Raw genomic sequence first — 115,343 nt, 5'->3', positions numbered from 1 at the left:
ATCATCGTCCCGGTACCCATGCGGCTGCCTCCTCGCGGGATCGATTCGAAGTCCATCGGCAGATCCAGGTGCTCGTCCACGAGCAACGCCGTCGAGGCGCCCCCCGGCAACAGGCCGCGGAAGGCGAAGCCGTCCCGCATGCCTCCCGCATGCTCCTCCAAAATTTCACGGATCGGCGTGCCCATGGGAAGCTCCCAGGCTCCGGGCCGTTTCACCTTGCCGCTCACGCCGTAGATTTTGGTCCCGCCGTCTTTTCCACGGGCCAGGCCGCGATACCACTCGGCGCCGTGAACGATAATGTGCGGGATGTTGCAGAGGGTCTCGACGTTCTGGACGATCGTGGGTTTGCCCCAGAGCCCGACGACTTGAGGAAAAGGCGGCTTGGAGCGGGGGATTGCGCGCTTCCCTTCCAGCGCATTGAGCAGGGCGGTTTCTTCACCGCAAATGTACCGTCCCGCGCTCGTGTGGAGGTACAGCTCGAAGCAGAAATCAGATCCGAGGATGTGCCGTCCCAAATAGACGTGGGAACGAGCCTCGGCGATGGCTTTGCGTAAACGCTCGGCCGCCAGACGGTATTCCCACCGCAGAAAGATGTAGCCGACGTTCGCCTGGATCGCATAGGCGCTTACGATCATGCCCTCGATCATCTGGTGGGGGTCCCCTTCCAGCAGAAGCCGATCCTTGAATGTGCCCGGTTCCATTTCATCGGCGTTGACCACCAGATATTTGGGACGAGGCGCGTCCGGCCCCATCGGCACGAAGCTCCACTTCCTGCCGGTCGGAAACCCGGCGCCGCCGCGCCCGCGCAGGCCGGAGTCGGTGACGAGCTTCTGCACCTCTTGGGGAGCCATCGTGCGCAACGCCTTGCGCACGGACTCATACCCCCCGGCCTTCTCGTACTCGGCCAGCCACAGCGGCTCGGCGTTCGGCCTGATGTTGCGGGTCAGCGGCTGTTCTCCCATCGGCCGGTCCTCTTATGGATACCGTTCAAGAATGCGATCGATGCTCGCGGCGGTCAGGTCTCCGTGGAGATCGTCGTCGATCATCATCGCGGGGGCTCGGTCGCAGGTTCCGAGGCAGACGATCGGGAGCAGCGTGAATCGACGGTCGCCCGTCGTCTCGCCCATCGAGATCCCCAACCGGGTTTGGAGACCCTTGCGCAGGGCGTCGCACCCGCAGACCCAGCAGCTGATGCTGTCGCACAGAAAGATCACATGCCGCCCGACGGGCTTCCGAAAGATCAAGTTATAAAACGTCGCGACGCCGTCCAGCTCATCGGGCGTCATGCCGAGCAGGGCAGCGACAGTCTTGAGACTCTCGTCGGAGACCCAGCCTCGATGTCGCTGGACGACCTTCAACGCCTCGACACAGCCTGCCTGTCTATCCGGATAGTGCGAGAGCTCTTCCTCGATTTCGCGACGTTCGATGTCAGTCAGCATAGGCAAACCGTTCAGGGTCGTTTCACCGGTCCACGTCCGCGAGTACGAAATCCACGCTGCCGAGGATGGCCACAAGGTCCGCGAGCAAAAGGCCGCGCGAGATCAATGGGACCATCTGCATGTGGGGAAAGGACGGCGTCCTGATACGCACGCGGTAGGGCCAGGGCGTGCCGTCGCTGATCAGGTAATAGCCGTTGTTGCCCTTGGTGGCCTCGATCCCGACGAACGCCTCGCCGGGCGGAATCACCGGACCCCAACTGACGCTCAGAAAGTGCGTGATCAGCGTTTCGATGTCGTGCATCGTCCGTTCCTTGATCGGGGGCGCGGCCAACGGATGCTCCGCCTTGTACGGGCCTTCCGGCATGTGGTCGAGACACTGCTCGATGATCCGGAGACTCTGCCGCATCTCCTCGACGCGCACGACCGCACGGTCGTAACAGTCGCCGTGCATCGCGATCGGAACATCGAATTCGAACCGCTCGTACCCCGAATAGGGCCGCCGTTTCCGAAAGTCCCACTCGAATCCGGTCGCGCGCAAACCGGGGCCGGTCACTCCCCATTCGATCGCTTCTTCCCTCGTATAGACGCCCACACCCCGTGTGCGGGCTTTGAAGATCGCATTGCGCATCACCAGGTCGTCGTATTCCGCGAGGCGAGGCGGAAAATAGTCCAGAAATTCACGGACCAGTCTGTCCCAGCCGTCCGGAAGATCCTGAGCCACGCCGCCGATGCGGAACCATTCCGGATGCATCCGCCCACCGCAGATCGCCTCCACGATGTGAAAGATGCGCTCCCGATCGGTGAACATGTAGAAGACCGGAGACAGCTGCCCGACATCCTGCGCAAACGTTCCGTACCAGACGAGATGGCTCGCGATGCGGAAGAATTCCGCCATCATGACCCGGATGACCTGAGCCCGATCGGGAATCTTGATGCCGGCGAGCCGTTCCACCGCCAGCACATAGGGCAACTCGTTCATGACGCCGCCCAGATAATCGATCCGGTCTGTATAAGGAATGAATGTGTGCCAGGTCTGGCGCTCGCCCATCTTCTCCGCTCCGCGGTGGTGATAGCCGATGTCCGGCACCACATCGACGATCTCCTCCTGGTCCAGTTGGAGCACGAGACGCAGAATTCCATGGGTACCGGTGTGCGCCGGGCCCAGATTGAGGAACATGAAGTCCGATGCCTCGCGCGAGCGCGTCATCCCCCATTCCTCTGGGTGAAACTTCAGCGCCTCTTCTTCTGCTTCCTGCTTGTCCTCCGGCAACGAAAACGGGCCCATTTCGGTCGCGCGGGCAGGATGATCCTTCCTGAGCGGATGGCCTTGCCAGGTCGGCGGCATCAGAATCCGGCGGAGATGCGGATGCCCGCCGAAGGTGATGCCGAACAGGTCCCAGACTTCCCGCTCGTACCAGTCGGCGGCGGGCCAGAGATCGGTGACGGTTGCGATGCCGGGAGTCGTTCCCGCCAGCGGCACCTTGAGGCGGATGTCTTCGTTCCGCTCGAACGAGAGCAGGTGATAGACCACCGTGAATTCGCCCGGAGGCTGATCCTGTCTCACCCGCCGGACCCGCTCGTCGATCGCGGTGAGGTCATACAGCATCTTATAGGGTCGATCCGCCTCATCTTTGAGATACCGGAGCATCTCACGCACCCGACCTGTCGACGTCCAGACAGTGGGAAGCGCATCGCACGTCGGTTGAACCGAGAATGCGTCCCGGCCGAATCGTCCCCGGAGTTCATCGACGATCGTGGTCCGGCTCATGTCCATTTTTCACGTTTCAGCTCGGTCATCGGCAGGCGATCGACCCCCGGGAGGTCCGTCGCTCGTTCTCGTTCGACTCGTTTGTGATCGCGCTGCGAAGGCATCAGCGGCTTCGATACCTGTCGGTCGCCGATCACCCAGCTCAGCGGCCGCCGTTCCCGACCGACCTGCTCCTGCAACAGCAACAGGCCTTCCATGAAGGTATGGGGCGGCGGCGGGCAACCGGGAAGATAGACGTCCACCGGCAGGAAAGAATCGACGCCTTGCACCACGGAATAGATGTCGTACATCCCGCCGGAATTGGCGCAGGATCCCATAGAAATCACCCAGCGAGGCTCCATCATCTGTTCGTACAGGCGCTTGATGATCGGCGCCATCTTGACGAACACGGTGCCGGCGACCACCATCACATCCGCTTCGCGCGGACTGCCCCGGACCACTTCGGCGCCGAAGCGCGCGATGTCGTACCGGCTCGTGAGGCTGGTCGCCATCTCGACGTAGCAACAGGACAAGCCGAAGTTGAACGGCCAGAGCGAATTTTTCCGCCCCCAGGCGATCAGGTCTTCCAACCGTCCCAGGACGACGCTCCGACGCACCGCGTCCGCCGGCGTGCCGTCGCCGATTCTGCCCATTCCGTCAGCCGATCGGTGATCGTCCGCCGGCTTGCTGAGCCACCAACGCATCGCGACCTTTGCGCCTCCGTACCGGTACCCGTTGGAGGGAGGTTCCCCAATCGAGCGCGCCGACCCGCCACAAATAGGCCAGCGCGATGAACAGCACCGCGATAAAGACGAGCATTTCTCCAAACCCGAGCCAGCCGGTCTCGGGCACCGCCACGGCCCAGGCGAAAAGATAGACCGCCTCCAGATCGAAGATGACGAACAACATCGCGATCAGGTAGAACTGCACGGGCAAGCGGATCTGCGCCGAGCCCGTGACGGCGATGCCGGATTCATAGGGTTCGTCCGTCGCCTGCTCGCGATGCCGCTCGCCCAGCACAGCGGAGATCCCGATCATTCCCGCCGCAATCGCCAGGACCGCGAGGCCGTAGACGGCGAAGGGCCAGAGCTGTTCGGTCACTGCAGACCTCCTTGAGAAGACGTGTTGCGAACAGCGCCGCCTGCTTGGCTCCGGCGCCTCGTACGATCGGATACATCGGCCCGTAAGTGCAATGAGAGATGCAACTCACGATCCCATCACGCTCCGCTCGAGTCGCGCCACGAAGGGACGGAACTGCCGGCGCAACCCTCTCGACGCTCTACGACGCGCGTTCCGTATCGTGCCGTTCGAGCAGTTACGCACAGGGCGTCGAGTGCGCGACCGCTCGCCGACGAATCGACCATGAGCCGTGCTTCGCCTCATGCTCTTCTCGTTGATCCGCTCTTCGTGTTCTTGCGACGGTGAAATCTCCGCAGGTGCTCGATGATCTTCTTTTCGTCGCCCGCAATGATGACGCCGCAGGACGAATCCACCAGCGTCGGCGTCTCGTTGTGTCCGGATATTCGCTTCAGGCGCTCGCGCTTGGATTTGTCCTTCGAGACGTTTCTCAAGATGCAGTCGATCACCCATTCGGACATCTTCAGGCGAACCTGCGCGCTGTACTCGCATTCTTCAAACTGATACAGCTCGAGCATGGGTTCCTCGTCTCACCTCTTCGTTCAGCGGGTCGCGCTGTCCTGCCTGCTCACGACGACCTGCATGCCGTCGGGCGTGCCGAGCTTCGACAGGCCGCTTATCCGGATCCATCGCCGGCCGCTTGAGACGTGAAAGACGCTTCTCGCCGCGGCCATAGTGTCATCTGTACGAGATTGAAGCGGCGCCGACCATCCGACAAAGCTGGAATTGTTTGTCCAACTTCAGAAGCATGACCCTGTCGTCATCACGAGGACAGAGGGACGAGGAGAGAGGAAACAGGAAGGCGGTGCGATTCAATATCCACGGCCGCCGGATCGCTCGACATATCCAAGGGCTCGAAGACATTCGTCGATGTGGTCCTGCATGGATTGCACATTGCCGGTATGCGGGTCTCCTTCCTGCGCCAGATGCCCGGCCCGCTCCTCGCACCCGGCCCGATCTTGTGGCAAGCTCGATGTCCCTTTCACCGGATGTTCCCACACCGTCTTGGCGCAGCCTATCGGCAACCCAACGACACAGCCGGCGCAGAGCAGGACACCACTCAGAAGCCGGACAACGGTCACGCTCACCGTCTGAAACTCACGGGACAATACGGGTCTTGTCCTCTTAGCCTGGAGAGACGGCATCGTGGCTCTTTATGAGATTGCAGCCGGAATGTGAACGGCTCAATAGCCGAAGAATTCCTCGGCTCGGATGTCTTCGTTCTTGACGCCGGCCTCTGTGAGCATGCTCTGCAGGCTGCCGACCATTCTCGGAGGTCCGGCCACGTAGTAAATGGGACCGACGAGGTCCTTCAGGAGTTTGTCCAACATGTGCCGACTCACCTTGCCCCGTTCACCCTGCCAGGAACGATACGAGTGCTCCGCCTGGGTCATGGTTCCGACGAACGTGTACCGCGGATTGTCTCGTTGCAGGGCTTCAAGCTCATCAAAGAATGCTGCGTCTTCAGGCCGCCGATTCGAGTAAATGAGGACCAGGTGATGAGAGAGTTCCGCTTTCGCCGCATGCAAGAGGATGCTCCGAAACGGCGTAATGCCGATACCCCCGGCCAGGAACACCGCAGGCCGCGTCGCATCAGTATGGAGGATCAAGTCGCCGAACGGACCTTCGATGGAGACCTGAGTACCAAGAGACATGGTTCGTAACACGCGCTTGAACGCCGTGTTGCGCAACCTTGTCGCCACCATCAGGATGTCGTCTTCGGGACTGCTTGCGATCGAGAAGGTTCTTTTATTGCCCTTTGCGTCCGTTTCTGGAGAATCCACCAGGGTCATGTCGATGAACTGACCCGGCGTGAACGTAAAATGCGCCGGCTTCTCGAAGCGAAAGGCCATGGTGTTCTCGGCCACCTCGTAGCGATCAATCAGTTTCACCCGGTACGTGGTGGACCACGCTTCAACGCTCATCCGTCTCTCCTGATCCGCAATCGGCCGCCTTTCCAGGACTCGGATGCGTCGGTGGTTTGCCTCAATGCGTTCAAGGGAAGCAGCGCCCGTTGTGTGCCGGTGCCGGTCAACCCTTGATGTACAGCGGGCTACCGATATGCTTGAGATTGAGATCGTTATACCGCAGACACACGCTCTGATCGGCCTCCTTTAGAGAGGCCGGCGCATCGTCAAATCGGCAACGGATCGCGATCGGTCCCGGCTTGTCGGCACAGTCCCATCTGATCTGACCACGAGCACGTCTTTCTCCTCATGGCTTTCTTCCGTGATTTTGGCATGTCAGACGACGCGACTTACCTTCTCAGATTAGGGTTCAAGGCCCATACCCACCCCTAGACCGATTCGCGCCCGTAGGAGATCGTGCCGGGTGACGGAGTACGCGACTACTCCGTCACGCTCGACCGGCAGGCTTACCACCCGATGCTCCTGCATCACCTTCGCCGCGTGGGTAATTGCCGTCGAGAGGGAGATCACCAGTCGATCCTTGCGCATGATCTGCTCCGCCGACAGCTTGTTCAGATCATGGCCCGCATCGAGCGATTTCATGACATCGAATTCATTGATGAACCCGAGATACTTGCCATGGGCATCCACCACCGGGGCGCCGGCCGTGTGGGTCGATAACAACGCCAGCGCGACCTCCATGCCGTCCTGCCCGGCATGAAACACCAACGGATTGGTGGCATCAATCTGACCCACGGTCTTGAGCCCGCCGACTGGGACGCCTGGCTTGTTCATGAGTTCCTCCTTTACTGGTTGTAGAATGACCTCGTTGATCGTTTGCCTCGGTTGTCTCGCCGATTCAGCCGCCGCCCCGCATCAGGGACGGCGGCTGCGGTTGACGTCTCCGCCTCTTTACTGCTGCTTCCCCGGTTCAAAGGCGACATCGGTCACTTTGTGTTCATCGTCCACCAGAAGCACGGCGACATCCCCTGTGGAGAGTTCCGCCACCCTCGGCTGAATGAGCGGCCGCACCTCGTACGATCGCTCTCTGCCATCCCCGGTGCGAATGACGATGGTATTGTCCTTCAAGGGCCTCACGATTCTTCCAGGAACTTGGGCGAGGTTGCCCTTCAGAGGAGACTTCTTCTGCCAGAGTTCCGCCGCACGATGGACCCCATCCCTGCTGTCAAACGTGACATCAACGATTCTGTCCATTTCATCGATGAGGAAGACGGCCTCCACGCCGACGGGAACGGAGGCCACCTTGCTTCGCGCGACCGGCCGGATGAAATAGGACTCTTCTCTGCCGCCGGCCGTGCGCAGCACGGCCTTGTCATGCCCGGTCACCAAGGCCTCGGCAAGCTGACCTCGAACGACGGCATGCCGGCTCGACTCGCCCATCACATGCGCATCGACAAGAAGATTCTGGTCGTTGACGGTGAGCTCGATCCGATCTCCCACTTTCAATTCCGGTAGCCCCTTGGCCTTTCTGACCCCCATGGGAATAAATCGCGCTTGCAGCTCGCCGGTATCAATTCGCGCCTGATCGCCTCTGATTTCCTCCACGGTGCCCAACAGGACCCTGTCGCCGGGAAGCAGCTGCGGATGCGCCGGCTCCGCCTGAGTCCCCGCGACGCTGAATGATGCTGTTGCGAGCCACCACAGGGCTAGGATCACGAGTCGCGTCAACCTGTTGCCTGCGGTGAACCGTTTCATTTCGACAAGCTGATGAGCCCACATCTTGATGCCCTCCTTCTGACGGATCCGCGCACGCCGACGGATCCGCGCAGGTTCACAGATTCTTTCTCAGCCGGACGACCTTTCCACGCACGGCGTCCCGGTTCGTCACCGGAAGATCGTCATACCTCCGGTTCTGCGGATGGAGAATACATTGACTGCCGATGCGTTTGACTTGACGAAGGAGCATGGCGTCAGAATTTCCCTCCCGGTAACGGGCGATGACATAGTCGCCGGGCTTCCACTCGAGGTCGGGATTGACGAATATCATCTCTCCTTTGCTGAACAGAGGCTCCATCGAGTCGTCCTGGACTTTCAGAGCGAACGTGCGCGTGCCCGATACATCCGTCGCCTCGATCATCGCCTCGGCATGGAGCACCTCGGGGAGTCTGTTGCTTGTCAAGATCTGACCCATGTGATCCCAGTGCAGCAGGGGAACCTTTCGGATTTGACCTGTCGCGGAATCATGTGTCTTGGCCGATAGTTCAACCGTCGTTCTCTCGCGCGCAGACACCCCGGTGCGCAGGAAGTCCGCATCCATTCGAAAATATTTCGCAAAGTGTTCCCAGACCGCAGGGTCGTTCGGGCTTCTATCGGCAAGGATATTCGTAATTGTTCGCAGAGGGACGCCGACTGCCTCGGCCAATCCTCTTTCAGTCAACCCTTCACCCAATTCCCTATAGATGAGGCCTTTGAGATTCAACGCAAAGACTCCTCGCCTGACTCGACCGAGGGCATCCCTCAGACGAATCAATAGGGGACTTGGCCGAACACTCCTTCCTCCACGGTCCTCGCGCGGGCGTCGTGTGATTCTTCCCGGACGCCAGGACCTTCTTCCTTTTCCGAGGAAGAAGGTCCTGACTCATGTTGAGCCCTAGAAGGAGAGCGCCGCCCGCTCATCCTGGTCCTTCACCGCTGCGGCAAATTTTTCGACCCGCGCGATCAACGCCTTCTCCTCAGGATCCATCTTGCTCTTGTCCTTCATCGGCACCAAGACGGCGTACGGCGCCCATTTGACGACGGTCGCGAAAATCACGTGCGCCGACTCGGTGCTGATCCCACCTTCTTTGGTCTCCAACATTTCGAGGAAGCGGTTGATGCCTTTCCGTTTACCGGTAAAATCCCCCTGGACCGCCGCTTCGCTGATCACTTCCAATTGTTTGAAGTAAGGGGCGAAGTTGCCTTTCGGGTCCAGATTCTTTTGAACCATGACTTCCATGGACACTTTGTCGATCCACTGCGGAGGAACCCAGGCCTCAGCCACGACGGGACGCAGCCAAAAGGCCGACATCACGAGTAAGGTGCAACCGCCCACTATGCTGAATAAACGTGTCGTCATCTTCTCCCCCCTTGATCCGGAAGTTAACCGCAACAAGCTCTGGCGTCTTATTGATCCGTCTCGATCCATAAGAATTCCGGAGCCGACATTGATACGCCCATCCGTCTCTGCCATTACACGAGCTCCTGCGATCGAACTGCCCACTGTATGGCTCTGTGTATTCCATTTTGCAGATTTGGGCCCGTTGTACCATCATGAAAAACAGGTTACTTTTGTCGAATAACGCAGCAAGAGCTCTGTCATTCTGTTCAGGACAAAGGCAGAGAACAGGAGGGAGATACAGGGAAAACTAGAGAAGACGCGCGATCCTTTCCTCTGGAAAGACAACCCCGCCGCCGGTTCGTCTGTTACCATCTCGCCGGACAATTCCTGTCCAACAAGCTTCAGCAGTCGTGATGAGTCCACTCACGGAGGGCCGCCTGCCGATCGAAACGCAGGCTGTATTCGTCGCAGTAACTTTCGCCCGGACCGTTAAGATCTCCACCGGTGTTGGTCCAGACTTGATACTTCCACAGGGTCTCGCCGTTGGGTAGAGATTGGGTATCCTTGGGAACTCCCAACCGTCGTTTGACTTCGGCTTGGGTGGCGTGAATCTCCATGGCCTTGTTGAGATAGATCACCTCCTCTTCTTCAAATAACACGCACCCAGCCAGCACGATCGACAGATACGCGACGAATTCGACGCTTCGATACTTCCATAGTCCGGGTTTGTGTGTGCGCGCCATGATAGGCTGCGGCCGGCGCGATGGAGGTTCGACACTTCCCGTACCCGCCGAACGCGCCACACTGGAGAGCCGATCATCGGACAGCGTGGTCGCCGCGCGCTTCCACGATCGTGCGTGAGCCAGGCTCATCACTCGACGACCCAGACGGCGCATCCGCTCGCCTGTTGCAAGAGCCGCCGCGTGATACCACCGAAAAAGAGTTTTTTCAGGCCGGAAACGCCGCGCCGGCCGACCACCAGCGTACCGTAACGGCCCGTTCGAGCCTCTTCGAGAATAGCTCCGGCCACATCGTCTTCATATCCGAACTTCAGGTGAATCCGGGAGCCGCGAAACCCCGTGGTCTCGATCGCCCGGCGAGCTTTCGACAGAATAGGAGATTCCAGTCTCTGCTCCTTCCGGTACCAGTCCTTTCGCTCTCTCCTGAGTTGCCTGCCCAACTGTTCCTCACGAACAGGATCTTCGGACCCTCCGTGCTCACGCAAAATCGGTGGCAGCGGGTTCAGCACATGAAAGAGCGTCACGCTCACGCCGGGAGTGGAGCGCAGGAGCCGTCCCACATATTTCACGGCTCGCGTTGAATCCTTGGAGCCGTCAACCGCAACCAGAATCCGCATCGGAAGGTCGCTCAGATCGGTTGAGGACCGCCCCTCGACTTTGCTGTTGAATGTGCTCCGGTCGGCTCGCTTCCGCAACAGACGTTGAGGGGCGGAAGGCGAGACAAGGAACTTCGGTTTCATGGTGAACCTCTCTCCTCGCCCTCTCTCAAACGGAACGGGAGTTCCGGTCCGAGGGGCGTCGTCCTCATAGACGTGAAGCGAAATTGAGCTTGGCTCTTGTGCATGTCTTACGCAGGGATGTTAGAGGCTCTCGCGTCATTGCGCCATCGCGAGTTTTGGATTCGCGCCTGTCGTGAATTCTTGGATTTTCAGTGTCCTTGTGGCAGGAAGCGTTGCGACGAGTCTGATCTGATTCGACCTGCCGGGAGTCGACTGATCCTGTCCGATCCAGCACTCCGGGAGCAGAAAATGAGAAGACACCGTGACCATGACTGCCGCGACCTTGTAATAAAGGATCTGAATTCGTTTCAGGTGGCTGAAGACGTTATCTTGCAAACATCACAGGTCCTCATGGACGTCGATCGTATGAAAAGCCATCACGGCCTGAAATGAGAGCGATGGGTTGAGGGTTTGAGGTGGGCTTGATCAATTCACCTGTCACATCGACAGGACATGAGAGGAGTGGCGATCGAACCATCCTCTCTGCCGAGAGGTCACCTTATGCTGGATGACGCTCATGTAAGTGAGAAAGGTATCTGATCCGAGCATTTTCGCTCAACTCGCACAGTGTGAAAGAGGAACAACGCTTCAAATAATGATCGACCCCATCAACATCGATCGCTCGTATGCTCGCCATCCTGTTGCTTTTGAGCCTCTTTTCGAACAAGTTCGGAACGCCTCTGTCGCCCAGTCAACCGGGACCAAGACTTGCCTTGTTCTCGCACTCTCTAAGAGAAGAGAAGGATACACCACTCAATCTGCGGTTCGAAGGATCCTGTCTGAGCAAGGGAGGAGTCAATGCTACAAGAAGCCACCACCGGCGATCGGATTCTTGACATGGTGAGAGCAAATCCTGACTGTACGTTGGAGGAGGTCACGCATCGGTTGCCTGAAGTTCACTGGTCCGACGTGTTTCTCGAAGTGGAACGTCTGGGTCGATTGAGCCGATTGAGGCTGACCCATCATAGCTTATTGTTTACGACCACCCTGCGCCTTCCCTAATGTCCTGAGTCTGCAATGCGCGGAATAAGTCAGGGGCATAAAGTTGTCATCAGTCAAACAGTTGGCTCCAAGAATTATCATGTGAGCTTCAGACTCAGGACACGAGAAGCTATCTCAGAATGGGTGTTCCGGTGAGAACCGGTCATGCCCGCGAAAGCGGGCGTTCAGAGTGACCTAAGAAGTCTGGATTCCCGCCTGCGCGGGAATGACGACAACAGACTCCATCCCGTCATGAACGACTTTTGAGATGGGGTCTAGGGATTGTCCTAGATTGTCAGCTTGAACGTTTTAGCCTAATTCTATGTCGATCCGATGGACCTCCGAGGCTGAGACTTTTCGACGAACGCAAAACCATCCGTCTCGACCTCAGACTCCTGGAAGGACAACCCACCGTGAGCGTTCACGACACAATGGGAAAAGCTCGCGCCACGCTGGTGGTGACCCACGCGCAAGATGGAGAACCCGATTCGCAACTTCATGCCCCGACGGGCAACGTCATCCGGCCGACGCCGGCACATCGCCTGGAAGTCGTCAATTGAGCGAGGCGGATCGTCCGGAGCGGACACTGGGTCGGAGATGATCGAAGATAAGATCTCCGAGCCGACGGAGTATGACGGGATGGCTCCCTCATAATCGTCGAAGGGACGATCCTATGCAAGACACCCAAGTTTTTGTGGAATGGAAGCGATTTCTCTCCGGCTCGCCGACCGACATCGCGGTGCGTCCGGTCATCCTGGATTCATGGACTCGTTGCGTTCGATTTGGAATGTCCGCCGAACCTCAATCGATCAACCCGCAGCGAGTCGCCGACGACGAGCTTGCCCAGCGCCTGCAAAACAACGACGAGCTGGTTGAGACCACCCGACGATACCTCCGCCTGATCTCAACGGCCCTCGAACCGATCAAGCACGCGGCCTATCTTGTCGATCGTCAAGGCATTGTCTTGGAGAGCTGCGGGAACGCTCCGGATCTCAGTCGTAACGTTGGACTCCTTCCTGGCTATGACTGGTCGGAACGCGCGATGGGAACCAACGGCCCAGGGACGGCGTTGGCGACGGGCCGGCCCGTTGCGGTGATCGGCGCCGAACACTTCATGCGTTGCCTGCACGATTGCGCGTCCGCCGCCGCACCCGTTCATGATGCGTCCGGAGCCGTCATCGGAGCGCTCACGGTCGCCACCTCCGCAACGGACGCGGCGCCGGATCGTCTGCAACTCGTCGTTCAATTCGCCGCCGCGATCGAGCAGGAGGCGGCCTCAGTCGGCCGCAGCAAGGAGGTCATCCGGCGCATCCGAGACCAGCGCGCGAGACTGGAACGGCAACTGACGAACTGCTCCTGGACCGGGGCGGCCTTCATGAGTAAAGAGCCGGCCTGCCGCGAGTTGATCGATTTGCTCCCGGTCGCCGTCTACGTCTGTGATGCGGATGGAGTCATCATCCACTACAACCGGCGCGCCGCGCAGTTCTGGGGCCGTGAGCCTCGATGCGGCGACCCTGTCGAGCGGTTTTGCGGGGCGGCCAAACTTTACCTTCCGGATGGGAGCCTGCTCTCCCACGATCGCGCTCCCATCGCGGAGGCTCTGCGCACCGGACTCCCTCAGCAGAGCCGCGAATTGATCGTCGAGCGACCTGATGGATCGCGTGTCTTCGTGCTCGCCAATCCGATTCCGATCAAGGACAAGGATGGACAAGTCACGGGCGCGCTCAATTGCCTGCTTGACGTCACTGAACTCAAGCGAACCGAAGAAGCGTTGAAAGAGAGCGAGGCGCGGACAAGGGCCATTCTGAATCACACGTTGGACGCCGTCATCGGAATGGACGAGCGGGGAGCGATCACCTATTGGAACTCGCGCGCCGAAGTGATCTTCGGCTGGACCTGCCACGAGGCCGTCGGCCGCCGACTCTCCGAGTTGATCATTCCGACCCGCTACCGGGAGAGGCATCAGCGCGGCCTGCGGCATTTTCTCGCGACCGGCCATGGCCCGTTTCTGAACCAACGCATCGAGACGACCGCGTTGAACCGTGACGGCAAGGAGTTCCCCGTGGAACTCATCCTCGCCGCGTTTAGCGAGAACGGAACATATACCTTCCACGCCTTCATCGAAGACATTACCAATCGAAAAGAAGCAGAAGACCAATTACAGCAGTCGATCAAGCAATTGCGTATGCTCTCCAGGCGCATCCAGGAGGTGAAGGAAGAAGAGCAAGCCAGGCTTGCTCGAGAGATCCACGATCAATTGGGGGTCCAGATGACCATGTTGAAGCTGGACCTCGCAGGAATGGGTGATTTGCTCGCCGGCCCGGATGTCCGAACGGCGGCGACCGCCTTACGCGGCAAGATCGACGCGATGGATAAAACGCTGGATCAGACCATTGCGATCGTCCAACGTGTCACCGCCGATCTTCGCCCCGGCGTGCTGGACGACCTCGGTCTTTTAGCCGCGATCGAGTGGCAGGCCAAAACGTTCACGTCTCGAACCGGAATTCATTGCGAGGTGATCACCGACACGGACGATCCGCAGATTGATCCCAAAAAAGCCACGGCGTTGTTTCGTATCTGCCAAGAAGCCCTCACGAATATCGCTCGACATGCTCAGGCGACCCATGTCATTGTTCGAATCGGCGAGACCCTAGGACAGATGCTGCTTGAGATAGAGGACGACGGTCGAGGCATTCCCCCCGAGAAACTCTCTGACCGCGCCTCGCTCGGACTGCTCGGCATGCGCGAGCGGGCGGAAATCCTCGGAGGAGAATTCCATGTTTCGGGAAACCACGGCCAGGGGACGATCATCACGATTCGAATGCCGACCGCTCGCGCGCAACGGGATGAGGCGGTCCAGACTCTGTGAGCCGTTGACTCGGCAGATCCTTCGAGGCGACTGTCCCCGGCGTTTGACGCCATGAACCGACGAGAGGCTCATGTTTAAGATCCTGGTGGCGGATGACTTTCCCATCTTACGGGAAGGCGTCAAAGAGGTTCTGAGCAAAGTCATGCCCGTCACGATCGGGGAAGCCAGTGACATCCCCGAAATGCTCCGACTCGTCCGGACTCAGCCCTGGGACATCCTTGTCCTGGATATCAATTTTCCGGGAGGAAGCTCCATCGACGCCCTCCGGGAGGTCAGACGCGACTATCCCAACCTTCCGGTCTTGGTGTTGAGCATGTACCCGGAGGAGCAGTATGCGCTGAGGATGTTCAAAGCCGGCGCCAATGGCTATCTGACGAAAACGGCCATCCCCGGTGAATTGGTACAGGCCATCAAGAAAGTCCTTGGAGGCGGACGATATGTCACCCCTCACGTCGGCGAGCAACTGGCCATGGCCGTCGGATTTCCCACTCCGCGCCGCGACCAACTCAGCAACCGCGAGTTGGAGGTCTTGCGGCTGATCGCGTCCGGTAAGCCGTGCTCGGAGATCGCCGCCCAATTCTCGTTGAGCGTGACCACGATCATCACCTACCGAGCCCGCATCCTCGAGAAACTTCACCTGAAAAACAACATGGAACTCACGCGGTACGCGTTGGAACAGAAATTGGTCATGTGACCGATCGGCCGGTTCATCGGTCAGAGAGCACGATCATCTTCACGGGGACGGATGACCCAGCGGCGTTTCGGCTGATGTGACGCCTCAGCAAGCGGCCGATAGGTTCCATCGGCTACCTGGCCCAAAGGATATGGTGATCTTCAAGCGGGACCGCCGCCTCCGGGTGGGCCGCTACGACGCGAGGAGTGAAGTGATCGGGCGGCCGCTCAGACTGGACGCTTCCATAATATAGATGCCAGCCCGGTGCGGTTGATGTCGTTTCATCCCTGACCAGCGGTTGACATAGACGATCTTGGTCTTCGTCCGGATCCGCATAGATTTCGACCCGAACAGAGGCAGGGTCCATCCCGTCGAAGTAAACCGGCACGATGAAGCGCCACGAGCTTCCATCACGCGTGATCCGCGCTTCTCCGAACCGGATGCGAGACCAGTGTTGATCCAGCGTCGCTTGCCACGTCAGTAGATCCTTCACCAGGCTCCCGCCGTCCTCGATCCGCTTCCGATAGTTCCGGGTCGCCGGAAGGTAGAGGGTCTCCACATACTCGCGCAACATGCGACTGCTGCTGAACAAGGTCGTGAGCCTGCCCATGCTTTCCCTGATCCTGGCGACCCAGCCGACGGGGATGCCTCGTGCGTCTCGGGCATAGAACTCCGGCACAATCTCTCGTTCCAGCAGATCATAGAGCTGCCCTGCCTCGACCGCATCCCACGCGGGATCATCGTGTTCCCGGCCGTCTCCGAGCGCCCAGCCCACCTCCGGCGAATAGGCCTCGGCCCACCAACCATCGAGTTCGGAAAGGTTGAGTCCGCCGTTGACCAGCACCTTCATCCCGCTCGTCCCGCACGCTTCCCACGGACGCCTCGGCGTGTTGATCCACACGTCCACGCCCTCCACCAGATGCTGAGCCAAGACCATGTCGTAATCCGCAAGAAAAATGACCCGCTGACGGACCACCGCCGAACGCGCGAACCGCACGAACTGTTGAACGAGCCGCTTGCCTTCTTCATCCTGCGGATGAGCCTTTCCCGCCACGACGAGTTGGACCGGTCGCTCGGAATGATTCAGAAGCCGGGTCAACCGCTCGGGATCATGGAGCAGCAACGTGGGACGTTTGTAGGCGGTGAACCGCCGGGCGAATCCGAGGGTCAGGGTCTGGGGGTCGAGGGCCTGCCGGATCGCCGAGACCGCCTCGGGATCGGCGCCGAGCAACTGATATTGGTGCACCAGCCGCTGGCGCGCATAGTCCACGAGCGCCTGGCGACCTTGCGCGCGCAATCTCCAGAGATCCTCGTCCGACCGCCTGCGGATCGCTTTGGGAAGATCGTCCAACACACCTTGCCACCACTCCCTGCCGCACGCCTCTGTCCAGAGTCGTTCCGCCCCCTCCGAATCCCACGACGGCACATGCACCCCGTTGGTCACGGACACAACCGGCACCTCGTGCTCGGGCCACTGTGGGTAGAGCGGTTGGAACAGTCGGCGGCTGACCGCCCCGTGCAGTTTGCTGACCCCGTTCACCAACAGGCTTCCTCGCATGGCCAGCGCCGCCATCGTGAAGGGTTCCTCCGCATTCTGCGGATGCGTCTGTCCCAAGCGAAGCAGCGCGTCCATCGTTATTCCCAACTGCGCGACATACTCGCGGAAGTAGCGTTGCATCAAGCCCGCCGAGAAGACATCGAATCCAGCGGCGATTGGAGTATGCGTGGTGAACACGTTGCCGGCCCGCGTGGCGCACAAGGCTTCGGCGAAGGACTGTCCGGTTCGCTCCATGGCGGCCCGGGCTCGCTCCAACACGGCAAACGCCGGATGTCCTTCGTTCAGATGACAGATCTCCACCTCGATCTCCAGGGCGACGAGCACGCGCCACCCGCCGATACCCAACACCATTTCCTGAACGAGGCGAAGCTCCGGCCGGGCATCGTACAGCTTACTCGTGATGCCCCGGTCGGCGGCGCTGTTGAGCGGATCGTTACTGTCCAGCAAATACAACTTCACCCGCCCGACCTGCGCGGACCAGACACGAAGAAATACGGTGCGTCCCGGCAGTTCGAGCGGCACACGAAGCCATTCGCCGGTGGACAGCACGACCGGTTGAACCGGCAGACTCAGAGGATCATTATATGGAAAGGCTTCGACTTGCCAGCCGTTCGAATCCAGAATTTGGCGGAAGTAGCCTTCTTGATAGAGCAGACCGATGCCGACGAGCGGCACGTCCAGATCGCTCGCGATTTTGAGCACGTCCCCTGCCAGCATTCCCAGCCCCCCCGCATAGAGCGGCAGCGTCTCGCCCAGCCCGAACTCCATGCTGAAATAGGCGATCGTCTTGAGCGCCTGCCCGGGATAGCGCTCGCGACACCAGCCGCGTTCGGCTAAATAGTTGCGCCTCGCTGCGACAACCTGTTGCAGTTCCTCTCTGAACTCCGGATCGTGCGCCGCCTGTGCCAACCGTTCGTGCCGGACATACTGAAGCACTGAACGAGGATTACGCGTCTGCTCCCAGACCTCGGGATCGAGCATGGCCCACAGCTTGTCGCTGCTATGAACCCACGTCCATCTGACATCGAGCGCCAGTTCCGCGAGGGACTTCAATTCTTCAGGCAGTGCGCGAAGCATCATGGGTAGGTGCTCAGTCATGGCATGTCCCCTATCTCATGTGAAAGGTGGTCACCGACATTCTCTCCAACGGCGTACCTCCGTCTGTCGCGCCGATGCTTCACTCTGGTCTCCGAGAGACGGTCAACCGGTCCGAGTCCGAACCGCCGTTTCATCTCGATCTGCGCCGCTGTGCTTACCCAGAGGGTTATGCCAGCCGTCGCCTCCAATGAGCCGATCCGCCTCTTGAGGCCCCCAGGTGTTCGGGTCGTATTCGTACAGCGGCGACGCGGATGTGAGGATCGGATCCACGGCGCGCCAGGCCGCTTCCACTCCGTCTTCGCGCGCGAAGAGCCAGGCATCGCCTTTCATGGCGTCTCCGAGAAGGCGCTCGTAGGGATCCATGTCGTCGCCGGAGCCATGATGCGCGACGAGTTCCGTTCGTTTCCCCACCATCGCCTCTCCCGGAACCTTGACGTTGGTGCCCAGCGCGATTGATACCTCAGGGCTGAGCTGAAACCGAACATAGTCGGCGAGCGGCGGCTCGTGCTCATCCAATATGGGGCAACACGGTCGTTTGAACTCGATCAGCAGCTCGGTCGCGGTCACGGGAAGACACTTGCCGACGCGCACATAGAACGGCACATCGGTCCATCTGTCGCTGTCGAGGAAAAAACGAAGCGCAGCGAAGGTTTCAACCGCCGAGTCGGGAGCCACGCCCTGTTCCCGGCGATAGCCGCGGAACTGCCCGCGCACGATATCGGAAGGATTGAGCGGCCGGATCGTGTTCAGCGCGTTCACCCGCGCCCCTCGTATCGACTCATGATCGTTCCCGGCCGGCTCCGGCATGGTCAGGCAAGCGATCACCATCAACATGTGGTTTTGCACCACGTCGCGGATCGCTCCCGCCTCCTCGTAGAAACGGCCGCGGCCGGCCACCCCGAAGCGTTCCGCCATCGTGATCTGCACACGCTCAATGTGACGGGAGTTCCAGACCCCTTCAAAGATCGGATTGGCGAAGCGGAAGTGGAGGAGGTTCTGGACTGGTTCCTTTCCCAGATAGTGGTCGATGCGAAAGATCGACTGCTCTGGAAACGAGGCGCGCAGTGCGCGGTTGAGCGCTTGCGCCGAAGCCAGGTCCCGACCGAACGGCTTTTCGACAACCACGCGGGCATCCCTCACGCAGCCGGCCTTCGCCAATCCTTCGATCACCGTCACGAAGACGCTGGGAGGAACCGCTAAATAGTACAGCGGGTGCGCGGCAGCGCCGAGTTCCTTCCGCAACGCCTCGAAGGTCGTCGGCTCGCCGTAGTCTCCCCTGACGTATCGGAGCGATTCGGAGAGCTTGGTAAAGGACTGAACATCCATGCCCGCCTGTTTTGCCAAACTGTCGCCGACCCTGGCCCTGAATTGCTCGAGACTCCAATCGGTCTTCGCCACCCCGATGACCTTCGCGTCGAGGCGACCGCGCCGGACCATGGCCTGTAAGGCGGGAAAGATCTTCTTGTATGCGAGGTCTCCACTGGCTCCGAAGATGACGAGCGCATCCGATTGTGAGACTGGCATGATCAGGCTCCCCGTGGGCAGACTCCCCTATCCCAGTGTCCCCCACACGTGTGTCTCATGACCGACAGTCCTCGGTCATTGTGTTCCAAGGCCGGCCGCCAGTCCTTGACCACGAAGCATCTGAGCCTTGGCGGCGGCGACGATTTGCTCGGGCGTAAAGCCGAACTTGCGTTGCAATTCCTTGAGCGGCGCCGAGGCGCCGAAGGTCTTCATGCCGATGGTGACTCCCTCGCGTCCGATGTATTGCGCCCATCCAAAGACCGAAGCCTGTTCCACGGCAACGCGCGCGCCGACCTCCGGCGGGAGCACGCTGTCGCGGTAATCCTGGCTTTGCCGTTCGAAGAGTTCCCAGGACGGCATGCTCACGACCCGAGCCTTGATGCCTTCGGCCTTCAACTGCTCGTAGGCCGCGACACAGAGCGCGACCTCGCTCCCGCTGGCCAGCAACAGCACGTCCGGCGCGACGCCGGCGTCGGTGAGCGCATAGGCGCCCTTGGCCACACCGGAGGCCGCCGCATAGGTCGTGCGATCCAGCGTCGGCATCGCCTGCCGCGACAGGATCAAGGCCGCCGGCTCATGTCGCAACTCCATGATGACCCGCCAGGCCTCGACCACTTCGTTGGCATCCGCCGGCCGGAGCACGATGAGGTTGGGGACGGCCCGCAGCGACGCGAGTTGTTCGACCGGTTGATGAGTCGGACCATCTTCACCCAGCCCGATCGAATCGTGGGTGAAGATGTAGACGACCGGAATCTCCATGAGGGCGGAGAGGCGGATCCCGGGCTTGGCGTAATCGCTGAAAATCAGGAAGCTGGACCCATACGGCCGCACCTTGGATAGCGAGAGTCCGTTGAGCACAGCGGCCATCGCATGCTCGCGGATGCCGAAGTGGAAATTCCGACCGCCGTAGGATTCAGCCTCGAAATCTCCCGCCCCATCGAACGTGAGCCTCGTCTTGGTCGAAGGGGCCAGATCCGCCGAGCCGCCGATCAACCAAGGGACCAGCTGGGCGATGGCGTTCAGCACCTTGCCGGAGGAATCCCGCGAGGCGAGCCCTTTGGCGTCCGCGGGAAAGCTCGTCAGGTCCTGGTCCCACCCGTCCGGCAGGCGGCGGTGTTGCATCCGATAGAGTTGGTCGGCAAGTTCCGGATGGTGCCTCTTGTAGTCGCCGTACTTCGCCATCCAGGCTTCGCGCGCCTGCTGTCCCCGCCGGCCAATCAACGCGTGAAAGTGCTCCCGGACCCCCTCCGGCACCAGAAACTTGGCGTCCTCCGGCCAACCGTAGTTGCGCTTCGTGAGCCGGATTTCTTCCTCCCCTAGGGGCTCGCCGTGCGCCGCATGCGTGTCCTGCTTGTTGGGCGAGCCGTAGGCGATGTGGCTGTCCACGATCATCAAGGTCGGGCGATCGTTCGTGTGCTTGAATGTATGGAACGCTCGGTCGAGCATCTCCAGATCGTTGGCGTCGCCGACGCGGGTAACGTTCCACCCGTAGCCGATGAAGCGCGTCGCGACATCCTCGCTGAAGGCCCAATCGGTGTGGCCTTCGATCGTGATTTTGTTGTTGTCGTAGATCCAGCAGAGGTTTGAGAGTTTCAGATGGCCCGCCAGCGAGGCGGCCTCGCCCGACACACCCTCCATCAGGCAGCCGTCGCCGCAAAGGGCGTAGACATCGTAGTCGAACATCGTGAAGTCCGGGCGATTGAAATACTCCGCCATCCACCGGCTCGCGATCGCCATGCCGACGCTGGTCGCGACGCCTTGGCCCAATGGACCGGTCGTGGTCTCGACGCCGGAGGTCCAGCGGTATTCCGGATGGCCGGGACACTTGCTGTCGAGTTGGCGGAACCGCTTGATGTCGTCGAGCGTGACCGAGAGCCGTCCGAGCGTCTCGTACTGGGGATTCACTGCTTTGACGCCGCAGAGGTGGAGCAGCGCATACAGCAGCATCGAGGCATGCCCGTTCGACAGCACGAACCGGTCGCGGTTCGGCCAGATCGGATCGCCGGGATCGAACCGCAAGAGCCGTTGCCACAGACAGTAGGCCACCGGCGCCAGCGCCATCGGCGTGCCGGGATGGCCCGAATTGGCCGCCTGCACGGCGTCCATTGATAACGTGCGGATAGTGTTGATACACAGCATGTCGAGGCGGTTGTGGTCTGGAGTCATGGTGTCCTCTCTTGTTTCATCCGGCGGCCGCTTCACGCCGAGACGGTCCTACTTCGACGGAACGAGCTCCGGCGCGCCGGATGAGACGGCATGACGCCCCCTCCTTCCTTCAACGGACAACGGACTCACGGGTGGTGGTCTCAAGAGCCGATTCAATCGTCTGAAACAGCGCCGCCAATCCGCCGGAGACATCCTCGCGCATGTGGACCCGCAGCACTCGTCTCCCGTGCTTGCGCAGCGATTCGAGATCACCGAGCGCCTGGGCGCGTTTCAACTGGCCGAAGGTATACGGCCGGTCGGGAATCGAGATGTCGCTCGCCTCCTCTGCGGTGATGTGCAGGAAGAGGCCGGTATTCGAGCCGCCTTTGTGGAATTGTCCGGTGGAATGGAGGTAGCGCGGCCCGTAGCCGACCGTCGTGGCGATACGCAGCCGATCCCGCAGCAGTTCCCGGATCATGTGAAGCTGTTGCTCGATGTCCGGCCGTTCGGTGAGATAGGCCAGGAGCGCCACATAGTCCCCCGCGCGTGCGCGCTGAAAAAATCGCCGCAACAGGTCGGACGCGGAGCCCCCGGGCTCCGGCGCGTAGACCGCCAATGGTCCTTCGACGAGCGTCGGGGATTCTTCAGGCAATCGCCCCCCCTGACCGACGCTTGCGAGCAGCCGCTCGGTGTTATCTTTGCTCTCTTGGACACTCGGCTGATCGAAGGGGTTGATCCCCAGGATCGCCCCGGCCGCTGCCGTGGCCATTTCCCATCGGAAGAACTCCTGTCCAAGATCGAGCGGGTCTTCCAGTAGGATGCTCACGACCGGTTCCCCGGCCGCTCGGAGCGCGGCAAGGCCTCGATCCATCGACTCGTCCTGCTCACCGCGCGCGCGGATGGAGACAAACAGCCGATCTTTCCCGTAGACGGATGGATCGCCGAGCCCTTCGCCTGCGACCGGGAGCAGTCCGAGACCTTCCTTGCCCGTGCTTTCCGCCAGCAATTGTTCGAGCCAGAGTCCCACTGCCCGTAGCGAGGCCGACGTGAGGAGCGTGACCTTGTCGCGCCGGCGCAAGGCCAGTTCTCCCATCACCGCTCCTAAGACGATTCCGGGAGCTTCCTTGGCCGGTACGCAGGTCGCATGGGCATGCGCCATCCGGAGGGCCCTCACCAGCAATTCAGATACGTTGACGCCCATCAGCGCCGCCGGCACGAGACCGAAATACGACAGAGCCGAATATCGCCCGCCGATATCGGGGAAGTTCAGAAAGATCCGCCTGAACTTCCGCTCTTGAGCCTGCCTGGCCAACAGCGTGCCCGGATCGGTGATCGCGACAAAATGACCTCCCGCCTGAAGGCCCTTGAGCTTCTTGAGCTTGGCGAAGAAATAGTCTCCGAAGGCCAAGGGTTCGGCCGTCGTTCCGGATTTCGTCGCCACGATAAACAACGTATCGGCTAAGGATTCGTCCCGCTCGATCTTTAAGATTGTCGCCGGATCGGTCGTATCCAGCACCGTCAACGGGAGTCCGTTTGTCTCCGAGGAACACATTCGCTGGAAGACCAGCGGAGCCAAACTGCTGCCGCCCATCCCCATATGAACGACGCGCCGAAAGCCGGCGCGGCGCACTTCCTCCCTGAATCCTAAGAGCGCATCGAGATGGTCTTCCATTTTGTCCGCCACGTGCAACCATCCCAGGGAGTTGCGGATGACTTCCTGATGCCGTGCCTCCGCCTTCCACAGGCTCGTCTCCTTCTGCCAGCAGCGCGAAAGGAACCGAATATGCTCCAGATCGTTCAGCCGGTCCTGAACGGCCGGGCCATATCCGGGCAGATCCTCGGCTTGCTGATCCAGCGGCTCCTTCAACGCCGCCGCTCGCTTTCGTTCGATACTCTCCCCGACACCGTCGAACGCCGCGATGAATTTCTTGATGCCGTCGCCCTCGAGTTGCTCGCTCACCCTCTCCAGATCGATCCCGATCTTCGAGAGGCGATCGAGCGCCTCACGCGCTTCCGCCGTTCCCTCCGTCAGTCGATCGATCGGCCGGCCGTGATCGCGATAGGCCTGCAATGTCTCCAGCGTGAGCGTGTTCACCGTATCGGGACCGATCAGCGCCTCCACATACTTGACGTCGCTCTCGCTCGGATTCTTCGTGCTCGTGCTGGCCCAGAGCAGGCGTTGCGATCTCGCGCCTTGACCGGCCAGGGCGCGGAAGCCCTCTCCGTTGAAGCTCTCTTGGTAGATCGCGTACGCGGCCTTCGCGCAAGCGATGGCCGTTTGTCCGCGAAGGCCGCCGTGAGACTTGTCGCTGTTCTCCTCCTGCCGGCGCCGGTCCAGCAAGGAGTCCACGAGGAGGTCGATCCGGCTCAGGAAAAAGCTTGCGACCGAGGCCACCTTGCCCAGCGTCAGCCCTTTCGCCATGCGCGCCGCCAGCCCCTCGAGATAGGCTTCGACGACCTCGCGATAGCGGGAAAGCCCGAACAACAGGGTGACATTGACATTGATGCCTTCCGCGATGAGTTGGCGGATCGCCCTGACTCCTTCGCGAGTGCCGGGCACTTTGATCATGACGTTCGGCCGATCCAGCGCATGCCAAAGCCGGCGCGCGTCTTCGACGGTCTTGGCGGCATCGTGCGCCAGTTGCGGCGAGACCTCCAGGCTTACGAAACCGTCTCTTCCCTCCGTCTGCTCGTACACGCGCCGAAACAGGTCGGCGGTTCGTTGCACATCGTTCAGCGTCAGGTCTTCATACGTGTCCCTGGGCGACCTGCCCTCCAGCGCGAGGGCGCGAATTCTGTCGTCGTAATCGTGACTGCCTAGTATGGCCTTCTCAAATATAGACGGGTTGGATGTGACTCCCCGCACATCACATTCATGGATCAGGCGCTGCATTTCTCCGGAGGTCAGCATGCCTCGTCGAATGAAATCCAACCAGATGCTCTGTCCGAACGTCTGAAGATGAAACAATGGATTTCTCATGGCGTCCTTCCCGCGTTAGAAATCTTCCGAGAGAAGAGCCGGGGCATTCGCGCGCTGCGGATCCGACCGACGCGTTGACTGATCGTTCGCCGCACGACGCCCGGAACTCCGCTTTCCAGAGAAACACCCTGGCCTCGAAGCGACGTAAGGAAGCACGCCGTACAGCAAGGTGACGGCGCCCTTCCAGGGATGTCACTCCTTTCGTCCGCCGCAACCACGGAATTGATATATACGGGACTCAGCTCGCCGGACATCGTCAAAGCTCTTATCGCTCACGTCGAAATTCAAACCCTCCGAACGTCCTCCCATTGAGGACAAGGAACGACTTGCCCGCTGATTTCCAAACCTGCGTACCAGGCGATCGCTTATGGGGGGGGGGTGGGCGTTCATCAGGACGCTCCGCCCTCAAACTGCAATCGTTCTTCTTCCTCCTTCCACAGCGCTGTGATCATCGATTCCTGCACCAGTCGTTGCGCCTCTGCCCGCTCCGCCGCCGTCAGGCAGCTCTTGGCGTCGTGGACGGCCGCCGCCAGCAACGCCGAGGCAAAGGACGAGGGACTCTGAGAGAGGACAGAAGCCATCGCGGCGACGTCGGCGTAGATGCTCTGGTCAAGATCCAAGACGAGTTGTCTTCCCCGGAGCCGGGTGGCCTCCGGCCCGATTCCGGAACCGGACCGGATCGTTCGGATCACGGCCGCCACAGAGTGGCTCTGTTCGAGCCCAAACATCACCAGGTTTAGAAAACGACTTTCGAACTCCTTTTTCGCTTCATACACCCAGTGCCCCTGCTTGAGCCCGGTGACATCTCCCACCGGTACCCGGAGCGCAGCCATATAGGCGGCATCGTCCTGTCCGTTCTCCATCACCCGCTTCATGCGTTCTCTAGCCGCGCTGTGGAGAGGCCAGCCGTGTAGGCTGGCAACGAGGTTATGGCAGGCGATGCGCACCTCCTCCTGAATCGCATCCACCGTTTGGGGGAGACCGACCTCCACCGAGGTCGGGGAAGCCTGGCTGGGCGCGATGCAGATCCCCGCCGCGAAGACGTTCTCGTATCGCTCGCTTCGCAAGTAGTGATCGACCTTGAGCAACCCACGGGCATCGGTCGGGAGCGCGCCGGCGGCGACGGCCGGGATGCCGCCGAACCGCGGCCAGCAGACACCGAAGCCGTATGGGATGTCTGCTTGTTTCGCGACCCCATCGTCCATGTGCCTGGCGAGACGGATGTTCTCCTCTGTCGCGCCGACGATTTCCGCGTTTCCGATCCACCGAATGTCATGGGCCGCCAAGGCTCGGGTCAGCGGTTCTCGGAGAGCCGAACCGCCGAGGCCCAAATGCCCCGCGTACGGCTCGGGAGTGATGACGGTGATCGAGGTCCGGCGCCTGATCCCTCGCCTCCGAAGATCGGCATCGACCAGAAACGCGTACTCATAGACGGAGCCCAGAATCGCCGCGCCAGGCGCGGCCCCGATCGCAATGGATCCGGGCCGACTCAGGAACCGTTCGTAGGCGTGCCGAGTCGCCAGCGCCTGTTCGAGATCAAGTACGGTATGGAGCTTCGTCAGCCCTGGAACCTCCTGCCACCGCGGAACCGCGCCGCAGGCGATCAGGACGTAATCGTACGAGAGTTCCTGGGACGTACCGACCACGATGCGACTGCGATCAGCGTCAATGGCGGTCACCGATCCGTGCACGAAGCCTATCCCGCGCCCCTCCAAGTAAGGTCCGATAGGGATGGCGATGTCGGACTCAACGCGCCAGCCGACCGCCAGCGCCGGATTGGACGGGACGAAATGAAAATACTCCCGGTCCGCGATCACGGTGACGCGGGCCTCGACGCCAAGGCGCCGTTTCAGTTCATAGGCGGCCGGCACCCCGGCGATACCGGCGCCGATCACGATGATGTCCGGCATGACTTCCCTCCGATTCTGATCCCGCTCTCACCTCGCTACCGCCGGCGCGACCCCGCACGCACCACCTGATACGGCCGCAGGAGGTAGCCCAGTAACGCAAATCCGCTCCAGATGTGGACCAATCTGGTAAAGGGAACGAGCGCGAACAGCGTCATCCCCAAGACCAGATGAACCTGATAGACCAACGGCACCTCTACCGCCAAGGACGCGGCGCCGCCCCGCAATGTGACGATATGACGGGCCCATTGTGACAAGGGGATCAGGTACCCTCCCGAGAGCTCGCGGGCGGAAAAATACAGAGTGGACAGGCCGAAGGACAGGGTGAGGAGAATCCAGACCAGCACGACCAGATCCATCACATGCGTCGTCGCCCGGATTCTCGAATCCGTGACCCGGCGATGAATGAGCAGGAGGAGCCCGACCAAGCAGGCGGATCCGAAGAGCCCGCCGCTGATCATGGCCACCAACTGATGCCCGCGCAGACCGATCCCCGCCATTCCGAACACCTCCGGCATGAGGAGGCCGACAAGGTGTCCCAGAAAAAGAAACAGCACGCCGACATGAAAGAGATTGCTGCCGAGCCGGAGCGTGCCGCGCTTGAGCAGCTCGCTCGAATTGCTCGTCCAGGTATACTGGCCCCGCTCGAAACGCAGTAAACTCCCCAGGAGAAACACGGAGCCGGCTATATAGGGATAAATCTGAAAGAAGAACTCGTGGACATCGCTCATCGCGTATCCTCATCCCCTCGCATCGTGCCGGGGCTCACCAGATCCGCCAAGGCCGACCGAGTCTCTCGCCAAAGCCCACCCTCTTGAGGTTCCGATCGCGTTTGTGGCGCATTGTGGGGAAGACCGGGGCCAGCACCGCGCCGGGGATCAGCGCCAGAAGAGCCTCAAACGCGCCGGCATAAGGAGAGCCGGCATCTCCAAGCCGGCGGCGCAGGAGCTGCACGATATCGTCGATCTCGGCGAGTCGTCGTCGCGAGTCCTCGGGGGGAATCAGCGACAGGAATTCGAGGAACACCGGAAGAAAATCAGGCAACTCCTGACTCGTCACTTCCAACCCGGACCGGCGGTACTCCTCAACCAAGCGAACCATCGCGTCACCGCGATCCCGGGATTCTCCCAGTCGGTGTTCGAACATCGACAGGGAAAGGGCGGGATTTCGATCGAAAGTCTCGACGTAGGCCTCCTGTAACTCGATCAACGGCCCGCGTTCAAGATACGTGAACAGCCCGCCAAGCCGGCGCCCCGCGCGCCGGCTGCGTCCCGTCTCGGCGGAGACGGTCGTCCGCAACTCCCCGATCGATCGCAGCCAATCCTGTTCGGGATAGGTCAAGAGCACGGCGATGACCTTACAGAGTCTCATGGTCTGCGGTTCACTCTCCGGATGTCGTTCACACTGATGAATTGGGCGCCCGTCCGCTCCTTACCGGCGAACAGACTGGCGCCCGTGACTCCTTCGGAAAATCTGGTGTCGGCGGAGAAACCGCAGGAGCCCTGGCCCTCGAAGCTGTGCGACACGGCCTCCTGATGACTGGTTGGAATGACATACCGGTCGTGATAATCGCCGATTGCGAGGTACCGGTACATCTCCACGACCTGAGCCTCGGTCAGTCCTGTCTGCCGGATCAAGGACGCGTCGGCTTGGCGCTCCAGATCTTTCTTCCGCATGTACCGGCGCATGGCGAGCAATCGATCGATGGCGCGCACGATCGGCTCTTCTTTTCCAGCGGTGAGGAGACTGGCGAGATACCGCACCGGAATCCGGAGGGAAGAGGTGTCCGGAAACGGCTCGGATCCCGGAGGATCGGTCTCGACGGAATTGGCGGCCGGTGAGAGCGGCGGAATGTACCACACCATAGGCAACGTCCGGTATTCGGGATGGAGTGGAAATGCCAGACGCCACTCGACCGCCAGCTTATAGACGGGAGAGCGCGTGGCCGCTTCCAGCCAATTGTCGGGGATCCCGTCCTGTCTTGCCTGAGCCAGCACAGCCGGATCGTGGGGGTCCAGAAACAGGCCAACCTGGGCCTCATAGAGATCCGGTTCGTGCTCGACGCTCGCCGCCTGTTCGATACGATCCGCATCGTAGAGGATCACGCCCAGGTAGCGGAGGCGGCCGACGCAGGTCTCCGAGCAAATCGTGGGCTGGCCCGATTCGATGCGCGGATAGCAGAAGGTGCATTTCTCCGCCTTCCCGGTGCTCCAGTTAAAGTAGATTTTTTTATATGGGCACCCGCTCACGCACATCCGCCAGCCGCGACACTTATCCTGGTCCACGAGCACAATGCCGTCTTCTTCGCGCTTATAGATCGAACCGGAGGGACAGGCCGCGACGCAGGTGGGATTCAAACAATGTTCGCAAAGCCGCGGCAGGTAGAACAGGAAGGTATTTTCAAATGAAGCCAGGAGATCCGGGTCGATTCCATCGCAGTTCACGTCTTTGAGGCGTTCCGCCGACTCGCCGCCGAGATCGTCCTCCCAATTCGGCCCCCACTCGATCTTGTCCTTGACGTCACCGGTGATGACGGACAGAGGTCGCGCGGTGGGCGTCGTCGGTCCCTCCGGCGCGCGCTGGAGCCGGTCGTAGTCGAACGTGAACGGCTCGTAATAATCGTCAAGCTGCGGCAGGTGTGGATTTGAAAAAATGTTGGTCAGGATTCGCCAGCGCGCGCCCTGTTTCGGCTGGATCGCGCCGTTCTGTTTTCGCTCCCACCCGCCCTTCCAGCGTTCCTGGTTTTCCCACTCGCGCGGATACCCGACGCCCGGTTTGGTCTCGACATTGTTGAACCAGGCGTATTCCACGCCTTCGCGCGAGGTCCAGACGTTCTTGCAAGTGACGGAGCAGGTGTGGCACCCGATACATTTGTCGAGATTCATGACCATGGCCACCTGCGCGCGGACTTTCATAGGCCCTCCATTCGTGACCGGCCTAGCCCGGCGTCGGACCGGCGTCCCATGTGACATGTTCGAGCTTCCGCACCACGACCATCTCGTCCCGATTCGTGCCGACCGTTCCGTAGTAGTTATAGCCATAGGCCAAGTGGGCATACCCCCCGATCATGTGAGTCGGCTTCAGCACGATCCTCGTCAGGCTGTTGTGGATGCCTCCTCGCCGGCCCGTGGCCGGAGCCAGCGGCATGTTGATGATCTTGTCTTGCGCGTGATACATCATCGCCACTCCGCGCGGAATCCGCTGGCTGAGGATCGCCCGCGCCACCAGTGCGCCGTTGACATTGACGACTTCGATCCAATCGTTGTCTCGGATGCCCGCTTCCATGGCTTCCGTCTCCGATAACCAGACGATGGGACCGCCTCGTGACAAGGTAAGCATCGGACTCGTCTCGCTGTAGGTCGTATGGATTCCCCACTTCTGGTGGGGCGTGATCCAACTGACGACGAGGTAGTTTCTCTCTTCATCTCCCAGGCGACGGCGCAGCGCGTCAACGGATCGGGTATCCACGGGCGGCTTGTACGCGCAGACCTGCTCGCCGAAGAGGCGCATCCAGGGATGGTCCTGGTAGAGCTGCTGGCGTCCGGTCAGGGTACGCCAAGGGATGAGTTCCTGGACGTTGGTATAGCTCCCGGTATAGGTGATGTGTTCCGACTCGATACCGCTCCAGGTGGGAGAGGGGATGACCCTCCTGGGCTGGGCCACCAAATCATCGAATGTGAGTGACTCCTCGGCCCGCCCCTCGGCCAGATGTCTGTGCGATCGACCGGTCCGCTGTGAGAGGGCGTCCCAGGCTTTGACCGCGACGTGGCCGTTCGTCTCCGGCGCCAACGTCAGAATGGCCTGCGCGGCCTGCCGCGCCGTGTCCAGTTTCGGATAGGGCTCTCGCTCGTCCGGGCTCGCCTCTCCGTTGACCCGGCGCAGCGCTTCGACCTCTTCCTTACTGTCCCACACGATGCCTTTCGCTCCGGTCCCCAGATCGCGCGTCAGCGGCCCGAGCATGATGAATCGCTCGTAGGTCTCGCCGTAGGGTCGCGTCACCACCGTCATGGTGGGCATCGTCTTCCCTGGGACGGCGTCGCAATCCCCGCGCTTCCAGTCATCCGCCCCCATCGGCTGACCGAGTTCGCTCGGGGTATCGTGCAACAGCGGCGTCAACACCAGATCCTTGCGCGTCCCCAAGATGGGCCCGGCGAGCGTGGAGAATTTCCGGGCGATTTCTTTAAAGATGTCCCAATCGGACTTGCTCTCCCAGAGGGGATTCACGGCTTCGCACAACGGATGGATGAAGGGGTGCATGTCCGAGGTGTTCAGATCGTCCTTTTCATACCAGGTGGCGCTGGGCAGCACGACATCGGAATACAGACAGGTCGAGGACATGCGAAAATCGAGCGTCACAAGCAGATCGAGTTTTCCGGCGGGGGCCTCATCGCGCCACGTCGCTTCGCGCGGAAGCGGCGCGCCTTGTTCCTTGAGATCGGGCGCCAGGACGCCGTGGGGAGCACCGAGCAGATGCTTGAGAAAATATTCATGACCCTTGGCGCTTGAGCCGACCAAGTTGGAACGCCAGACAAACAGATTCCGAATAAAGTTTTGGGGGTGATCGGGATCTTCCGACGCGATCGCGAGCTTGCCGCTTCTGAGCTGCTCGACGGTGTAGGCGATCGGGTGCGTTCCAGCCGCTTCCGCTTCCTTTACGACATCGAGCGGATTTCTGTTGAGCTGAGGCGCGGAAGGAAGCCAGCCTCTGCGTTCAGCTCGTATGTTCCAATCGATGATATGGGCGGCATCCGCATCCGGATCGTCCTTGGCCGTGGGCGAGAGGACATCCGCCGGTCGCAGGGTCTCATACCGCCACTGGTCGGTATGGGCATAAAAAAAGGACGTGCCGTTCATGTGCCGAGGCGGCCGGATCCAATCCAGCGCGAACGCCACGGTGGTCCAACCGGCGAGCGGCCGCACCTTTTCCTGTCCGACATAATGAGCCCACCCGCCGCCCGATCGCCCGACGCACCCGCACATGACCAGCATGTTGATGATCGCGCGGTAGACCATGTCGGTGTGGTACCACTGGTTGATCCCGTTCCCGAGAATGACCAGCGAACGGCCTCGGGTCTTGTCGGCGTTCTCCGCGAACTCACGGGCAAGGCGGATGATCTGACGGCGGCAGACGCCCGTATGTTTTTCGGCCCATGCCGGCGTATAGGGCGCGTCCTGATCGTAGTTCTGTGCCGTCTGATCATCCCCAAGCCCTCGATCGAGACCGTAGCCGGCCAGTAGAAGGTCATAGGCGGTGACGACGAGCCTGTCGCCGTGAACGGTGCTGAGCCGCCGGGCCGGAACCAAACGGCGCATGATCGATGGGTGATCGTCCCCAAAGTAGGGAAAGGCGACGGGCACGATCTCCTCGGCCTGCGGCAGCATGCTCAAGGCGGGCGTGATCCTACGCCCGGTCGTCGCGTCGATCAGATCGAGATTCCAGCGTCCTTTCTCGCGCCACCGAAAGCCGATGCTGCCGTGAGGAACGCACAGGCGCCCGGTGGCCTCATCCACGATCACCGTCTTCCAGTCCTGATTATTGGATTCGCCCAGTTGGTCCTCGAAGTCCGACGCCCGTACGAAGCGGCCAGGCTCATAGCCGTCTGCGGCGGGGCGCAGGAAGACCAACATGGGCATGTCGCTGTATTGGCGGCAGTAGTCCAGGAAGTAAGGACTGCGGGCGGTCAGATGAAACTCTTTCAGGATGACATGGCCGAGCGCCAAGGCCAACGCGGCATCGGTGCCCCGGCGCGGGGCCAGCCAGAGATCCGCGAACTTGACGTATTCGGCAAAGTCCGGAGCCACGGCGACGGTCTTGGCGCCTTTGTACCGCGCAGCCGTATAGAAATGGGCATCGGGGGTCCGCGTCTGCGGAATGTTCGATCCCCAGACGACGATGTACGAGGAGTTGTACCAGTCGGCGGCCTCGCACACGTCGGTCTGTTCTCCCCAAACCTGCGGCGACGAGGGGGGCAAGTCGGCGTACCAGTCGTAAAACGACGGGATGGCGCCGCCGATCAACGACAGATAGCGACTGCCCGCCGCGAAACTCACCATCGACATCGCCGGGATGGGAGAAAATCCCGCGATGCGGTCCGGACCGTACCGTCGGATCGTGTAGACATTGGCGGCCGCGATCAATTCCGTGACCTCGTCCCACGTGGCACGCACGAAGCCTCCCTGTCCCCGTACCGACGTATAACGCTCGCGTGTGAGCTTATCTTCGACAATCGACGCCCAGGCCTCCACCGGCGCCAGCGACTCGCGAGCCTCGCGCCACAACGCCATCAAGCGTCCGCGCACCAACGGATACTTGACGCGTTGCGCGCTGTAGACATACCAGGAATAGCTCGCACCCCTGGGACATCCGCGAGGTTCATGGTTCGGCAGATCCGGGCGCGTCTGCGGATAGTCCGTCTCTTGCGTCTCCCATGTGATCAGTCCGTTCTTCACGTAGATTTTCCAGCTGCATGAACCGGTACAGTTGACCCCGTGCGTGGACCGCACCACCTTGTCGTGATTCCAGCGATCACGATAGGCATTCTCCCAGGCGCGATCCTCCTGCCTGACCACCCCGTGTTTCCCCGCGAACGTCTCGAGGTTTTCACGAAAGAACAAGAGACGGTCCAAAAAATGGCTCATATCTGACTCCCACGGAATGGAACGGGAACACGCCTCAGGATCTCCTCGAATCGGCCTTTAGACTCGATCACACCAAGGCCTACGGCCTGTCCTATTCGATCGAAATTGTTCGACAATCGCTCCAGTCGTTCGCCAGTAGTTCTCCGGGTTGGCGATCCCTGAGAGGCTTGATGATAGTGGCAACGCACATCCGCCGCGCCGTGGCATACGTGCCAGGGATCGACGGTTGTTATGCTGGACTCACTTTTATAGGAAGGCTCTGAAGGCCGGTACTGGCGGAAGACTCATTCTGAGGTCGAAGTTGCCACAATTCTCTTGTCCTATAAAAAAGGACAGACCGTCTCGACGTGGTGAGAGAAGATGGGCGGAGCACCATTTGCTGAGCTGTCAGCCGGGCACAGCAGGACTCCGGCCTATCCCGTGATCCGAGATGATCTTGGCGAGCATCGATCGGGACCAGGCCACGAATTAAAGCCTAAGTAAGGAGTATCTTATGGCCAAAATCTTCAAGCGAGGCGATCATGTCGAATGGAATTCTGAAGCCGGTCTGGTACGGGGTGTGATCATCAAGAAAGTTGTTGCTGACGTCTCATTCAAGGGGTATGTCCATCATGCATCGAAGGACGAGCCCCAATATTTCATCCAGAGCGACAAGACCGACCATGTGGCGATCCACAAAGGGACAGCGCTCACGCTGATACCGGCTTCGACGAGCCGGACAAAAGACAAAACAAGATAACAACCGCCCTCCCGGAAAGTGCGTCGGAATACACCTTGCACGAATCTTGACAAGCATCAAGACCCTCTCTACCCTCTCACCGCATGTCCAAGTCAGTAAGTGTTCTTCCGACGAGCAGCATGCTGCACTCCTTCTCCCTTGCACAATTCCGGTTCGCGCTGGAGGCCGAGGACCGACTGGCACTCCACCCTCGCAATCCCGGCAACACGCTGCGTGGCGCCTTCGGGTCCACATTCCAGAGACTGGTCTGTCCCACGCCGGCAGACTGCCGCGAGACCTGCCGGATGAAAGCCACCTGTCCGTACGGACAGATCTTTGAGCCGAGCCCTCCGCCGGACAGCGACCGGCTGAGCTTGAATCAAGACATTCCCCGCCCTTTCGTGTTCCGTCCACCGAACGGCATCGAGACGATGGCCCGGCCCGGCGAGGCTCTCCACTTCGATCTCATCCTGATCGGCAAAGCCCTCGAGCACTTCTCATATTTTTTGGTCACGTTCCGAGAGTTGGGAACCCAAGGCATCGGACTTGGCCGAGGGCGCTACAGGATTGTTCAGGTGTCTCTGCTCAGCGAAGATGGGAACGAAGTCGCAGAGATCTATTCGGGCCGCGACAACGTCGTTCACCCGTCGCCCCTCAGGATTACCTATAAGGACTGTTGCCGTCTCGCGACAGAGCGATTTCTCACACAGGCCCAGCGCGTGACAATCCGCTTTCTCACCCCAACTCTCCTTAAAGCCGACGGCAAGATCGTCACACGCCCCGACTTCCACCATCTCATCAAGCGCCTGCGCGACCGGATCAACGCCGTCGCCCATTTCTACTGCGACGACACACTGGCGATGGATTTCAAAGCGTTCGGACAACGAGCAGAAGCGGTCCGAACAGTGCACTGCAACATCAGATGGGAAGACCGCGATCGCCGGTCACGGAAAACCAGCCTCACCCACGACATGGGCGGCTTCATCGGTGAGGCGACGTATCAAGGGGACCTCGAAGAATTTCTGCCGCTCTTGATCCTGGGGCAGTACACGCATGTGGGGAAGTATGCGGTGTGGGGGAATGGGCAATATGAGGTGAGCGTTATATAATGGTCGCGCGTTGAACCCCAGATGATCGAAAGACCGAAACGAAATGATTGCTGTCCCCAAAGAGCTGCTGTGGGATTATCGCGACCCTCCCCAAGATCTCGTGTGGCGCTTACAGCGGATCGCGGACTTCTTCCCGCTCTACGGGAAAGACCGCGACACGGTGGCTTTGCTCTATGCCTACCGCAATCAACTGAGGGTGGACGAAGCTACCAAAGCGCTCATTGAAGAGTATCACCGCATCTGGGGGAGCCGGCTCTGAACTCGATCGCTGACAACCCGATTCTGACGGAACCGCAAAAGATTCTCTTGTCACGCTTCCGAACCTCACCGCTTCGGGAGCACTTTTACCTGACCGGTGGAACGGCCCTCTCAGCATTCTACCTTCGGCATCGATATTCTGAAGACCTCGACTTCTTTACCGAGCAGGAGGTCGAGCTTGAGTCTGTCCTCGGTTTCCTCCGAACGATTCCACACGTGGTCAACATCCAGCATGAGCGCAAATACGATCGCCGGTTGTTTCTGCTTCACTATCACGATCGGCGGACCATGAAAGTGGAATTCACAAAGTATCCATTTCTCCCGCTTGAGCGGCATATGGTCGTTGAAGACGTCCAGGTAGACAGTTGTCGAGACATCCTGGTCAACAAACTCATGGCGCTCACGGATCGAAAAGATTTCAAGGATTATCTCGATGTGTATTTCCTGCTTCTCGAGTTTCCGGCACTTCGCCTGTGGGAGGCGATCCAGCAGACTCAAGCGAAATTCGGCGTGAAAGGCATCGACCATATCCTCAAAGGAAGATTCCTCGAAGCTCTTCCTCCGCAAGGAGAGTTGCCGATGCTCAAGCCCGCTGAACCGGCGGCAATGGCATCCTTCTACAAGTCGCTGGCGAGAGATCTGATCGCGCGGTCATTGGAGGAGCCATGAGGATCTCCCCGAGGAGGAGCTGCCATCATCTGATTGCCATGAAACTGCGACCGCCGCTCCTGGAAAACCGGCCTCCCTCACGACATGGGCGGCTTCATCGGCGAGGCGACGTACGAAGGAGAAATCGAAGAATTTGTGCCGCTTTTGATCCTGGGCAGTACACGCATGTGGGCAAGTACGCGGTGTGGGGGAATGGACAGGATAAGATTGTGTCTTATAATGGCGACCACGATACTCAAATTAGTACAGGGATAAAAGCCAAACATGAAAACGGTTGAGGAGCTGTCGCAAGCAGAGCGCGCCGTTCTTGAAGGCCTCCGAGTGCGAATCCGTCGGGAGTTCCCCGACCGGGCATTTCAGATGACCCTCTTCGGGTCGCGGGCCAGGGGAGACGCCGAGCCGGACTCGGATATGGACGTCCTCCTAGAGATTGAGCAAGAACATATCTCGTTTGCGGAAAAGCAGCGAATCCGCCGGGCTGCCGGAGAAGTCTCGATCGAGACTGAAATTGTTCTCTCCCTCCTGATTGTGGACCAGCATATGCGCAAGGAACGCGGTGACTTCTCTGTTTTTCAGAATATCCGTGAAGAGGGAGTCCCGCTTTGAGCAGGAAGGAAATCCACGAACTCATAGACAAAGCCCGGCGGAGTCTCCTTGCGGCACAACGGCTGTTTCGTGATGGCGACAGTGACTTTTCGGTCTCTCGGGCCTACTACGCCATGTTCTACACCGCACAGGCCCTCCTGTTGTCGCGCGATATTCGTCGCTCTAAACACTCCGCCGTCATTGCGGCATTCAACGAGCACTTCGTCAAAAGCGGAGAGGTTCCCGCGAAGCTCTTTGCTCTGCTCCGAGATGGCTTTGAAGACAGGGCCGAAAGCGACTACGGCCTGGCGGTGATCACAGACGAACAAGCGCAGGCCGGGATCGCGGCAGCCCATGAATTCGTGGAAGCGGTCAGTCGCCGACTTGAGCAGAGTGTGGACAGTGAACCATGACCGGCATAAGTGCTGGGCGAAGGGAGTCTAGCGAAGGCCCGGTCATGGAAAACCAGCCTTGCCCACGAGATGGGCGGCTTCATCGGCGAGGCGACGTATCAAGGGGACCTCGAAGAATTTCTGCCGCTCCTGATCCTGGGGCAGTACACGCATGTGGGGAAGTATGCCGTGTGGGGAAACGGGCAGTATGAGGTTGTACGGTTAATGGACCGATCAGGAGTTATGGAAAGGACCGCAGTGTGGATGCAGATACGTGTCCGGAAAGCAAGCCCACCAAAGAGTGGGACTACGAGTAGAGCCTGTTCGAGTAGCTGGGGTTAGCATGACGCACGGGAACCACACAGGCCTGACGCGGCAACGTGCCCTTCAAGTTCTGCGCGAATGTGGCTTCCACCTGTACCATGCGAAGTCCTGGAACGAGAGTCTTTTCATCCACAGCTTCAGCGCGTACGCGCTCGTCGATGGTGTGCTGCCGTTTATGCAGGTGTACTCTGAGTCGGACAAGGAACTGATGCGCTGGGCAGCGCTTCTTCATGACTACGGGAAGACTTCTGCAAACTGGCAGAAGTCTCTGCGAGGGCCACACAAGGTGACGCTTGAGGATGTGAAGTATGGGGAACTGAACGCCATTGTTGGCAGCGGAATCCAGAGGTACTCGCGGGATCTTCTCACCTCCGCTGATATTGACGACATTCTCTTCATTATTGAACACCACCACGGTTCCGGTCGGGCCGCTTCAACTCCAGCACGAAACCGGATGAAGGATGTGGTCAGCGAATGTGATCGTGCGATCTCACAGACGCGGATTTCCGAAGGCCTAATCCGAACCCTCAACGCAATCATCGATACAGTTCGCTACCGCCTGTTCACCGTTGAACTCATCGATCATCCGATGTCGGCGCTCGCCATCGGAGCCTTCGACTACATCTTCGCAGAAACCGGAAGGATCTGGCCGCTGCTCTACTCGGCAACCTCAACTCTATACCTCGCAGAGGTCGATGCCACATTGCCGTCGCTCGATGAGGCGAACGCATTTCTTAATGAGCAGCTCGGCGGCAGTAAAGGGGTCCTTCGATACGATGACGGCAACGCACGAATCTACACAGATGAGTGCAGCTTTCTGAAGCTGGCATCGGATCCAGCCAAGTTCGTCGAACAGGCCACTTCCATTGCCAACAGTTACTGTGCTCGCAAGCGCAAGGTGGCCGAGAAGAATCCTGCACAGTGGTCTGACGAACGGGAGGAGGTGTACCTCTATGGCCGTGTCTGTGGAATCACGTACAACACCATCCTGGACTTGTGTAACATCCCTGAGAAGGAACGGCACCGGGCTTGCCTTATGGCAGGTGGACGCCATGGCAGGGTTACAGTGGAGTCCCTGAAGGTCTTTGGGTTCTTGAAGCCACCAGCCACCTATGAACGGACATTGGATGAGATCCTCCAGGCTTTACAGTCCTCCGTGCAAAAAATGTTAGGGGCGTCCCGATCGGATAATCCCGGCGCTGACGCCCGATCGCTTCGGTATGATGTGCGGACTCTTCTCGTACCCGACACCGCCACATACCCACTGCAGTCCCCGTTAGACCCTAAGGCGGACGCGCTTGCTGATTACGAGCGATACAAGAGGAAGGAACCGCTGGACGTGTGCCCCGCGTGCCATCAGTTTGCACAGGGAAACGTGACCGCAGCGGCGTTCCCGCAGAACTCACCGCTGGGAGGAACCGTGGAGGTCTTTTACACGACCCATATGCGCTTGATCAAAAAGGAGGGTATGGCAAGGCGCGGTGTATCCTTCTGCGATTGGTGTGCGAAATGGTGGGATCTCATTTCAGTGGACGCCGAAGGCAAGCGCCACCTGTATCACGTGTGCGTAATGCCGCATCACCTTTTCGCACGACTTGACTGGGGGGAAATTCTTCAACCTGATTCAGGAAGTCCTCTCGTCGAACTTGGTGCGCCGGGCACGATATTGGGAAGTGGAGTGTACCCTCACATAGCCGTGCTCTCCTTAAAAGGACGCGACCGGGAAACGCTGCTGCAAGAGCTGACGGCTGATCCCAACCGGGGGGAAGAGCAGATTCTGGATCGGCTCTATCGCTACGGGCTCAAGGGTGCAGTGATAGTCACGACACCCACCAACTCTCGAAGTCTCCTCACGTGTGGAAGCATCAGCGTTGGCACTGAAGCATGGCCTATTCTCAGGCGAGCATTGCGGCTCCTAAGCTCCAAGCGGCCATACACGAGCACGATCAGAGTCCTGCAGCAGAGCCCTTACGCGTTCGGAACTCTCCTTGCGGACGGTTCAATTCGCGTTACGCGGGAATCAAAACCGGAGGTTGAGCGAATGGTACAAGAAATTGCGGAAAAGACGGGGCTTACGTTCCTGGCCGACATCTGGATAAGCGGGAGAGATCGCGAAGATGGTGCGGGCAAGGTCATCCGTGGAATGAACGAAACCCTGCGGCGACTGAAGGGTAAAGAGGACGATGCAAGCCTCGTTGATGCAATGGTGGCAAAAGGACTGCATCTTGCCATCTCGACACGAGATGGCAAATGGCGGTCGCGTGAGAACCAGCCAAAAGAGGAGGCGGCGTTGAAGAAGGCAGCGGAAAAACTGCTGCGGTACAAAGACCAGACATACCGCCGCACAGAGGTTGTCCGCGCAATGATCTATACACTTGCCTATTTCAGCAAGCCAGAGACCAACCCGCAAACACCGAATGCAGAAGTGGCCCAGACCATACGTGCGGACGCTAGTCAGCAAGGAGGGGGACAATGAAAAAGTATCAGGTGGTTGTTCTCAGAAGCCTGAAAGGGTTTGGGCAATTCGTGACGGAGTCGCGTGACGAGACGAACACGTATGAGTTTGGGGATGATGACGAGCGGCCAATCATCTTCGGCGAGAAACTTAAGGCAGTCGAACGCCGAACGATCATGCGCAAGGTGCGAGAGGTCCTGAGTGTCCGCTGCTGGCTAACCACGGCGAAAAAGGGCGGAGATGCAGGAATCTCTGGCCTGTGTATGTCTTGTCCGGCATGCGCCTTGTTTGGTGGAACCTATGCCCCAAAGAAAGGTGGCGGTAGCGGCCAGAAGAACGCCATCGAAATGCGTCGAGCTTTTTACACCGCAGCCTTTCCGTTCGTGGGCGGCGGCATTCGAGACGTCACATCCAACGCCGTGGATGAACGAACCGGTCAGACGGGCACATCGCTCTTTACTAATCAGATCATCGAACCGCGTGACTTTATCGATGTCGTGACGGTAGAGGCGAACGACGACAAATGGGTGAAGCTTCTGATTTGGGGGATCGAGCATAGCGACCGGTACGGTGCAAACACGAGGATCTATGGCGAGGTGCACAATTCGATTTTGGGAGTAGTCGAAGATACACGCCTGCGCATCGCGGCGATTGACTTAGCCCGTCTCAAATCTAAAGACAAGATTCAAGATCACATCAGGGAAAATGGTCTAACCTTGACCACCATCACCTGCACCGACACCGAGGTAGATGAGTTGATTCGCAAACTCGCTCAATCGGCAGAGGTAAGCGAACTTGCTAGACGTAGGAACCTGGTCGATCTCTCCATCCCAGACTATTTCGAGGAGGTGTCGAGACGGTTAGCACCCGAGCTTCTGAAGAAGAAAATCAAAGATGCTAGCAACAAGGACCTGGAGTGGAAGAAGTGGGACGTAGCGACAAGACGCACACAAATCTGTGAGGAAGTGAAAACATCACAAGATCTGAAGAATGCGGCAAATACTCTCCTAAAAGCCCTGGACGGGCCGAAAAAGGAAGAGCCGCCTGATGACAAAATTGCAAGGTTCCTGAGTACGGAGTATGGGATGGCCCGGTTAATTGAGTCTGTGGTCGGTGGAGAACAGGAAGAGGACGAAGAGGCGGCCGCATGAGGCTTTTCCGCGCGAAACTGGAGGCGAAGGGATATCTTCATTTCTATGCCTCCGAGTATCTAAAGGTTACCCGCGTCTCGGACGTCCTTCACAACTGGGCGTTGATGTTCGCGGTGAATGATATCAGACCGACGCCGAGGGTCGAGCCCGATCACATTTGTGATTTGCGCGGCATGAGGTTCTATTGCACCCCTGCGATTCCGCTGATTGCCGAGCGACGCATCTACAAGCGGAACCCGGTTCCGGAAGACACTGGGGCCGGCAAGATGGGACTGATGGAAATCGAGTACTACATTCCCGGCTCTACCTTCGAGTTCTATATCCTGTCTCGAGACGATTTTGAGCCACCAGAGATCATCCACTTCGGCAAGAAGCGAACCCCCTGTGCGCTGTTGCCGCCAGATCCATCCGTCGCTTGGAAGGCCGCTGAGATTCCGTTTCGGTCGCATGGCCGGATCCTGGTGCGGCCGGGTCACGTGGTGAACCCAATCGACTACGAGGAGATATCGTCGGTGACCTATGCGCGGAAGGTACCAATGAAACCATCACCGCTCTACTACCTTTCCGGCATCTTCTCGAAAGTCCTGGTGGCTGACCGCATGAAAGTTGTTGTTCCGAACATTGAGGAAGCGCATCAGTGGAACTAGCTGCGGAGCGACTGCCGGTTTTTCGTGACAAACGGCTCTTGCGTCCTATCTATGCGCACCAACACTTCCTTCTGCATGAGGCAGGCTTCCAAAAGCTGAAGGTACATGTCCCAACCGCCGGTGGCAAGACTCTCGGCGCCGTACTCTTTGCTCTTCGAGACACGTTCGAACGACCAGACACACTGGTCAGAACGATCCTGACTTACCCAACGAATCTGTTGTCGCGCGATCAGTTCGAGCGTTCCGTTGTTCGCGCCTTGGTCGAGTGGGTCGGCGCAAAGTGCGTCGCGGTGGGAGCGATTGATCCCATTCAGCGGTGCTTCGTTCGTGATACAGCGAGCTTCGAGCAAGTGGTGAGGCGAGGAGCCCCGACGTATGTCTTCAAGCTTCCCCAGCATCTTCGCGGGCGAGACCTCTACGTGACGGTGCTTACTGGCGAAGGTCTGCAGCACTTGTTCTCAGAGGAGAACATTGTTGAGCTTGGGCGCCGGAAGGGAACCTTTCTTCTCGCGGTCCTGGACGTCCTCAATCAGCGCGACCACATCATTCTTTGCTCGCCAGACCTCCTGGGCTATGTCGCGCAACGCTGTTACTCCGTCACAGGAAACTTCTACAACACTCGTTGGCGAGACGAACTCGAACTAAAGCTCGCTGAGCACCAAGTCGTAATTGACGAGTACCATTTCTACGATCCGTACACCTATCTGAACTTGTCAGGAGCGCTGGAGAAGCTGGGGACGGTGAGATGGCTCTGCCTGTCAGCGACTGGCAGATCCGATTATTTCTCCGACGCAGATACTTTCGATCCAGGCGGATCCACGGCAGCATCGCCGGCAGAGGAGAGGATCGCCTCGCATCCAATTGAGCTGTACCTACACCGTGACGATATTCGGATTGTCGACAGGTCGCCGCAGCATCGCGTGATTTACTTTTATCATTCGGTGATTGCCGTCCACGAAACGGCGGAGGCACTTCGATCAGCGGGGACACGACTGATTGAATGGACTGGAATCCAGAAGACACACAACGACGAAGCACGGCTAGTTGTCGCGACGTCCGCTGCCGAAGTTGGTCTTGACCTACCATTCCGAGAGGTCCACACCGAGTTCTGGGGGAATAACTGGGAGGTTTCTTCCATCATTCAGCGTATCGGTAGAGTTGGGCGCTCTGACGAAGCCGGGAGATCGCAGGCCCATATCTGGATCACTGGCCGAGAGCCCGGGCTCCTCTTTTCACTACTCAACAACAAATCTACACTGACGAAGGGAGAATTCGGTGAACTCCTGCTAAAGACGTTCGGTGAGCTAGCTTTTCGGCCTGAAGACTACGTCAGCTACTACCTCTGGGACGAGGACAAGGTGCGAGCGCTGCGCCGCTTCTGGCAGGTTCCTCCAGAGGTCCGAAAGTTACGCTTTCATTTCCGTCCGCCGAACTCGCAAGCTGTGTTCAATTGGCACGGCACCCGGTTTGCCTACGACTGGGTTCCCATTGCCAATCGTTACCAGTTGGAGTCTGTTGCGGATCTGACCGACCTGCCGTTCTGGCATGAAATGGGTTACTCAGAGTGGCGAGTGGCTGCTCCGCTAGAGAAACGCGAGTACCATCAACGATACGAGGGCAAGAAAGACAAAGAGCATCGACGATGCTTCTGGGAGTCAGGTAATAGATGAAGTGAGAAGAAGGCGAATTCAACCCGCCTCGCCTTCTCCGGCGCGGCCCGCCTGCCCGAGCGCGGGCAGGCGCTGCTGCTCTTGGAACTCTGGCGGCGGCTGAATTCGTGTCGAGCGGAATAAGATGACGGACCGGTATACTTCGGCGATAATGCGTACCAGGCTCTGTGGCAGGGAAGGGAGAACAGGTCATGAAGACCTATAAGGGAATTGTGAAAGGCAACACGATCGTGCTTGACGAGAGGCCGGATCTTCCCGATGAATGCCCGGCCCTCGTGGAGATCAAACCGCTTGATCAGGCCGCGAAAGACCAGGAGATCGCAAGGCGTCAGAAGGACTTGATGAGGCACGCTCCGCGGGTTGGGAAACTGCTCTATAAGAAGCGGGAAGAGCTCTATGAACGGTGAACCCTCCCTCATTGATACCAATGTGCTGGTCCACGCCTACTCCGTTATTGATCAACGGAAGCATGAACAGGCGTCATCCTGGTTAACACGGATTTGGGAGGGTGAGAGAGCAGCTACAACCTTACAGAACCTCTCTGAGTTCTTCTTTGTCGTGACGCGCAAGGTCGTTAAACCGCTCGCACTGGATCAGGCAGAAGCCGTTGTGTCTGGAATCCTTACCGGATCGCAGTGGCACGTGCTCGACCGCAATGCCGACACGCTGTTAAAAGCCATTGAACTGGTGACGCTCCACCGAGCTTCTATCTGGGATGCCCTGATCGCAGCCTGCATGCTTGAGCATGGGGTCAGCACTATCGTGACTGAGAACGAACGTGATTTTCGGAGAATCCCAGGGCTTACTGTGATCAATCCCTTTAAGCCGTCATCGAAACGCTGAGAGAGGCATAAAGGCCTGGGCCAATCACTTGATGCCAACTCCAAACGAGGCGACTGTTTTATGAGCGCCCAGTCTGCAGAACCCGATCTCCTCACCCGCATTCATCCCGAAGTCTCAGCGCCTCAGCGTATTCGCGAACTGCCGCCTGCCCAAATCAATCTCTTCACCGGCGAGCCGGAAGCGGTGGTCGTGCCGATCGAAACCGAGCCGCCGGACGGTGAGGAACGCGTGATCGACGAGGGCATCCGGATGGTGAAGACCGGCGACACATCCCAGGTGGTGCTCTCCGGCTTCGGCATGTTTCTCTCGAAAAAGAGCGAGCGGTTGCTGGTCCGTCAGAACAAGACGGTCATCTATGAATTCCCCTTCTTCCGGTTGAGCGAGGTGGTCGTGGCGTCGCGCGGCGTGACGCTTTCGTCCGATGTCGTCGAAGAGCTGTGTCAGCGCGGTATTCGGCTGAGCTTCCTCACGCACGGAGGCAAGCCCTATGCGATGCTGTCCTCCCCTATGCTCACTGCCACGGTGATCTCGCGACGGGAGCAGTTGGCCGCGATGGGAGACACGCGTGGCATAGAATTCGCCAAGCTGATTGTGGCCGGAAAGTTGACCAATCAAGAGCGGCTGCTCCGCTATTTCGGCAAGTATTTGAAGCAAGCTGACCCGCCCCGGTTTGAACACGTGGACCGAGTCGCAGATCAGATCGCGGACCTTCATCCAGCCATTGAGCGAATCGTGGGCGCGCATCTTGACGATGTGCGAGATTCATTAATGGGCTACGAGGGAACAGCAGGACGTCTCTACTGGGATGGTGTGAAGGAGATCATCGGCCAGCGCGCTGAGTTCATGGGACGCGAGCATCGCGGCGCGACGGACGTGGTGAACAGCTTGCTGAACTACGGCTACGGGATTCTCTATTCTCAAATCTGGGGCGCTGTACTCAATGCAGGCCTTGAGCCGTTTGCCGGCTTCCTGCATGTCGATCGTCCAGGCAAACCGTCGTTGGTGCTGGATCTCGTTGAAGAATTCCGCCAGCCGGTCGTGGACCGCACCGTGATCGCGCACATCAATCTCGGCGAGGCCGTCACCCTTAAGGCCGGGATGTTGGACGAAGAGACCCGCTCGCGCTATGCGGCCAAAATCCTGGAACGGCTGGAATCCACCGAGACAGTGAAGGGCAAGAAATATCAGATCAAATCTATTATCCAGATGCAGGCACGGAGCCTGTGTACGTTCTTGCGTCGAGAAGGCAGATATAGCCCGTTCACCTTTAAGTGGTAGCGGTATCGGTGTCTGTTGAGGAAGTCACCACCTACGTCTTGTATGACATTCCGGACGATGGTGTTCGCACAAAGATTGCCGATGTCTGTAAGGATTATGGCCTCGAGCGTATCCAATTCAGCGCGTTTTGCGGTTCGCTGACGCGTAACAAACGGGAAGAACTCTTCCTTCGGCTGGGTGACGTGTTGAGCAAGCGGCCGGGCAAGATCCTTCTTCAGCCGGTCTGCGAAAAAGATATCCGGCAAGGCCTACATGTCGACAATGAAGATGCCGACACCGAACGTGACGCACCCCAAGCTGATGCTCCGGGTGAACGATCTGAAGCAGTTTGACTACTGCCCGCGCGTCGTCTATTACCAATACGTCATGCCGGTCGAGCGGAAGGCAACGTTCAAGATGGAGCATGGCAAGTCGGCTGAGGAACGGCTGGATGAATTGGAGCGGCGGCGAGGGGTACGTCGGTACGGGCTGCCGGATGGCCGGCGTCACTTTCACGTATGGCTGACTTCTGACATCCTTGGACTGTCCGGCAAGCTGGATTTGCTGATCGAATCGTCAACCGGCCGGTATCCGGTCGATTTCAAGGAGACGACAGGTCCCGCACGATCAAATCATTTCTTGCAGCTGTGCGGGTACGCCTTGCTTGTCGAGGAAGCATATGCGGGTCCGGTCTCGCGTGGATTCATTTACTTGATTCCCGGCGATCGCGTTGAACCAGTTGACTTGACCGGCGAACTCAGGTCAGAAATATTCGCGGCGCTGGATGGTATTCGAGAAATGATCCTGTCGCAGCGCGTGCCGGCGGCGACCGAGGTTCGAGCCCGCTGCACAGACTGCGAGTATCGCAACTTTTGTGGGGATGTGTTTTGAGCGCTCTGACCGCGATTCGCTACCAGTCACCCGCTTTCCGCGCTGGCGAGTGGTGCGGGGATCGCAAACCACCCAGGGTTTGTGGCAAGAATGAGGTTTTCGAGGAATTGGCTTCAGGGGCTGTTAAATTGGCTAGGTTTATTGAGCCCTTCGTGAGCGGTTGAAGCACCCTTCCCTATGAAGAGGGAACTGAAAGCGACAAAGCTAATCGGTGTGCGCGTGGTGCAGGTGGTTGAAGCACCCTTCCCTATGAAGAGGGAACTGAAAGGCGGCGATCGGACGGATGAGACGATCCGCGCAAACCGTTGAAGCACCCTTCCCTATGAAGAGGGAACTGAAAGTAGGACGGCGGGAACGTGCCGCTGGCATGCTCAGTCGTTGAAGCACCCTTCCCTATGAAGAGGGAACTGAAAGTGGGAAAGAAGGGTGGGAAGGCACGAGCCGCTAAGCTGTTGAAGCACCCTTCCCTATGAAGAGGGAACTGAAAGGAAGAGGATTCGATGATTAAGACCGGGGTGGATTTGCGTTGAAGCACCCTTCCCTATGAAGAGGGAACTGAAAGCGTTGTCGAAGCCGCTCTATGCCGCCTCCGAAATCGAGTTGAAGCACCCTTCCCTATGAAGAGGGAACTGAAAGTGATTGGTCCCTATTTTCAAACGAATGCCAATAGCCGTTGAAGCACCCTTCCCTATGAAGAGGGAACTGAAAGCGGGGCAATATGGGTGGCTGATGCGTGACGGGGTGTTGTTGAAGCACCCTTCCCTATGAAGAGGGAACTGAAAGTGCCCGTGATCGGCACCGCCGTCAGGGGATTGCGACGGTTGAAGCACCCTTCCCTATGAAGAGGGAACTGAAAGGTTGCACGGCTATGCCACGTCCTGGGCTCAGGTCCCGTTGAAGCACCCTTCCCTATGAAGAGGGAACTGAAAGTCGCAATGCCCTCAGTGAGGAGCAAGCGATCGCCCGTTGAAGCACCCTTCCCTATGAAGAGGGAACTGAAAGAGTGGCTGACCACCTTTCGAGCCGAGATCGTCAATCGTTGAAGCACCCTTCCCTATGAAGAGGGAACTGAAAGCTCGAAGCCGTCCTCGTTCGAGCCATTGAAGACGGTTGAAGCACCCTTCCCTATGAAGAGGGAACTGAAAGAGCGTGTGCGGCACGGTCGCCCAATCATTCATGATATTGTTGAAGCACCCTTCCCTATGAAGAGGGAACTGAAAGCCGATGCGGCCTGCGCCTTCATGCGCTGCACCTCTGTTGAAGCACCCTTCCCTATGAAGAGGGAACTGAAAGAGGCGAAAGCGGCGAACGTGCAGGATCGCGCGCCGGTTGAAGCACCCTTCCCTATGAAGAGGGAACTGAAAGAGTGTTGCGCCGGTGAGTTCCGTCACATCGCCGTTGGTTGAAGCACCCTTCCCTATGAAGAGGGAACTGAAAGTGCAAAACTGCGTCACGATCGTCTCGCGTTGCGTGGTTGAAGCACCCTTCCCTATGAAGAGGGAACTGAAAGATAGTCCAGGACCCTGGACGCGCGAGGTGTTCCCGGTTGAAGCACCCTTCCCTATGAAGAGGGAACTGAAAGTCGCCTCATTGGCGGAAACCATCTTCCGCTATTTCAGTTGAAGCACCCTTCCCTATGAAGAGGGAACTGAAAGGAGTTGGGCTTTCAGTCGGGAGTCGCGGACCTTTTGTTGAAGCACCCTTCCCTATGAAGAGGGAACTGAAAGCCACCATCTCGTTCGTATCGAGCCGGACCACGCGCAGTTGAAGCACCCTTCCCTATGAAGAGGGAACTGAAAGAGAACCATTGTTCCGTTGGCGAGAGGACCGGTCGCTGTTGAAGCACCCTTCCCTATGAAGAGGGAACTGAAAGGACGCCGGGGCGTTCACACCAGATCCGCATGGAGGTTGAAGCACCCTTCCCTATGAAGAGGGAACTGAAAGAGCTTCTGACCCACAAGCACCGCCTCGTAACTCCGGTTGAAGCACCCTTCCCTATGAAGAGGGAACTGAAAGTTTCGTCTCACACCATCAACGGGCAAACGGCGGACGGTTGAAGCACCCTTCCCTATGAAGAGGGAACTGAAAGTGCAATAGACCCCGGCCCCGGCGATTTGCTGCGCCAGTTGAAGCACCCTTCCCTATGAAGAGGGAACTGAAAGCGAACAAGTATTGATCCATACGCTTAGCCTCTCCTGTTGAAGCACCCTTCCCTATGAAGAGGGAACTGAAAGGAATACGGTCAGCTCGTTAGAAGCCACGGTCATGCGTTGAAGCACCCTTCCCTATGAAGAGGGAACTGAAAGCGAATCAAAAATCCGCGCACGACGCGGAGGTCAAATGTTGAAGCACCCTTCCCTATGAAGAGGGAACTGAAAGTGCAAAGCTGCGTCACGATCGTTTCACGTTGCGTGGTTGAAGCACCCTTCCCTATGAAGAGGGAACTGAAAGACTGGTCGCCTTGCTGCCGTCAAGCAGGGTCCGCGGTTGAAGCACCCTTCCCTATGAAGAGGGAACTGAAAGACAGACAAAGATCACGCCGCCTCCGCTCTGGTGTTTGTTGAAGCACCCTTCCCTATGAAGAGGGAACTGAAAGGAAGAGTCCTCCCGACAGGCTCGACAGCTTCGGCAGTTGAAGCACCCTTCCCTATGAAGAGGGAACTGAAAGACGCATTCACACTTGCCGTGTTGGTCCCGTCCCAGAGTTGAAGCACCCTTCCCTATGAAGAGGGAACTGAAAGGACAGATCAAAGCTGGACAGCGCCCCGCCCGCTGCGTTGAAGCACCCTTCCCTATGAAGAGGGAACTGAAAGGAATGGATTGAAAGTCCCACACGGGCGGCATCGTCGTTGAAGCACCCTTCCCTATGAAGAGGGAACTGAAAGAAGATGGACGGCACGCCATTGACCACGGCAATGGGTTGAAGCACCCTTCCCTATGAAGAGGGAACTGAAAGAATGGATCAAGGACGACCTCGCCTGGCCGGGTATGGAGGGTTGAAGCACCCTTCCCTATGAAGAGGGAACTGAAAGGCGTAATCGCGCCGCCCTGCCAGAGCTGCATGAGCTGAAGGTTGAAGCACCCTTCCCTATGAAGAGGGAACTGAAAGGTCCATCGTGATGTGAGTTCAAATTTCATCGTCCCTCGTTGAAGCACCCTTCCCTATGAAGAGGGAACTGAAAGATGGAGGCGGGACACCCGTGTTCGAGCCGATCGAGACGTTGAAGCACCCTTCCCTATGAAGAGGGAACTGAAAGATAAATGGACGGCACGCCATTGACCACGGCGATCGATGTTGAAGCACCCTTCCCTATGAAGAGGGAACTGAAAGTGCAGCAAGTGAAGGACTCGACGGCAGCGGTCAACCCGTTGAAGCACCCTTCCCTATGAAGAGGGAACTGAAAGTGACAGTGCTCGAGCATTCCATCGTCCGGCGCTGCAGCGTTGAAGCACCCTTCCCTATGAAGAGGGAACTGAAAGTCACGGCGGGAACCGTATAGCGTGCTCGGGCAGTGTAGTTGAAGCACCCTTCCCTATGAAGAGGGAACTGAAAGATTAATCAAGACGGGGAAGTGATGCCGATTCTCTGGATGTTGAAGCACCCTTCCCTATGAAGAGGGAACTGAAAGGCCGAAACGTCGCCCGCGCCGCCTGAATCCCCTCCTGCGTTGAAGCACCCTTCCCTATGAAGAGGGAACTGAAAGAATGGGCCCCTTGTCCCAGACGACCATTTGCTTGAAGTTGAAGCACCCTTCCCTATGAAGAGGGAACTGAAAGCGCATCATGCGGCAACCAGTGCGTCGCATACCGGACGGTTGAAGCACCCTTCCCTATGAAGAGGGAACTGAAAGGCTACAAGCTCTATCATACGCCGGTCGATGAGATTGTTGAAGCACCCTTCCCTATGAAGAGGGAACTGAAAGCACGCATATATACACACAGGCTGATGCCACGGCTAGCGTTGAAGCACCCTTCCCTATGAAGAGGGAACTGAAAGCATCCGCTATCATCAAGCCGCCGCATTTCACGCATCGGTTGAAGCACCCTTCCCTATGAAGAGGGAACTGAAAGCGGGGTCACCCTCAATGTCGTCGCCTGGCCTGAAATCAGTTGAAGCACCCTTCCCTATGAAGAGGGAACTGAAAGCTCACGGCGGGAACCGTATAGCGTGCTCGGGCAGTGGTTGAAGCACCCTTCCCTATGAAGAGGGAACTGAAAGCTACACGCTGCTACCGCGTCAACAATCAGGACGGCTGTTGAAGCACCCTTCCCTATGAAGAGGGAACTGAAAGCGCAAATTCCCGGCTTGCGCCAGTTTGCGACGCTGGTTGAAGCACCCTTCCCTATGAAGAGGGAACTGAAAGGTTCAGCACGGCGAGCGCGGCGTGAAAGCCAGACCGTTGAAGCACCCTTCCCTATGAAGAGGGAACTGAAAGTGCAAACGACGCAAGGGTGAGCTGACCCCGATTTCATGGACACCGAGTTAAGGTAGACGCCTCGCCTCAAACTGCATGGGACTGACATAGCCCAGCGTCTGATGGAGGCGCCGTCGGTTGTAGAACACCTCGATGAATTCAAACACGGCCGCTTGCGCGTCTTCACGGGTATGAAACCGCTGCTCATGCACCAGTTCATTCTTGAGCGTGCTGAAGAAGCTTTCGACCACTGCGTTATCGAAACAGTTGCCCTTGCGACTCATGCTGGCGATCACGCCACGCTGAGCCAACAGGCGTTGGTAGGCCACACTGGTATAGAGCGCCCCCTGATCGGAGTGATGAATGAGCCCGGGTGGCGGACACCGCTGTGCCAGCGCCATGTGCATCGCCTGGAGCGCGACGTGCTGATCGGGCTTGGCACTCATCGCCCAACCGATCACTCGCCGAGAATACAGATCTAAGATCACGGCGAGATATAGCCAGCCGGCGCGGGTCGCGATCGCGGTGAGATCGCCCGCCCAAATGCGATTGCTGGCCGGGGCCACAAAGACCTGCCGGAGTCGGTTCGGCGCGGGCGGGGCAAACTCATGCCGTTCGATCGTCATGCGAAAGCGCCGAATGCGTTGCGCCAGAAGACCGTGTTGCCGCCGCAAGCGCGCCACGCGATGTCGGCCACACCGCACGCCGGCCAGCCGCAACGCCCGCCATACCTTCACAGCACCGTAGCGCGCCTTCGTCTGTCGATGGAGTTCTTGGATCTGCTCGAGCAAACGCGCGTTGGCCGTCGCCCGCGCACTGGCGGGGCGCTGGCGCCAGGCATAGTAGCCGCTTCGGCTGACGCCCAGCGTGCGACACAACCCGGTGAGCCGGTATTCCGTGCGATGCGCCTGAATGAAGCGATATCTCATGGCGACTCCCGCGCAAAGAACATCGCGGCTTTTTTTAAAATGTCGCGCTCCTCACGCAGCCGGGCATTCTCGCGTCGCAAGCGCGTGAGTTCATCGGCGCTGTGCGCGCGGCCGCCTTTGCCAGGGAACGCCGCCTCCCCAAAGTTCTCAATCTCGTGCTGCCATTTATAGAGGTGATTGCGTCGCAGGTCCAATTCTCGCGCGACGGCTGCTGCCGGTCGTCCCGATGACTTCCACAGTCGGACGGCCTCCAGCTTGAACTCTTTCGTGTATTGCTGTCGCTTCCCCATCGGACACCTCCCGGAACCTATTGTCCCCTTTTTGAGGTGTCCACGAAAGTGGGGCTAGCTCAAGGGTGCGTCGTGCAGTACGCGGTTGAAGCACCCTTCCCTATGAAGAGGGAACTGAAAGGAAGATGTGGCCGAACGGGGCGACGTTGCCGACGATGTTGAAGCACCCTTCCCTATGAAGAGGGAACTGAAAGTTGAAGAATGGTGGCGGGCAGAAACGAAACGTTTGAGTTGAAGCACCCTTCCCTATGAAGAGGGAACTGAAAGTACGTGAAGCTGTCCGCACCGTTTCAGACGAGTCCGTGTTGAAGCACCCTTCCCTATGAAGAGGGAACTGAAAGGCTGGGCTTCACGGAGCTGACGGACATTCCCGACGGTTGAAGCACCCTTCCCTATGAAGAGGGAACTGAAAGTGGAGCGCGCCTCCCTCGCCCCGCAGGGCCCGACGGTTGAAGCACCCTTCCCTATGAAGAGGGAACTGAAAGCGTGACGATTTTCGCGGCGTCCTCGACGACCCAGATCGTTGAAGCACCCTTCCCTATGAAGAGGGAACTGAAAGTTGCACAAGACAAACTGAATCAAGTGGGGGCAGGAGTTGAAGCACCCTTCCCTATGAAGAGGGAACTGAAAGCAGTATGGTGGTCGTTCGGGAGCATCGGGAAAGGCCGGTTGAAGCACCCTTCCCTATGAAGAGGGAACTGAAAGTCAGGGGATTGCGACGAGGCGCAGGCGGACCCAAGGGTTGAAGCACCCTTCCCTATGAAGAGGGAACTGAAAGTGGAGCGCGCCTCCCTCGCCCCGCAGGGCCCGACGGTTGAAGCACCCTTCCCTATGAAGAGGGAACTGAAAGCGTGACGATTTTCGCGGCGTCCTCGACGACCCAGATCGTTGAAGCACCCTTCCCTATGAAGAGGGAACTGAAAGCGCGCAGGTCGGCCCCGCGCAGGTCGGCCTCGCCCAGTTGAAGCACCCTTCCCTATGAAGAGGGAACTGAAAGTGCGGAAGCGGCGTACAGAGCACTGCCTCATCCCCAGTTGAAGCACCCTTCCCTATGAAGAGGGAACTGAAAGGACGGCCTCATCGTGCTCGATTATGTCGCCATCCGCGTTGAAGCACCCTTCCCTATGAAGAGGGAACTGAAAGTAATCGTTTCATCGCATTCGCCTTCCTGACATCGATCTGTTGAAGCACCCTTCCCTATGAAGAGGGAACTGAAAGGCGCGACCCGAGCGGCCTGCGCCTCCAGCGCGGCCCGTTGAAGCACCCTTCCCTATGAAGAGGGAACTGAAAGGTTCATGGCTTGACTCCATGCGTCCACTTGATCGTCGGTTGAAGCACCCTTCCCTATGAAGAGGGAACTGAAAGCCGACCTGGCAAGCGATCTCGTGTCCGCGCTCGCCGAGCGTTGAAGCACCCTTCCCTATGAAGAGGGAACTGAAAGCGTGGAATAGCGAAATACGAAGGCTGGTGCCGACCGTTCGATTTGGTCCCCCGGCGCGGCTTTGCCGGTTCCCGCACAGCGCGTTCGATCGTCGCGACCCTATTCAGTCGACAAGGGTTGTGCAGAATCGGGCAAGAATCTGATCTCGGATCAATAGCAGTCCGTATGAACCACTCCACCGACCATTCTACTTGTGCAGGAGATGGGTGGAGACAACGGCGCGACCGGCATCCCCAGACCAGGCTGAACCGGTTTTACCACTACGGGGAGCTTAGAAACCGACAGGGACACCGACGGTTGAACCTGTCCGCCTTCCGCACCTAGGCCCACGAGGGAGAATTCGTGTTCATGCGGACGCTGTTGCTCAATTGCGCGAGCCTGCTCTCTCGTTTCAATACGCGCTACGGCTCGCTTGGCACGAACTGCCGGCTGCTCCCCCGCAAACTCGTCAGGATGACCGAGCCGAACGAGTTCCGCCTCGATCCCATCGAGACAGCGGCGAGCTGTCGCCGGATACGGTGCCCGCTGACAGGCTGCGGTTCTGATCCCTCTCAGCCATGCTTCATGCTCGGTCCTGGTCCACAGGCGGCGGAGTTCATCGGCTCCCTTCGCTCGGGCCAGTTCGATACGGAAATGGTCATCACGCGTCAAATGATCTCCGCGGAGCCTGGCTAACGTACCGTCGAGCGCGAGCACACATCCCTTCCGGCTCTCAGGTCCCGGCAGCCGAGTGCAGGTTTCCATCATAGGGCCGCGGAGCCATGTTCGTGTGACCGCCACATCCTGCACATTGCGTTCTGCGGGAGTAGGCGAGCCCCCTGCACACCCAGTGATCGCAGCAAACCCGAGGACAATGCCGATGCCTCGTCTCATGCTGTTCCCTCCTTGAATGGTGACAGGATCAGGCGCGAGCGCGCCTATCTTACGCCTGACTTCCAGGGATTGCGAGCTACAATTCACCGAAGTCGTGGGTTTAGAGTGACTGTTTCGGGAGGCGCTGTAGGACATGCGCGGCGATGGCGACTGTGGAGGCGACATTGAGCGACTCCATGCGCCGGCTCAACGGAATGGTCACGCGGCGGATGGCGAGCGTCTTCGTTTCCTCGGAGAGCCCCTGTCCTTCGCTGCCGACGGCCAGAATCACGCGCGGCGGCACATGCTCGATCTTATCCAATTCCACCGCGTCCGGCCCGCCGACTTCGGCGGCAAACAGACAACAGCCCCGGCGCACCAACGGCGACACCGAGCCGGTGACGAACACCGGCAGGCAAAGCAGCCCCCCGCTCGTCGCCCGAACGACCTTGGGATGGTATCGATCCGCCGAGTCTGGCGTCAGCCACAGGGCGCTCACACCGAGAGCCGCGGCGGTTCGAATGATCGTGCCGACGTTCAGCGGATCCTGAATCCCTTCCGCATAGATACCGAACAGCGTCGGACGGTCGAGTACCTCTGCCTCGTTCCATTCGGGCCGGATGGCGATCGCAAGAATGCCCTGGGTGGTGTCGAGGTCGGACACTCCGGCAAAAACGCGTTCGGGACAGGTATAAGAAGGGCATGCGGCGGCGGCGCGAAGCCGGCGGTCGCGCGGTTGTTCCCGTTCGCGATAGCCGGGCGTCGTCACGACGGAACGGACGAGCGACGGATGATGGGCGAGGAGATCCCGCACCGCTTTGGCGCCTTCGATCACGAAGGCGCCGTCGGCTTCCCGAACATGTTTATCCCGGATGAGATCTCGAATGTGCGCGGTCTGCGCGCGGGTCAGTGGAGAGTCGGCGTGGGACACCCGATGTCGCCGTAGGGGCGGCGCTCAGCGGCGCTTCCGCCCCGAGGCTGCCTCTGCCGCACGGATGCGCTGCGCGCGGGCTTTGGCCCGCTTCAAGGCGGTCAGCTTGCCGCGCGTGCGGTCGTCTTCATGCTGCAGCTGTTCGAGTTGCGACTTGAGGTGAGCCTTTTCCTGACGATGGAGGGTCGCGCACTCTTCCTTCGACAATTGGATCCAATCTCCGCCGGTTCTGGCTCTCTTGATTCGCTGTTCTAACGATTCGCGAAGCTGCTTGGACCTCATAGACAGCAGGGATTTCAACGCTTGACGTCGGCGCTGAACCTCTTCTTCTTCGGCCATGATTCCTCGGATATCTGTTCCCAACATGGCTTCCTCCTCACCGCAACGAAATGGATGACGTGCCCGTCATTGTACCTGATTTGGAGGCTCATCTGCCACTGCTGGATGGCCCGAAACGCCCTGAAATCCCGGCCTCTACCTCGGAAATGGCCTAGTCCGCGCGGTTGCGGGAACCGGTCCGTTTGAGTATGATTCCGCCATGGCGGTCGGCGCATATATTCAGGCCTGGAGAGCATCCCGTGGCCACTCGCTCGAAGCCCTGGCCGCCGAAGCTCAAATCGACGCCTATGCCCTTGAAAAGATTGAGTCCGACGAGGTCGACCCCGGCATCTCAACTCTGGAAGCCCTGGCGGGAGCGCTCAAGATTCCGGTGGCTTGGCTCTTTACTCACCCCACCGGCTTCCAACAGCTCTTTGCGGACGACGGTGGTGCAGAGGTTCCTCCCGGTCCGGACCCGGTGACTGAACGGATTCTCTCAGGCTCCCGCATGGATCGGTCGCTCTTTATCCTCCTGACGACCCTCATCCAAAGCGCGGAACCGAAGCTGCTCCGAGCCGCCGAGATGAGCCTACGGAGCCTGGTCAAACAGTCGAAGCAGGCTACGGTTCCCTGGCAGAACAGGCCGTCGGGGCACTTCGAGCCCCCCAGCGACTAGATAGGGCGCTGAAACGGGCCTTCAGCTTCGTTCTCGCCACACTCGGAGGCTCGACATACCCAACAACGTATGCCTCGCCTCTTCGTTTGCTGCGGCCTTGCTGAAGAACCCGTTTGAGCGCCCTCTGGTTCCGAGAGATCCGAGTTCTTGAGTCTTGGATTTCAACCCCAACCCCCTTACGCTCTCTACAGTACTTGCATGATGCAGCACTTCAGGTAGCGGGTCTCGGGCATCGAGGCAAGAATCGGATGGTCGTCCGCTTGTCCCTTCTGCGCCAGCAACCGCACCTCACGGCCGGCATCTCTGGCCGCCCCACGGATGGCCTGCCAGAAGTCCTGCTCCGACACATGGTGCGAACAGGAGCTCGAGACCAGAAACCCCTCCGGTTTCGTCAATCGCAGACCCAGAAGATTGACATCCTTGTAGCCGGCCAGCGCACGAGCCACCGCCTGCCGGCTTCTCGCAAACGCGGGTGGGTCCAGCAGCACCACATCGTAGCGGCGACCCGACCGTTCCAGCCGGCGCATTTCCTCAAAGGCGTCGGCTTGGCGGTACGTGCACCGGTCCTCGACCTGGTTCAGAGCTGCATGACGTCGCGCGGAGGCGAGCGCCTCCTCTCCGACGTCGACTCCCTCCACGGAGACGGCGCCGGCCAGCGCCGCATGGATGCCGAAGGCGCCGGTATGACAGAACACCTCCAGGACATCGGCCTTCGGCGCGAACATGGCCGCGTCAAGGCGATTTTGCCGTTGATCGCAGAACCATCCGGTCTTCTGGCCGCGGCCAAAATCCACGACGAATCGAGCCTGCCCTTCATGCACCTCGACCGTCGTGGCTCCGCTGCCCTTGAGAAATCCGGTCTCTACAGGTAATCCTTCGAGCGCCCGGCTCTTGGCATCGTTCCGCAGGAAGACGCGCGCGGCTCCGCTCTCTTCGCACAACAGCTCGGCCAACCGTTCCTTGCGCCGATCCATGCCGGCCGAGAGCGTTTGGAGCACCAGCACGTCTCCGTAGCGATCGGCGATCAGTCCCGGCAAGAAATCCGCTTCGCCATAGATGAGCCGATAGGCATCCGTACCGGATACGAGGCGTTTCCGCAGCCGGACGGCTCTCGCAATCCGTGCTCGCCAGAACGCCTCATCGACCGGTTCATCCTGGAAGGTGAGAATCCGTACGCGGATTTTCGAGGCGGGATTGTAGAGTCCTCTCGCGTAGAATCGGCCGTCCGGCCGCACCACGTCGACGAGATCGCCCGCCGCGACTTCGCCGCTGGCCGGTTGGACAAAACCGGCATAAATCCAATAGTGGCCTGGCTCCGATTGGTCGCGTCGCCGTGCGAGCACGAGTTTCGCCGCGGACGGTTCGCCTGAGATCGTCATGGGGTACTTATCCGACGGCGCGAGCGCCGCGTCAAGCCCTTGAGAGCCGACGTTCAGCTTGACGATTGCTTGGCGCTGTGGTTTCCTGCAGCCAGACGCGCCGATTATTCACGACACCACGCGTATCAACGACACCCGACATGACCAACCCAGCCACGATCGGTTCCGCGGTGATCGAGCGACTGCATCAACTAGGCGTGCGCCATATCTTCGGCATTCCCGGTGACTACGTCCTGAGCCTGTATCAATTGATTGAGCGGTCGCCCATCCGCCAGATCGTCACCACCAGGGAGGATTCGGCCGGTTTTGCCGCCGATGCCTATGCGCGTATCAACGGCATCGGCGCCGCCTGCGTGACCTATTGCGTCGGCGGGCTGAACACCGTCAACGCCATTGCCTGCGCCTACGCCGAACGGTCGCCCGTCGTATTGCTGACCGGATCACCCGGTTTGTCCGAGCGGATCACGATGCCCTACATGCACCACATGGTGCGCGAGTTCTCGACGCAGCGTGACGTCTTCGAACGCATGACGGTCGCCGCCGTCTCGCTCGACGATCCGATTACGGCCGAGCGTGAAATGGATCGGGCTTTTTCGGCCCTCTTGCGCTATCGCCGGCCCATATACATTGAGATTCCCCGCGACCTGGTCCACACACCCCTGGCGACGCCGCTGAAGCCCCTGTGCCTGAACGATGAGCCGAGTGATCCCGGCGCGTTGGAGGAGGCCATCGGAGAGGTGAAGACCATGCTTGCCTCCGCCAAGCGGCCGGCGATTCTGGCCGGGGCGGAGATCGGGCGCTTCGGACTTCAAGATCATCTGGCCCGCCTGGTCGAACGGATCAACGTGCCTATCGCCTCGACCCTCTTGGGCAAATCGATCATACGGGAAGACCATCCGCTCTATGTAGGCGTCTACGGAAACCTGATCGCCCGCGATGAGGTCCAACGATTCATCAACGATTCCGACTGTCTGCTGATTCTCGGATCCATCCTCTCCGATATGGAAGGTCTCGACTCGCAGTCACCCTTGCTGTCCGAGGGACGGACCATCCACGCGACGGCCGATCGCGTCTCGATCAGACATCACCGCTACGATTCGATCCGGTTCCAGGATTTCGTACAGGCCCTGAGCGCTCATCCCCTTCCAGGTTTCACGTCCCGGCCCCTCCCTCCTCCGCTGCCGGTGGAGGACAAGCCGGTCGCGCCGAAGGCCCAGGTCTCGCTTCGCGGACTGTTTCGGCATCTGGACAGCGTCCTCAACGCCAAGACCCTGATCGTGGCGGACGTCGGCGAATCCCTGTTTGCAGCGGCGGATCTTCATGTGCACCGGCGATTCGAGTTCCTCTCCCCCGCCTACTACACGTCCATGGGGTTTGCGGTGCCGGCGGCCGTGGGGGCCTCGTTCGCCGACCCCCATGTCCGACCCATCGTCCTCGTGGGAGACGGCGCCTTTCAGATGACCGGCACCGAACTCTCCACCGCTGTGCGCTACGGGCAGGTTCCGATTGTGATCGTGCTGAACAATCGAGGCTATTCGACGGAGCGGGAGATCCTGGATGGGCCCTTCAACGACGTGCATGAGTGGCATTATGAACGAATCTGCGACTTGATCGGCGGCGGGGTCGGGTCCAGGGTCAGGACCCAGGAGGAATTTGAACAGGCCTTGGCCGGTGCGCTGGCCGACACGACCCGGCTCCACGTCCTCAATGTTCTCCTCGACCCGGCCGACCGCTCTCCCGGAATGGTCCGGCTCGCGCGGCGGCTCGCGAAGCGTCTGTCGACCGATCGACCCTAGTGTTGGGCCCCTAAGTTCCGGTCACAATCCGTTCGCCCTGAGCCGGTCGAAGGGCGCCCACGTTCAAGGAGTTCCGTTCACGCCGTTCGACCCGGCTCACCGCAGGGTTCGACAGACCTGTCCTGAGACCACCAACCGTCTCCTTCGAGAGCCTCAGAACGAACGGTTGGTGCGTCGAAGAGCGCATCACGAACGAATTTCTGGAACAGGCTCCTAGCCCACATGATTCATGACCGTGGGCTAGACCTTCTCGAACGCCGTTCCTGAGGGTGTGTCAGCCGGGTTTCTTCGAGGCGAACACGGTCGCGTCGCACGCGACGTATTTGATCTGCTTCATCGGAATGATTACGACTTCCTTGGGGGAATCGACTTCCAGCACTTCCATGTCGTCGCTGATCGTGTGCCGGATCGCATCCTTGACGACCAACTCCTGGTTATCCACAAACACCACCTTCACCCAATACTGCACGATCGCCACCTCCCACGATGTCCAACACGTCGCCTGCTTGCACCGGCGGACCGCGGCAAATCGCGGCTCCGTCGCTCACTGATTTTCGAAACCCAGCTCTGCCGATCGTTTCGCCGCCGCCTCGACCGCCGATGTCACGGTGGCGCGAAATCGTCCCAGTTCCAAGGCGTGAATGCCTGCGATGGTGGTCCCGCCCGGCGACGCGACTCGGTCCTTCAGTACGCCGGGGTGCTCGCCGGACGCCAGCAACAGCCGTGCGGCGCCCACCACCGTCTGCGCGGCCAGCAGCTGGGCCGTGTGGCGCGGGAGCCCCATCTTCACGCCTCCGTCCGCTAGGGCCTCGGTCATGATGTAGACATAGGCGGGCCCGCTCCCACTGAGCCCAGTCACGGCATCCAGCAGCCGTTCCGGCACTGTCACGACGTGTCCGATCGATTCGAACAGAGACCGCGCCGTCGCCAACTCGTCGGCCGGCACGTCGTCGTCGCAGGCGATGGCCGTGACTCCCTCCCGAATAGCGGCCGGCGTGTTGGGCATGGCGCGGACAATCTTTTTCCGTTTCACGCCGCGTAGATGGCGGGCGATGCGCGCGATGGGATACCCTGCGGCCACCGAGACGATCAAGGTCTTCTCCTGGACGATATCGGCGATCTCCGTCAGGACATGGTCGAGCACCTGCGGCTCGACGGCCAGCACAAGCACATCGGCGCCCTCGGCCGCTTCGGAGTTCCCAGCCGTAGTCGCAACGTGGTACGTCCCGCTGACGGCGTCGCGCGCGGCCGGATCGATGTCCGAGGCGATCAAATGCGAGGGAAGGACCAGTTTCGCATGGAGCAGACCCGCAATGAGGGATTGGGTGATGTTCCCCGCCCCGATGAATCCGACTCTTGCGGTATGCTGCAGCATGCGGCGATTATACTGACGCCTTTCGCGCCCTTGCAACTTGGGTAGCGGGTTTGAGGAGAAGACCTTGACTGGATTCCCGCTTCTCCGAGATGACAAACTGACCCATTACCCCAATACCTCAACTTGCAAGAACGGCGTCTGGTTGGATACAGTAGCCCTATGCCCGTGCGAATCCTTATCGGCCTGTTGTCCGTTCTGACCCTCCTCCCCGGTCCAAGCTGGGCCCGCCGCGAATCGTTCACCGAGCAGCAGAAACAGCAGGTCAAGAAGATCGACCGGGTGCTCCTGGAGGTCATCGCCCTGACCGACAAGGGACCGGCCGATACGGCGCCGTTCCAGGACTTGATCTCGAAGCGGCTGCGCGAGTTCGGGTACACCGTGGTGACGGATCCGGCCCGGCCGCATGACGTACTGGTGCAGGTCAAATGCGAGCAGCGAAAGACGTGGGAAGGTACGACAAAGATGGGCAGCGACGCGGATCTCCCCGACTCGCCGTCCCGCCTGTGGAAAGGTCCGGCCTGCCAGCTGATCTATTTCCTGGACGGCAAGCGAATGGGATGGCACAAGGAGGTGCGGACGGAGTTTGCGGACTCGGAGCAGGCGGCCGCCGCGGCAAAAGCGGAAGACGCGGGAGCCTACGCGATGAGTCAGTTGAGGGAACGCTTGGACGACTACGACTTCCCGGCGCTCATCACGGCCGAATGGGGACAGGAAGAGCGCCTGTTCAAGCTGTACGACGATCCGGCGACGCCCGTGGCGCGGAAGGTCAGGCTGGTGGGTCTGTTCGGCTATTTGTTTTCCAACGAGGCGGTCCCGCGCCTGCTGGCCGGTCTCAAGGGCCCCGATCTCGACATCGCCAAGGCTTCGGCATTGGCGCTGGGTAACATCGGCCAGAAGGACGCGGTGCCGGCTCTGGTCGAGACGATGCAGACCGGTCGTCCGGAGTTGCGGCCGTCAGCGGCCAAAGCCCTGGGCATTCTGGGAGCCCTGCACGGCGACTTCAGCATCGTCGATCCTCTCCTCGAGACTCTCAAGACGACGGACGACCCGGCGCTCAAGACCGAGATCGTCTGGGCTTTGGGCAAACTGCCCGACCGGCGTGCGCACGAACCGCTGCTGGCGCTCCAGAAGTCCCTCTACAAGGTGCGGGAGAACGACGCCGACCCGAAAATGGTTAAGCTGAAGGAAGCGGTGAACTGGAGCATCAAGCAGATCGATACCTGGGAGTATCTGCAGTAGCCGGGATCCCGCCATGCCGAGTCATGCCATCCTCGCCCGCATGCGGATCGGCCTTGCCGTCGTCCTCTGTACGTTTCCCCAAGTCCGGACCGCTTGGAGTCAGGTGATCGGCGCAGCCGCCGAGTTGGACCGACTACGAGCCCGGGCGGAAGAAGCGATCGGCAACGACGATCCGGACGGCGCCGCGCTCAGCATGGGCCGGGCCGCGCTCATGGCCAAGCAACTGGCCAAGAGCCACCGCGACGAGCCGGCAACCGCACGGTTCTATCAGGGAGCGGAACCGCTCTTCCGCGCGCAAGAACACGGCTACCGGGCCGTCGCATTGTTCCGGCGGGCCGGAGGGCAGCTGCCGGCGTCCTCCGGCGTCTGCGGCAGCTTGGCGCTGGCGCAAGGCAGCCTGCAGCAAGCCCTGTCTCTGCTGGTTTCCGACGAGCAGGCGCCGGCCGATGTGCAGGAACACACCAAAAAACTCCGGGAAGCGGCCGACGACTGGGACATCGTCGTCGCCTCGATGATCACCGACTACCAATGTCCGTAGGGACCGGCTCTCGCCGTAGCTTGGCGAAGGCGGGTGCCGGTCCCGGCCTTCCATTTCCCCTTAGTCTTCTTCCGGATTGATGATGTGCAGCCCGGCTGTCTTGCTGGCCGCGAGCAGCTGAACGTCCGCGCTGACGACCGTCAGCCGGAGCGGCTTCAGTTCCAGCGCCAGCGCCAGATGCATCACCTGTTGCGCGCGAAGGAACGGGTACTCCATCACCAATTCCTTGGTGGCCAGGTAGGTCTGCATCGTCGGGACGATGAACTGAAACAAGCCTTCGACGGATTCGCGTTCGAATTTGTGGATCACGGAGTAGCAGTCGTCCCTCGTGATCTCTCCTTGCTGCGCCCGGTTGGAAAAGGAGGAATACAGTTCCGTGACGGTCCAGGTCGGCAGAATCGCCACCTTGCCGCGCTTGACCATCAACTTGTTCACGATGCGGGTGCCGCGCTCCATGCTGTAGCGTTTCACCAGGGCGGTCGAGTCGAAGTAGTAGTACGGCATGGCCTCAGATCCTCCCCTTGAGAATGACGGACGCCAAGGGGCCCTGCAGCTTGGACAGCCGATCCTGCAGTTCATCCAGCGGGAGTTCCTCATATCCTTCTCGGCGGAGCTTGTCGGCAAGATTGCCCTTGTTGAACAGCGCGGTATCTTCCTTCAGCCGTTCGCCGAGCCGCCGCTTGGCCAGCCGGCTCGGCACTCGCTGTTGCGTCGCGGTCAATCCACGCCCTCGGCTTCTCGGCGCCCGGCTACTATTGCTCAATCTGCTCATACCTGCGATCTCCCTCCTGCTGTTAGTGCGTTGCTGCCGCCGGCTTCGCTCCGGCCCCTTCACGCGGACAGCCGGCGGGGCGGGCCGCCTCCACCGGCAACTCGGATTCTCCATAGATGTGGCCGGCGATCGCCTTGGCCACATCGGACGACAACTCTTGTTGCATCACGCGAACCGCCTTGGCCGTCGCCTCCCGCTCCGACAGGTGTCCCTCTCTTCCACCCTTTGCAATGGCGCCGACCAGCCGCTGTCCCTTCACCTCCACGACTTCAAAGTCGCCGCACCAGCGGACGTACATGAACTGCGGATCGCGCACGTCGATCGGCCAGACCCTGACGAAGCCGCGCAACAGCAACTCCGGCGCGGGGCCTCCCGACGCGCCGCCCGAAGCCGCATCCGCGGCGGGACGGTCCACGATCTGCAGACCTTCGCGGATCAGGCCTTCGCTGAGGGCCCGCTGCGCGGCCTGAGCCTGATCGCCGGTCACCTCGATCGCGAACAACAGGTTGGTCGCCAGAAACTGCTCCAATTCCATCGTCAATTCATTCACCCGATAGGGAGACCCGATCCCCTGTCCGCTCGGCCGGACGACACGGAGGTCCGCGTTGTAGGTTTCGCGGAGCACGAGGTTGTGCGCCGCTCGCCGCAGCCCGCGGACCTTGGCCAATGGGTCCGCCGACCGGTGGGCGTCATCGACGTCGGCTTGAATGGCCCGATCCAGCTCGGCGATTTTCTCCATGAAGGCCGTCTCGGCCTGTGCCCGCTGCATGACCGCCAGGGCATAGTGCAGCTGTTTCTTCGAATCGAACCACCGGTCGGCGATTCTGACGTTTTCGAGCACTTTGTCCGTAGAGACCTTGGTGAGATTGTCGACGGTCAGACGCCGCTCGTCTCGGCTCTGTCCCCGCTGCTCGACGACCAGATACGATTCCCAGTCTTTTGCCTGGGCTGAGACCTCCGTCTTGAACACGCGGGCCAGGGCCGCATAGGCCTGATCTTCCGCCGTCGCGCTCCTGTCGGACTGCCCGACGCCGGTGAGATACTGTTCGGGCGGATACTCGTGGCTCATCCCATTGACCCATGCCGGTTTGGCCCGCCCGCCGAACAAGGAACATCCGACGAGCAGCAGACTGACCGTCCAGATGAAGAATGTGGGCACCCGCACGGGTATCCGACCGATCATTGCACCACCCGCTGAACCAGAAACACCGTTTGCCCGGCCGCCAGCGACAGAGAGCGGCTTCCCGGCGCCCCATCCCCGGTGAACCCGGCTCCCTTGACGTCATACTGACCGGGAGCCACCCACCGGCGGGCCAGATGGATTTGATCAGGTAAGGTCCGCCAACTGCGCTTGTCCGCCTCTTCCGAGGCCACCGCATAGCCGTGGGCGATCAAACTGACCAGGAGTCCGACCCAATCGGCATTCTTTGATCCCGCGGCGCTCTGCGATCCCCTCGTCGCGGCTTCCGCCATGGCGTATTTTGTCGCCGCCCGGGCGACGGCCTTCACGGCGATGCCGGGCAGGCGCTCCGACAACGCTTTCTCCGCGAGCGCGGTCACGTTCTGCACCGGCTCGGTCTTGACGGTGACGGGGCTCCCGGCCGCGCCATCGAGCCTGACGGTATCCACCGGAACATGCGTGGGCTGTGGAACCAACCGTGGCAACGCCACGCGCACGACGCGCCCGTTCAAGCCGTACAGGACGCTGTCCGCGGCGCGGTTTTGCGGCGTATTCGGGTTGGTGAGCGCTCGGTTGATCAGGACCAATTGGAGCGCATCCATGCTGATGGGCAGGTCAAGAAACTGGTCCTCCTTCCGCGGTGCCCGGCCATTATAGCTGATCACGACCACTTGGGCGAGATTCTGCTGCGCTTGAATGGACTGCCACGGCACGGTCGGAAAGGCCCGCTCGTAAGCGGTGAATTCCTGCGTCAGATGCAGTCCGTCCGTCGTTCTCAGCAGGTCGCTCTGCAACTGCGCCGGCTCCCCGACCCGCGACCAGCCCTTCGTCGAGTCGTAGGTTTCATAGGCCTTGCGATAGGCGATGAACGCGTTGTTGATGTCGCCGGTGCTCTCATAGAGGATACCGGTGAGATAGCGGGCGAACCCGTCCTCCCGATAGGCGCTCTTGTCTTTGACCCGATCGGACAGCACGTTCAGGCGATGATCGATGCGCCTAGCTTCCACCAGCGATTCCTGCCAGAGACCCAGCATGGCGTAATTCAGCGCCTTGACGACATTGATCATGACCTGTTCGTAAGGATCGCCCTCATAGGGCAGCAGGTTGTCGTTCGTCATGAACGCGGCGGTCTCGGTGCGAACCTTTCTGGTGTAGAGCCGCTCGACCTCGTCGTCCGACTGTTCCAACATGAGATTGCTCAGCTTGTAGTCGCCGGCGAGGTGAAGCGTCATGCCCCGATCCATGCCGTACAGGACGCGGCTTCTGTCGCCGTATTCGTCTTCCGCCTCTTTGATGGCCGCGTCGGCCCGCTGGTAGTCGTGCGTCAGCAGGCTCTTATCCGCCTGTACGTAGTGCTTCCCCGCGGAGCCGCATCCGCTTGCGACAAGGAGCGCGGCGAGGGTGAGGGATGTTGACAGACAAACGCCCCACCGTGCAGGCGCCTGGACGGTGGGGCGTAAGACAAAGCAGCTCAACGGACTTCTGGCTATTAGAAAACGGTGCGTTTCTTTTCGATCACTTTCTTGATTTTTTTCTGCCCGAACCAAACTTTGGCGTTGCTTTCCAAATCCACCATCTGGAGATCCACCTGGTAGAACGTGGCTTTGGTGCCTTCGGCCTCGTCGAGAATCGTGGCGATGGTGCCCTTCATCATGAAATCGGCGCCGATTTCCTTTCCGGGAGCCTTCTGCGTATCTTCACTGGCGTACATCGCCTGTTCCTTCCGCTCGTTGCGGACTTCCTCCCGCTCGCCCTTGTTGGCCACGAACGTCACCTTTTGGGAGTTCGTCAGTTCGCGCTGGAGATCCATGACGAAGGTCTGCACGTTGATGTGCTCGTGGCTGTTGTTGAGCACCGTGCCCACCACCACCACAGGCGGACGGTTCTTGGCCTGGTTGAAGTTGTTCAGCCAGGGATAGTCGAGCGCTTCCTTCACCATGGTCTCGGCTACCATGCGGGAATCGGTGTCGTTCCAGCGGCCGCTGAGATCGGTGACCACGCCTGTATCCACACGGGTGATTTTCGTTTCGCTTCCGCAGCCGGCCAGGGTCAAGAACCCGAGGCACAACACGGCCGCTGCTGCCGCGCCGCCACACCTCCGCCCACCTGAGATCCCCATCGTTCGTCCGCTCCTTCGGAACCGGTTCACGAATCGCGATCAACGGATTGCGCGTTTGTCTTCTTCCTTTTCAAGACGCTCAAATGCCTTGTCGGCGTTCTTGCGCACGTAGTCTCTGACTTCCGCGTTGAGTTCCTTGGCGTGCTGCAGATTGTTTTTCATATCTTCCAGGTTGAGCTTGGTAAGGACGTAGTAGGTGCCGGTCTTGTCGTCCTTGTACCGGTCAATCGGACGCACACCGCTCAACGTCGTCGTGGTGAGGGTCTTGATCGCCCGCTCGACGTTCTGCTCTTCGGCGTTCCGGGTAAAATCACCCGCGGTCGTCGAGGCGGCATAGTCCCTCATCAGATAGCCGGTATAGGTCTCGAACGTCTTGGCGATTTCCGCGCGGCCCCGGTTCTCCGCCGTATCCCAGGCCAACGGCTCGTTCCTGACGCCGGTGACGGATCCCACGCCGTAAAACGCCTTGCTGTCCTTTTCGCTCATCGCGCCAGACCCTTGCTTGACCCACTTCGGAGGGCCGCCGCACGCGGCGAGCCCGACGATCAGTACGAGAGCGACCCCACCACCGGCCAATTGTGAAAGGATTCCACGCGGCTGGCTCATGCGACTTCCTCCTTGCTCGGTGAACAACGCGCGGTGAACAAACACGAGAAATTGAGCGGGTTTATGCTAACATGCACGACCAGTTGAGTCAACGCGAGGGGTCTCGAACGAACGTCATCCTGAGTCCTGGGAGAGAGGAAAAACCACTATGGCGGACGTACAAATTGAAGACGGCATCATCCGGATCGTCGGACTCGACGTGCAGGACCCGAAGGCAGCCGCAGTGCTGGCGGAATATCCTCAGGTCCGGTGGGCGGAGATCACGAGGCGCGCGCTCAAGATCGGCTTGGGCTATCTGAAAGGCGGTGGAAAAGATTAGGGCTAAGGTCTTGCCGGTACGGATTGGTTGCCACGCGCGACGGCCTCGCGGGCCCGCACGTGGTTGCCGCCGAGTTCCAAATACCGCTGAAACGCCTCGACGGCCTTCTGGTTGTTCTTCAATTCATCCTCATACAGGACCCCGAGCGAAAAATAGACATCTACGTAGGTCGGGTTGACCGCGAGGGCGTCCAGCATGGCCCGCTCGGCTTCCGGATACTGTCCCCGCTTTTCATAGATCAGCCCCAGCGTGTAGTGCGAGTCCGGATTCTTCGGGGCATGCTGCACGGCCAGTTTGCCGGCCGCCAAGGCCTCGTCGAGGTCGGGCAGGACCTCGAGTTGCACGTAGCTCTTCAATACATAGGCGTCGCCGAATTCGGGATCATATTCCACCGCGCGGTTGAGCCGCTCCAACGCTTCGTCCGCCGACTTTCCGGTCTGCAACAGCGCGAAGGCCTGCTCGTACTGCAGCTTGGCCGCCTGTTTCCGCTCGGCCGGCGACTGCGGTTCTCCTCCGAGTCTGAACGCCGCCTTGCGGCCTTCGATCAGAATCGTATCGCCGTCCCCTTCGAGCTGTGTGAAGAGCGGGTGCTGGGTTCCCTTGGACTGCTCCCGGATCTGCTGGGCTGTATAGCGCCCCAGTTCCGAGGCCATCAGCCACCCGTTTTTGTCCAGATCGGCGGCGCCCGACATTCCTTTGGCGAGAACCTGAACGAACAGGCTTCGATCCTGCGTCCTGATGACCGTCTCCCCCTTGTCTCCCGCCGTCAAGACCTGAACCGCCCGCTTTTCCTGATCGTCCTCCGGTGCGACGCGCCCTTCCAGCGACAAAGGCTGCGCGACGCTGACCTCCCAGCCTCGCACGGCCACGTCGAGCAGCAAGAGTGTGTGCTTCGAGGCGCTGCGGCGGCTGAATTCCTTGAGCTGATCGAAGGTCACCGCTTTGGACACGTTGTTGGGCTGCGCATCCCAAGGGACCAGATAGCCCACGTCGTTGCCTGATTGGTCCCGCGTCACTCCCGCATGGCCGACGAAATAGATGACGAGACGGTCCTGACGGCCGACCTTGCGGGGAAGAAAATCCGACAGCAGCTGCTGGAGGCGGCGGAAGCTGGCATCATTGTCGTACAGCTCCACCACCTCTTCAAAGCCCAGCCCGCGCAAGACCTCAGCCATCGCCTTGCCGTCTGCTCTTGCGCCGGGCAGCTTGGGGGCGACCACGTAGTTTTCGATTCCGATCACGACCGCCCAGGATTTGTAGTACAACCCCTCCGGTTTTCCTATTTGAGCCCAGGCGGAAGATGCGGCCGAGACGAGAAGCAGGCAGGAACACAGCGAGCGAAGGAGGCTGCGGGCGCGACTGGCAAACCGTGGCGACATAGGTAAGAACGGGCGTGAGATCACTCTGAAAATTCAGCCTACTCTTGCCTTCCCGTAACTGTCAAGAAACACTCCGACGGAGGACGCGCCGCATCTTCGAGCCGGCGCCGGTTCGGAGCGATCGGTCCTGTGACGATCCATCACATACACAAAGGCGCACACCGGCACATGCGCCTGGGTCGTGGATCAGTTTGCCATCAGAAGCACTGAAGTTTGCCATTCCCGCCCCCGATCGGTGTCGAGGGCAGGCTCCAGCGGGAATCCAGTCAAGGCCTACTTCTCATACCGGCATTGAGTCTTGATCGAGGAGTGGGCGCCCGCCTTCGCGGGCATGACGCAAGAGGAAACTGGCCCGCTACCCGGCGGATTGCATAGTTCTCCGGAGCAAGGTATGGTTGTGGCCGATTCATCGGTAAACTCGTATGCGGACGAGGGAGCGCGCGTATGGCGGATAACATCGATACCCTTTTGAAGGAAAGCCGGGTGTACCGGCCGACCTCCAAGACGATTTCCGCGGCCTACGTTCAGGATTACGAGACCGCCTACCGGCGATCGATCGCCGATCCGGAAGCATTTTGGAGCGGTCTGGCCAAGGAATTGGAATGGTTCACTCCGTGGAAATCGGTGCTCGAGTGGAACTATCCGTGGGCCAAGTGGTTCGTCGGCGCGACCTGCAACATCGCCTACAACTGCCTCGACCGTCATGTTGCCAGCTGGCGAAAGAATAAAGTCGCGCTGATTTGGGTGGGGGAAAACGATCAAGAGCGGATCTTCACCTATGCCGAGTTGTACCGGCAGGTCAACCGGTGCGCCAATGCTCTGAAAAAACTCGGAATCCGCAAGGGCGATCGTGTCACGATCTATCTACCCAAGATCCCGGAACAGGTCGTGGCCATGCTCGCCTGCGCGAGAATCGGTGCGATCCACAGCGTCGTCTATTCGGGGTTCAGCGCTCCGGCTCTGTCGAGCCGAATCACTGACGCGGAAGCGAAGCTCGTCATCACGGCCGACGTGGGGTTCGATCGCGGCAAGGTCGTCAATCTCAAGCCGGTCGTCGATGAAGCCGTGAAGAACTGCGCCACGGTGGAACACGTGGTCGTGGTACGGAGACAGAGTCCGGGGCAGACGTTGTTCGCCCCTCAGGAAATCGACTGGCACGACTGGCTCCGGCACGAGACGCCGCACTGTCCCGCGGAGCCGCTTGACTCGGAGGCCCCCCTCTACATCCTCTACACGTCCGGCACCACCGGGAAACCCAAAGGCGTCGTCCACGTGCACGGCGGCTACATGGTAGGCACCTATGCCACCACGAAGTACGTCTTCGACCTGAAGGACGACGATGTCTATTTCTGTGTGGCGGATCCCGGCTGGGTCACGGGTCACAGCTATATCGTTTATGGTCCGCTCTTGAACGGAGCGACGATATTGACGGCCGAGGGAAAACCGGACTACCCGACGCCGGGCCGCTGGTGGGACTTGATCGAACGCTACGGCGTCTCGATCTTCTATACGACACCAACCGCCATCCGACTGTTGATGCGCTACGGAGAGGACTGGCCGAAGAAATCCGACCTGTCCACTCTGCGTATCCTGGGCAGTGTCGGTGAACCCATCAACCCGGAGGCCTGGGAATGGTTCCACCGGGTGACGGGCGGCGACAAGCCCATTATGGACACCTGGTGGCAAACGGAAACCGGCTCGATCCTGATCACGCCGCTCCCCAGCGTCCCGCTGAAGCCGGGGTCGGCGACGAGACCCTTTCTCGGCATCGAAGCGGACGTCGTCGATCGGCAAGGCAACAGCCTTCCCGCAAACGCCGGCGGCTTCGCCGTGATCAAGAAACCCTGGCCCTCGATGATGCGGACCATCTACAAGGATCCGGACCGATACAAGGCGTACTGGACGACGATTCCGAATTGTTATACCGCCGGCGACGTCTGCCACAAGGACGACGACGGCTACATGTGGTTCATGGGCCGCGCCGACGACGTCATCAAAGTGGCGGGTAATCGGCTCGGAACGGCCGAGGTGGAGAGCGCGCTCGTCAGTCACCCCGCGGTGGCCGAGGCCGCGGTGATCGGCAAGCCGCACAAGACGGTCGGGGAGTCCATCAAGGCCTTCATCATCCTGAAGCAGGGCGAGAAAGAGACCCCGGAACTCATCCACTCCATCAAAGAACAGGTCAAACATGAACTGGGAAAGATCGCAGTGCCGGCTGAGATCGACATCGTGACGTCGTTGCCCAAGACCCGTTCCGGCAAGATCATGCGGCGGGTGCTCAAAGCCAAGGAGCTGGGACAGGATCCCGGCGACATCTCGACCATCGAAGAGTAACGCGGCGAATTTTTCAAGCAGACTGTGATCGTGACCAACAGGAGGCCGGTATGATGAAATCCGTGAATCTTGCGCCGATGGCACTCATCGGCGTGGTGTTATGGTTCTGCCCGACGTTCGCTCCCTCGCACGTCTTCGCGGCGGACAAAGACACGCAGGCCAAGCCGCCAAAGTCAGCGTCGCAGGTCAAGGCCTCCAAGCCCAAGCAGGACAAACCGAAGTTTCAGTCGGCCGAAACGGCGAGCAAAGCGGAGGCCTGTTTCGGTGTTGCGCCCAAGATCGAGCAGCTCACACCGGACGAAGGCAAGGCCGGAGAGAGCGTGACCATTAAGGGAACCCGCTTCGGTCCGGCGAACTGCCTGCGCGGCGTGTCGTTCGGACCGGGCCGTCCCGCCAAGTTTACGTTCAAGAACGATACGACCGTCACCGCAGCCATCCCGTCCGGCGGGCGCAAGGGGCTCGCGATCCTGACCGTCACGACGGCTTCCGGAGAGGACTCAAAGGCCTTTCTGATGAAGTGACCATCCCGCAGACCGGCGAAGCGCCGTCGATCGTCCGAACATGAAGGGGTCGAGAAAACCGGGAGAACCGATTTACCAGCGACGGCACATGGTGGCCCTCTTCCTGGCCGTCTGCCTGCCGATCGTTCTGCTCCAGCTCTATAAGATTTACATCGGGCCGATCAGCTTTGCCGTCCAGCTGGCCCTGGCGATCGTCGTGTCCGTCATCGCCGGGATCGGCCTTTATCTGCTCTATCGCGCCTCGGCCCAGAACGAACCGTAAATACGCCCGCTTCCCGTCTAGTCCCAAAAAGGCGTGCCTTCCAGGACACCCCACGATGCCTCAACGGAATGTCAAAGAAAAGAGGAAGCGTTCACGAGCCTATGACCGGCAACCCGCTCGCTTTCGCTGCTGTGGCCAACGCATCGTCATGCGTCGCCATGACAAATGGCGTACAGGAACTACCGGCTCTCGGTCTATCTCGTAGTATACCCGCCGTTGGCAAATATCGTCTGTCCGGTGATCCACCATCCTTCGGTGGCCAAAAATTTGACGATTGGAACGATGTCTTCGACCTTCGTCAAGTCACCGTTCAAGGCCTGCGATTTGTGGTAGGCCACGCGCTGGGGCGTTTCCTGCCCGTAGAAAAACGGGGTATCCATAGGACCGGGACCGACGGCCGTGACTGAGATGCCGCGGGGCCCGAATTCCTTGGCCGCCGCACGAGTGAAATGTTCCACCGGCGCCTTGCCGCCGGCATAAGTGGAATAGCCGTCGGTGAACGCCGCCAACAGCGAGGTCACGATGGTGATGATTTTGCCGTGGTCATTGAGATGCTTGCCGGCTTCCTTGATGAAGAAGTAGGCGGCTTTGGCGTTGATGTCGAACATGGAGTCGTACTCCTCCTCGGTGGTGTCAACGATGGGTTTGCGCAGCACCTTGCCCACCGTGTTGATCGCAATGTCGACGCCGCCGAAATGTTTTTTGGCTTGCTCGAACAGCGCGGCAACATTGACCGGCTTAGTCAGGTCTCCCTGGGTAGCATAGGCTTCGCTGCCCAAGGATTTAATGGCTTGCACGGTGGACTCGGCTTCCGGTTTGGTCGCGTGGCTGTTGTAATGCACTACGATCTTGGCCCCGCCCTTCCCGAACTCGCGACTGATGAGTCCGCCAAGATTCTTGGCCCCCGCCCCTACCACCACCACTTTCCCCTGCAAAGATTGCGTCGCCATACTTTCCTCCTTCAGCAACTCGATCCTCCGTCTCGATGACGGAGCACATTACGAAACATTTTACGAATGCAGGCCCGGCTCTGTCTTGAACGCAACAACTGTGATTGGAATGTCTTTTTCGGACCGATCGGATTCAACTGCTCCGTATTCGGCTGGGAGTCAGTCCGGTATGTCGTCTCATCATCCGCGTGAGATGGCTTTGGTCCGCAAATCCGGCCTGATCGGCGATATCGGCGATGGATAATCTGGTCTCGGTCAATAATGCTCTCGCTCGCTCGATCCGTTTCGCAATGACGTATTGATGGGGTGCGAGTCCGGTCGATCGTTTAAACATGGTCAAGAAATAGGACGGGCTCATACCGGCTATATCCGCAATCCCCCTCAGGCTTAAATCGTCGCTCAGATGCCCGTGAATGTACTCCACTACCTGCGAAAGACGTCTCTGGGGGAGACCGTGTCTGGACAGTTGCGGGCGAACCCGCGTCTTGGAATATTTTTTGATGAGATGGACAATAAGGGTATGGGCCAGTGAGTCGGCATAGACGCGATCAGGCGGCGAGGGTTGTTCGAACTCCATCACCAATGTTCGAGCGAGCTGTTCCAGCAACGCGTCACGGAAATGAAATCGCGGCGTGAGTTCCACCGGCTCGCGAGATCCCATCTCTTTGGCGATGCGATTCATGAAGCCCGGTTGAATTGCCATCAAGAGCAATTCGACGGCCGCGCTCCAACGAGGCGCAATGAACAAGCCGGCTGGGTTGATAATGGCTTCCCCACCGGAGAAGAACGCTTCCTGAGATCGACCATCGAATCGCCATGTCAGCGTTGCGGGATAGGCAGAATGGAGGACGATGATATGCCTGGGAGCCTGATGGCTTGGGCGGTAGACGCCTGAATTCGGCTGCTCCAAGTCACGCTCGACAATGATGCCCTCCAGCAATGTGCCGCTTCCAGACAGATTCTTGAGATGTGACTTGATGAGCGAGCGTGCCGGATGCATGGACGTGACCGACTCCACTCTGTTTGTAATACGACTCGGCATGTATCGATCTCTCCTCGTGCGATTATACCCGGTGGGAGGCCCACACGCTCAAGGTCACGGCCCGCGAGTGCGTCATTCTCTTGGATGACCACGGCTTCATCGATAAAGTTGCGGAGAGGTTGGTCGGAACTGCCTGATAGATCTTGGGTTGATCGGCTCATAGTAATTTCCTGCAATAGACCGGTTTGATTCTATTGGTAGAAACGCTCATCTCTCCCCGAGCGGTCACTACCGAGATCATCCGGCGGGCTGGTCATTCAGCCCGCGACTCTTGCCGCTCGAAGCTTTGGAACGCGCTCGCTCGCGGACAACAACAGCCATGTGACGAGCACGAAGGGAAGCGTCAGCGCAGGCATGCCCAGCGGCTGCAGTGCAGCGGAAAATGCCGCGAACACAAAGGGAGTGGCGATCGTCGCCAGCAGCGCATAGGCGAGCGATGCGCTTCCCGGCACAAAGAAGACGCTGCCCAAGGCGACTGCGACCAGCACGCTGTTGAATCCGAACGCACCCGAGCGGATCGCAGGTTCAGCGGCACCCATGCCCCAAGCCACGAGCAGCCCGCTCAGGGAACCCGACAGCGCAGCAGCACAGGCCACCCTTGACGCGATGAACAGACCAGCCGCAAATAGCATGCCGGTGACGATGCTTTCCTGAAAAAAGACCTGAGCAAGACCGTTGAAGAGGCCTTCGACGACCGACGACGCGGTGACGACTCCCTCGACCGCCACCGTCTTGGGCAGCCCGGCCGTCGGGAGGAGACCCGTGGTCTGGAGTCGCCCAAAACGCGCTGTCGCCAGGAAGAAACAGAGGGAGATGAAGACAAATGGCGCTGTGAGTGCGGGGATTTTCCAGCCATCCAGCAGGGAAAGCAGTGCCGCCATCGCGATGGTCGAGCACGCCGCCGCAAAACCGACGCAGCCCCAAGTCAACACATTCGGTTGCAGGAAGTAGAGCAAGGCGATGCCCACGAGCCCGCCGTTGAAGCCGAAGAGCCCTGCCCGGACCAGCCTGCGATCAACGCCCAACAGCATCGCGGTGGCCGTGCTCACTGCACTGCCGAGCAGAAGGGCGGCCCCGAACAGCAGGGAGCTGTAACAAACTCCTATGACGAAGAGCAGACCGGTATAGCTGTTGTTCTGTAGCATTACCTGCCCGATGCCGCGCAGTACGCAGTCAAGAAACCCCAACAGAGACTGCGAAACACCCTGGCCTTCTATGATGAGACCTGTCGAAGAGAATCGCGCGGCCATACCGTCAGAATCCCCTGTGGCTGGTCTGCGCGTCCGGTAGTTGATGCTCAAGATACAGACCTGTGCCCTTCGCACGGTGGGAGGCGAGCATGCCATTCCTCTCCAGAATCACGCCGTCACCTCTACGCCGAACGTCGTTGCGGCAATCACTGCCATCTCGCTCTTATGTGCACAGGGTGAGACGCGGCCTCTCCTTGCCGGCTATTACGGCTCACGTGGCGGGTGAGAGGCGGGGCGTGCCGTGTCCTTCTCAACCCGATGGTCAGGCCTGTTGTGAATCAATGATCCGCTGGATGCTACGTTTCAGTTCTGGCAGTTTCTCGCACACCATATCCCCTACCAGCTGATAGTCCACCCCAAAGTAACCATGGAACAAGCGGTCGCGCATCTGAGCAATCGGACGCCACTCACCCTCAGGATGCGATGCCCGGAACTCATCGGGCAGGTTCTTCACCGCATCGCCGATAATTTTCGATAATTTCCAAGCTGCGCACGAACGCACGCCGCAACGTGTCATCCGCTGCGAAACGCTCATAGGTCGGAGGCTGACTCTGATTAAGGAGGCACTCGACTTCCACGAGAATATGCCGCAGGTAGTCACGCGGCTCGAAGGACATCCGTTGCCTCGGCCAAGATGTGCGGCCCAATAAAAGGCGAGAGGGACTCAGTGGTGACCACTTCAACCCGATGCTCTAAAGTGTCTTCGAGCAGATCCGCCAACGCCATGAAGCGATCGAACGTCTTCTCTGTCGGAACGAACTCGACAAGCACATCAACATCACTGTCGGGGCGAGCCTCGTTGCGACGCACGGATCCGAAGAGCGCCAACCGACGAACACTGAGCCGCCGAACCTCGGGCTCGGCCGTTTGGAGCTGCCGGAACGCCTCGTCACGGGTGAGGGACATTTTGCTCATGCGGAGAATATACATGAAACATCCGACTGACGCGAGGCAGAAGGGCTAGCGGAGCGGCGGCAGAGCCGCGAACGCGGCCATCGTACGCAGTCGGACCGGACGGTCGTTCATGCGCTGGTCAACTCCAGCGGCGGGTTAGGCACCCACGCGTCGGAGTTCGCCGGGGCCGATGCCGCCGAGGGCCCTAAGAATCTCGAACACCAACGGTCGAAGGTGAACCATTCGGTTCGAAGGTGCCTCAATGAGGACGATGCCGAAGGGCTGGCCGGCAAGGTTCTGCTGGTGCGGGAGGTTCCTGTCCATCGTGACGAGTGCGTCGAATGTACCCTGCATCCGACGCAAAAGTTCACCGTTCTTGACACCATCCCAACCAAGCCCGGCGACAGTCTGGGCGTCATGGCCGCTCAAGAGGCCGGCCAAGTCCACGGGGATGTTCTCGTCAAGTAGGACGCGCATCGGCCAGGAGTGAATCGCGGGCCATCTCCAGCGCGGCTAGGGCCTGCTCACGCTTGACCGAAGGGAACTGGTGAAGAAACTCGTCGAGTGTCTCGCCACCTTCGAGATAGTCGAAGAGCGTCCGAGTGGGCACGCGAGTCCCCACGAATACCGGAGTTCCGCCGAGGATCTCTGGGTCGCTGTGACTAACGGCGGTCTTCGAGGTCATGGCATGATTCCGAGGTAGCTGTCCGGTGGATTATACACCGGATCGAGGTTTGGTGACTAACGGAGCGGCGGCTGAGCGGCGAGCGCCGGCCCATCGCCCGCGCTCAGGGGCGGCCGCGCAGCGGCCGTCCCGCAGGAGCGCGTTGTTAGGCGCCCAATGGTTTGACATAGAGCGCATACGGAACCCCAAAGATGGGCGCAATGTCGCGCTCCAAGCGAAAGCCCATGCGCTCGTATAGTGGAAGCGCAACTTTCATGATGGGACTGGTGTGCAGCGCAATGAGCGGCGCTTCGTCTCGGACCGCGCGGCGGACAGCCTCCTCAGAGAGTGCTCGACCGATGCCAAGAGCCCTCGCTGAGGGGTCAGCAACCAGCATGCGCAGCATCGGCCACTCAGCCGGATAAAAGGACGGCTTGGGCTGACTCGCTCCAACATAAGCGACCGCACCGACAACGACTCCGTCGCGCTCCGCCACAATAATCTCGCTGTGTTGAGCGTTCTGCACCATTTGCCCCAGACGCGAGGAGAAGGCGGGCCAGTCTGAATACGCATCGCGGTACTGATGGAACGCGCTCAGCACGAGCGCGTCTACTGCCCCAGCGTCGGTGGGTTGAAAGTCTCGAAGAATGAACGGTACTGACATCTATGGGTGCCTAACAATGTTTGGACAGACTGTATAATCCCGTTACGGCAGCGTGTCCACATCTGCCTAAACCGGCAGGTACGCACCGCATGCCAGCCTTAAGCACTTGCAACGAGGGCAAGTTCCGCTCCATTACCGCTTGCGGATACTCGTCGTATACAGTCTGTATAAGACGGTTCATAGACCATCGACCGGACTCCTCACCCCGTGGCCGCCTTTGTTCAACACGTGGGCATCCCTCATGGTAGTGCCGACGTCCTTGACGGTTCGATGTAGAATCGTTTCGTGAACGTGCGGCCGACGAAAAGGGTCGGGAGTCTTAAATGCCGACGAGCGGTCTAGAAAAGACTCCCGACCCCTTTGCTCCCGCCGTCCCTTTGTTCCAGCCCGTTCACATACAGATCGCAGCAGCCAGCGCGCGCAAGAGCTTCGCGCCGTCGCCGCGCCATGCGCTGCCGTGCATGCAGGCGAGTGTTGTTGGGCGAGTGGACGCCAATCGCTCCAGCATGTGGCGCGCATGCTTTGTATGCGAGAAATAGTCCATTCCGTGGCGGAACGCCTCGCTCGGCCCGAGGATGTCCGACTCGGTCATGGCCGGATTGTCGGCGCCGCCCTGAGTGAAGAGGTCACCGCACAGAAGCGTCCCGGTCGTTTCTTCCATTAGGAAGCCGCATTCCCACGCGTGCGGCAGGTGAGGGGTGTCAAACCACCGGACGGAGTGTTTTCCCAGTGAGAGCAACTCGCCGTCAGCGAGCGCTCGAGGCGGTCGGTCCGCAAGGTCGTTGATGGAGACCAGCGCCGCAACGGTTCCGCATAGGGGCGCGGACCGCGGGGCGGCGGCCAGCCACTCATTGAGCGATCCGCACTCGTCAGCCTCGACGTGTGAGAAGGCAATGTGACGAAGTCGTGGGGGCGGAAGCACGCGTGTAACCGCCTCGTGCACGAGCGGAAACAGCTTCCGCGGCCCTGTGTGAAAAATCAGTGGCTCGTCGTCCACGATGAGATACTGGTTGAATGAAAAGCCGCTGCCCGACATGATCACCGGCGTACTGATGCGGTAGATCCCGTCCGCAACTTCCTGAATATTGGTCCCGGATTGCTTGTTCGTGATCGTCATTTCGGTCTCCTTGCTCCTTCCCGTCTCGTGCACGCAAGAGGTCGGCGCACGTGGACCATCCGGGCCATCCCTCATATTAGCCCGCGTTTTTTCAGATAGTCCTTGTCGATGGCGGGCGTCGGCTTCGACAACTGGCTCCGGTCCTGGAGCAGGCGCTCGACATACCTGCCGATGAGATCGGATTCAAGGTTCACCGGATCGTCGACCTGCTTGAGCCCGAGCGTGGTCACCTTGGCGGTGTGCGGAATGATCGCGACCGATATGGTCTGGTCGGTTACGTCGTTGATCGTCAGACTGACGCCGTCGACCGTGATCGAGCCTTTCAGTACGCAATAACGCAACACGTCCGGCGGCATGTCGATGGTCACCACGACGGCGTTGGCGTCGTGACGGCGGCTGCGAATCCTGCCGACCCCGTCCACGTGGCCTGCCACGAGGTGCCCGCCGATGCGTTCGTTCAGCTTCATGGCCCGCTCTAGATTCACCGGAGTGCCCGCCCCGAGGCGGCCGAGCGCCGTGACCGAAAGCGTTTCCGGCGAGACCTCTACCGCAAACCAAGCCTGATCCCGTTCCGCCACCGTCAAGCAGGCGCCGTTCACGCTCACGCTGTCCCCGACCTTGAGGTCGCTCATGACCGTCGTCGCAAGAATCGTCATTCGCGTCCCGGCGAGCGTCTTGTCGACGGACCGTATCGCGCCCATTTCTTCGACGATCCCGGTAAACATAACAGGATATTGAAAACGGCTTCCTTCTCGCTTCTCGCCGACCTTCGACGTGCCTAGAAACGGTACGCCTCGGCTAGCCGCTCGCCACGGCCTTGACGGAGGCCATTTTGAGTATCCTGAAGAAGCAGAGACATGGAGCTTATTCCCCTTTCTTGCTGAATACCTGTTTGACGACGTACACGAAGAGCACAATCAACACGACCACGCCGATCGACGCCAACACGCCGATCACGAGGTTTTCTGTCGCCACGTCCTTCATGAGCCGGGCATTATAGCACCGGGGCTACATCCGTCTCATGGTGAACCAAAACGTCGCCGCGGCGGCGAGTTGCAGGCCTGCGATGACGGCAAAGGCGCCGGCATAGCTCATCGCGGCGATCAGGATGCCGGCCAGGAGCGGCCCGCTCGCGTGTCCGATGTCCATGATCGTGCCCTGCATGCCCATGCCCGTTCCCAGCGTCTTGAACTCCGAACTGTCCGCCACGAGCGCCGAGGACGACGACGAGACGACCGCCTCCCCGAACCCGAACCCGGCGGACAGCACCAGCAGCAGCAAAAACATGGACACGTGCGGGATGCAGATGAATGTGCCGGCGCAGATCATCAATCCCAATATGATGAGCGGCTGCCGTCCGGCACGGTCGGATACCCGCCCCATGATCGGCTTGGAAAAGAATGACGTGAAGGCCTGAACACTGAAAAGGAGTCCGACGTCTCCGGCATTCAGTCCCACCGACAGGCCGTACAACGGCAAAAAGGCCATCAAGGCGCCGTTGGCGATCATCTTGGCCGCGTCCGTGGAACTCGTGATCAGAACCTTCTTGTTCTTCGCGACCACCGTAAAACCCTTCCATATTTCCGCTGTGATCGCCGAAAACCCCTTCCCCTGCATGCGCGGCGGCGCCACGTTCAGCCGCAGGCTGTAGAAGAGCACGATCGCGGCGCATCCGAACAGGCCGGCGGTCACGAACGAGGCGGAAAATCCGGCCGCGTACACGAGATAGCCTCCGATGAAGGGGCCCAGCAAGGCGCCGGACTGCGTGCAGGCCGTATAGGTGCCGAGTGCGGCCCCGCGGCGTTCCCGGTAGAGTTCGGCGACGGTCGCCAAGGCGCTCGGCGCAAAGATCGCCGTTGCGAGGCCGTGCACGAACCGCAAGGCCGTCAAGGCATTCAGATCCGTGATGAACGGGTACAGGAACGGAGGCAGGCCGAACGCCACGACGCCGATCCGCAGCAGCATCGTTCGTCCGTACATGTCGGACAGCGCGCCCGACGGCAGCTTCAACAGCACGCCCGTCAAGGTCGATACCGACACGATCAATCCGATCCGCTCTGGGCCGGCGCCGAGCGATTCGGCGAACAGCGCCAGGACCGGCATGCGCACCATGTTGTAGCTGATGAAACAGAGCACGCCGACCGTGCAGATCAGGAGGAAGCTGCGCGCGGAGGTCATGGAATCATCCGATCACGCCCGCCGCGCGAAGCCGCCGGCAGCTGTTCCAGATCGGCCAAGGCCTGCCGCAAGAAAGCGATATCGGCGGCGTCCAAGGCCGGGGGATCCATGGCTTCGAACAAGACTCGATCCGGATGCCGGCGCATTTCCAGCCCGAGGCGATTGACGGTCTGCAGCCCCTTCACCAACTTCCGCTCCACCGTGCCGCCGATGAGCGGCCGCAAGAGTGACAGGAGTCCCGCCACGAAACGATTGTCGACTCTCGTGTAGGAGACCAGCGTCGTGTCCATCGACTGGGTTCCCTCCGGCTCCCGCACGGCGTTCATTCTGAGCAGCACGACGGCCTTACCGGTCAGGCTTGGCAAGAGCCGGCTGTGGTGGGTTCCTTCGAGAAAATAAATCCGCGACGTGCGGTCATGATAGATGAGGTGGACGAGGCCTTCGGTCCCCTCCCCGTCATTGCCCCAGTACAAGCCGGGCCCTCGAGTGTCCGCCTTGTAGAGCCCTAGATCCAGACGATTGATCAGCGCCGCCGCCGTCGGCGGGCGATCGAGCAGATAGGTGTAGAGCGCTTCCGTCAGCGCCGTCCGCACGGGACCGATCTTGTTGGCCGTCGTATAGTCGCCGACGACCGGTTGCAACCGGCAGATCCAAGCGGCATCGACCTTGTCGACGGGAAACGTCAGCCCGGCATGTTCGGCCGGTACAGCACAGGCCTCCGACCGGGCAGGCCCGGCCGGCCAGCACGCCACCGTGCCGATCACGACCGCGGCGAGGAGCGGAGCCGCGCCGGGCGGTGCGGACCTCATGGCGCCTGCGCCGAGATCGTGAGGTGGACGGAGAAGAGCTGCCGTGGGTCGTCGCGCAGCCGCATTTGCCGCAGCACGTGCTCCACCGAGGGAGTCACGAGTCCCTCGAACGACACCGTGCCGTTGGTCAAGACCGTCAGCGGCTTCGAGACATCGATCATGCTTCCGTTGAGAAACAGGCTGTAGCGCCGCACCCGCTCCGTCGTCACCTCGATACGATCCGGCGCGACGATGGTCGCGTCGAGCTTGGCGTACTCTCGCCGACGGATCGCCTCGTCACGTTTACTGACCAGATCGTCGGCGAAGGCCGCGATGGGATCGGTCGCGTCGACCCGCACCCAATCGAACGGCTGAAAGTGGCTGGCCTCGCGCACGACCGTCAGTCTCGCGGGCAGCGGATCACGGCGCTGGCGATTGAGCCAGGCCGACAGTTCAGGGAGTTCCTCGCGCGGAAAGTAGTGGCCGCCGGCCACCGGATGCTCGCCCTGATGTTCCCGATACACGTGCGGATAACCCAGCGCCGTCAGCTCACGCGAGATGGACCGGCTCAGCTCCACCGGCATGACCTGATCCTTTTCGCCGTGGATCATATACACGGGGGTGTTGCGGAGATTCGCCAGAAACGGCATCAGGACCTGATCCAGTCCACTCGCCATCGGAGCGATGCCGGCGAAGAGCGGCGCATGATGCATCCCGATCAGCCAGGTGCCGATACCGCCGTTCGACATGCCGGTGAGGAAAATCCGATCCGGATCGACGTGGTAGCGACGCCGCACCTGCTTGATGGAGGCCAGAACGAGCGTCTCGGCGCGTTTGGTGAACCAAGCGCCACCCGGATACGTCGGACAGGCCAAGAGATATTCATCCTCCAAACGGGCCCGCCATCGCTCAAGATAGGCCTCGCCCGTGAACCCCGCGCCGTGTAGACACACCACCAACGCGTAACCCTTGGACGGTTGATAGGTGAGCGGGATGGACAGCGCGAGCTGGTAGGATCGGTCGTCGACGACGACCTGCTCATCCGGCAGGGTGCCGATCGGCTGTGATGAGTACGGGTATTCCGTTTGGATGATCTGCATGACGGTCTCAATCGAGGCCTCCGGGTTGGCCACGATCGTCGGCAGCAGTCGCTCCGCTTCATCGGTGTCCTGGGAGTCCAGATATCGGAAGATCAGCGGGGCGAGCGCGTCGGCATCCGCGACACGGGACGCCGGCTCACTCCGCAGGCCGGGGGCGGTGAGGAAGCTGAACGCGGTGAGAACGATCAGCGCGAGCATCCACCGGATCACAACTCTCCTTCGACCAGAAAATCATTGCCCAGAGATCGAACCTTCATGTCGCGCAATCCCGTCGCCGAGACGAGCCGTGCCGGTCCTTGACCTCCGATGAGCCCTTTGGCGTCGGCGCCGCCCAGCAACAACGGCGCGACATACAAGCATACATGATCGATGAGCTTCCCGCGAAGCAGCGACGCATTGATCTCGCCGCCGCCTTCGACGAGCACCGACGTGATACCGCGATGACCCAGAGTCCTCAGCAATGAAGGAAGCGACACCCGTTTGCCGGCTGCGGGCAGGGTGAGGGTCTCGATTCCGAGCTGCTCGAGCGCGCGGCGGCGGGACGCCGACGCGGCCCCTGTCGTCGCCACAAGGGTCTTGGCGGTTTCCTGCTCCATCAGCACGTGCGCGCCCGGCGGCACCCGGAGGATACTGTCGACGACGATGCGCAGCGGCTGCCTGTCGGCAGGCCTCGCCAGGCGTGCGCCGGTCCTGGCGATCAACGACGGATCGTCCTTCAGCACCGTGCCCACTCCCACCAGTACGGCATCGACCTGCGCGCGCAGCCGGTGCGCGTCTCTGCGAGACGGCAGGCCGGTGATCCATCGGGACCGGCCCGCCGCCGTCGCAATCTGTCCGTCCAAGGTCATCCCCGCCTTCAAAATCACATAAGGCCGCTTCGACGTGACCCAGTGGCTGTAGGTTCGGTTCAGCGCTTGGGCCTCGCGCTCCTTCACGCCAACCGTGACCGGAAGACCGGCCCGCCGGAGCGCGGCGACGCCTTTGCCGTCGACCAAGGGATTCGGATCGGTCATCGCGACGACCACGCGCCGCAGGTGTGAGTCGAGCACTGCCGGTACGCAGGGCGGCGTACGTTTCTTGGTATGACAGCAGGGTTCCAGGGTGATGTAGAGGTCGGCCCCTTCGGATAAGGGTCCCGCCTCGAGGAGAGCCAGAATTTCCGCGTGGGGCAAGCCGGGACGGAGATGGAATCCGCGGCCCACGATGCGGCCCTGCCTGACGACCACCGCCCCGGCCATGGGGTTGGGGCTGGTTGTTCCCCGACCCTTCTCCGCCAGGCGAAGCGCATGGGACATGTACCGGTCGTCGTCTTTGGGATCAACTCGCATGGTTCACGAAGATGCGCAGGTGAATCGGGCGGTCCCTCCGCTTAACCATGCAACCGATCAGCGCTTCTTCTTGCGAGCCGCAGGCGAACGGCGCGCGGATCGCGCGGCTGGCTTTGGTTTCGGGCTCGAGGAAGCCGATGATCTGGCGGCCTTCTTCGCATCGGCCTCGGCCAACGCGGCGTGCGCCGCGGCGAGCCGGGCGATCGGCACCCGATAGGGCGAGCAACTGACATAATCCAGGCCCAGCTCATGGCAGAACTCGACGGAGCTCGGATCGCCTCCGTGTTCTCCGCAGATACCCAACTTGATCGCGGGACGGGTCTTCCTGCCGGCAGCAATCGCCTGCTTCATCAGCGAGCCGACGCCCTCCCGATCGAGAACGGCGAAGGGATCCGCGTCCATGATGTTGACGGTCTTATAGTGGTCGATGAATTTTGCCGCATCGTCGCGCGAGAATCCGAACGTGGTCTGCGTCAAATCATTCGTCCCGAAGGAAAAGAATTCCGCCTCTTCGGCGATGCGGTCGGCCGTCACCGCGGCGCGAGGCAACTCGATCATGGTGCCGACGAAATAGGAGAGCTTCACGTTGTACCGCTTCATGGTCTCCTGCGCGACTTCGCGGACCAGATCCTTTTGAGACTTCATTTCCGAGACCATGCCGACGAGCGGAATCATGATCTCTGGAACAATCTTCTTGCCCTCCTTCGCCAGCTCGCAGGCGGCTTCCATGATGGCTCTGGCCTGCATCCGCGTGATCTCAGGCATCGTGATGCCCAACCGGCAACCGCGGAGCCCGAGCATGGGATTGAATTCGTGCAGCTCTTCGACGCGGGCGAGCAGCCGGCGCTTTTCCCCGAGCGTAGCGGCATCGCCTCCGGTCAATTCCAGTTGCGCGATCTCGACCATCAGCTCTTCCCGCTTCGGCAGAAACTCATGCAGCGGAGGATCGAGCAGCCGGATGGTCACCGGAAATCCCTGCATCTCCCGATACAGCCCGATGAAGTCCTGTTTCTGCAGCGGCAGGAGCTGATCGAGAAACTTTTCCCGCTCTTCCTTCGTTCGGGCCAGGATCATCTTCTGCATGATGGAGATGCGGTCTTCCGCGAAAAACATGTGCTCCGTGCGGCACAAGCCGATGCCCTCGGCGCCGAATCCCCGCGCGATATTGGCCTGCTCCGGCACATCGGCATTGGCACGCACGCGCAGCGTCCGGAAGCTGTCGGCCCAGGAGAGGATCGTGGCGAATCGCTGGAACTTGTCCGACTTTCTGGGATCGAGCTTGCCTTGAATGACTTGGATGATTTCGGATTCGACGACCGGAATATCGCCTTCATAGACGTTGCCGGTGGATCCGTTGATCGACAAATAATCCCCTTCGCGAAACGTCTTGGCACCGATCTTCACCGTTTGTGCGTCCAGGACTTCCACCGATTCGCACCCGGCCACGCAGACCTTGCCCATCTGTCGCGCGACGACGGCCGCATGGGAGGTCATCCCGCCGCGGGCGGTCAGAAACCCCGCCGCGGCATTCATCCCGTGGATATCGTCGGGGCTCGTCTCCTGCCGGACCAGCACGACGCGGTTACCAGCCGCTTTCATGTCCACGGCCCGATCCGGCGTCAATGCAATCTTGCCGGCTGCGGCGCCGGGTCCGGCCGGCAATCCCTTGCCGAGCGGATTGGCCTTGGATTCCTCTTTGGTATCGAAAATCGGATAGAGATATTGTGCGAGCTGGTCCGGCCCGATCCGCTGAACCGCTTCCTGCCTGGTGATGGCCCCTTCCTTGACCATATCGACGGCGATCTTGACGGCCGCGATTCCGGTGCGTTTCCCGACGCGGGTCTGCAGCATGTAGAGCTTGCCTTCCTGGATCGTGAACTCCAGGTCCAGCATGTCGCGGTAATGCTTTTCGAGTTTCTTGTAGGTGTGCTCGAGATCCTTATAGGCATCGGGCACGTTCTTCGCGAGCGCATTCACGGGCAGCGGCGTGCGGATTCCCGCCACGACATCTTCGCCCTGCGCGTTCATCAGACACTCGCCGAAGAACGTCTTCTCGCCGGAACTCGGGCTGCGGGTGAACGCGACGCCGGTGCCGCTCGTTTCGCCCATGTTGCCGAATACCATCGCCACGACGTTCACGGCGGTCCCCCATGAATCGGGGATGCTGTAGAGCCGGCGATAGGTGATGGCCCGCGCGCCGAACCAGGAGGAGAAGACGGCGCTGATGGCCATGCGCAATTGATCGAGCGGCTCGTCCGGAAAATCCTTCTTGGTTTCCTCCTTGACCAGCGCCTTGAAGCTCGCGACCAGTTCTCGGAGATGCCTGGCGTCCAGATGCGTCTCGTGCGCGACCCCCACTTCGGCCTTCTTATGCTTGAGAATCGCTTCGAAGTGTTCGCGCGGCACCCCCATCACGATGCTGCCGAACATCGAGACGAACCGGCGGTAACTGTCCTGGGCGAATCGGTCGTTGCGGGTCTTGGCCGCCAACCCTTCGACGGTCTTGGTGGTCAATCCGACGTTCAGGACCGTATCCATCATCCCGGGCATGGACGCGCGCGCGCCGGACCGCACCGACACGAGCAACGGTCGCTCGGGATTGCCGAATCCCATACCCATGGACCGCTCGACGCGCTTCAGGGACTGCAAGGCGGCGTCCCACATGCCGGGCGGATATTTCTTCCCCAGCTTGTAATACTCGACGCAGGCGTCGGTCGAAATCGTAAAACCGGGCGGGACGGAGATGCCGAGATTGGTCATCTCCGCCAATCCGGCGCCCTTTCCGCCGAGCAGCTCTTTCATGTTCGAGGTGCCCTCGGCTTTGCCGTCCCCGAAGTAATACACGTATTTCTTTGCCACGGGTGCCCTCTCCTTCCGCTCCACGACCAGTGGAGAATTCATGAACTGCGCGGGGCGGCAATCTCCAGTTGAAGCCGATAGCGGCTCACAAGATAGCGCCTCACCCACAGGCCGAACAAGAGTACGGCCCCGACGAACAGCGCGAGAGCCAACAGCCGAAAATCAGGTCGGATGCCTTGATCGAAGTAGTACCGCCCGTCCGGCCCTTGCCGCACTTTGATGTCGCTCGCCAAACGGTGCGGTGCCCCTGACGGATCGGCCAGATTGATCCATTCGGAGCACAGCCGGACCGGTTCCGGCGCGCCGGCTACCCGCTCCCACGTCAACCGCAGACAGACATCCTTGGCCGCGTTGAAGAGATCCGGAGTCTTCACCAACTCGTCGAGATTCACGCCGCTGACCCAGACCCCGAACAGCAGAATGCCGTTGCACAGCACGATCATGCCGAGCGTGACGAGCATTGCATAGCGCCGCACCTTCGCCACGCGCGAATCCCGAGGCGCAGGCTCAGCTGTGGGGTACGGTCGTTCCATCCCCCTCCCTCAGGACCACAGGCGCGACTACCCACTTTGTACCATAATACGCGAAAAGTCTGCGAACGACTTGAAAAAGTCATCGACGGTCTTCAGCAGCGACAGACGATTACCGCGGATGGCGGGATCTTCGGCGTTGACCATGACCCCCGCGAAAAACGCGTCGATGACCGGCTTCAGCCGCACGAGATGACCCAGCGCCCGGTCGTATCGTCCCTGCTCCATTTCGGCTTCGAATTCCTTTCGGCACGCGTCCGCCTGGCGGTGCAGCTCCGTTTCAGCCGGATGGTTGAACAGCGCCGGATTGACCGGCTCCCTGCTCCACCGTTCTTTCTCGACGATCCGGGACGCGCGCTTGAAGCCGACGATGAGCGGGTCGAACTCCGGTTCGAGCGTGACGGCTTGAAGCGCCTGCATCCGCTGGAGAATATCCGGCAAGTCGAGCACGGTCCCCGGTACCGCCCGCAGCACCGCGTCCATGACATCGTCGCGCAAGCGATGTACGGTGCGGCCGTAGTGGCGCACCCGCTCGAACAGAAAGTCGGTGATCCGGCGCAGGCCCTGCTGATCGGATTCCGCCGCGCCTTTGAAGCCTTCCGCGACGACGAGGGCTCTGGCCTGCTCGATGGAACGATGCACATCAAGCCGGAGGCCGCCCTCCAGGACGATGCGCACGACCGCCGTCGCGTGCCGGCGAAGCGCAAAGGGGTCTTCCGAGCCGGTCGGCACGAGACCCACATGAAAAAACGCGGCGATCGAATCGAGCCGGTCGGCCATCGACAGCAGCCGGCCTGGCAGCGAGCCTGGCAGTTCCCCTTCGAGCGCCTTGGGCAAGTATTGTTCACGAACCGCCTGCGCCACCGCGGCCGGCTCCCCGTCGTGACGGGCATATTCTCCGCCCATGATCCCCTGCAGCTCGGGAAACTCGCCGACGATGCCCGTCAGGAGATCGGCCTTGCACAAGGCGCCGGCCCGACCGCAGATCCGCGCCAACTCGGCGTCGCCGGGGGCGGTTTGCCCGGCGAGAATTTCCGCCAGTTTTCTGACCCGCTCCTGCTTCTGTCCCATCGTTCCCAGTTTTTGATGGAACGTCACGCCTCCCAGCTTCGCCACGCGCGCCTCGAGCGTCGTCTTTCGGTCTTCATCGAAAAAGAACTTTGCGTCGGCCAGCCGGGCGGCCAGGACGCGCTCGTTACCGGCTCGGATCAACGACAAGTCTTTGAGCTGGGTGTTGGCCACGGCGATGAAATGCGGAGCCAGAGCGCCAGTTTCCTTATTCCTGACCGAAAAAAACCCCTGGTGTTCTTTCATTGAGGTCATGAGAATGTCGGACGGCACGGCGAGATAATCCGGTTTGAAACCGCCGATTAAGGCCTGCGGCCATTCGGTGGTGAACACCGCTTGGTCGAGCAGCGACTCATCGGCCTGCATCGCGAAGTGGGCGGTCGCGCAGAGCCGATCCAGTTGCGACTGAATCAGGGCTCTTCTCCGTTCGGGATCAACCAGCACTCCGCCCCGCTCCAGCGCCGTTTCATACGACCTGGCGTCGCGCACCGTGATGGGGCGATTGCCCGCCTTCACCCGATGGCCATAGGTCCGGTTCCCGGCCGTGAGACCTGCGATCTGAATCGGCACGACGGCGCCCGCGAAGAGCGCCAAGAGCCAGCGCACCGGTCGCGCAAACCGAACGCCGCTGTCGTTCCATTTCATGGCCTTCGGAAACGTCAGGCTGTCGACCAGTTGCGGCAGCAGCTCCTGCAAGACCGCCTTGGCGGCGCTTCCGGCATCCTGCTTGATCGCAAACACATATTCGCCTTTGGGTGTGGAACGGACCTGGAGCGATTCGACCGCTACGCCTTGGCCGGCCGCGAAGCCCACGGCCGCTTTGGTCGGTTGCCCGCCGGCGTCGAAGGCCACCGTCTTCGACGGCCCCATGGTCTCCTTGACCACCGAGGCCTGCCGGAGCGCCAACGCATCGACGATGAGCACCAGCCGTCGCGGCGTCCCGTAGCTGCGGAGGGCGCCATAGGACAAGCGGGCCTCCGTCAGGGCCAGCGCCGCCCGTTCTTTGAGCGACGCGAGGGCCGGGACGATGAATTGATAGGGCAGCTCTTCCGTGCCGATTTCCAGAAGCAGTTCACCGCCGTCACGGCGAGCAGGCGCTTTGGAAGCTGGAGTGCGTGTCGCGTGTTTTTTCATCAGCCGTGACCTACTTGCGGCCACGAGAGCCGGCCGTGTTCGCCTGGCGTTCGATGAGCGGATGGCCCATAGCGGCCCGCTCCTCTATATACCGCTCGGCGCACTGCCTGGCCAACGCGCGCACCCGCCCGATGTAGCCCGTCCGTTCCGCCACGCTGATCGCCCCGCGCGCGTCGAGCAAGTTGAACACATGGGAGGACTTGATGCAGAAATCGTAGGCCGGAAGCGCGAGCCGCCGGTCCGAGCGACCGAGCAACCGCTTGCACTCCGCTTCGTACGCGCGGAACGAGTCCGTCAACATCGTCACATCGCCTTCTTCGAAGTTATAGCGCGAGAACTGCACCTCGGATTCATGATGAATGTCGCCGTATCGAATATGATCGGTCCACGCGAGATCGTAGACATTGTTCACTTGCTGCAAATACATGGCGATGCGTTCGGTGCCGTACGTGATCTCACCCGTGATCGGACTGAGTTCGATGCCGCCGATTTCCTGAAAGTAGGTGAACTGCGTGATCTCCATGCCGTCCAGCCGGACTTCCCAGCCGAGCCCCCAGGCTCCCAGCGTCGGCGATTCCCAGTCGTCCTGGATGAAGCGGATGTCGTGCTGTTTCGGATTGATCCCGAGGCGAGCCAGACTCTCCAGATAGAGGTCCTGGATATTGTCCGGCGACGGCTTGAGCACCACTTGATACTGGTAGTAATGCTGGAGGCGATTGGGATTCTCTCCGTATCGGCCGTCGGTGGGTCGCCGGCATGGCTGCGCGTAGGCCGCCTGCCAGGGTTCCGGCCCGAGGGCACGCAGACACGTGGCCGGATGGAATGTTCCGGCGCCCATCTCCAGATCATACGGCTGATGAATCACGCAGCCTTGATCGGCCCAAAACCGGTGTAATGTGAGGATGAGGTCCTGGAAGGTCACGAAGAGTCACGCCCCGATGCGGATAACGGATTTTCTCGACGCCGCGTGTGTGGAAGCTATCAAGAATCGAGCGGTTCTGTCAATAAACCTCCTCTATCATCAATGAGTTGCGCGATTCCTCCAGTGTGCGCTGTCCTCAGGGAATTCTGCGAAGCATACCGCAGCCAGACGATCTGAGGAAGCCTGTCTCCGTCTTGACTCGATCGAAGGCCTGGGCCTATTCTGCCATTCTTGATTAACTCACTTTCTTTCTAGCGACGATGAAATTGTCCAAGAAAAGCGAGTACGGTCTACGCGCCCTCCTCGAATTGACGTTGGCGAACGGAAGCAAACCATTGCAGCGCCACGAAATCGCCGATCGCCAAGGTATTCCCGTGGAATTCCTCGAACAGATTTTGCTGGCGCTGAAGCGCGCGGGCCTGCTGTCCAGCCGTCGCGGGATCCGCGGCGGCTACGCGCTGATCAAGCCGCCGAGCCAAATCACGCTGGGGCAGGTCATTCGAATTCTCGATGGTCCGCTGGCTCCCATCGGCTGCGTCAGCAAGACCGCCTACCAGAAGTGCTCCGAATGTCCCTACGCCGAAAAAGCGCAATGCCCGGTTCAGCATGTGATGGGCACGGTGCGCGACGCGATCGCCGACATCCTGGACAACTACACGCTCGAGGACTTCTCGTCCGGACAACGCAACGGATGACCATAGGGCTTTTGACGGAGTGGCGGTGGGATTCGGCTTGTCGCGGGTGCTCAGGGAGTTGGATCCGGCTTCCTCCCTGACCACCTACGGCATTCTGACGATCGTAATCCTGATCAACGACTATCTGTTGTTCCGGTTCTTCCGGGACCGGGAGCCTCCCTCCCTTGCTACTTCACCTCGATCGTGACGACGGATTCGGCCGCCAGCATCTTATGGTCGTCCGTCGCGGCCACAACCTTGATCTCGTGCTTGCCGGGCGGAAGATTGGTGAAGGTCCCCTTGAATCCCTTCTGATACTGCCCATCGAGGTAGACATGGGCATGATGAGCCTTCACACCTTTCGCCAACTCGTACTTGAGATCGAGGGAGGCTCCGTCGACAGTCGCGCCGTCCGCAGGCGCCGTGATCGTCACTTTCGATCCGTCCTCATCGCCCGCGAACACCGCCGACGCAACGCCGCTCACGGCCAACACCCCTCCCAACACGATCGCACACATCGTCCCTCGCATCATCATCTTACCTCCCGTTGATGTGGTTGATGGAATCGCGACGGTCGTCCGAAAAGAGGACGACGCCATTAAATGTTCTATACCGGAGCATCGTTCGGCGAGTCAAACCGCAAGGCCCAGTCCACGGTGGTCGCCCCGCCGGCCGCCGGCGACACGCTGTGTTCGGTAGCGGGTCTGGTTGCCGTCGAACGCACTGATGTTTGTCATTCCCGCGGAAGCGGGAATCCAGTGAAGGCCTTCTTCTCAGCGTTCAGTCGTGAACGAGGAGTGGATGCCCGCTGGAACCTGCCCTCGACACCGATCGGGGGCGGGCATGACGCAAACGGAAACTGACCCGCTTCCATGCCTTCCGATTCATTGACTCGCTCCGGATCCTTTGCTAGCCTACCCTTTCCCGAACGAGCGATTCGTCTCGCTCAAACGGGCGCTTCATCCCCGCCTCGACGAGAGGTTGCGATGACCATGCTCCTCCCGACATCCGGATTCTCCGTTCGCCCCGTTCATGCCCTGCTGCTGTCGCTGATGTCCTTTGCGCTGAGCGCCTGCGGGCAAGGCAACGGAAATACGGCTGCCGGCCCGGACACAGTGGAACCTGTCTCTCCATTGAGCGTCACCCTGGCCTGGGATCCGGTCCCGGATCCCAGCGTCACTGGATACGTCATTCACTATGGACGCTCGTCCTCGAATCAGCGCGGGTCTTGTGGGTATGAAACGTCGCTCTTCGTGTCGCAGCCACAAGGAACCGTGGGCAATCTGCATCCCGAGACACGGTATTATTTTTCCGTCAGCTCGTACAACGGAATTGAAGGGTCCTGCTCCGAGGAAGTGTCGACCGTGACTCCCGCGTTACCGGCATGATCATCGAGAGCAGTAGACACTCGGCCTCGGCTTCATTGACTCGTCCGCCTCCGGTTTGCTAGCCTGAGATTTCTCTTCTTGCCGCCGCGCGCGAGCGAATGGACACGAGACGCGTCCGGCGGAATTCCGAACGGATTTCCCGAAAGGAGATGCAATGGCCAGCCTGAGCCTCACGCCCGACCTCCTCACCACGCTCCATAACAAAGCCACGAAGCTCCGGATCGACAGCGTTCGGGCGACCAGCGAGGCCGGCAGCGGACATCCGTCGAGTTGCTGTTCCGCCGCGGACATCGTGTCGGCCCTGTTTTTTCACGTCATGCGCTATGATCCGAAGAACCCCAAAGCTTCCAACAGCGACCGATTCGTCCTGTCCAAGGGACACGCCGCTCCGCTGCTGTACGCCGCCTGGGCCGAAGCGGGTCTGTTTCCCGCCGCTGAATTGCTCAAACTGAGAACCCTGACGTCCGATCTCGAAGGCCATCCGACTCCACGGCTGCCGTTCGTGGACATGGCGACCGGCTCGCTGGGTCAAGGGCTTCCCGTGGGCGTGGGTATCGCGCTCGATGCGAAGTTCGTCGACAAACTGACCCGCCGCACATACGTGTTGATGGGGGACGGAGAATCCGTCGAAGGCTCCGTCTGGGAAGCCGCGGAAATCGCGCGCCAGTACGGCTTGGACAACCTCTGTGCCGTCGTGGACGTGAACCGTCTCGGGCAGAGCGATCCGACGATGCTGCAGCACGACATGGACGCCTACCGCGCGCGTTGGTCCGGTTTCGGCTGGCATGCGGTGGTGATCGACGGGCATGACCTCAAGGCCATCGTGGAGGCCTTCTCGAAAGCAGCCGAGACGAAAGGAAGGCCCACGGTGATTCTGGCCAAGACCTTCAAGGGCCGGGGCATCTCCTTCATCGAGGACCACGCCAACTGGCACGGCAAGCCCATCCCGAAGGGCCAGGACATGCAGAAGGCGATCGAGGAATTGACGAAGCAACTCAAGCCCAACGGCGCCGAGATCGCCATCACCAAGCCGATCCCCGCTTCGGCCGCCCCTGCAGTCGCGGGAACCGTGCCGGCTCCTCCGTATAAGATCGGTGATTCGGCGGCGACACGGGAAGCCTTCGGCGTCGCGCTCGAGGCGATCGGTGCCGCCAACCAACAGGTCGTGGCGTTGGACGCGGACGTCAAGAATTCGACCTATACGGAAAAATTCGGCAAGAAATTTCCCGACCGGTTTTTCGAGAGTTTTATCGCGGAGCAGAACATGCTCGGCGCTGCGGCGGGACTTGCCGCCTGCGGAAAGATTCCCTTCGTCGCCACCTTCGCCGCCTTTTTCACCAGGGCCTATGACTTCATCCGCATGGCGGCCATCAGCGGCTCGAACATCAAACTCGTCGGCACGCATGTGGGAGTCAGCATCGGCGAAGACGGACCTTCGCAGATGGGGCTGGAGGACATCGCCATGTTGGCCGCGCAGCCCGGTGTCACCGTCCTCTATCCGTCGGACGCCACCAGTACCTATCGGTTGGTGGAGGCGGCGGCCGCCCACAAAGGCATGGTCTATCTCAGAGCGGGCCGGCCGAAATCGCCCGTGCTCTACGGTCCGGACGAGCGCTTTCCCATCGGTGGATCCAAAGTCCTGCGTCACAGTCAAGCTGACGCGCTGACCATCGTGGCGGCGGGTGTCACGCTGTTCGAAGCGCTCAAAGCCTACGATCAATTGAAAGCGGCGGGCGTCTCTGTCCGCGTGGTGGATCTGTACAGCATCGTTCCCATCGACCGCACCACGCTGTTGGACTGCGCCCGCTCCGCGCAGGGACGCATCCTGACCGTCGAAGACCATTACGCGCACGGAGGACTCGGCGACGCGGTGCTCGACGCCGTCGGCTCCGAAGGGATCCGGGTGCACAAGCTCGCGGTTCGGGCCATCCCCCATAGCGGAAAACCCGAAGAGCTGATCGACCACTTTGGCATAGGAGCGCGCTCTATTGTCGAAGCGGCAAAACAAATCATCAAGTAGCGGAGAGGGTTCTGCGCTCTCGCCGGGGCTCGCACGCATCCCCCTGCTCAATATCCTGTCCGACACCGACCGCCTGCGCATGCTCGGCGAACTGTCCGAAGCCCGCTACGGCAGGGACGAATACATCTTCCGCGAAGGCGATCCGACCGAATATTTCCACATCGTCAAGGAAGGCGTCGTCAAGTGCGTCAAGTCGTCGCCCGGCGGCAAGGACTGCACGTTGAAAATGCTGATGCCCGGAGACCTGTTCTGCTGCGACGCCGCCGCCTTTGACGGAGCGTGCCATCCCGGCACCGCACGACCGATGGGCAACGTGAGCGTCCTCCGCATGAGGAAGAGCGCGTATTTCGATCTGCTCCGGCGCAGTCCGGCCGCCGCGCTCGAAGTCATCAAGTATCTGGGGGCGCGGCTCAACGAGGCGCAGGAGAAAGCCAAGCTGCTCGCATTGGATCGGACCGATCAACGCCTGGCGGCCCTGCTGCTCGACCTGGCCGAACGCAGCGGCGTCCGGGACCCGCAGGGCATCAGACTCGCCGTGCGGCTTACCCGCCAGGACATGGCTGATATGATCGGTACCACGACCGAGACGGCCATCCGCATCATGAGCCGCTTCAAGAAAGCCCGCCTGGTGACCGGCACCGCCAACCGGCTGGTCATCCGCGATCCGGCCCGCCTCAAAGCGTTTGCATCGGCCTGATTTCCACGCATCGGACGGGTTTTTTCCTAAAACATGACGCATGTCATGTTTTTATTCCGCTCTCCTTCGGTATCCTAGCCGCACATTTCGACTCATCACCCCACACTGGATGTCATTTCTAAGAAGGAGGCAGTACAGATGAAGATCCGTCGTTCCCGCTCGTTTCTGACCCTTGTCGGGTTGGGAACCTGTTTTCTGATTTCTCTATCGTTCGATGCAACCCAGGCCCGCGCGAAAACACACGAGGTGGCCATGACGGCGGTCGAAACCGATGTCGTCATCGAGGGCAGCGGCGAGAAGTACGCCGCCTGGACGTTCAACGGAACGATGCCGGGGCCGGTCGTCCGTGTGACCGAGGGCGATACGATCAAGTTCACCCTGACCAACCCCGCCGAGAACAAGAACCCGCACGCGATGGATTTTCACGCAGCCGAGATCGACTTTCTGAAGAACTATCGAGCCGTCAATGCCGGCGAAACCATCAGCTTTACCTTCGTCGCCAAAAAGCCCGGCGTGTTCTTCTATCACTGCGGCGCCCCGCCGATGATCCAGCACATCGCCCGCGGCATGTTCGGCGCGATCATCGTGGACCCTCAAAATGCCAAAGCCTGGCCCAAGGCCGATCGCGAATATGTGTTGATGCAATCGGAGCATTTTAAGAACCCCGGTGACGTGCAGGCGATGTTCGACCGGAAATACGACGGGTTGATGTTCAACGGGGGCATCTTCAAGTACCATCCCTTCGTCACGGGCGGAGGAAAACTGGAGGCGAAGCCCGGCGAGCGAGTACGCGTCTACTTCGTCAATGCGGGACCGAACGAGTTTTCCTCGTTCCACCCGATCGGCGAGATCTGGGACAATGTCTATGAGAGCGGCAACCCGGCCAACAAGCTCACCGGCGTTCAAACTTATGTGGTGGGACCGGGTAGCGCTGCGACCTTCGATGTGGTCGTTGAATCTGAAGGCGCGTACCCATTGGTCACCCATTCCCTGACCGGCGCGCTTCGCGGGGCCATTGCGGTGTTGGTAGCATCCCCCGATGCCAAACCGCAGCCGCTTATGCCGATGGTGCCGTGGAAGATCACGACACCTCAAACCGAAATTACCCCTGTTCCCGTGCAATAGCAGGGCGACCGGGCCGGCCGGCTCCTTCTGAGCCGGTCGGCCCTTGTATCGGGCATGGTATCGGGCATGGCTCTCCGGCCGTAAACTCTCATGCGTCTCAGGTCTGCACTCATCATCGTTCTCCTCATTGGCATCGGCGGAACTACGAGCTATCCGTCTCATCCCGCTTTTGCGCACTCATCGTTGGAACGCATCGCCCTCCTACTCGACGGTCCCGCGTGTCAGGGGCAACGGGCGAGCATCCATTCCGCTCTGTCGGCCGTGCCGGGAGTCCGGAGCGTCGATCTCTCATCGGTTCCCGATCACGCATTGGTCGATATCGACACGGGCGCGCTCAGCGCTCACGATTTGTCCACACTTGTCACCCGGACCATAGGATCATCGGCCTGCCGTGTGGAGCCGATGCAATCATGCATTTCGGCGGCGAGCCAGGCGGAAACCACCAGGCTCCACGTGACCACCGACAGGCTGGACCGTTCACCGTGACAGAACTGCCCTGCCGAGACTCGGACTGCAGTCCGGGTTACGCGGCATCATCCATCCGGCATTGGTTCTTCTTGCGCTTTCCCTCCTGCCTGCTTTCTTTCAACATTCGGTGTGCCGCCTCTGGCTCGTGAGCTGCTTCCGGCCTTGATTGAAGCCAGCAAGGAAGTCGTCCGCGATGCGTAGGTTGTGATCAATCAGCGCGGCGTCGGCTATAAGAATTTCATTCCCGCGACCTACCGACAGTCAGGCGGCGGCTCGCTGTTCGAAACGGTCTCATGTGCAGCTCAAGCAAACAGCCAGTCAACCGCGCAATCCGAAAAATGAAGCGGATGAGTACGAATCGTCGGTGTTGCGCTGGTTATCCGGCAGACCGAACGGCGAGGCCTACGTCAGCGAATTGACCGAGTCGGGCAAAACCTTCCATGTCATGATACCGATTTACTATCAACGAGAATGCCTGGCATGCCATGGCGAACCGAAAGGAGAATGGAACATTTCCAGCTATCCAAGGGAGGGTGCTCGAGAAGGAGAGTTGGCAGGCGCCATCAGCGTAACTATCCCGCTTGACCCGAAATTGCTCTGAAGATACAAACGATGTTTCGTCACCCATGAGCGAATACGCACGGGTCGGCGGCCCATTCTGCAACGTGCGGCCGATGGCATCCTGCACCAGCTTCCCGGCCGCAGGCTCGACAGTCACGACGCCATCCGCGTCCTGGTGAGCCGGATCACTTCAATAGACTACCGGAGGACGGTTTCCCTTCACCAGCAACAGTAGCCGCTCGAGTCGTAATGGCTGATCCGGATCCCGGGTGTAGTGCGAAGGGTCCGCCCCCACTTCCACCTTGCTGAGCGGAATCGACAACTGCTGTCGCATGTGCGGGACGTCGGTGTCCAACGCCAGGACCACCAGCTGATCGGTGCAATCCGTCACCTCGGCATTGAGATCCCGTGCGTCATCGAATTGCACGGTGATCCGTTCCTCCGGGTTGACCCACCGGCGGATCACCTCGGCTTTTTCCAGATTGCTCATCATCTATCCTTCGCTCCTTTCCCTCGTGGTCTCCTCAGGCCGCTCGCCCCGCTTCCATCATCTTCGCGCCGAGGGTTCGCTCTCTCCCTAGGGTTTTGGAGAGGGTCGGCATCTGCATCGACCGATACGGTACCTTCAACGGAGACGCACGGTCCATACCACCAACGAGGCATCACGACACTTTACAGCGATCGAACGTCTCAACCTCCGGATGTCACGAAATTCTTTCGTCGCGGCCAACCTGGCCTCTGGTCGAGCCTAACTGATGGTCTCAGTATTCCGCACAGTGTCGCGCGAGCTGGAGATCGACTCGAGCGATTATCTTGAGCGATATCGCACGGACCGCACGCATCGACTCCACTCATGCTTCATGCTCTCATACGCCCCACTCCCTCATTCAGCTCGTATTTCAGAGAAAACCAGAGATCGCCCGCCGAGATGCGCAGCAACCGCCTTGGCCTCAAAGTTGCTCTGCTCGTGCTCGACATCCGCGCAACTCACCTTCCTATCTTGAACGGAGCAGGATGATGGATTATGTGAAGCCCCACGACGTCGTCAAAGAGATGGTTAACACGGGCGCGCTGAAGCTGGATGTGCCGGCTTCGCATCTCCTCATCCGCGGCGCCCTGGCCGGCGCCTACCTGGGGATCGCCACCAGCATGGCCGTTACGGCGGCGGTCGAAACCGGCAGTTGGCTCGTGGGATCGCTGTTGTTCCCGATCGGCCTGTGCATCGCGATTCTGCTGCGGACCGAGATCATTACCGGCAGCTTTGCCCTGCTGCCCTGCGCGACGGCGGCCGGGAAGGCGAATGCCTGCGTCAGCCGGGTGCTCATCAACTGGGCTTGGGTCTTTCTCGGCAATCTGCTCGGCAGCCTTCTCTATGCCGCCATGTTGGCGATTGTGCTGACGACTGCGGGGGACGCCGGGCTCTCAGCGACCGGCACCAAGCTGATCGCCATCGCCGAGGCCAAGACCAACTACTATGCCTCTCACGGCTCGGCAGGCATGTTGACCGTGTTCACAAAGGCCGTGCTGTGCAATTGGATGGTGAGCCTTGCCGTCATCTTCGCGTTTGCAACGACTTCGTTGTCAGGAAAGATCCTGGCCATCTGGGGACCCACCCTGCTCTTCTTCTCACAAGGCTTTGAACATGCCGTCGTCAACATGTTCATCGTTCCGGTCGGCATGTTGTTGGGCGCGCAGGTCACGATGGCGGACTGGTGGATCTGGAACCAAGTGCCTGTCACCCTCGGCAACCTGGTCGGCGGGATGGTGTTCACCGGCTTGGCCATCTATTTCACACACCGACCCCCGGTTGCGGTCACGGCCGCGCCGGTGACGACGGGAGCCGCGGCCGCTTCCGATCATACGCGCGGATATTCTCCGTCATACTGATGAGACAGGACACGCCCTCATGAACCGCCCGCCGCTCTCCGCCGAATCTCGCGTCACGCGACTGCAGGGATGGCCGTTCGTACTGTTCAACGTCGTCTCCGGCCTCGCGCATATGGTCGTGCTGTTCAATGCGGGCTCCTACGTAGCGCTCCTTCCTCACGCGGCGGGAGACCTTGGAGGTGTGCTTCCTAGCTTCGGCACCTGGGCCCAGACGGATTTCATGATCGCCCTGGCGCTGGCGTTTCCGATCGCCCGATGGCTCGCGTCTCGCTTCGGCGAGGTGCGGGTCTTCGTCTGGGCCTTCGTGGCTTATGCCGCCGCATCCGGGCTGTGCGCCATCGATGCCACCATCCCCACGTTCGTGGCGGCCCGAATCCTCCTAGGACTGGCCGGCGGGCTCACCATTCCATTGGGTCAATCGCTGCTGCTCCAGGAATATCCGGACCGGCTTAAATCGATGGGCCTGGCGATTTGGGGTCTGTTCACCTTGATGCCCTTCACCATGGGACTCGCGACCGGCGGATGGATCGCGGACGAGTGGGGATGGCGAAGTCTGTTCTATCTCAACATCCCGCTCGCCCTTGCCGTCGCTGGGTTCACGGCGGCCCTGCTGCATCAGAGACCGTTCGAGACACGTTCGGAGCCGTTCGACCTCGTGGGATTTCTCCTGTTGGCCGTGATCTTGGGAGGCCTCCAGACCATCCTGAACGAGGGGAACGACTTCGACTGGTTCGACGATCCGCTCTTGCGGATCGTGCTGGTCGTCGTCCTGGCCGCGATTCCGATCTGGATCGTCTGGGAACTCGGCGAACGACGTCCGGCCGTCGATCTGCGACTGTTCACACATCGGAATTTCGCCGTCGGGGTCCTGTGCCTGGCGCTGGGATTTCTGTCCATTCAGGGACTCTTGGCATTGTTCGTCGTCCAGTTACAAGTGCTCATGGGATATTCGTCGACCCTCGCCGGCATGGTGTTCGTGCCCATGATTCTCCTGGGCATTCCGATGATCGCCGTCGTGCATGAAATCGCTAAGCACGTGGACGCCCGGCTGCTGGCCAGCCTCAACGCCCTCGGATTCGCAGCCACCTATTATTGGATCGGTCTGTTCGACGATCCCCACTCCTTCGACCAGATCTTTTGGCCCATGATGTTGGAAGGCATCTTTCTCGGCTCCTTCTTTACGCCCTTGACGGTGCTGACGCTGCAGGGCCTGTCCGGCGAGCAGATGCTGCGGGCCGCCGAAGCCGCGAACATCTTCCGGGTCGCGGCCGGCGCGCTCGGCATCACATGGCAGGGTGTCGTCCTCTTCCGGCGCTCCCCCTTTCATCAGTTGCGGCTGAGCGACCACTTCGGCGGCCGAGCCTCGGCCAGTTACGACGTGCTGCGCCCGGTCATGGACAAACTGGAGCAGGTCGGCCTCGCTCCAGGCATGGTCGAGCGAAAACTCCAACTCATCATGAAGCAGGGGGCCGGGATTCTGGCTCTGAACGACGCGTTTCTTCTCTCGAGTTACCTGTCCCTCGGACTCGCCCTCGTCGTGTGGTTCGCCCGCTCCACCCAGGAGCCTGCCCTGAGCAGGGCCGAGACGGTCAGAGCCCTACAGTCCGAAGAGCTCATGGAGCAACCGTGACGCAAGCCCGTCGCGCAGCCATTCGATCGCTTCTTTCGGTCGTCGCCGCCGGCGCCTTCCTGATCACCGCCGGCTGTGCGTGGATTCCCAAGGGCGAGGTTCCGTCCGCCTATCTCGACACGCCCGAACTCAAGGAAACGATCGAGGAGGTGTCGAGTCGGTTGCAGAAGTGGCCGGACGACCGCTGGTGGACACAGTTCGACAACGCCGAACTGAACGGGCTGATGGAGCACGCTCTGAAAGACAATCCCGGTCTGAAGGCCGCCTCCGCCCGGCTGCGCGAGGCGCAGGCGGTGGTCCGCGTCGAGGGCGCCAGACTGCTGCCGTTTCTGGAAGCCGACGCCTCACTGACCTACGAACGCATTTCCCAGCATGGCGTCTTCGCAGCCTTGAACCCCGAGGTCGCCGGCGCGCAGATTCTACTGGGCGTCATCAACCCGCTGAGCCTTCGGTACGAATTCGACTTCTGGGGCAAGAACCGCGCGACCATCGAAGCGGCGCTGGGACAAGCGGCCGCCGAAGAGGCCGAGAGGGCCGAGATCCGCCTCCGGCTGACGACCGGAATCGCCCGTGCCTATTTTCGCGGCCAGGCCCTTCACCGACAGCTCGAATTGGTCCGTGCGATCGTGGACCTTCGCCGGGGGCTTCGCCGGCTCGCCGAAACCCGCTACCAGCTCGGCCTGGACACCGATCTGGCGGTCAAGCAGAGCGTCGCGGAGTATGAGGCTGCGATCAAACGTCTGGCGGGGGTACGGGATCAGCTCGACGTCCAGCGTCACCTGCTCGCCCGCCTCATGGGGAAGGGACCGGATGAGGCGCTTCGCCTGTTCGGCAAATCCGGCGTCGCCATTCCCGAACAGATTCCCGTACCGGAGCATCTGTCGATGGGGTTGTTGGTGCATCGGCCTGATCTGGCGGCTGCCCTGTATCGCGCCGATTCGGCGGCCAGAATGGTGAAGGTGGCCAAAACCCAGTTCTACCCGACGATCGACCTGACCGCCTTCGTCGGCTTCAATGCGTTGACCCTCACCAAGGGGGCCGACAAGCTCGCCAACTTCTTGTTCAGCGGGCAGAGTTTTTCCTACGGCATCGCGCCGGGCCTGCGCCTGCCGATCTTCGAAGGGGGCCGGCTGCGCGGCGAACTCGCCGCGCACCGGGCGGAGTACGACGCGGCGGTGGAATTGTACAACGACACGCTCCTCGGCGCGTTGCGCGAGGTGGCGGACAGCCTCAGCGCCTGGCAGGCCACCCGCGAGATGCTCGAGTCGCACCACCGGCTCGTCGCAGCGTTGCGCGAGGATTGGCGGCTGGCGAAGGTGCGGCTGATCTCCGGACTGGACGACGATCGGGAGGTCTTGCGCCACCGCTACCCGGTGCTCGAGCAGGAATATGCCCTGCGGGCGCTCGAAAGCGACCAGCTGGTCGCCGCCGTGGACCTGATCGAAGCGCTCGGCGGCGGCTATCGCAACGACGACGTGAGCAAGCGGCCGGTGCAACAGGCCGGCTGAGCGTTGAGCATGGAACGACGAAGATGATCCAAGATTCAGGAATGGACGACGCGGCACTTCGACGACAGCGCAACCGGCGCCTGCTGGCCGTCACGGCCGCGCTGATCCTGGCCGGTGCGGCCTACGGCGCCTACTGGTGGACCGTCTCGCGCCACTGGGTCGAAACGGACAACGCCTACGTGACGGGCAATCTCGTGCCGGTCGCCGCGCAGGCGACGGGCATCATCACGCAGGTCCTCTTCGAGGAAACCCAATTCGTGAATCGAGGCGACGTACTGATCCGCTTGGACGAACACGAGGCCTACGCGACCTTGGGACGCGCGCGGGGACGCCTCGGCGAAACTGTCCGCCGGATCAACGCCTTGTTCCTCACGCAGCGGCAGGTGGGAGAAAAACTGGCCGCCCGCCACGCCAGGCTCGACGTGATTCGCCACGATGCGGAGCGCTACCGCCTGGCCTCCCCGACCGGAGCCGTCTCCAAGCAGACGCTGCAAAACGCCATCGACCAGCTCCAGGCGCTCGAAGCCGATGTCAGGGAAACGGAGGCGGAATACGAAGCCCTGGACGCCCAGATCGGCGGCACGACGGTCATGGAACATCCGGCGGTTGAATTGGCCAAGCACGAATTCATCGAGGCTCATCTGGAATATGCCCGCCAGCGGATTCTCGCCCCGGTATCCGGCTACGTCGCCAAGCGCAAGGCTCAGGTGGGCGACCGGGTGAAGCCCGGCGCGAATCTCATGACGATCGTGCCGCTCGATCACCTGTGGGTGGAAGCCAACTTGCGCGAAACTGAATTGGGCGAGATCCGCCCCGGCCAGCCGGCCGAGATCCGCGTCGACCTGTACGGTGACAAACATACCTTCCACGGAACGGTCGAAGGCCTGGTGCCCGGCACCGGAAGCCCGTTCGCCTTGTTGCCTCCCGACAATTCCACCGGCAACTTCATCCATATCATCGAGCGCGTGCCGGTCCGCATCGCGCTGGCGGCCGACGAGATCCGCGAACATCCCGTGAGGCCGGGACTCTCGACCGTCACCAAGATTCGTGTCGGCGAACCGGGCCGGTCCGTCTGGTCTTCGTTGGCCAAAGCCGATACCGACGAATACCGGACCGACGTCTACGGCACTGAATTGACGAACGCCGAATCCGTGGCCCAGGAGGTGATCGCCGGTAACGTGAGGGGCAGCGGCATCCCGATCGTCGGACTGCCTTCGGCGATCGTCCGAGCAATCGAGGATGGGACCTCAGCTCCGCGGGCGCCCACCACGCAGTCGGACCTCGGTATGCGGGACCGGTCCGGCGAGCGTCCCCTCGGCCGGAGCCTCGAACCGGACTCGGGATCCCACGTTCCGCCGAAAAGCCCGGACCTCGGCGAGGCTCATCTCCCGCTCGCTCCGGCCATCGGCCCCGGCGCGGACCGGCTCGGTCAGCAGGCCAGTCCTCCGGCCTTCACACGCCCCGCCATTCCGGAGCGAGGCAGAGGCGTCATGAGATCGACCGAACCGTGACGGGCCAAGGAGGCCCGCATCACCGCCATGGTGTCCGACAGTCTCAAACGCGCCGCGCCGACGCAATTGACAAGGCTTCTCGGCGCTCCTTACGATGATCGCCAGGAGCGGCACATGCTGATGTGGCGACGAATCTCCGGACTCTTCAACGATCTGCCCATCGCACGCAAACTGCTCCTGACCTCCCTGATTCCTCTTGTCGCGTTCCTCGTCTTGGGGTTGGACGCCTATCAACGGCTTGAAGCCTTGACGGAGGACGAAGAGCAACTCGATCGCGTGTACGTGGCGCAACGCGCCGCGGCGGAATACATGCGGTTGATCGTGGACTACGAAACGGGTTTCCGCGGATACGTGATGACCAGGCAGGAAGCCTACCTGGTGCCCTCGAGAAACGCACACCAGCACATGCCCTCGGTCGAGCAGACGTTGCTGGGATTGATCCGCCCCCACCGGCCTCAATACGAGGCCGTCGAGCAGGCCCAACGCCTGGTCAAACAAATGATGGAGGAGAAGGAAAACCTGATCCAATTGGTGAAGAGCGGACGGACGACGGAAGCGATCCACTATATCGAGCAGAGCCGAGGCCGCGCCCTCATGCAACTCACCCGTGAGCACATGGCGCGGTTCGACCGCTTAGAACAAGAGGCGCTTAACGACGCGCTCGCCAACATGGCCAAGTCGCGCAACCAGATGGTGGCTCACATCATGGGGGGCATCGCGCTGGTTCTCGTGCTGCTCATCTTGGCGCTTCAGCTCATCGCCCGCTCCATCACCGGCCCGCTGATCAGCCTGGCCAAGTTGGTCCGGTCGTCCGACGCCATCCTCCCGGCCGATGTGCCGGCCCTCGCGAGACAGGACGAGTTGGGTGAATTGACCCGCGGTATGAGCACCATGAGCCGGCAGGTGCGGGAGCATCTCGCGAGCGTCCAAAAGAATCAGGCCGAGCTGCGCGAGCTCAACCAGAATCTTGCCGCGTCGGAAGATAAATATCGCAACATCGTCGATCACGCGCCCTTCGGCATCTTTACGACCTCCGGCATGACGATCACCTTCAGCAACCGTTACAACAAATCGCTGGCCGGCATGAATCCCGACGAAGCGGGCGAACCGGAAGCCTTCCGTCACTGGATCCACCCGGACGATCGCGACCGCGTGCTGCGGGAATATGAGCAGGCGGTTGCCGACGGTATGCCCTACGAAACGGTCTTCCGCTTCGTGCGGCCAGACGGCACGGCGCGCAAGGTCCTGAGCCGGCGTATTCCGATCAAGAACGCGGAAGGACAGCCCACGATGTATCAGGGGTTCAACGTCGACATCACGGCGCTCGACGACATGCAGACGCAATTGAGCCGGGCCGAGCGGCTCGCGACGCTCGGGCAGGTGGCCGCCGGCATCGCGCACGAGATCCGGAACCCGTTGGTCGGCATCGGGTCCACCGCTTCGCTGCTGCGAGACGAGACCGACCCCACCGATCCGAAGCGCGCCGATCTCGATATCATCTTGAACGAGACCAGACGGTTGGATCGCATCGTCAATCAGATCATCGACTATGCGCGCCCTCGGGACCTGGTGCCGACCTCCTGGCTCTTCAAAGACGCCGTCGAGGACGTCTTGAAACTGTTGGACGCGAAGATTCACGCCCAGCACGTCACCGTGACGCAGCCTTCCAACGGGGCGATCATGGTCTATGCGGATCGCGATCAGATCAAGCAGGTGCTGCTCAACCTCTGCCACAACGCGTTGGACGCGATGCCCGACGGCGGGTCCCTGCAACTCGACGCGACCGAGACATCGCACGACGACAAACCGGGCGTGCTGATCGAGATCGTCGACACCGGCCCCGGCATTCCGGCGCGGGCCCTGGCCCAGGTGTTCCAGCCCTTCTTCACCAGCGGGAAGCAGCACGGGACCGGGCTGGGTCTGGCGATTTGCCGCAACATCGTGGACGCCCATGGGGGCGATATCGCCCTGGTCAGTCAGGTCGGGAGCGGAACGACGGCCCGGCTCTGGCTTCCGCTGAAGACATCGATGACCATGATGAGGGAGATCTTATGAACGCGACCATCTTTGTCACCGACGACGAGCCTGCGATCCGCTCGGCTCTCGCGAAACGCATCACCAGGCGCAACCATCGGGTCACGGCGTTCGCCTCGGGCGAAGACCTCGTGCAGGCGCTGGATCACGAAGTGCCGGATCTGCTGCTGCTCGACGTGAAGATGCCGGGGCTCTCCGGGTTGGATGCGCTCAAGATCTGCCGGCTGAAGGCGCCGTTCGCGCTCGTGATCATGCTCACCGCCTACGGGACCGTCCAGGACGCCGTCGAAGCGATGAAGCTCGGCGCCTACGATTTCGTCATCAAAACCGTGGATCTCGAAGGGGTGGAACAAGTTTTGGACCGCGCGCTCGAACTGCTGGCGCTCCGCCGTCGCATGAGCTTCCAGTCCGAGCAGGATATGGACCAATATGCCCTAACCCAGCTGATCGCCGACAGCACCGCCATGCAGGTCCTCCTGGCGCAGATTCGGGAAATCGCCCACAACCCGAAAAGCACCGTGCTCATGCTCGGCGAAACCGGTACAGGCAAGGAATTCGTCGCGCGCGTCCTCCACCATAACGGCGGCCGGGCGACCAGTCCCTTCATCGGCGTCAATTGCACGGCCATTCCCAGAGAGCTGTTCGAGAGCGAACTGTTTGGGTACGAGCGCGGGGCATTTACCGGCGCGAATCAGCGCAAGCTCGGCTTGCTGGACCGGGCGGAAGGCGGCACGCTGTTCCTTGACGAGATCGGGGATTTGGACCTCGGTATGCAGGCCAAACTTCTGAGGGTGCTGCAGGAGCGGACATTCCGCCGCCTCGGGGGGACGGACGACATCGCGGTGGACTTCCGGCTTATCGCCGCGACCAACCGGGATCTCAAGAAGGAGATCGCCGCCGGCAACTTTCGCGAGGATCTGTACTTCCGGCTCAACGTTGTGGCGCTCGAACTGCCGCCGCTCCGTCAGCGCGTGGAGGACATTCTGCCTCTCTGCATGAGGGCGCTGCTGCACTACGGCAAGGAGTTCGGGAAGGACGTCGCCGACATCGACCCTGAAGCGCGGGCGCTGCTGGAACGGTATTCGTATCCGGGCAATATCCGGGAACTCCAGAACATCATCGAGCGGGCGATGATCTTTTGCCAAGGGCGAACGCTCACCGCCAGCTATCTGCCACGCGAGCTCCACGACCAGGCCAAACAGACCACGACGACGGTCGCGCGCGGAGACGGGCATCTTATCCGGGTCGAAATGGAGGTCGGCAAGCAGACGCTGGCCGAGATCGAAGAGTCGGTGATCGAGGAAACGCTGCGGCTGGCCGACTACAACAAGAGCCTGGCGGCCAAACAGCTCGGCCTGACCCGGTTTGCGCTCGACCGCCGGTTGAAGAAAATCGAGAAGGACAGATAAGCGCCGACGTCCAAACGTACGGCCCTCAGGGATTCGGCGCGACAAAGACCAATACTTTGAGCCGCTGTCCGCTATCATTCTTTACCCCGTGTTCCTCCCCTGCCGGCGCCATCGTTCCTTGGCCGGCGCGCAGGACCTGCTGCTCCCCTCCCACCTGAAACGTCCCCTGGCCTTCGAGTACCAGATAGACCTTGTCCTGCTCACCGTGCACATGCCCCTTCTGCTCCTGTCCTGGCTCAAAACAGTAGACATCGCAGAAAAACCGCGACGTTTGAAAGATATTGTTCTTCTTCATCTTCTCATGGCTAAACTGTTGAAAGTCAGAGAGATTGATGACCTTCATGCGAGAGACTCCTTCCGGTGGACAAGCGGTGTTCCGCCTTCGGCATTCATGGGCGTGGCGAGAGGAGTATAGCCCGTGACGTGTTGGAAATCAGCCCCATCTATATCAAGCGGCTTTGACCGGCCCCTCCGGTTTCAGTTAGTGTGAACAGATCTACCATGAATCGAGCGGAACGACGACGGCTGGATGCGCGGAGAGGCACTCAAGATGTGACGCCTTGGCTGAACCAAGGGAAGGCACACCACCAGGCCGGCCGATTGGCGGAGGCCGAACAGGCCTACCGTCAGGCGCTCGCCATCGCGCCCCGCCATCCGGACGCGTTGCACCTGCTCGGACTGTTGTCCTACCGGATGAACCGGCTGGACGAGGCCCTCGAGCAGTTGACCGCCGCGGTCGAACAGCAGCCTGCCTCGCCCCTCTACTGGTTCAACCTCGGCGTGGTCGCCCAGAAAGCCGGCAGACTGCCGCACGCCGTCACGGCCTATGAGAAAGCAGTGTCCCTCAACCCGCGTCACCTGGAAGCGCTGATGAACCTCGGCAACGCGCTCCGAGACCAGGGCCGCCTCGATGACTCCGTCAACGTCTACCGACGGGCCTTGGCGATCAATTCGACACATCCGGAACTGCACAACAACCTGGGCGTCGCCCTCCAGGAACAGGGCGCGGTCGATGAGGCGATCGGCTCGTTCCGCCGCGCGTTGGAGGCGAAGCCTCAGCATGTGGAAGCGCTGAACAACTTGGGCCTGGCCTTGATGGAAGCCGGCACGCTGCATGAAGCCATCGCGTCCTTTCAGCAGGCACTGTCGTTGATGCCCGGCTACCAGAAGGCGCTCTATAATCTAGGCATCGCCTCCATTTGGGTAGGCAACGACGACAAAGCGGTATCCTGCTTCTCGCAAATCGCCAAAGCGCGACACGACCATGGCCAGGCGCCGACTGAACAGGCCACCTATCGCTCCCGGATCAAACACGAAGTCGAGCAGACACACCATCTCCTCGATCGCCGACTGCTCGGCGAGGAGTATCGCGCCCAGCTCGATTCGCTGATCCGGCTGCAGCGGCTGTTGGACGACGACACGACCGCCGGTAATCGCGTGACCATCACCACGGACGCGCTCGCCTCGGTCGCGCCGGCGTTCAATCGCATACTCTACAGCGAGCCTCCCCGGCGCATCGAAGGCGGCGCCCTCAACCGCGCGCTCGACGTCGCGGCCGTCGAGTCCCGCTATCTCGGCAAGCATCCTGAAGTCACGTTCGTCGACGGGCTCGTGAACGACGCCGCGCTGGAGGCGCTGCGCCGCTTCTGTCTGGACGCGACGATCTGGAAGAAGGATTACGAAAACGGCTATTGCGGAGCGTTCCTGGGCGACGGCTTCGCCTCCCCGCTTCTCCTGCAGATCGCCGAAGAGCTGCGCCTGAAGTTTCCCCGCATCTTCACCCACCACCGGCTGACGCAGGCTTGGGCCTTCAAGCAGGACAGCGCGCGTCGAGGGCTGAACATCCATGCCGACGCCGCGGCGGTCAACGTGAATTTTTGGATTACGCCGGACGAGGCGAACCGCGACCCCTCCGCCGGAGGCCTGGTCGTCTACGACAAGGAAGCGCCCAAGGACTGGAACTTCAAGGACTACAACAGCGACCGGAACAAGCCGAAGATTCTGGCCTGGCTCAAGGAGGTGGGCGCCGAGACGATCAAGATTCCCTACCGCGCGAACCGCGCCGTGATCTTCAACTCCGATCTCTTCCATGAAAGCGACCACATCGCCTTCAAAGACGACTACCTCAGCCGCCGCATCAACATCACGCTGTTGTACGGCCACCGGCTGAAAACTTAGCGGCGCAGGCCCGTTGGGATAGAACGATGGTGGGTCAAGCCGCTTGAGAGTCTTCGTCCGAAGCAGCTCGCTGGTAGGGATGACGTTCGAGTTGGGTGACGGTGTGCTGCAGGCGGGCCCATTCTTCCGGACCGAGGGTCACGAATTCCAGACCGAACTGACGCGGACGGCTCCAGCGGACGACCGCCTCCTGGACCTTCAACGGCGGCTCCTCATCTGCCGCCTGGATGCGCAGTTCCAGCGACGTGCCGGGCCGCACTTCAACCGCACTGTCGATCCGGCATCCACGCAGCGACAGATCGATCAACGCGCCGTCTCCCCCCACGATGTTCAGCGAGGTGAACGAACTGCGGAACCGAACCGGAAACCGCTGGCTGTGCCGTTGCTCCATCTCAGGACCTCTCAATGTTCGGCTGCCCACGTCACGCGCAGGACGCTCAAAAGACTGTCCGGCAAGGCCGTAGCGAGCGAAACCCGAAGCGTACGTCTGATGGTACGTTGAGGGTTTGAGCGATGCGAGAACGAAGCTGGAAGTCTTTTTCAGCGTTCTGCTATCCCTTAATATTGCCAATCGGCCTGAGTTCCGCCACTTTTTTTGTGATTCCCGCTCGATCGACCGTCTCGACCACCTCGGAGATATTCTTGTAGGCGAAGCCCGCTTCTTCTGCGAGCCCCGACATCGACACGGCCTTCACCACGATGCCGCGTTGTTTCATCTGTTGTTGGAGTTGCTCGCCTCGGACCGACTTCTTGGCCTGCGCGCGCGACATCGTTCGCCCCGATCCGTGCATCGTGGAGCCGAAGGTCTCCTGCACGGCCCGATCGGTTCCGACCAGCAGATAAGAGCCGGTTTCCATCGATCCGCCGCAAATAACTGGCTGGCCGATCTGCCGAAACGCCTCGGGCAACTCCGGATGTCCTGGCCCGAAGGCTCTCGTCGATCCCTTGCGATGCACCAGCAGCTCGCCTTCGACGTACCGTTCGACCTTGGCGATGTTGTGCGCGACGTCATAGACCAGCTCCATGCCCAACTCTTCCGCAGATTGACCGAAGACGGCGGCAAAGGCCTCGCGGATCTGATGGGTGATGACCTGCCGATTCGCGAACGCGGTATTGGCGGCGCAGTTCATCGCCGCGAAGTAGTCCTGGCCCTCGTTCGAGCTGAACGGCGCACAGGCCAGTTGCTGATCCTTCACCGAGATGCCGTAGCGTCGCATGGCCTTCTCGAACACCTTGAGGTAGTCGCTCGCCACTTGATGGCCGAAGCCTCGCGACCCGCAATGCACCATTACCACGATCTGATCGTGGCCGGTGATGCCCAGTGCGGCAGCGGCGTCCGGATCGAACACCCGATCGTTCGACACCACCTGGACTTCCAGATAGTGATTGCCCGATCCCAACGTGCCGAGCTGATTGATACCTCTACCCACAGCATGATCGGTCACCTTCGAGGGATCGGCGCCGCCAATACAGCCCCGCTCTTCGATCTTCGTGAGATCCTGGTGCCAGCCATATCCTTGCTCGATGCACCAGCGCGCGCCGTCGGTCATGACCTCTTCGAACGATCGGCGATTCAATCGGACAAATCCCGCAGCTCCCACGCCGGCCGGCACGCGCCGGAACAATTCGGTCATGAGTCGTTCCAACCGCGGCTGCACGTCGTCCAAGGTCAAATCAGTGCGGATCAGCCGCATGCCGCAGTTGATATCGAATCCGATCCCGCCGGGCGAAATGACCCCGTGGCTCACATCGAAAGCCGCCACGCCGCCGATCGGAAAACCATAGCCCCAATGGCCGTCGGGCATGCAGAGGGCATAGCGTTGGATGCCGGGCAGGCAGGCGACATTCGTCACCTGATCGAACACTCCCGAGTCCATGGAGCGGAGCACCGCCTCGGTCGCGTAGAGGCGCGCGGGCACGAGCATGCCAGATTTTTCCGAGACAGGAACCTCCCAGATTTCATCCGTGACACGATTCACCCGCATGTCCGTATGCAGTTTCATACGTCTTCAATCCGTACGCTTCTCAACCTCAACCTTAGCCCTAACCTTTCCTGTCACACATCCAATACCACCCGTACTGTCCAGTGGCCGTGCACCTGACGCAACGCATAGAGATGCTTGGTCACTCCCTTCACATCGTTGTGGAGCTCCTGTGTCTCTCGATCAACCGGCGCGCCGATCAGCCGCGCCTTCAGCACCCATTGCTCTTCTTCCCTGGCGAGGGCCAGCGGTGCATCGTGGAAGACGACGCCTGCCGCATCCTTCCAATAGACGATGTCGGAGAGCCAGTCAAACAGCAATTGCGGCAAGTCTGCGTCCCGACGTTCGATTGCCCGCTCCCACGACGAACCGACCGTGGCCGGATCAGCCAACGTCGTGAGCAAGGCCCGTGTGGCGCCGGCAAACAGCGCTTCAACTGAGTCGCCGTCGGCTTCGAAGGCCATATCAGCCAGCGCCACATCGTCAAGGAAGCGAAAGGAGAAGGTCATGCTTGGGTAGGCCTTGGAAGGGATGCGACTAGCGATGAGCCAGACGAATCGGAACTAACCCAATTCGAAGATCTTCGGAAAGTCCGTCAGATTCCGACACCCATCGCTCGTAACCAGCACCATGTCCTCGATGCGGACGGCACCCAAGCCCGGATAGTAAAGCCCCGGCTCGACCGTCACGACGTGGCCTTCCTGTAACAGCGATCCGGTGCGGCTGATGCGCGGGGCTTCGTGGATGTCGAGTCCGACGCCATGGCCGGTCCCGTGGAAGTAGCCCTGCATACGGCCGTTGACCAGGCCGGTCTTGTAGCCGGCTTTTTCGAATCGGTCGCAGATGCCGCGGTGGATTTTCATGCCGTCGGCGCCGTCTTTGATCTTGGTAATGGCCTCTTCCTGCGCATCCTTCACGGTCTGATACAGTCGGACGAGCTCGGGACTGGCCGTGCCTCGGACGACCGTGCGAGACATGTCGGCGAAGTAGCGCGTCGTCGCGGAGCGCGGAAACACGTCGAAGATGATGCTGCGGTACGCCGGCAATGGTCCGCTGCCTTCGTTGTGGGGATCGCAGGCCTGCTCGCCCCCGGCCACGATCGTGTGCTGGGCGACGCAGTCGGCCTCCATTAGCTTCACGTTGATCAGTTTCTTGATTCGCTCGGAGGTCAACGGGGCGTCGTCGAGCCACAATTCGGCCCTCACGATTGTCGCCCGGCGAAGCACGGTGTGGGCCGCGGCGACAGCCGCTTCCGTCGCGCGCTGGGCGCTCTCGATGTGCCGAACTTCTTCGGCGGTCTTCACGACGCGCTGCTCGTAGAACGGGTCCGGCTTCGCATGGACTTGATACCCCAATTCCTGCAGGCGGCTCGCGTGGCGGAAGGGAAAATTGCCCGGCACGAGCACCTGTTTGATCTTGGCGTCGCGCAACACGACGTGGACGATGTCCACGCTGCCTGGGGACGCGACCCCCTGATCGCGCGCGCGTTTCTCGATCTCGGAATAGGACAGCACGCGATCGACCGAGGCCTGGCTTTTCGCCCGATCCATCTCCAGATCGTTCATGACGAGGAGGCGCTCTCCCTTGATCTCCAGATAGATGAAGGGATCCGGCGCGATGAATTTGGTCGCGTAGTAGAGATTGGCGTCCGTCTCGCTGGCGGCGATGAACAGGACGGCTTTGTGTGATTGCGAAGCGGATCGAGACATGGCTTGGCTACCCGCTGGACCTTAGCACGGGGTCAGAGACCGGTCAAGGCGACGACGGGGCCGGGACGTCCTTGGGCGACGCCTTGTCCTCATCGGGCGTCATGAGATCAATCGGCAACATCACCGTGTTCTTCAAGACATCGACGGCGAGCTGCCCCAATCCCGTCAGTCCGGTGGCGAAGGACTTCATCGGCATGTAGGTCACCTCCGGATCTTCGATGCTGCCCTTGACGGAGAACATCGCCGTCGCCACGCCCTTGCGGTCGCCGGCAAACAGGCGCCCGAACAAGGGAATGGTCTTGAGGAACTGCGAGTACGACCCGAACGGGCTCACGGCCCAGACCATGTCGCCCTGGTCGGTCGGAAGATCGTAGTTGCCGGCTGCGGTGATCTTCACGATCGGACTGTCGATGATCATGTTCTCCGTTTCGAACAGGCCGTTGCGTACCGTCACGGTCGCGGTGATCTTGTTGTACGGCAGGCCTTCCTTTTCCAGATCCACCTTGCCCTGAAGCACGGCCGGCAGGTTCAGAATGCTGATGATCTTCCAGGTCACCCGCTCCTTCGATTTGAAGATGTGGCCGTTCTCGATTAGGATGTCGGCCTTCCCGTTCAGCGTGGGATAGACCCCGTGAGGGTTCCGGCCGTGGCCGCGGATCGTTCCGGTGATGCGGATCTCTCCGGTCACTCCACCCTCGTTCTTCCCCACGAGCCGCAGGATGTCGCTGACCGGCACGCCGGTGGCCCGCACGGAGATTTCCGCCTCCGCGGGCTCGTGGCGCGGCAACTGCACGGCGATCCGGCCGGCGACTTCACCGTCGGTCGACTGACCGGAGATCCGATCTACGTCGAGGACGCCGTCCTGGATCGTGATGCGGGCCGAGAGGCCGCCGAACTTCAGGTGCTTGTAGTGCCCGCGTGTGATGGAGGCCGTCATGGCGACCCGGCTCGTCGCCGCCAGGGTCTCCAAGAATTCCCGCATGGGCGACCGCTCGCCCTTAGGAATCAGCAGATCCAGATCCATCTGGTTGGATTCCATCTTCCCCGAGATGGCCGGCTTCGTCGCCCAATTTCGGATCATCGCTTCCATCACCAGGTCGCTGTCGAGGAGCCGGAAGGACAGGCGCTTGAGCTCGGCCGCGTCGCGATTGAACTGCAGGCGCACGTACAGGTCCTGGATGGGGCCATCGGCACCCCTGACGTTGACCAGCCCGTTGCTCAGGGCCAGCCAGCCGTTGGTTTTCCACATTCGCCAGTCGGCGCCTTTGCCCTTGACGTCGAGCGACACTTCAACGTTGCCCGCCTCGAATCCCCCCTTGGTAATCCATTCGGGCACCGTGGAGAGCGATACGGTGCCGGTCGCCAGGGACGCATCGATCGACACGCGCTCGCCGAGCCGGATATTCCCCTTTACCGGCAGACGCAGCGGCGGCACGTCCGCCTCGATGTGCGTGAGGGTCAGCCCTCCCTTCGGCGCCACATGCCCTTCGAAATTGATGGTGGCCGGCGCGCCGACAGGCTTCTCCAACACTTCCGGCCAGATCACCTTCGATTCCGTCAGCACGATCTCGCCCCGCATCTCGGGCACGGAGGTCAGACCTCTGAGCGCGACCGCGACGCTGGTCAGACCCTGGACCATTCCCTTGGGAATGTGTTTCATCGGCAGCACCTGCGTCAGGTGCAAGGAGTCGCCGGTTACCCGCACGAGCAGGTCACGGAACGAGCTGGTGCCGCCGCCCGTGATGCCGCCCTGGACCTGCACGGTCAAGTCGCCCAAATGGCCGCTGACCTGATCGAACTGCGTCTCCCCTTCGGCCAGAACGAAACGCCCTTGGATGTCCGTCATCCGCTCCGGGAGCGACGGATGGCTCAGGCTCACCTGTTGCGCCGTGATTTCGCCACCCGCGAACGTGACGCCTCCCGGCTGTGTCAACGGCCCGACCAGCCGGAACGTGGGCTTGGCCACCCCCTCCACGTCCCGGGCTTCCCCCAGCACCTTCGACAGCTGCTCCGACTCGACGGTTTTCGAGAGAAATTGCAACAGGTCCGATGCCGCCATCGTACCCAAGATTTCCATTTCCATCCAAGGACCTGCTTCCAGAAACGAGATCAGCCCCTTGCTGTCGGTCATCTGGATCGTTCCGTACCGCCCCCCCAAGTTCGTCACACGCATCCGGCCCGCTTCGACCAGGACGACCGCCGAGAGATCCTTGGACGGGACATGGCTGTCGCCGATGAGCGCTTCTCCCTCAC

General features: G+C 60.5%; 105 protein-coding genes, 1 pseudogene and 2 CRISPR repeat arrays (2 of these 108 cut by a window edge). Of the genes and pseudogenes, 42 read left to right on the top strand and 64 right to left on the bottom strand.

Annotated elements, in window-relative coordinates; translation table 11 throughout:
- From nuoF to P0111_07240, 14 genes and pseudogenes are all read right to left on the bottom strand, one after another.
- On the bottom strand, nucleotides 1–962 hold the 5' portion of the coding sequence (gene nuoF / locus P0111_07305; protein ID MDF0643823.1) for an NADH-quinone oxidoreductase subunit NuoF. Its footprint begins 331 nt before the window's first position; 962 of the gene's 1,293 nt are visible here — the first part of the coding sequence; it begins with the start codon at nucleotides 960–962; the stop codon falls past the left edge of the window.
- 12 nt (nucleotides 963–974) lie between these two features.
- Nucleotides 975–1,439 (bottom strand): NADH-quinone oxidoreductase subunit NuoE, encoded by a 465-nt coding sequence (gene nuoE, locus P0111_07300; protein MDF0643822.1) that lies wholly within the window; start codon nucleotides 1,437–1,439, stop codon nucleotides 975–977.
- Nucleotides 1,440–1,461: 22 nt separating this feature from the next.
- Nucleotides 1,462–3,207, bottom strand: a complete 1,746-nt coding sequence (nuoC, locus tag P0111_07295; protein MDF0643821.1) for an NADH-quinone oxidoreductase subunit C/D — start codon at nucleotides 3,205–3,207, stop codon at nucleotides 1,462–1,464.
- Between the two features lie 152 nt (nucleotides 3,208–3,359).
- Nucleotides 3,360–3,839 (bottom strand): annotated as a pseudogene (locus P0111_07290) (NADH-quinone oxidoreductase subunit B).
- Between the two features lie 4 nt (nucleotides 3,840–3,843).
- Entirely contained in the window at nucleotides 3,844–4,287 is a 444-nt protein-coding gene (ndhC, locus tag P0111_07285; protein MDF0643820.1) for an NADH-quinone oxidoreductase subunit A, read from the bottom strand.
- Between the two features lie 278 nt (nucleotides 4,288–4,565).
- Nucleotides 4,566–4,841, bottom strand: coding sequence for a glutaredoxin domain-containing protein (locus P0111_07280; protein ID MDF0643819.1), 276 nt, complete (start codon nucleotides 4,839–4,841; stop codon nucleotides 4,566–4,568).
- A gap of 294 nt (nucleotides 4,842–5,135) precedes the next feature.
- The gene (locus P0111_07275) at nucleotides 5,136–5,468 is read right to left on the bottom strand and encodes a hypothetical protein (protein MDF0643818.1); all 333 of its coding nucleotides are present in this window, start codon (nucleotides 5,466–5,468) and stop codon (nucleotides 5,136–5,138) included.
- A 39-nt stretch (nucleotides 5,469–5,507) separates the two neighbouring features.
- Nucleotides 5,508–6,248 carry an FAD-dependent oxidoreductase gene (locus P0111_07270; GenBank protein ID MDF0643817.1) on the bottom strand — a complete coding sequence of 247 codons (741 nt, stop codon included), beginning with the start codon at nucleotides 6,246–6,248 and terminating at the stop codon, nucleotides 5,508–5,510.
- A 345-nt stretch (nucleotides 6,249–6,593) separates the two neighbouring features.
- A complete protein-coding gene (locus P0111_07265; GenBank protein MDF0643816.1) occupies nucleotides 6,594–7,025 on the bottom strand; it encodes a CBS domain-containing protein in 432 nt (143 codons plus the stop codon).
- A gap of 117 nt (nucleotides 7,026–7,142) precedes the next feature.
- Nucleotides 7,143–7,970, bottom strand: a complete 828-nt coding sequence (locus P0111_07260) for a hypothetical protein (protein MDF0643815.1) — start codon at nucleotides 7,968–7,970, stop codon at nucleotides 7,143–7,145.
- Between the two features lie 52 nt (nucleotides 7,971–8,022).
- Nucleotides 8,023–8,670, bottom strand: a complete 648-nt coding sequence (locus tag P0111_07255) for an XRE family transcriptional regulator (GenBank protein MDF0643814.1) — start codon at nucleotides 8,668–8,670, stop codon at nucleotides 8,023–8,025.
- Between the two features lie 171 nt (nucleotides 8,671–8,841).
- Entirely contained in the window at nucleotides 8,842–9,306 is a 465-nt protein-coding gene (locus P0111_07250) for a hypothetical protein (GenBank protein MDF0643813.1), read from the bottom strand.
- Nucleotides 9,307–9,689: 383 nt separating this feature from the next.
- Complete coding sequence (locus P0111_07245; protein MDF0643812.1) at nucleotides 9,690–10,031, bottom strand: hypothetical protein; 342 nt, start codon at nucleotides 10,029–10,031, stop codon at nucleotides 9,690–9,692.
- 128 nt (nucleotides 10,032–10,159) lie between these two features.
- Nucleotides 10,160–10,768 carry a universal stress protein gene (locus P0111_07240; GenBank protein ID MDF0643811.1) on the bottom strand — a complete coding sequence of 203 codons (609 nt, stop codon included), beginning with the start codon at nucleotides 10,766–10,768 and terminating at the stop codon, nucleotides 10,160–10,162.
- A gap of 837 nt (nucleotides 10,769–11,605) precedes the next feature.
- Between P0111_07240 and P0111_07235 the strand changes: the two genes are divergently transcribed.
- The 4 genes from P0111_07235 to P0111_07220 all read left to right on the top strand — a co-directional run bounded on the left by P0111_07235 (nucleotide 11,606) and on the right by P0111_07220 (nucleotide 15,351).
- Nucleotides 11,606–11,809, top strand: coding sequence for a hypothetical protein (locus P0111_07235; protein MDF0643810.1), 204 nt, complete (start codon nucleotides 11,606–11,608; stop codon nucleotides 11,807–11,809).
- 392 nt (nucleotides 11,810–12,201) lie between these two features.
- Nucleotides 12,202–12,348 (top strand): hypothetical protein, encoded by a 147-nt coding sequence (locus P0111_07230; GenBank protein ID MDF0643809.1) that lies wholly within the window; start codon nucleotides 12,202–12,204, stop codon nucleotides 12,346–12,348.
- Between the two features lie 113 nt (nucleotides 12,349–12,461).
- Nucleotides 12,462–14,657, top strand: coding sequence for a PAS domain S-box protein (locus tag P0111_07225; protein MDF0643808.1), 2,196 nt, complete (start codon nucleotides 12,462–12,464; stop codon nucleotides 14,655–14,657).
- Nucleotides 14,658–14,727: 70 nt separating this feature from the next.
- Complete coding sequence (locus tag P0111_07220; GenBank protein ID MDF0643807.1) at nucleotides 14,728–15,351, top strand: response regulator transcription factor; 624 nt, start codon at nucleotides 14,728–14,730, stop codon at nucleotides 15,349–15,351.
- A gap of 112 nt (nucleotides 15,352–15,463) precedes the next feature.
- Here the strand turns inward: P0111_07220 and glgP are convergent, their stop codons facing one another.
- The 9 genes from glgP to P0111_07175 form a co-directional block, all read right to left on the bottom strand.
- Nucleotides 15,464–17,986, bottom strand: coding sequence for an alpha-glucan family phosphorylase (glgP, locus tag P0111_07215; protein ID MDF0643806.1), 2,523 nt, complete (start codon nucleotides 17,984–17,986; stop codon nucleotides 15,464–15,466).
- A gap of 102 nt (nucleotides 17,987–18,088) precedes the next feature.
- The gene (zwf, locus tag P0111_07210; protein ID MDF0643805.1) at nucleotides 18,089–19,510 is read right to left on the bottom strand and encodes a glucose-6-phosphate dehydrogenase; all 1,422 of its coding nucleotides are present in this window, start codon (nucleotides 19,508–19,510) and stop codon (nucleotides 18,089–18,091) included.
- A 75-nt stretch (nucleotides 19,511–19,585) separates the two neighbouring features.
- Nucleotides 19,586–21,676: a transketolase gene (gene tkt, locus P0111_07205; GenBank protein ID MDF0643804.1), complete on the bottom strand. Its 2,091-nt coding sequence runs from the start codon at nucleotides 21,674–21,676 to the stop codon at nucleotides 19,586–19,588.
- A gap of 109 nt (nucleotides 21,677–21,785) precedes the next feature.
- Nucleotides 21,786–24,635, bottom strand: a complete 2,850-nt coding sequence (locus tag P0111_07200; protein MDF0643803.1) for a bifunctional transaldolase/phosoglucose isomerase — start codon at nucleotides 24,633–24,635, stop codon at nucleotides 21,786–21,788.
- Nucleotides 24,636–25,024: 389 nt separating this feature from the next.
- A complete protein-coding gene (locus P0111_07195; protein MDF0643802.1) occupies nucleotides 25,025–26,545 on the bottom strand; it encodes an FAD-dependent oxidoreductase in 1,521 nt (506 codons plus the stop codon).
- 35 nt (nucleotides 26,546–26,580) lie between these two features.
- Nucleotides 26,581–27,273, bottom strand: a complete 693-nt coding sequence (narI, locus tag P0111_07190) for a respiratory nitrate reductase subunit gamma (GenBank protein MDF0643801.1) — start codon at nucleotides 27,271–27,273, stop codon at nucleotides 26,581–26,583.
- A 34-nt stretch (nucleotides 27,274–27,307) separates the two neighbouring features.
- The gene (gene narJ / locus P0111_07185) at nucleotides 27,308–27,913 is read right to left on the bottom strand and encodes a nitrate reductase molybdenum cofactor assembly chaperone (GenBank protein ID MDF0643800.1); all 606 of its coding nucleotides are present in this window, start codon (nucleotides 27,911–27,913) and stop codon (nucleotides 27,308–27,310) included.
- Nucleotides 27,910–29,457: a nitrate reductase subunit beta gene (narH, locus tag P0111_07180; protein MDF0643799.1), complete on the bottom strand. Its 1,548-nt coding sequence runs from the start codon at nucleotides 29,455–29,457 to the stop codon at nucleotides 27,910–27,912. The genes narJ and narH overlap by 4 nt, the downstream gene beginning before the upstream one ends.
- Before the next feature lie 22 nt (nucleotides 29,458–29,479).
- Nucleotides 29,480–33,181 carry a nitrate reductase subunit alpha gene (locus P0111_07175; protein MDF0643798.1) on the bottom strand — a complete coding sequence of 1,234 codons (3,702 nt, stop codon included), beginning with the start codon at nucleotides 33,179–33,181 and terminating at the stop codon, nucleotides 29,480–29,482.
- Nucleotides 33,182–33,674: 493 nt separating this feature from the next.
- On the opposite strand from P0111_07175, the gene P0111_07170 reads away from it, so the two are divergent.
- From P0111_07170 to P0111_07130, 9 genes are all read left to right on the top strand, one after another.
- Nucleotides 33,675–33,920, top strand: coding sequence for a DUF2945 domain-containing protein (locus P0111_07170; GenBank protein MDF0643797.1), 246 nt, complete (start codon nucleotides 33,675–33,677; stop codon nucleotides 33,918–33,920).
- A gap of 119 nt (nucleotides 33,921–34,039) precedes the next feature.
- Nucleotides 34,040–35,008 carry a CRISPR system precrRNA processing endoribonuclease RAMP protein Cas6 gene (gene cas6, locus P0111_07165; GenBank protein ID MDF0643796.1) on the top strand — a complete coding sequence of 323 codons (969 nt, stop codon included), beginning with the start codon at nucleotides 34,040–34,042 and terminating at the stop codon, nucleotides 35,006–35,008.
- A 43-nt stretch (nucleotides 35,009–35,051) separates the two neighbouring features.
- Nucleotides 35,052–35,267 carry a hypothetical protein gene (locus tag P0111_07160; protein ID MDF0643795.1) on the top strand — a complete coding sequence of 72 codons (216 nt, stop codon included), beginning with the start codon at nucleotides 35,052–35,054 and terminating at the stop codon, nucleotides 35,265–35,267.
- A 47-nt stretch (nucleotides 35,268–35,314) separates the two neighbouring features.
- Nucleotides 35,315–35,935 (top strand): nucleotidyl transferase AbiEii/AbiGii toxin family protein, encoded by a 621-nt coding sequence (locus P0111_07155; GenBank protein MDF0643794.1) that lies wholly within the window; start codon nucleotides 35,315–35,317, stop codon nucleotides 35,933–35,935.
- Nucleotides 35,936–36,199: 264 nt separating this feature from the next.
- Nucleotides 36,200–36,541 carry a nucleotidyltransferase domain-containing protein gene (locus P0111_07150; GenBank protein MDF0643793.1) on the top strand — a complete coding sequence of 114 codons (342 nt, stop codon included), beginning with the start codon at nucleotides 36,200–36,202 and terminating at the stop codon, nucleotides 36,539–36,541.
- Nucleotides 36,538–36,933 (top strand): HEPN domain-containing protein, encoded by a 396-nt coding sequence (locus tag P0111_07145; protein ID MDF0643792.1) that lies wholly within the window; start codon nucleotides 36,538–36,540, stop codon nucleotides 36,931–36,933. Before P0111_07150 ends, P0111_07145 begins: the two co-directional genes overlap by 4 nt.
- A 322-nt stretch (nucleotides 36,934–37,255) precedes the next feature.
- The gene (locus tag P0111_07140) at nucleotides 37,256–39,712 is read left to right on the top strand and encodes an HD domain-containing protein (protein MDF0643791.1); all 2,457 of its coding nucleotides are present in this window, start codon (nucleotides 37,256–37,258) and stop codon (nucleotides 39,710–39,712) included.
- Nucleotides 39,709–40,842, top strand: a complete 1,134-nt coding sequence (gene cas7d, locus P0111_07135) for a type I-D CRISPR-associated protein Cas7/Csc2 (protein ID MDF0643790.1) — start codon at nucleotides 39,709–39,711, stop codon at nucleotides 40,840–40,842. The genes P0111_07140 and cas7d overlap by 4 nt, the downstream gene beginning before the upstream one ends.
- A complete protein-coding gene (locus tag P0111_07130; GenBank protein MDF0643789.1) occupies nucleotides 40,839–41,489 on the top strand; it encodes a hypothetical protein in 651 nt (216 codons plus the stop codon). Before cas7d ends, P0111_07130 begins: the two co-directional genes overlap by 4 nt.
- Here the strand turns inward: P0111_07130 and P0111_07125 are convergent.
- Complete coding sequence (locus tag P0111_07125) at nucleotides 41,486–41,887, bottom strand: hypothetical protein (GenBank protein ID MDF0643788.1); 402 nt, start codon at nucleotides 41,885–41,887, stop codon at nucleotides 41,486–41,488. The genes P0111_07130 and P0111_07125 overlap by 4 nt on opposite strands.
- Nucleotides 41,888–41,908: 21 nt before the next feature.
- Between P0111_07125 and P0111_07120 the strand changes: the two genes are divergently transcribed.
- The 6 genes from P0111_07120 to cas4 all read left to right on the top strand — a co-directional run bounded on the left by P0111_07120 (nucleotide 41,909) and on the right by cas4 (nucleotide 46,150).
- Nucleotides 41,909–43,159, top strand: coding sequence for a helicase-related protein (locus P0111_07120; protein ID MDF0643787.1), 1,251 nt, complete (start codon nucleotides 41,909–41,911; stop codon nucleotides 43,157–43,159).
- Nucleotides 43,160–43,350: 191 nt separating this feature from the next.
- Nucleotides 43,351–43,566 (top strand): hypothetical protein, encoded by a 216-nt coding sequence (locus tag P0111_07115; GenBank protein MDF0643786.1) that lies wholly within the window; start codon nucleotides 43,351–43,353, stop codon nucleotides 43,564–43,566.
- Nucleotides 43,556–44,002, top strand: coding sequence for a PIN domain-containing protein (locus P0111_07110; GenBank protein MDF0643785.1), 447 nt, complete (start codon nucleotides 43,556–43,558; stop codon nucleotides 44,000–44,002). Before P0111_07115 ends, P0111_07110 begins: the two co-directional genes overlap by 11 nt.
- Before the next feature lie 60 nt (nucleotides 44,003–44,062).
- The gene (cas1, locus tag P0111_07105; protein ID MDF0643784.1) at nucleotides 44,063–45,280 is read left to right on the top strand and encodes a CRISPR-associated endonuclease Cas1; all 1,218 of its coding nucleotides are present in this window, start codon (nucleotides 44,063–44,065) and stop codon (nucleotides 45,278–45,280) included.
- Nucleotides 45,281–45,288: 8 nt separating this feature from the next.
- Nucleotides 45,289–45,612 carry a CRISPR-associated endonuclease Cas2 gene (cas2, locus tag P0111_07100; protein ID MDF0643783.1) on the top strand — a complete coding sequence of 108 codons (324 nt, stop codon included), beginning with the start codon at nucleotides 45,289–45,291 and terminating at the stop codon, nucleotides 45,610–45,612.
- Nucleotides 45,548–46,150 carry a CRISPR-associated protein Cas4 gene (cas4, locus tag P0111_07095; protein ID MDF0643782.1) on the top strand — a complete coding sequence of 201 codons (603 nt, stop codon included), beginning with the start codon at nucleotides 45,548–45,550 and terminating at the stop codon, nucleotides 46,148–46,150. The genes cas2 and cas4 overlap by 65 nt, the downstream gene beginning before the upstream one ends.
- Before the next feature lie 159 nt (nucleotides 46,151–46,309).
- Nucleotides 46,310–50,586: direct repeats of the CRISPR family, unit length 37 nt; unit sequence GTTGAAGCACCCTTCCCTATGAAGAGGGAACTGAAAG.
- A gap of 47 nt (nucleotides 50,587–50,633) precedes the next feature.
- On the opposite strand, the gene P0111_07090 is transcribed toward cas4, so the two are convergent.
- From P0111_07090 to P0111_07070, 5 genes are all read right to left on the bottom strand, one after another.
- Nucleotides 50,634–51,494 (bottom strand): IS3 family transposase, encoded by an 861-nt coding sequence (locus tag P0111_07090; GenBank protein ID MDF0643781.1) that lies wholly within the window; start codon nucleotides 51,492–51,494, stop codon nucleotides 50,634–50,636.
- Entirely contained in the window at nucleotides 51,491–51,784 is a 294-nt protein-coding gene (locus P0111_07085; protein ID MDF0643780.1) for a transposase, read from the bottom strand. Before P0111_07085 ends, P0111_07090 begins: the two co-directional genes overlap by 4 nt.
- A gap of 84 nt (nucleotides 51,785–51,868) precedes the next feature.
- A CRISPR array of direct repeats spans nucleotides 51,869–53,225; the repeat unit is 37 nt; unit sequence GTTGAAGCACCCTTCCCTATGAAGAGGGAACTGAAAG.
- A 150-nt stretch (nucleotides 53,226–53,375) separates the two neighbouring features.
- Nucleotides 53,376–54,098, bottom strand: coding sequence for a hypothetical protein (locus P0111_07080; GenBank protein MDF0643779.1), 723 nt, complete (start codon nucleotides 54,096–54,098; stop codon nucleotides 53,376–53,378).
- Nucleotides 54,099–54,198: 100 nt separating this feature from the next.
- The gene (locus P0111_07075) at nucleotides 54,199–55,008 is read right to left on the bottom strand and encodes an RNA methyltransferase (protein MDF0643778.1); all 810 of its coding nucleotides are present in this window, start codon (nucleotides 55,006–55,008) and stop codon (nucleotides 54,199–54,201) included.
- A 24-nt stretch (nucleotides 55,009–55,032) separates the two neighbouring features.
- Nucleotides 55,033–55,374, bottom strand: a complete 342-nt coding sequence (locus tag P0111_07070) for a hypothetical protein (GenBank protein ID MDF0643777.1) — start codon at nucleotides 55,372–55,374, stop codon at nucleotides 55,033–55,035.
- A gap of 172 nt (nucleotides 55,375–55,546) precedes the next feature.
- On the opposite strand from P0111_07070, the gene P0111_07065 reads away from it, so the two are divergent.
- Nucleotides 55,547–56,002 carry a helix-turn-helix domain-containing protein gene (locus P0111_07065; GenBank protein MDF0643776.1) on the top strand — a complete coding sequence of 152 codons (456 nt, stop codon included), beginning with the start codon at nucleotides 55,547–55,549 and terminating at the stop codon, nucleotides 56,000–56,002.
- Between the two features lie 185 nt (nucleotides 56,003–56,187).
- On the opposite strand, the gene P0111_07060 is transcribed toward P0111_07065, so the two are convergent.
- Nucleotides 56,188–57,381, bottom strand: coding sequence for a class I SAM-dependent rRNA methyltransferase (locus tag P0111_07060; GenBank protein MDF0643775.1), 1,194 nt, complete (start codon nucleotides 57,379–57,381; stop codon nucleotides 56,188–56,190).
- 140 nt (nucleotides 57,382–57,521) lie between these two features.
- Here P0111_07060 and P0111_07055 point away from each other — a divergent pair, with 140 nt between their 5' ends.
- Nucleotides 57,522–59,177, top strand: a complete 1,656-nt coding sequence (locus P0111_07055) for a thiamine pyrophosphate-binding protein (GenBank protein ID MDF0643774.1) — start codon at nucleotides 57,522–57,524, stop codon at nucleotides 59,175–59,177.
- 274 nt (nucleotides 59,178–59,451) lie between these two features.
- Here the strand turns inward: P0111_07055 and P0111_07050 are convergent, their stop codons facing one another.
- Together P0111_07050 and proC are read right to left on the bottom strand one after the other, a co-directional pair.
- Nucleotides 59,452–59,646, bottom strand: coding sequence for a hypothetical protein (locus P0111_07050; GenBank protein MDF0643773.1), 195 nt, complete (start codon nucleotides 59,644–59,646; stop codon nucleotides 59,452–59,454).
- 75 nt (nucleotides 59,647–59,721) lie between these two features.
- Nucleotides 59,722–60,552, bottom strand: a complete 831-nt coding sequence (gene proC, locus P0111_07045; protein ID MDF0643772.1) for a pyrroline-5-carboxylate reductase — start codon at nucleotides 60,550–60,552, stop codon at nucleotides 59,722–59,724.
- 159 nt (nucleotides 60,553–60,711) lie between these two features.
- On the opposite strand from proC, the gene P0111_07040 reads away from it, so the two are divergent.
- A complete protein-coding gene (locus P0111_07040; GenBank protein ID MDF0643771.1) occupies nucleotides 60,712–61,791 on the top strand; it encodes a HEAT repeat domain-containing protein in 1,080 nt (359 codons plus the stop codon).
- 13 nt (nucleotides 61,792–61,804) lie between these two features.
- Nucleotides 61,805–62,329, top strand: coding sequence for a hypothetical protein (locus P0111_07035; GenBank protein ID MDF0643770.1), 525 nt, complete (start codon nucleotides 61,805–61,807; stop codon nucleotides 62,327–62,329).
- 60 nt (nucleotides 62,330–62,389) lie between these two features.
- Here the strand turns inward: P0111_07035 and P0111_07030 are convergent, their stop codons facing one another.
- From P0111_07030 to P0111_07005, 6 genes are read right to left on the bottom strand one after another with little or no spacing between them, the layout of a single operon-like run.
- Nucleotides 62,390–62,833: a type II toxin-antitoxin system VapC family toxin gene (locus tag P0111_07030; protein ID MDF0643769.1), complete on the bottom strand. Its 444-nt coding sequence runs from the start codon at nucleotides 62,831–62,833 to the stop codon at nucleotides 62,390–62,392.
- 4 nt (nucleotides 62,834–62,837) lie between these two features.
- Nucleotides 62,838–63,101 carry a hypothetical protein gene (locus P0111_07025; GenBank protein ID MDF0643768.1) on the bottom strand — a complete coding sequence of 88 codons (264 nt, stop codon included), beginning with the start codon at nucleotides 63,099–63,101 and terminating at the stop codon, nucleotides 62,838–62,840.
- A gap of 22 nt (nucleotides 63,102–63,123) precedes the next feature.
- Nucleotides 63,124–64,284: an LPP20 family lipoprotein gene (locus P0111_07020; protein MDF0643767.1), complete on the bottom strand. Its 1,161-nt coding sequence runs from the start codon at nucleotides 64,282–64,284 to the stop codon at nucleotides 63,124–63,126.
- Nucleotides 64,281–65,756: a hypothetical protein gene (locus P0111_07015; GenBank protein MDF0643766.1), complete on the bottom strand. Its 1,476-nt coding sequence runs from the start codon at nucleotides 65,754–65,756 to the stop codon at nucleotides 64,281–64,283. Before P0111_07015 ends, P0111_07020 begins: the two co-directional genes overlap by 4 nt.
- Before the next feature lie 14 nt (nucleotides 65,757–65,770).
- Nucleotides 65,771–66,400 (bottom strand): penicillin-binding protein activator LpoB, encoded by a 630-nt coding sequence (locus tag P0111_07010; GenBank protein MDF0643765.1) that lies wholly within the window; start codon nucleotides 66,398–66,400, stop codon nucleotides 65,771–65,773.
- Nucleotides 66,401–66,439: 39 nt separating this feature from the next.
- Complete coding sequence (locus P0111_07005; GenBank protein ID MDF0643764.1) at nucleotides 66,440–67,006, bottom strand: hypothetical protein; 567 nt, start codon at nucleotides 67,004–67,006, stop codon at nucleotides 66,440–66,442.
- A 148-nt stretch (nucleotides 67,007–67,154) separates the two neighbouring features.
- Here P0111_07005 and P0111_07000 point away from each other — a divergent pair, with 148 nt between their 5' ends.
- The gene (locus P0111_07000) at nucleotides 67,155–67,325 is read left to right on the top strand and encodes a hypothetical protein (GenBank protein MDF0643763.1); all 171 of its coding nucleotides are present in this window, start codon (nucleotides 67,155–67,157) and stop codon (nucleotides 67,323–67,325) included.
- 2 nt (nucleotides 67,326–67,327) lie between these two features.
- Here P0111_07000 and P0111_06995 read toward each other — a convergent pair whose 3' ends face one another.
- Nucleotides 67,328–68,704, bottom strand: a complete 1,377-nt coding sequence (locus P0111_06995; protein MDF0643762.1) for a tetratricopeptide repeat protein — start codon at nucleotides 68,702–68,704, stop codon at nucleotides 67,328–67,330.
- 444 nt (nucleotides 68,705–69,148) lie between these two features.
- Here P0111_06995 and acs point away from each other — a divergent pair, with 444 nt between their 5' ends.
- The 3 genes from acs to P0111_06980 are packed head-to-tail and all read left to right on the top strand — an operon-like array spanning nucleotide 69,149 to nucleotide 71,821.
- On the top strand, nucleotides 69,149–71,038 hold the full coding sequence (acs, locus tag P0111_06990) for an acetate--CoA ligase (protein MDF0643761.1): 1,890 nt from the start codon (nucleotides 69,149–69,151) through the stop codon (nucleotides 71,036–71,038).
- 50 nt (nucleotides 71,039–71,088) lie between these two features.
- Nucleotides 71,089–71,559 (top strand): hypothetical protein, encoded by a 471-nt coding sequence (locus P0111_06985; protein ID MDF0643760.1) that lies wholly within the window; start codon nucleotides 71,089–71,091, stop codon nucleotides 71,557–71,559.
- Nucleotides 71,560–71,599: 40 nt separating this feature from the next.
- Nucleotides 71,600–71,821 (top strand): hypothetical protein, encoded by a 222-nt coding sequence (locus P0111_06980; GenBank protein ID MDF0643759.1) that lies wholly within the window; start codon nucleotides 71,600–71,602, stop codon nucleotides 71,819–71,821.
- A 194-nt stretch (nucleotides 71,822–72,015) separates the two neighbouring features.
- On the opposite strand, the gene P0111_06975 is transcribed toward P0111_06980, so the two are convergent.
- From P0111_06975 to P0111_06955, 5 genes are all read right to left on the bottom strand, one after another.
- Entirely contained in the window at nucleotides 72,016–72,771 is a 756-nt protein-coding gene (locus P0111_06975) for an SDR family oxidoreductase (protein MDF0643758.1), read from the bottom strand.
- Between the two features lie 133 nt (nucleotides 72,772–72,904).
- Complete coding sequence (locus P0111_06970; protein MDF0643757.1) at nucleotides 72,905–73,813, bottom strand: AraC family transcriptional regulator; 909 nt, start codon at nucleotides 73,811–73,813, stop codon at nucleotides 72,905–72,907.
- A 257-nt stretch (nucleotides 73,814–74,070) separates the two neighbouring features.
- Nucleotides 74,071–75,063 carry an urea transporter gene (locus tag P0111_06965; GenBank protein MDF0643756.1) on the bottom strand — a complete coding sequence of 331 codons (993 nt, stop codon included), beginning with the start codon at nucleotides 75,061–75,063 and terminating at the stop codon, nucleotides 74,071–74,073.
- A gap of 262 nt (nucleotides 75,064–75,325) precedes the next feature.
- Nucleotides 75,326–75,598: a DUF86 domain-containing protein gene (locus P0111_06960; GenBank protein ID MDF0643755.1), complete on the bottom strand. Its 273-nt coding sequence runs from the start codon at nucleotides 75,596–75,598 to the stop codon at nucleotides 75,326–75,328.
- 62 nt (nucleotides 75,599–75,660) lie between these two features.
- Nucleotides 75,661–75,993 carry a nucleotidyltransferase family protein gene (locus tag P0111_06955; protein ID MDF0643754.1) on the bottom strand — a complete coding sequence of 111 codons (333 nt, stop codon included), beginning with the start codon at nucleotides 75,991–75,993 and terminating at the stop codon, nucleotides 75,661–75,663.
- 198 nt (nucleotides 75,994–76,191) lie between these two features.
- Here P0111_06955 and P0111_06950 point away from each other — a divergent pair, with 198 nt between their 5' ends.
- Nucleotides 76,192–76,425, top strand: coding sequence for a hypothetical protein (locus P0111_06950; protein ID MDF0643753.1), 234 nt, complete (start codon nucleotides 76,192–76,194; stop codon nucleotides 76,423–76,425).
- Here P0111_06950 and P0111_06945 read toward each other — a convergent pair.
- The 12 genes from P0111_06945 to P0111_06890 all read right to left on the bottom strand — a co-directional run bounded on the left by P0111_06945 (nucleotide 76,418) and on the right by P0111_06890 (nucleotide 90,309).
- Complete coding sequence (locus P0111_06945) at nucleotides 76,418–76,642, bottom strand: DUF433 domain-containing protein (GenBank protein MDF0643752.1); 225 nt, start codon at nucleotides 76,640–76,642, stop codon at nucleotides 76,418–76,420. The genes P0111_06950 and P0111_06945 overlap by 8 nt on opposite strands.
- A 145-nt stretch (nucleotides 76,643–76,787) precedes the next feature.
- Entirely contained in the window at nucleotides 76,788–77,285 is a 498-nt protein-coding gene (locus P0111_06940) for a GNAT family N-acetyltransferase (protein MDF0643751.1), read from the bottom strand.
- Nucleotides 77,286–77,676: 391 nt separating this feature from the next.
- The gene (locus P0111_06935; GenBank protein MDF0643750.1) at nucleotides 77,677–78,402 is read right to left on the bottom strand and encodes an MBL fold metallo-hydrolase; all 726 of its coding nucleotides are present in this window, start codon (nucleotides 78,400–78,402) and stop codon (nucleotides 77,677–77,679) included.
- A gap of 71 nt (nucleotides 78,403–78,473) precedes the next feature.
- Nucleotides 78,474–79,127, bottom strand: a complete 654-nt coding sequence (locus tag P0111_06930; protein ID MDF0643749.1) for a riboflavin synthase — start codon at nucleotides 79,125–79,127, stop codon at nucleotides 78,474–78,476.
- Nucleotides 79,128–79,410: 283 nt separating this feature from the next.
- Complete coding sequence (locus tag P0111_06925; protein ID MDF0643748.1) at nucleotides 79,411–80,580, bottom strand: MFS transporter; 1,170 nt, start codon at nucleotides 80,578–80,580, stop codon at nucleotides 79,411–79,413.
- The gene (locus tag P0111_06920; protein ID MDF0643747.1) at nucleotides 80,577–81,389 is read right to left on the bottom strand and encodes a hypothetical protein; all 813 of its coding nucleotides are present in this window, start codon (nucleotides 81,387–81,389) and stop codon (nucleotides 80,577–80,579) included. The genes P0111_06925 and P0111_06920 overlap by 4 nt, the downstream gene beginning before the upstream one ends.
- Nucleotides 81,386–82,678, bottom strand: coding sequence for a hypothetical protein (locus P0111_06915; protein ID MDF0643746.1), 1,293 nt, complete (start codon nucleotides 82,676–82,678; stop codon nucleotides 81,386–81,388). The genes P0111_06920 and P0111_06915 overlap by 4 nt, the downstream gene beginning before the upstream one ends.
- A complete protein-coding gene (gene ribD, locus P0111_06910; GenBank protein MDF0643745.1) occupies nucleotides 82,675–83,796 on the bottom strand; it encodes a bifunctional diaminohydroxyphosphoribosylaminopyrimidine deaminase/5-amino-6-(5-phosphoribosylamino)uracil reductase RibD in 1,122 nt (373 codons plus the stop codon). Before ribD ends, P0111_06915 begins: the two co-directional genes overlap by 4 nt.
- A 57-nt stretch (nucleotides 83,797–83,853) precedes the next feature.
- Entirely contained in the window at nucleotides 83,854–86,655 is a 2,802-nt protein-coding gene (gene ppdK, locus P0111_06905; GenBank protein MDF0643744.1) for a pyruvate, phosphate dikinase, read from the bottom strand.
- Between the two features lie 38 nt (nucleotides 86,656–86,693).
- Nucleotides 86,694–87,188, bottom strand: a complete 495-nt coding sequence (locus tag P0111_06900) for a hypothetical protein (GenBank protein MDF0643743.1) — start codon at nucleotides 87,186–87,188, stop codon at nucleotides 86,694–86,696.
- Nucleotides 87,189–87,215: 27 nt separating this feature from the next.
- Nucleotides 87,216–89,387, bottom strand: a complete 2,172-nt coding sequence (glyS, locus tag P0111_06895; GenBank protein MDF0643742.1) for a glycine--tRNA ligase subunit beta — start codon at nucleotides 89,385–89,387, stop codon at nucleotides 87,216–87,218.
- 10 nt (nucleotides 89,388–89,397) lie between these two features.
- Nucleotides 89,398–90,309 carry a glycine--tRNA ligase subunit alpha gene (locus tag P0111_06890; protein ID MDF0643741.1) on the bottom strand — a complete coding sequence of 304 codons (912 nt, stop codon included), beginning with the start codon at nucleotides 90,307–90,309 and terminating at the stop codon, nucleotides 89,398–89,400.
- A 260-nt stretch (nucleotides 90,310–90,569) separates the two neighbouring features.
- On the opposite strand from P0111_06890, the gene P0111_06885 reads away from it, so the two are divergent.
- Nucleotides 90,570–91,004, top strand: coding sequence for an Rrf2 family transcriptional regulator (locus P0111_06885; protein MDF0643740.1), 435 nt, complete (start codon nucleotides 90,570–90,572; stop codon nucleotides 91,002–91,004).
- A gap of 25 nt (nucleotides 91,005–91,029) precedes the next feature.
- Nucleotides 91,030–91,191, top strand: coding sequence for a hypothetical protein (locus P0111_06880; protein MDF0643739.1), 162 nt, complete (start codon nucleotides 91,030–91,032; stop codon nucleotides 91,189–91,191).
- Here the strand turns inward: P0111_06880 and P0111_06875 are convergent.
- On the bottom strand, nucleotides 91,172–91,519 hold the full coding sequence (locus P0111_06875) for a hypothetical protein (protein MDF0643738.1): 348 nt from the start codon (nucleotides 91,517–91,519) through the stop codon (nucleotides 91,172–91,174). The two genes, P0111_06880 and P0111_06875, sit on opposite strands and share 20 nt — an antisense overlap.
- A gap of 450 nt (nucleotides 91,520–91,969) precedes the next feature.
- Between P0111_06875 and P0111_06870 the strand changes: the two genes are divergently transcribed.
- The 5 genes from P0111_06870 to P0111_06850 all read left to right on the top strand — a co-directional run bounded on the left by P0111_06870 (nucleotide 91,970) and on the right by P0111_06850 (nucleotide 97,282).
- Nucleotides 91,970–92,371 (top strand): fibronectin type III domain-containing protein, encoded by a 402-nt coding sequence (locus P0111_06870; GenBank protein ID MDF0643737.1) that lies wholly within the window; start codon nucleotides 91,970–91,972, stop codon nucleotides 92,369–92,371.
- Between the two features lie 154 nt (nucleotides 92,372–92,525).
- Nucleotides 92,526–94,391: a transketolase gene (locus tag P0111_06865; GenBank protein ID MDF0643736.1), complete on the top strand. Its 1,866-nt coding sequence runs from the start codon at nucleotides 92,526–92,528 to the stop codon at nucleotides 94,389–94,391.
- Nucleotides 94,360–95,088 carry a Crp/Fnr family transcriptional regulator gene (locus P0111_06860; GenBank protein MDF0643735.1) on the top strand — a complete coding sequence of 243 codons (729 nt, stop codon included), beginning with the start codon at nucleotides 94,360–94,362 and terminating at the stop codon, nucleotides 95,086–95,088. The genes P0111_06865 and P0111_06860 overlap by 32 nt, the downstream gene beginning before the upstream one ends.
- Before the next feature lie 138 nt (nucleotides 95,089–95,226).
- Nucleotides 95,227–96,213, top strand: a complete 987-nt coding sequence (locus P0111_06855) for a multicopper oxidase domain-containing protein (GenBank protein MDF0643734.1) — start codon at nucleotides 95,227–95,229, stop codon at nucleotides 96,211–96,213.
- A 703-nt stretch (nucleotides 96,214–96,916) separates the two neighbouring features.
- A complete protein-coding gene (locus P0111_06850; protein MDF0643733.1) occupies nucleotides 96,917–97,282 on the top strand; it encodes a DUF3365 domain-containing protein in 366 nt (121 codons plus the stop codon).
- A gap of 150 nt (nucleotides 97,283–97,432) precedes the next feature.
- Here the strand turns inward: P0111_06850 and P0111_06845 are convergent, their stop codons facing one another.
- Nucleotides 97,433–97,735 (bottom strand): hypothetical protein, encoded by a 303-nt coding sequence (locus P0111_06845; protein MDF0643732.1) that lies wholly within the window; start codon nucleotides 97,733–97,735, stop codon nucleotides 97,433–97,435.
- A 521-nt stretch (nucleotides 97,736–98,256) separates the two neighbouring features.
- Between P0111_06845 and P0111_06840 the strand changes: the two genes are divergently transcribed.
- From P0111_06840 to P0111_06815, 6 genes are all read left to right on the top strand, one after another.
- Nucleotides 98,257–99,129, top strand: coding sequence for a formate/nitrite transporter family protein (locus tag P0111_06840; GenBank protein MDF0643731.1), 873 nt, complete (start codon nucleotides 98,257–98,259; stop codon nucleotides 99,127–99,129).
- 19 nt (nucleotides 99,130–99,148) lie between these two features.
- A complete protein-coding gene (locus P0111_06835; protein ID MDF0643730.1) occupies nucleotides 99,149–100,759 on the top strand; it encodes a DHA2 family efflux MFS transporter permease subunit in 1,611 nt (536 codons plus the stop codon).
- Nucleotides 100,756–102,267: an efflux transporter outer membrane subunit gene (locus tag P0111_06830; GenBank protein MDF0643729.1), complete on the top strand. Its 1,512-nt coding sequence runs from the start codon at nucleotides 100,756–100,758 to the stop codon at nucleotides 102,265–102,267. The genes P0111_06835 and P0111_06830 overlap by 4 nt, the downstream gene beginning before the upstream one ends.
- 23 nt (nucleotides 102,268–102,290) lie before the next feature.
- Nucleotides 102,291–103,778, top strand: coding sequence for an efflux RND transporter periplasmic adaptor subunit (locus P0111_06825; GenBank protein ID MDF0643728.1), 1,488 nt, complete (start codon nucleotides 102,291–102,293; stop codon nucleotides 103,776–103,778).
- A 114-nt stretch (nucleotides 103,779–103,892) separates the two neighbouring features.
- Complete coding sequence (locus P0111_06820; protein MDF0643727.1) at nucleotides 103,893–105,833, top strand: ATP-binding protein; 1,941 nt, start codon at nucleotides 103,893–103,895, stop codon at nucleotides 105,831–105,833.
- A complete protein-coding gene (locus P0111_06815) occupies nucleotides 105,830–107,221 on the top strand; it encodes a sigma-54 dependent transcriptional regulator (protein ID MDF0643726.1) in 1,392 nt (463 codons plus the stop codon). The genes P0111_06820 and P0111_06815 overlap by 4 nt, the downstream gene beginning before the upstream one ends.
- Nucleotides 107,222–107,246: 25 nt before the next feature.
- Here the strand turns inward: P0111_06815 and P0111_06810 are convergent, their stop codons facing one another.
- The gene (locus P0111_06810) at nucleotides 107,247–107,564 is read right to left on the bottom strand and encodes a cupin domain-containing protein (protein MDF0643725.1); all 318 of its coding nucleotides are present in this window, start codon (nucleotides 107,562–107,564) and stop codon (nucleotides 107,247–107,249) included.
- A gap of 158 nt (nucleotides 107,565–107,722) precedes the next feature.
- Here P0111_06810 and P0111_06805 point away from each other — a divergent pair, with 158 nt between their 5' ends.
- Nucleotides 107,723–109,399 (top strand): tetratricopeptide repeat protein, encoded by a 1,677-nt coding sequence (locus P0111_06805; GenBank protein ID MDF0643724.1) that lies wholly within the window; start codon nucleotides 107,723–107,725, stop codon nucleotides 109,397–109,399.
- A gap of 34 nt (nucleotides 109,400–109,433) precedes the next feature.
- Here the strand turns inward: P0111_06805 and P0111_06800 are convergent, their stop codons facing one another.
- From P0111_06800 to P0111_06780, 5 genes are all read right to left on the bottom strand, one after another.
- Nucleotides 109,434–109,790, bottom strand: coding sequence for a PilZ domain-containing protein (locus P0111_06800; protein MDF0643723.1), 357 nt, complete (start codon nucleotides 109,788–109,790; stop codon nucleotides 109,434–109,436).
- Between the two features lie 160 nt (nucleotides 109,791–109,950).
- A complete protein-coding gene (locus P0111_06795; protein MDF0643722.1) occupies nucleotides 109,951–111,402 on the bottom strand; it encodes an RtcB family protein in 1,452 nt (483 codons plus the stop codon).
- 53 nt (nucleotides 111,403–111,455) lie between these two features.
- A complete protein-coding gene (locus P0111_06790; GenBank protein MDF0643721.1) occupies nucleotides 111,456–111,890 on the bottom strand; it encodes an archease in 435 nt (144 codons plus the stop codon).
- A gap of 54 nt (nucleotides 111,891–111,944) precedes the next feature.
- Entirely contained in the window at nucleotides 111,945–113,090 is a 1,146-nt protein-coding gene (locus P0111_06785; protein MDF0643720.1) for a Xaa-Pro peptidase family protein, read from the bottom strand.
- 43 nt (nucleotides 113,091–113,133) lie between these two features.
- Nucleotides 113,134–115,343, bottom strand: partial view of an AsmA-like C-terminal domain-containing protein gene (locus tag P0111_06780; GenBank protein ID MDF0643719.1) — the 3' portion only. It continues 1,138 nt past the right edge of the window; 2,210 of the gene's 3,348 nt are visible here — the last part of the coding sequence; the start codon falls outside the window, past its right edge — the gene reads right to left on this strand; the stop codon is at nucleotides 113,134–113,136.

Source organism: Nitrospira sp., from assembly GCA_029194535.1.
Classification (GTDB): domain Bacteria; phylum Nitrospirota; class Nitrospiria; order Nitrospirales; family Nitrospiraceae; genus Nitrospira_C.
This window is presented reverse-complemented; position numbering and strand designations above follow the sequence as displayed.

What these genes read in the sequence shown, in the direction of transcription:
- P0111_07200 (MDF0643803.1), bottom strand. Translation starts at nt 24,635, where the DNA reads ATGAGAAATCCATTGTTTCATCTTCAGACGTTCGGACAGAGCATCTGG.
- P0111_07235 (MDF0643810.1), top strand. Translation starts at nt 11,606, where the DNA reads ATGCTACAAGAAGCCACCACCGGCGATCGGATTCTTGACATGGTGAGA.
- P0111_06865 (MDF0643736.1), top strand. Translation starts at nt 92,526, where the DNA reads ATGGCCAGCCTGAGCCTCACGCCCGACCTCCTCACCACGCTCCATAAC.
- P0111_07150 (MDF0643793.1), top strand. Translation starts at nt 36,200, where the DNA reads ATGAAAACGGTTGAGGAGCTGTCGCAAGCAGAGCGCGCCGTTCTTGAA.
- P0111_06875 (MDF0643738.1), bottom strand. Translation starts at nt 91,519, where the DNA reads ATGATGATGCGAGGGACGATGTGTGCGATCGTGTTGGGAGGGGTGTTG.
- P0111_06995 (MDF0643762.1), bottom strand. Translation starts at nt 68,704, where the DNA reads ATGTCGCCACGGTTTGCCAGTCGCGCCCGCAGCCTCCTTCGCTCGCTG.
- P0111_06965 (MDF0643756.1), bottom strand. Translation starts at nt 75,063, where the DNA reads ATGGCCGCGCGATTCTCTTCGACAGGTCTCATCATAGAAGGCCAGGGT.
- cas7d (MDF0643790.1), top strand. Translation starts at nt 39,709, where the DNA reads ATGAAAAAGTATCAGGTGGTTGTTCTCAGAAGCCTGAAAGGGTTTGGG.
- P0111_07225 (MDF0643808.1), top strand. Translation starts at nt 12,462, where the DNA reads ATGCAAGACACCCAAGTTTTTGTGGAATGGAAGCGATTTCTCTCCGGC.
- P0111_07245 (MDF0643812.1), bottom strand. Translation starts at nt 10,031, where the DNA reads ATGGCGCGCACACACAAACCCGGACTATGGAAGTATCGAAGCGTCGAA.
- P0111_07065 (MDF0643776.1), top strand. Translation starts at nt 55,547, where the DNA reads ATGGCGGTCGGCGCATATATTCAGGCCTGGAGAGCATCCCGTGGCCAC.
- P0111_07060 (MDF0643775.1), bottom strand. Translation starts at nt 57,381, where the DNA reads ATGACGATCTCAGGCGAACCGTCCGCGGCGAAACTCGTGCTCGCACGG.
- P0111_07130 (MDF0643789.1), top strand. Translation starts at nt 40,839, where the DNA reads ATGAGGCTTTTCCGCGCGAAACTGGAGGCGAAGGGATATCTTCATTTC.
- zwf (MDF0643805.1), bottom strand. Translation starts at nt 19,510, where the DNA reads ATGCCAGTCTCACAATCGGATGCGCTCGTCATCTTCGGAGCCAGTGGA.
- P0111_07020 (MDF0643767.1), bottom strand. Translation starts at nt 64,284, where the DNA reads ATGATCGGTCGGATACCCGTGCGGGTGCCCACATTCTTCATCTGGACG.
- P0111_06870 (MDF0643737.1), top strand. Translation starts at nt 91,970, where the DNA reads ATGACCATGCTCCTCCCGACATCCGGATTCTCCGTTCGCCCCGTTCAT.
- P0111_07240 (MDF0643811.1), bottom strand. Translation starts at nt 10,768, where the DNA reads ATGAAACCGAAGTTCCTTGTCTCGCCTTCCGCCCCTCAACGTCTGTTG.
- narJ (MDF0643800.1), bottom strand. Translation starts at nt 27,913, where the DNA reads ATGAGACTCTGTAAGGTCATCGCCGTGCTCTTGACCTATCCCGAACAG.
- ribD (MDF0643745.1), bottom strand. Translation starts at nt 83,796, where the DNA reads ATGCGAGTTGATCCCAAAGACGACGACCGGTACATGTCCCATGCGCTT.
- glyS (MDF0643742.1), bottom strand. Translation starts at nt 89,387, where the DNA reads ATGAAAAAACACGCGACACGCACTCCAGCTTCCAAAGCGCCTGCTCGC.
- P0111_07195 (MDF0643802.1), bottom strand. Translation starts at nt 26,545, where the DNA reads ATGCCGGACATCATCGTGATCGGCGCCGGTATCGCCGGGGTGCCGGCC.
- P0111_06825 (MDF0643728.1), top strand. Translation starts at nt 102,291, where the DNA reads ATGATCCAAGATTCAGGAATGGACGACGCGGCACTTCGACGACAGCGC.
- P0111_06790 (MDF0643721.1), bottom strand. Translation starts at nt 111,890, where the DNA reads ATGACCTTCTCCTTTCGCTTCCTTGACGATGTGGCGCTGGCTGATATG.
- nuoC (MDF0643821.1), bottom strand. Translation starts at nt 3,207, where the DNA reads ATGAGCCGGACCACGATCGTCGATGAACTCCGGGGACGATTCGGCCGG.
- P0111_07025 (MDF0643768.1), bottom strand. Translation starts at nt 63,101, where the DNA reads ATGAGCAGATTGAGCAATAGTAGCCGGGCGCCGAGAAGCCGAGGGCGT.
- P0111_07175 (MDF0643798.1), bottom strand. Translation starts at nt 33,181, where the DNA reads ATGAGCCATTTTTTGGACCGTCTCTTGTTCTTTCGTGAAAACCTCGAG.
- acs (MDF0643761.1), top strand. Translation starts at nt 69,149, where the DNA reads ATGGCGGATAACATCGATACCCTTTTGAAGGAAAGCCGGGTGTACCGG.
- P0111_07270 (MDF0643817.1), bottom strand. Translation starts at nt 6,248, where the DNA reads ATGAGCGTTGAAGCGTGGTCCACCACGTACCGGGTGAAACTGATTGAT.
- P0111_06855 (MDF0643734.1), top strand. Translation starts at nt 95,227, where the DNA reads ATGAAGATCCGTCGTTCCCGCTCGTTTCTGACCCTTGTCGGGTTGGGA.
- cas1 (MDF0643784.1), top strand. Translation starts at nt 44,063, where the DNA reads ATGAGCGCCCAGTCTGCAGAACCCGATCTCCTCACCCGCATTCATCCC.
- P0111_06845 (MDF0643732.1), bottom strand. Translation starts at nt 97,735, where the DNA reads ATGATGAGCAATCTGGAAAAAGCCGAGGTGATCCGCCGGTGGGTCAAC.
- P0111_06960 (MDF0643755.1), bottom strand. Translation starts at nt 75,598, where the DNA reads ATGAGCGTTTCGCAGCGGATGACACGTTGCGGCGTGCGTTCGTGCGCA.
- P0111_06810 (MDF0643725.1), bottom strand. Translation starts at nt 107,564, where the DNA reads ATGAAGGTCATCAATCTCTCTGACTTTCAACAGTTTAGCCATGAGAAG.
- P0111_07055 (MDF0643774.1), top strand. Translation starts at nt 57,522, where the DNA reads ATGACCAACCCAGCCACGATCGGTTCCGCGGTGATCGAGCGACTGCAT.
- P0111_07110 (MDF0643785.1), top strand. Translation starts at nt 43,556, where the DNA reads ATGAACGGTGAACCCTCCCTCATTGATACCAATGTGCTGGTCCACGCC.
- P0111_06815 (MDF0643726.1), top strand. Translation starts at nt 105,830, where the DNA reads ATGAACGCGACCATCTTTGTCACCGACGACGAGCCTGCGATCCGCTCG.
- P0111_06795 (MDF0643722.1), bottom strand. Translation starts at nt 111,402, where the DNA reads ATGAAACTGCATACGGACATGCGGGTGAATCGTGTCACGGATGAAATC.
- P0111_07125 (MDF0643788.1), bottom strand. Translation starts at nt 41,887, where the DNA reads ATGCTGGGGAAGCTTGAAGACATACGTCGGGGCTCCTCGCCTCACCAC.
- P0111_07080 (MDF0643779.1), bottom strand. Translation starts at nt 54,098, where the DNA reads ATGAGACGAGGCATCGGCATTGTCCTCGGGTTTGCTGCGATCACTGGG.
- cas4 (MDF0643782.1), top strand. Translation starts at nt 45,548, where the DNA reads ATGCCGACACCGAACGTGACGCACCCCAAGCTGATGCTCCGGGTGAAC.
- P0111_06805 (MDF0643724.1), top strand. Translation starts at nt 107,723, where the DNA reads ATGAATCGAGCGGAACGACGACGGCTGGATGCGCGGAGAGGCACTCAA.
- P0111_07260 (MDF0643815.1), bottom strand. Translation starts at nt 7,970, where the DNA reads ATGTGGGCTCATCAGCTTGTCGAAATGAAACGGTTCACCGCAGGCAAC.
- P0111_07000 (MDF0643763.1), top strand. Translation starts at nt 67,155, where the DNA reads ATGGCGGACGTACAAATTGAAGACGGCATCATCCGGATCGTCGGACTC.
- P0111_06975 (MDF0643758.1), bottom strand. Translation starts at nt 72,771, where the DNA reads ATGGCGACGCAATCTTTGCAGGGGAAAGTGGTGGTGGTAGGGGCGGGG.
- narH (MDF0643799.1), bottom strand. Translation starts at nt 29,457, where the DNA reads ATGAAAGTCCGCGCGCAGGTGGCCATGGTCATGAATCTCGACAAATGT.
- glgP (MDF0643806.1), bottom strand. Translation starts at nt 17,986, where the DNA reads ATGACTGAGCACCTACCCATGATGCTTCGCGCACTGCCTGAAGAATTG.
- P0111_06935 (MDF0643750.1), bottom strand. Translation starts at nt 78,402, where the DNA reads ATGACGATCACGAACAAGCAATCCGGGACCAATATTCAGGAAGTTGCG.
- P0111_06940 (MDF0643751.1), bottom strand. Translation starts at nt 77,285, where the DNA reads ATGTCAGTACCGTTCATTCTTCGAGACTTTCAACCCACCGACGCTGGG.
- narI (MDF0643801.1), bottom strand. Translation starts at nt 27,273, where the DNA reads ATGAGCGATGTCCACGAGTTCTTCTTTCAGATTTATCCCTATATAGCC.
- P0111_06900 (MDF0643743.1), bottom strand. Translation starts at nt 87,188, where the DNA reads ATGGAACGACCGTACCCCACAGCTGAGCCTGCGCCTCGGGATTCGCGC.
- P0111_07265 (MDF0643816.1), bottom strand. Translation starts at nt 7,025, where the DNA reads ATGAACAAGCCAGGCGTCCCAGTCGGCGGGCTCAAGACCGTGGGTCAG.
- P0111_07085 (MDF0643780.1), bottom strand. Translation starts at nt 51,784, where the DNA reads ATGGGGAAGCGACAGCAATACACGAAAGAGTTCAAGCTGGAGGCCGTC.
- P0111_06925 (MDF0643748.1), bottom strand. Translation starts at nt 80,580, where the DNA reads ATGACCTCCGCGCGCAGCTTCCTCCTGATCTGCACGGTCGGCGTGCTC.
- P0111_07170 (MDF0643797.1), top strand. Translation starts at nt 33,675, where the DNA reads ATGGCCAAAATCTTCAAGCGAGGCGATCATGTCGAATGGAATTCTGAA.
- P0111_06945 (MDF0643752.1), bottom strand. Translation starts at nt 76,642, where the DNA reads ATGACCTCGAAGACCGCCGTTAGTCACAGCGACCCAGAGATCCTCGGC.
- P0111_06970 (MDF0643757.1), bottom strand. Translation starts at nt 73,813, where the DNA reads ATGCCGAGTCGTATTACAAACAGAGTGGAGTCGGTCACGTCCATGCAT.
- cas6 (MDF0643796.1), top strand. Translation starts at nt 34,040, where the DNA reads ATGCTGCACTCCTTCTCCCTTGCACAATTCCGGTTCGCGCTGGAGGCC.
- P0111_06785 (MDF0643720.1), bottom strand. Translation starts at nt 113,090, where the DNA reads ATGTCTCGATCCGCTTCGCAATCACACAAAGCCGTCCTGTTCATCGCC.
- P0111_06985 (MDF0643760.1), top strand. Translation starts at nt 71,089, where the DNA reads ATGATGAAATCCGTGAATCTTGCGCCGATGGCACTCATCGGCGTGGTG.
- P0111_07160 (MDF0643795.1), top strand. Translation starts at nt 35,052, where the DNA reads ATGATTGCTGTCCCCAAAGAGCTGCTGTGGGATTATCGCGACCCTCCC.
- P0111_06920 (MDF0643747.1), bottom strand. Translation starts at nt 81,389, where the DNA reads ATGAGGTCCGCACCGCCCGGCGCGGCTCCGCTCCTCGCCGCGGTCGTG.
- P0111_07090 (MDF0643781.1), bottom strand. Translation starts at nt 51,494, where the DNA reads ATGAGATATCGCTTCATTCAGGCGCATCGCACGGAATACCGGCTCACC.
- P0111_07220 (MDF0643807.1), top strand. Translation starts at nt 14,728, where the DNA reads ATGTTTAAGATCCTGGTGGCGGATGACTTTCCCATCTTACGGGAAGGC.
- P0111_07250 (MDF0643813.1), bottom strand. Translation starts at nt 9,306, where the DNA reads ATGACGACACGTTTATTCAGCATAGTGGGCGGTTGCACCTTACTCGTG.
- P0111_07005 (MDF0643764.1), bottom strand. Translation starts at nt 67,006, where the DNA reads ATGAGCCAGCCGCGTGGAATCCTTTCACAATTGGCCGGTGGTGGGGTC.
- nuoE (MDF0643822.1), bottom strand. Translation starts at nt 1,439, where the DNA reads ATGCTGACTGACATCGAACGTCGCGAAATCGAGGAAGAGCTCTCGCAC.
- P0111_06820 (MDF0643727.1), top strand. Translation starts at nt 103,893, where the DNA reads ATGCTGATGTGGCGACGAATCTCCGGACTCTTCAACGATCTGCCCATC.
- P0111_06840 (MDF0643731.1), top strand. Translation starts at nt 98,257, where the DNA reads ATGATGGATTATGTGAAGCCCCACGACGTCGTCAAAGAGATGGTTAAC.
- P0111_06980 (MDF0643759.1), top strand. Translation starts at nt 71,600, where the DNA reads ATGAAGGGGTCGAGAAAACCGGGAGAACCGATTTACCAGCGACGGCAC.
- P0111_07070 (MDF0643777.1), bottom strand. Translation starts at nt 55,374, where the DNA reads ATGTTGGGAACAGATATCCGAGGAATCATGGCCGAAGAAGAAGAGGTT.
- P0111_06930 (MDF0643749.1), bottom strand. Translation starts at nt 79,127, where the DNA reads ATGTTTACCGGGATCGTCGAAGAAATGGGCGCGATACGGTCCGTCGAC.
- P0111_07040 (MDF0643771.1), top strand. Translation starts at nt 60,712, where the DNA reads ATGCCCGTGCGAATCCTTATCGGCCTGTTGTCCGTTCTGACCCTCCTC.
- P0111_06835 (MDF0643730.1), top strand. Translation starts at nt 99,149, where the DNA reads ATGAACCGCCCGCCGCTCTCCGCCGAATCTCGCGTCACGCGACTGCAG.
- proC (MDF0643772.1), bottom strand. Translation starts at nt 60,552, where the DNA reads ATGCTGCAGCATACCGCAAGAGTCGGATTCATCGGGGCGGGGAACATC.
- P0111_07140 (MDF0643791.1), top strand. Translation starts at nt 37,256, where the DNA reads ATGACGCACGGGAACCACACAGGCCTGACGCGGCAACGTGCCCTTCAA.
- P0111_06955 (MDF0643754.1), bottom strand. Translation starts at nt 75,993, where the DNA reads ATGTATATTCTCCGCATGAGCAAAATGTCCCTCACCCGTGACGAGGCG.
- P0111_07035 (MDF0643770.1), top strand. Translation starts at nt 61,805, where the DNA reads ATGCCGAGTCATGCCATCCTCGCCCGCATGCGGATCGGCCTTGCCGTC.
- P0111_07115 (MDF0643786.1), top strand. Translation starts at nt 43,351, where the DNA reads ATGAAGACCTATAAGGGAATTGTGAAAGGCAACACGATCGTGCTTGAC.
- P0111_07280 (MDF0643819.1), bottom strand. Translation starts at nt 4,841, where the DNA reads ATGCTCGAGCTGTATCAGTTTGAAGAATGCGAGTACAGCGCGCAGGTT.
- P0111_07030 (MDF0643769.1), bottom strand. Translation starts at nt 62,833, where the DNA reads ATGCCGTACTACTACTTCGACTCGACCGCCCTGGTGAAACGCTACAGC.
- P0111_07275 (MDF0643818.1), bottom strand. Translation starts at nt 5,468, where the DNA reads ATGCCGTCTCTCCAGGCTAAGAGGACAAGACCCGTATTGTCCCGTGAG.
- tkt (MDF0643804.1), bottom strand. Translation starts at nt 21,676, where the DNA reads ATGACTCCAGACCACAACCGCCTCGACATGCTGTGTATCAACACTATC.
- P0111_06800 (MDF0643723.1), bottom strand. Translation starts at nt 109,790, where the DNA reads ATGGAGCAACGGCACAGCCAGCGGTTTCCGGTTCGGTTCCGCAGTTCG.
- P0111_06885 (MDF0643740.1), top strand. Translation starts at nt 90,570, where the DNA reads ATGAAATTGTCCAAGAAAAGCGAGTACGGTCTACGCGCCCTCCTCGAA.
- P0111_07010 (MDF0643765.1), bottom strand. Translation starts at nt 66,400, where the DNA reads ATGGGGATCTCAGGTGGGCGGAGGTGTGGCGGCGCGGCAGCAGCGGCC.